Origin of the sequence: Thalassolituus sp. ST750PaO-4 (genome assembly GCF_020320405.1) — a bacterium.
Classification (GTDB): Bacteria; Pseudomonadota; Gammaproteobacteria; order Pseudomonadales; family Oceanobacteraceae; genus Venatoribacter; species Venatoribacter alkanivorans.
Genome location: NZ_JABVCB010000012.1, coordinates 350924 through 466266 on the forward strand (window position 1 = coordinate 350924; position 115343 = coordinate 466266).

Annotated in this window: 106 protein-coding genes and 1 other RNA gene (1 of these 107 cut by a window edge); 26 read left to right on the plus strand and 81 right to left on the minus strand. The window is 53.4% G+C overall.

All coding sequences use genetic code 11. The features are described 5' to 3' along the window. The 11 genes from HUF18_RS14750 to HUF18_RS14800 form a co-directional block, all read left to right on the plus strand. On the plus strand, window positions 1-1447 hold the 3' end of the coding sequence (locus HUF18_RS14750; RefSeq protein WP_225692711.1) for a type VI secretion system protein. It extends 2714 nt beyond the left edge of the window; 1447 of the gene's 4161 nt are visible here — the last part of the coding sequence; the start codon falls outside the window, past its left edge; its stop codon occupies window positions 1445-1447. 211 nt (window positions 1448-1658) lie between these two features. Then, the gene (gene tssA, locus HUF18_RS14755; protein ID WP_225692813.1) at window positions 1659-2786 is read left to right on the plus strand and encodes a type VI secretion system protein TssA; all 1128 of its coding nucleotides are present in this window, start codon (window positions 1659-1661) and stop codon (window positions 2784-2786) included. Between the two features lie 55 nt (window positions 2787-2841). Then, window positions 2842-3150, plus strand: coding sequence for a hypothetical protein (locus tag HUF18_RS14760; RefSeq protein WP_225692712.1), 309 nt, complete (start codon window positions 2842-2844; stop codon window positions 3148-3150). A 98-nt stretch (window positions 3151-3248) separates the two neighbouring features. Next, a complete protein-coding gene (locus HUF18_RS14765; RefSeq protein ID WP_225692713.1) occupies window positions 3249-3911 on the plus strand; it encodes a hypothetical protein in 663 nt (220 codons plus the stop codon). A 243-nt stretch (window positions 3912-4154) separates the two neighbouring features. Beyond that, window positions 4155-5051, plus strand: a complete 897-nt coding sequence (locus HUF18_RS14770; protein ID WP_225692714.1) for a hypothetical protein — start codon at window positions 4155-4157, stop codon at window positions 5049-5051. A gap of 29 nt (window positions 5052-5080) precedes the next feature. Beyond that, entirely contained in the window at window positions 5081-5302 is a 222-nt protein-coding gene (locus tag HUF18_RS14775; protein WP_225692715.1) for a hypothetical protein, read from the plus strand. Window positions 5303-5601: 299 nt separating this feature from the next. Beyond that, the gene (locus tag HUF18_RS14780) at window positions 5602-8493 is read left to right on the plus strand and encodes a contractile injection system protein, VgrG/Pvc8 family (RefSeq protein ID WP_225692716.1); all 2892 of its coding nucleotides are present in this window, start codon (window positions 5602-5604) and stop codon (window positions 8491-8493) included. A gap of 2 nt (window positions 8494-8495) precedes the next feature. Then, on the plus strand, window positions 8496-11078 hold the full coding sequence (locus HUF18_RS14785; protein ID WP_225692717.1) for a DUF2169 family type VI secretion system accessory protein: 2583 nt from the start codon (window positions 8496-8498) through the stop codon (window positions 11076-11078). A gap of 25 nt (window positions 11079-11103) precedes the next feature. Beyond that, window positions 11104-12174: a pentapeptide repeat-containing protein gene (locus HUF18_RS14790; protein ID WP_225692718.1), complete on the plus strand. Its 1071-nt coding sequence runs from the start codon at window positions 11104-11106 to the stop codon at window positions 12172-12174. After that, window positions 12171-12713 carry a DUF3540 domain-containing protein gene (locus HUF18_RS14795; protein ID WP_225692719.1) on the plus strand — a complete coding sequence of 181 codons (543 nt, stop codon included), beginning with the start codon at window positions 12171-12173 and terminating at the stop codon, window positions 12711-12713. The genes HUF18_RS14790 and HUF18_RS14795 overlap by 4 nt, the downstream gene beginning before the upstream one ends. A gap of 30 nt (window positions 12714-12743) precedes the next feature. Then, on the plus strand, window positions 12744-13142 hold the full coding sequence (locus HUF18_RS14800; protein WP_145468750.1) for a DUF4150 domain-containing protein: 399 nt from the start codon (window positions 12744-12746) through the stop codon (window positions 13140-13142). Window positions 13143-13164: 22 nt separating this feature from the next. Here HUF18_RS14800 and HUF18_RS14805 read toward each other — a convergent pair whose 3' ends face one another. The 7 genes from HUF18_RS14805 to HUF18_RS14835 form a co-directional block, all read right to left on the minus strand. After that, window positions 13165-13764 (minus strand): hypothetical protein, encoded by a 600-nt coding sequence (locus tag HUF18_RS14805; RefSeq protein WP_225692720.1) that lies wholly within the window; start codon window positions 13762-13764, stop codon window positions 13165-13167. Between the two features lie 53 nt (window positions 13765-13817). Further along, window positions 13818-14216, minus strand: a complete 399-nt coding sequence (locus HUF18_RS14810) for an SPOR domain-containing protein (protein WP_342453577.1) — start codon at window positions 14214-14216, stop codon at window positions 13818-13820. A gap of 259 nt (window positions 14217-14475) precedes the next feature. After that, window positions 14476-15726: a tetratricopeptide repeat protein gene (locus HUF18_RS14815; RefSeq protein WP_225692721.1), complete on the minus strand. Its 1251-nt coding sequence runs from the start codon at window positions 15724-15726 to the stop codon at window positions 14476-14478. Between the two features lie 352 nt (window positions 15727-16078). Further along, a complete protein-coding gene (locus HUF18_RS14820) occupies window positions 16079-16501 on the minus strand; it encodes a hypothetical protein (protein ID WP_225692722.1) in 423 nt (140 codons plus the stop codon). 30 nt (window positions 16502-16531) lie between these two features. Continuing rightward, window positions 16532-17143, minus strand: coding sequence for an anti-sigma factor family protein (locus HUF18_RS14825; RefSeq protein WP_225692723.1), 612 nt, complete (start codon window positions 17141-17143; stop codon window positions 16532-16534). A gap of 51 nt (window positions 17144-17194) precedes the next feature. Beyond that, window positions 17195-17740: an RNA polymerase sigma factor gene (locus tag HUF18_RS14830; protein WP_145468756.1), complete on the minus strand. Its 546-nt coding sequence runs from the start codon at window positions 17738-17740 to the stop codon at window positions 17195-17197. 85 nt (window positions 17741-17825) lie between these two features. Continuing rightward, window positions 17826-18731: a DUF4382 domain-containing protein gene (locus tag HUF18_RS14835; RefSeq protein WP_225692724.1), complete on the minus strand. Its 906-nt coding sequence runs from the start codon at window positions 18729-18731 to the stop codon at window positions 17826-17828. 265 nt (window positions 18732-18996) lie between these two features. Between HUF18_RS14835 and HUF18_RS14840 the strand changes: the two genes are divergently transcribed. Beyond that, window positions 18997-20232 carry a tyrosine-type recombinase/integrase gene (locus tag HUF18_RS14840; RefSeq protein WP_225692725.1) on the plus strand — a complete coding sequence of 412 codons (1236 nt, stop codon included), beginning with the start codon at window positions 18997-18999 and terminating at the stop codon, window positions 20230-20232. A gap of 63 nt (window positions 20233-20295) precedes the next feature. Here the strand turns inward: HUF18_RS14840 and phbB are convergent, their stop codons facing one another. Continuing rightward, window positions 20296-21042 carry an acetoacetyl-CoA reductase gene (gene phbB / locus HUF18_RS14845; RefSeq protein WP_145468758.1) on the minus strand — a complete coding sequence of 249 codons (747 nt, stop codon included), beginning with the start codon at window positions 21040-21042 and terminating at the stop codon, window positions 20296-20298. A gap of 250 nt (window positions 21043-21292) precedes the next feature. Here phbB and thiI point away from each other — a divergent pair, with 250 nt between their 5' ends. Beyond that, the gene (gene thiI / locus HUF18_RS14850; RefSeq protein WP_225692726.1) at window positions 21293-22810 is read left to right on the plus strand and encodes a tRNA uracil 4-sulfurtransferase ThiI; all 1518 of its coding nucleotides are present in this window, start codon (window positions 21293-21295) and stop codon (window positions 22808-22810) included. A gap of 104 nt (window positions 22811-22914) precedes the next feature. On the opposite strand, the gene HUF18_RS14855 is transcribed toward thiI, so the two are convergent. After that, window positions 22915-24768 (minus strand): TonB-dependent receptor plug domain-containing protein, encoded by a 1854-nt coding sequence (locus tag HUF18_RS14855; protein WP_225692727.1) that lies wholly within the window; start codon window positions 24766-24768, stop codon window positions 22915-22917. 227 nt (window positions 24769-24995) lie between these two features. On the opposite strand from HUF18_RS14855, the gene xthA reads away from it, so the two are divergent. Further along, window positions 24996-25808: an exodeoxyribonuclease III gene (gene xthA / locus HUF18_RS14860; RefSeq protein ID WP_225692728.1), complete on the plus strand. Its 813-nt coding sequence runs from the start codon at window positions 24996-24998 to the stop codon at window positions 25806-25808. A gap of 74 nt (window positions 25809-25882) precedes the next feature. Here the strand turns inward: xthA and HUF18_RS14865 are convergent, their stop codons facing one another. The 7 genes from HUF18_RS14865 to HUF18_RS14895 form a co-directional block, all read right to left on the minus strand. Then, complete coding sequence (locus HUF18_RS14865) at window positions 25883-27175, minus strand: tetratricopeptide repeat protein (protein WP_225692729.1); 1293 nt, start codon at window positions 27173-27175, stop codon at window positions 25883-25885. Beyond that, the gene (locus HUF18_RS14870; RefSeq protein WP_225692730.1) at window positions 27175-27795 is read right to left on the minus strand and encodes an energy transducer TonB; all 621 of its coding nucleotides are present in this window, start codon (window positions 27793-27795) and stop codon (window positions 27175-27177) included. The genes HUF18_RS14865 and HUF18_RS14870 overlap by 1 nt, the downstream gene beginning before the upstream one ends. Continuing rightward, on the minus strand, window positions 27795-28202 hold the full coding sequence (locus HUF18_RS14875) for an ExbD/TolR family protein (RefSeq protein WP_145468764.1): 408 nt from the start codon (window positions 28200-28202) through the stop codon (window positions 27795-27797). The genes HUF18_RS14870 and HUF18_RS14875 overlap by 1 nt, the downstream gene beginning before the upstream one ends. An 18-nt stretch (window positions 28203-28220) precedes the next feature. Next, window positions 28221-28724: a MotA/TolQ/ExbB proton channel family protein gene (locus tag HUF18_RS14880; protein WP_225692731.1), complete on the minus strand. Its 504-nt coding sequence runs from the start codon at window positions 28722-28724 to the stop codon at window positions 28221-28223. 1 nt (window position 28725) lies between these two features. Further along, window positions 28726-30123, minus strand: coding sequence for a MotA/TolQ/ExbB proton channel family protein (locus HUF18_RS14885; protein WP_225692732.1), 1398 nt, complete (start codon window positions 30121-30123; stop codon window positions 28726-28728). After that, window positions 30123-30956: a DUF3450 domain-containing protein gene (locus tag HUF18_RS14890; protein WP_225692733.1), complete on the minus strand. Its 834-nt coding sequence runs from the start codon at window positions 30954-30956 to the stop codon at window positions 30123-30125. Before HUF18_RS14890 ends, HUF18_RS14885 begins: the two co-directional genes overlap by 1 nt. Window positions 30957-31088: 132 nt before the next feature. Then, complete coding sequence (locus tag HUF18_RS14895; protein WP_225692734.1) at window positions 31089-33986, minus strand: insulinase family protein; 2898 nt, start codon at window positions 33984-33986, stop codon at window positions 31089-31091. A gap of 144 nt (window positions 33987-34130) precedes the next feature. Here HUF18_RS14895 and HUF18_RS14900 point away from each other — a divergent pair, with 144 nt between their 5' ends. After that, the gene (locus HUF18_RS14900) at window positions 34131-35270 is read left to right on the plus strand and encodes an aminotransferase class V-fold PLP-dependent enzyme (RefSeq protein ID WP_225692735.1); all 1140 of its coding nucleotides are present in this window, start codon (window positions 34131-34133) and stop codon (window positions 35268-35270) included. Window positions 35271-35347: 77 nt separating this feature from the next. Here HUF18_RS14900 and HUF18_RS14905 read toward each other — a convergent pair whose 3' ends face one another. The 15 genes from HUF18_RS14905 to rluC form a co-directional block, all read right to left on the minus strand. Next, the gene (locus tag HUF18_RS14905; protein WP_225692736.1) at window positions 35348-35698 is read right to left on the minus strand and encodes a PilZ domain-containing protein; all 351 of its coding nucleotides are present in this window, start codon (window positions 35696-35698) and stop codon (window positions 35348-35350) included. Beyond that, window positions 35695-36696, minus strand: coding sequence for a DNA polymerase III subunit delta' (locus tag HUF18_RS14910; protein ID WP_225692737.1), 1002 nt, complete (start codon window positions 36694-36696; stop codon window positions 35695-35697). Before HUF18_RS14910 ends, HUF18_RS14905 begins: the two co-directional genes overlap by 4 nt. Before the next feature lie 10 nt (window positions 36697-36706). Continuing rightward, on the minus strand, window positions 36707-37369 hold the full coding sequence (gene tmk / locus HUF18_RS14915) for a dTMP kinase (RefSeq protein WP_225692738.1): 663 nt from the start codon (window positions 37367-37369) through the stop codon (window positions 36707-36709). Window positions 37370-37384: 15 nt separating this feature from the next. Then, on the minus strand, window positions 37385-38425 hold the full coding sequence (mltG, locus tag HUF18_RS14920; RefSeq protein ID WP_225692739.1) for an endolytic transglycosylase MltG: 1041 nt from the start codon (window positions 38423-38425) through the stop codon (window positions 37385-37387). Then, the gene (gene pabC / locus HUF18_RS14925) at window positions 38422-39285 is read right to left on the minus strand and encodes an aminodeoxychorismate lyase (protein WP_225692740.1); all 864 of its coding nucleotides are present in this window, start codon (window positions 39283-39285) and stop codon (window positions 38422-38424) included. Before pabC ends, mltG begins: the two co-directional genes overlap by 4 nt. Beyond that, entirely contained in the window at window positions 39275-40516 is a 1242-nt protein-coding gene (fabF, locus tag HUF18_RS14930; RefSeq protein ID WP_225692741.1) for a beta-ketoacyl-ACP synthase II, read from the minus strand. The genes pabC and fabF overlap by 11 nt, the downstream gene beginning before the upstream one ends. Before the next feature lie 104 nt (window positions 40517-40620). Then, on the minus strand, window positions 40621-40854 hold the full coding sequence (gene acpP / locus HUF18_RS14935; RefSeq protein WP_145468776.1) for an acyl carrier protein: 234 nt from the start codon (window positions 40852-40854) through the stop codon (window positions 40621-40623). A 44-nt stretch (window positions 40855-40898) separates the two neighbouring features. Further along, window positions 40899-41639, minus strand: a complete 741-nt coding sequence (gene fabG, locus HUF18_RS14940) for a 3-oxoacyl-ACP reductase FabG (RefSeq protein WP_225692742.1) — start codon at window positions 41637-41639, stop codon at window positions 40899-40901. A gap of 2 nt (window positions 41640-41641) precedes the next feature. After that, window positions 41642-42580: an ACP S-malonyltransferase gene (gene fabD, locus HUF18_RS14945; protein ID WP_225692743.1), complete on the minus strand. Its 939-nt coding sequence runs from the start codon at window positions 42578-42580 to the stop codon at window positions 41642-41644. A 177-nt stretch (window positions 42581-42757) separates the two neighbouring features. Further along, entirely contained in the window at window positions 42758-43762 is a 1005-nt protein-coding gene (gene plsX, locus HUF18_RS14950; RefSeq protein WP_225692744.1) for a phosphate acyltransferase PlsX, read from the minus strand. Between the two features lies 1 nt (window position 43763). Next, a complete protein-coding gene (gene rpmF, locus HUF18_RS14955; protein ID WP_145468780.1) occupies window positions 43764-43949 on the minus strand; it encodes a 50S ribosomal protein L32 in 186 nt (61 codons plus the stop codon). 20 nt (window positions 43950-43969) lie between these two features. Beyond that, on the minus strand, window positions 43970-44506 hold the full coding sequence (locus HUF18_RS14960; RefSeq protein ID WP_145468781.1) for a YceD family protein: 537 nt from the start codon (window positions 44504-44506) through the stop codon (window positions 43970-43972). A gap of 30 nt (window positions 44507-44536) precedes the next feature. Then, on the minus strand, window positions 44537-45523 hold the full coding sequence (locus HUF18_RS14965) for a S49 family peptidase (RefSeq protein WP_145468782.1): 987 nt from the start codon (window positions 45521-45523) through the stop codon (window positions 44537-44539). After that, complete coding sequence (locus HUF18_RS14970; protein WP_225692745.1) at window positions 45516-46175, minus strand: HAD family hydrolase; 660 nt, start codon at window positions 46173-46175, stop codon at window positions 45516-45518. The genes HUF18_RS14965 and HUF18_RS14970 overlap by 8 nt, the downstream gene beginning before the upstream one ends. Beyond that, window positions 46159-47127 carry a 23S rRNA pseudouridine(955/2504/2580) synthase RluC gene (gene rluC / locus HUF18_RS14975; protein WP_225692746.1) on the minus strand — a complete coding sequence of 323 codons (969 nt, stop codon included), beginning with the start codon at window positions 47125-47127 and terminating at the stop codon, window positions 46159-46161. Before rluC ends, HUF18_RS14970 begins: the two co-directional genes overlap by 17 nt. Before the next feature lie 464 nt (window positions 47128-47591). On the opposite strand from rluC, the gene rne reads away from it, so the two are divergent. Beyond that, window positions 47592-50750, plus strand: coding sequence for a ribonuclease E (gene rne / locus HUF18_RS14980; RefSeq protein ID WP_446751464.1), 3159 nt, complete (start codon window positions 47592-47594; stop codon window positions 50748-50750). A gap of 158 nt (window positions 50751-50908) precedes the next feature. Then, a complete protein-coding gene (locus tag HUF18_RS14985) occupies window positions 50909-52804 on the plus strand; it encodes a hypothetical protein (protein WP_225692748.1) in 1896 nt (631 codons plus the stop codon). Between the two features lie 82 nt (window positions 52805-52886). On the opposite strand, the gene HUF18_RS14990 is transcribed toward HUF18_RS14985, so the two are convergent. The 6 genes from HUF18_RS14990 to HUF18_RS15015 all read right to left on the minus strand — a co-directional run bounded on the left by HUF18_RS14990 (window position 52887) and on the right by HUF18_RS15015 (window position 60862). Beyond that, window positions 52887-53663 (minus strand): type IV pili methyl-accepting chemotaxis transducer N-terminal domain-containing protein, encoded by a 777-nt coding sequence (locus tag HUF18_RS14990; protein ID WP_225692749.1) that lies wholly within the window; start codon window positions 53661-53663, stop codon window positions 52887-52889. 159 nt (window positions 53664-53822) lie between these two features. Then, window positions 53823-55001, minus strand: a complete 1179-nt coding sequence (prpF, locus tag HUF18_RS14995; RefSeq protein ID WP_225692750.1) for a 2-methylaconitate cis-trans isomerase PrpF — start codon at window positions 54999-55001, stop codon at window positions 53823-53825. A 146-nt stretch (window positions 55002-55147) separates the two neighbouring features. Next, the gene (gene acnD, locus HUF18_RS15000; RefSeq protein WP_225692751.1) at window positions 55148-57745 is read right to left on the minus strand and encodes a Fe/S-dependent 2-methylisocitrate dehydratase AcnD; all 2598 of its coding nucleotides are present in this window, start codon (window positions 57743-57745) and stop codon (window positions 55148-55150) included. A 319-nt stretch (window positions 57746-58064) separates the two neighbouring features. Further along, window positions 58065-59195, minus strand: coding sequence for a bifunctional 2-methylcitrate synthase/citrate synthase (gene prpC, locus HUF18_RS15005; protein WP_225692752.1), 1131 nt, complete (start codon window positions 59193-59195; stop codon window positions 58065-58067). Window positions 59196-59318: 123 nt separating this feature from the next. Then, the gene (prpB, locus tag HUF18_RS15010; RefSeq protein ID WP_145468790.1) at window positions 59319-60197 is read right to left on the minus strand and encodes a methylisocitrate lyase; all 879 of its coding nucleotides are present in this window, start codon (window positions 60195-60197) and stop codon (window positions 59319-59321) included. Further along, a complete protein-coding gene (locus HUF18_RS15015; protein ID WP_145468791.1) occupies window positions 60194-60862 on the minus strand; it encodes a GntR family transcriptional regulator in 669 nt (222 codons plus the stop codon). The genes prpB and HUF18_RS15015 overlap by 4 nt, the downstream gene beginning before the upstream one ends. Window positions 60863-61054: 192 nt before the next feature. Between HUF18_RS15015 and HUF18_RS15020 the strand changes: the two genes are divergently transcribed. After that, window positions 61055-62338 (plus strand): FAD-dependent oxidoreductase, encoded by a 1284-nt coding sequence (locus tag HUF18_RS15020; RefSeq protein WP_225692753.1) that lies wholly within the window; start codon window positions 61055-61057, stop codon window positions 62336-62338. A 103-nt stretch (window positions 62339-62441) separates the two neighbouring features. Here HUF18_RS15020 and rraA read toward each other — a convergent pair whose 3' ends face one another. From rraA to ppsA, 4 genes are read right to left on the minus strand one after another with little or no spacing between them, the layout of a single operon-like run. After that, window positions 62442-62933: a ribonuclease E activity regulator RraA gene (gene rraA, locus HUF18_RS15025; RefSeq protein WP_145468793.1), complete on the minus strand. Its 492-nt coding sequence runs from the start codon at window positions 62931-62933 to the stop codon at window positions 62442-62444. 58 nt (window positions 62934-62991) lie between these two features. Beyond that, entirely contained in the window at window positions 62992-63687 is a 696-nt protein-coding gene (locus tag HUF18_RS15030) for a hypothetical protein (protein ID WP_225692754.1), read from the minus strand. A gap of 1 nt (window position 63688) precedes the next feature. After that, entirely contained in the window at window positions 63689-64660 is a 972-nt protein-coding gene (locus tag HUF18_RS15035; protein ID WP_225692755.1) for an alpha/beta fold hydrolase, read from the minus strand. Next, a complete protein-coding gene (ppsA, locus tag HUF18_RS15040) occupies window positions 64661-67030 on the minus strand; it encodes a phosphoenolpyruvate synthase (protein ID WP_225692756.1) in 2370 nt (789 codons plus the stop codon). A 123-nt stretch (window positions 67031-67153) separates the two neighbouring features. On the opposite strand from ppsA, the gene ppsR reads away from it, so the two are divergent. Next, window positions 67154-67975 (plus strand): posphoenolpyruvate synthetase regulatory kinase/phosphorylase PpsR, encoded by an 822-nt coding sequence (gene ppsR / locus HUF18_RS15045; protein WP_145468797.1) that lies wholly within the window; start codon window positions 67154-67156, stop codon window positions 67973-67975. Between the two features lie 15 nt (window positions 67976-67990). Here ppsR and HUF18_RS15050 read toward each other — a convergent pair whose 3' ends face one another. From HUF18_RS15050 to HUF18_RS15075, 6 genes are all read right to left on the minus strand, one after another. Beyond that, a complete protein-coding gene (locus tag HUF18_RS15050) occupies window positions 67991-68839 on the minus strand; it encodes an alpha/beta fold hydrolase (protein ID WP_225692757.1) in 849 nt (282 codons plus the stop codon). Further along, window positions 68820-69707 carry a DUF4124 domain-containing protein gene (locus tag HUF18_RS15055; RefSeq protein WP_225692758.1) on the minus strand — a complete coding sequence of 296 codons (888 nt, stop codon included), beginning with the start codon at window positions 69705-69707 and terminating at the stop codon, window positions 68820-68822. The genes HUF18_RS15050 and HUF18_RS15055 overlap by 20 nt, the downstream gene beginning before the upstream one ends. Beyond that, entirely contained in the window at window positions 69617-71266 is a 1650-nt protein-coding gene (locus HUF18_RS15060; RefSeq protein ID WP_225692759.1) for an OmpP1/FadL family transporter, read from the minus strand. Before HUF18_RS15060 ends, HUF18_RS15055 begins: the two co-directional genes overlap by 91 nt. 51 nt (window positions 71267-71317) lie before the next feature. After that, complete coding sequence (locus HUF18_RS15065) at window positions 71318-72385, minus strand: transporter (protein ID WP_225692760.1); 1068 nt, start codon at window positions 72383-72385, stop codon at window positions 71318-71320. A 27-nt stretch (window positions 72386-72412) separates the two neighbouring features. After that, on the minus strand, window positions 72413-73363 hold the full coding sequence (locus tag HUF18_RS15070; RefSeq protein ID WP_225692761.1) for a C39 family peptidase: 951 nt from the start codon (window positions 73361-73363) through the stop codon (window positions 72413-72415). 206 nt (window positions 73364-73569) lie between these two features. Continuing rightward, window positions 73570-74580 (minus strand): DUF6160 family protein, encoded by a 1011-nt coding sequence (locus tag HUF18_RS15075; RefSeq protein WP_225692762.1) that lies wholly within the window; start codon window positions 74578-74580, stop codon window positions 73570-73572. A 432-nt stretch (window positions 74581-75012) separates the two neighbouring features. Between HUF18_RS15075 and pabB the strand changes: the two genes are divergently transcribed. Continuing rightward, window positions 75013-76296 carry an aminodeoxychorismate synthase component I gene (gene pabB / locus HUF18_RS15080; protein WP_225692815.1) on the plus strand — a complete coding sequence of 428 codons (1284 nt, stop codon included), beginning with the start codon at window positions 75013-75015 and terminating at the stop codon, window positions 76294-76296. Between the two features lie 111 nt (window positions 76297-76407). Here pabB and thrH read toward each other — a convergent pair whose 3' ends face one another. Further along, window positions 76408-77025, minus strand: a complete 618-nt coding sequence (thrH, locus tag HUF18_RS15085; protein WP_225692763.1) for a bifunctional phosphoserine phosphatase/homoserine phosphotransferase ThrH — start codon at window positions 77023-77025, stop codon at window positions 76408-76410. Window positions 77026-77269: 244 nt separating this feature from the next. Between thrH and HUF18_RS15090 the strand changes: the two genes are divergently transcribed. Further along, window positions 77270-77995 carry a phosphoadenylyl-sulfate reductase gene (locus tag HUF18_RS15090; RefSeq protein WP_225692764.1) on the plus strand — a complete coding sequence of 242 codons (726 nt, stop codon included), beginning with the start codon at window positions 77270-77272 and terminating at the stop codon, window positions 77993-77995. A gap of 57 nt (window positions 77996-78052) precedes the next feature. On the opposite strand, the gene cysB is transcribed toward HUF18_RS15090, so the two are convergent. After that, complete coding sequence (cysB, locus tag HUF18_RS15095; protein ID WP_145468806.1) at window positions 78053-79027, minus strand: HTH-type transcriptional regulator CysB; 975 nt, start codon at window positions 79025-79027, stop codon at window positions 78053-78055. Between the two features lie 134 nt (window positions 79028-79161). On the opposite strand from cysB, the gene HUF18_RS15100 reads away from it, so the two are divergent. Both HUF18_RS15100 and HUF18_RS15105 read left to right on the plus strand, forming a co-directional pair. Next, window positions 79162-79935 (plus strand): sulfite exporter TauE/SafE family protein, encoded by a 774-nt coding sequence (locus tag HUF18_RS15100; protein WP_225692765.1) that lies wholly within the window; start codon window positions 79162-79164, stop codon window positions 79933-79935. Between the two features lie 121 nt (window positions 79936-80056). Then, complete coding sequence (locus tag HUF18_RS15105) at window positions 80057-80236, plus strand: helix-turn-helix domain-containing protein (RefSeq protein WP_186435878.1); 180 nt, start codon at window positions 80057-80059, stop codon at window positions 80234-80236. Window positions 80237-80249: 13 nt separating this feature from the next. Here the strand turns inward: HUF18_RS15105 and HUF18_RS15110 are convergent, their stop codons facing one another. Continuing rightward, window positions 80250-81179, minus strand: a complete 930-nt coding sequence (locus HUF18_RS15110) for a DUF72 domain-containing protein (protein WP_225692766.1) — start codon at window positions 81177-81179, stop codon at window positions 80250-80252. A 61-nt stretch (window positions 81180-81240) separates the two neighbouring features. Between HUF18_RS15110 and HUF18_RS15115 the strand changes: the two genes are divergently transcribed. Then, window positions 81241-82314, plus strand: a complete 1074-nt coding sequence (locus HUF18_RS15115; RefSeq protein WP_145468809.1) for a 3-deoxy-7-phosphoheptulonate synthase — start codon at window positions 81241-81243, stop codon at window positions 82312-82314. Window positions 82315-82381: 67 nt separating this feature from the next. Here HUF18_RS15115 and HUF18_RS15120 read toward each other — a convergent pair whose 3' ends face one another. From HUF18_RS15120 to HUF18_RS15150, 7 genes are all read right to left on the minus strand, one after another. Then, complete coding sequence (locus tag HUF18_RS15120; RefSeq protein ID WP_225692767.1) at window positions 82382-83122, minus strand: MlaA family lipoprotein; 741 nt, start codon at window positions 83120-83122, stop codon at window positions 82382-82384. 94 nt (window positions 83123-83216) lie between these two features. Then, the gene (locus tag HUF18_RS15125; protein WP_145468811.1) at window positions 83217-83825 is read right to left on the minus strand and encodes an HvfX family Cu-binding RiPP maturation protein; all 609 of its coding nucleotides are present in this window, start codon (window positions 83823-83825) and stop codon (window positions 83217-83219) included. Window positions 83826-83840: 15 nt separating this feature from the next. Beyond that, window positions 83841-84620 (minus strand): HvfC family RiPP maturation protein, encoded by a 780-nt coding sequence (locus HUF18_RS15130; protein WP_225692768.1) that lies wholly within the window; start codon window positions 84618-84620, stop codon window positions 83841-83843. Continuing rightward, on the minus strand, window positions 84607-85485 hold the full coding sequence (locus HUF18_RS15135; protein ID WP_225692769.1) for an HvfB family MNIO-type RiPP peptide maturase: 879 nt from the start codon (window positions 85483-85485) through the stop codon (window positions 84607-84609). The genes HUF18_RS15130 and HUF18_RS15135 overlap by 14 nt, the downstream gene beginning before the upstream one ends. A gap of 2 nt (window positions 85486-85487) precedes the next feature. Further along, the gene (locus tag HUF18_RS15140) at window positions 85488-85844 is read right to left on the minus strand and encodes an HvfA family oxazolone/thioamide-modified RiPP metallophore (protein WP_225692770.1); all 357 of its coding nucleotides are present in this window, start codon (window positions 85842-85844) and stop codon (window positions 85488-85490) included. A 162-nt stretch (window positions 85845-86006) separates the two neighbouring features. Beyond that, window positions 86007-89924 carry an ATP-dependent RNA helicase HrpA gene (hrpA, locus tag HUF18_RS15145; RefSeq protein ID WP_225692771.1) on the minus strand — a complete coding sequence of 1306 codons (3918 nt, stop codon included), beginning with the start codon at window positions 89922-89924 and terminating at the stop codon, window positions 86007-86009. A 112-nt stretch (window positions 89925-90036) separates the two neighbouring features. After that, window positions 90037-91716: an AMP-binding protein gene (locus HUF18_RS15150; RefSeq protein WP_145468816.1), complete on the minus strand. Its 1680-nt coding sequence runs from the start codon at window positions 91714-91716 to the stop codon at window positions 90037-90039. 236 nt (window positions 91717-91952) lie between these two features. Here HUF18_RS15150 and HUF18_RS15155 point away from each other — a divergent pair, with 236 nt between their 5' ends. Together HUF18_RS15155 and HUF18_RS15160 are read left to right on the plus strand one after the other, a co-directional pair. Continuing rightward, complete coding sequence (locus HUF18_RS15155; RefSeq protein WP_225692772.1) at window positions 91953-92864, plus strand: alpha/beta fold hydrolase; 912 nt, start codon at window positions 91953-91955, stop codon at window positions 92862-92864. A gap of 48 nt (window positions 92865-92912) precedes the next feature. Next, on the plus strand, window positions 92913-93389 hold the full coding sequence (locus HUF18_RS15160; protein ID WP_225692773.1) for a MaoC/PaaZ C-terminal domain-containing protein: 477 nt from the start codon (window positions 92913-92915) through the stop codon (window positions 93387-93389). Window positions 93390-93479: 90 nt separating this feature from the next. On the opposite strand, the gene HUF18_RS15165 is transcribed toward HUF18_RS15160, so the two are convergent. The 24 genes from HUF18_RS15165 to ffs all read right to left on the minus strand — a co-directional run bounded on the left by HUF18_RS15165 (window position 93480) and on the right by ffs (window position 115312). Further along, complete coding sequence (locus HUF18_RS15165) at window positions 93480-94442, minus strand: AgmX/PglI C-terminal domain-containing protein (RefSeq protein ID WP_225692774.1); 963 nt, start codon at window positions 94440-94442, stop codon at window positions 93480-93482. Beyond that, entirely contained in the window at window positions 94442-94948 is a 507-nt protein-coding gene (locus HUF18_RS15170) for an ExbD/TolR family protein (RefSeq protein ID WP_186435881.1), read from the minus strand. Before HUF18_RS15170 ends, HUF18_RS15165 begins: the two co-directional genes overlap by 1 nt. Then, window positions 94945-95454 carry a biopolymer transporter ExbD gene (locus tag HUF18_RS15175; protein ID WP_145468821.1) on the minus strand — a complete coding sequence of 170 codons (510 nt, stop codon included), beginning with the start codon at window positions 95452-95454 and terminating at the stop codon, window positions 94945-94947. Before HUF18_RS15175 ends, HUF18_RS15170 begins: the two co-directional genes overlap by 4 nt. Before the next feature lie 13 nt (window positions 95455-95467). Further along, a complete protein-coding gene (locus tag HUF18_RS15180; protein WP_145468822.1) occupies window positions 95468-96118 on the minus strand; it encodes a MotA/TolQ/ExbB proton channel family protein in 651 nt (216 codons plus the stop codon). A 149-nt stretch (window positions 96119-96267) separates the two neighbouring features. Next, window positions 96268-96585: a hypothetical protein gene (locus tag HUF18_RS15185; protein ID WP_145468823.1), complete on the minus strand. Its 318-nt coding sequence runs from the start codon at window positions 96583-96585 to the stop codon at window positions 96268-96270. After that, window positions 96585-97199: a tetratricopeptide repeat protein gene (locus HUF18_RS15190; protein WP_225692775.1), complete on the minus strand. Its 615-nt coding sequence runs from the start codon at window positions 97197-97199 to the stop codon at window positions 96585-96587. Before HUF18_RS15190 ends, HUF18_RS15185 begins: the two co-directional genes overlap by 1 nt. Further along, entirely contained in the window at window positions 97180-100014 is a 2835-nt protein-coding gene (locus tag HUF18_RS15195; RefSeq protein WP_225692776.1) for a tetratricopeptide repeat protein, read from the minus strand. Before HUF18_RS15195 ends, HUF18_RS15190 begins: the two co-directional genes overlap by 20 nt. Continuing rightward, window positions 100007-101974, minus strand: coding sequence for a hypothetical protein (locus HUF18_RS15200; protein ID WP_225692777.1), 1968 nt, complete (start codon window positions 101972-101974; stop codon window positions 100007-100009). The genes HUF18_RS15195 and HUF18_RS15200 overlap by 8 nt, the downstream gene beginning before the upstream one ends. Before the next feature lie 25 nt (window positions 101975-101999). Next, a complete protein-coding gene (locus HUF18_RS15205) occupies window positions 102000-102518 on the minus strand; it encodes a hypothetical protein (RefSeq protein WP_145468827.1) in 519 nt (172 codons plus the stop codon). Next, a complete protein-coding gene (locus tag HUF18_RS15210) occupies window positions 102515-102997 on the minus strand; it encodes a peroxiredoxin family protein (RefSeq protein ID WP_225692778.1) in 483 nt (160 codons plus the stop codon). Before HUF18_RS15210 ends, HUF18_RS15205 begins: the two co-directional genes overlap by 4 nt. A gap of 8 nt (window positions 102998-103005) precedes the next feature. After that, on the minus strand, window positions 103006-103611 hold the full coding sequence (locus HUF18_RS15215; RefSeq protein ID WP_225692779.1) for a hypothetical protein: 606 nt from the start codon (window positions 103609-103611) through the stop codon (window positions 103006-103008). Then, window positions 103608-104282 (minus strand): hypothetical protein, encoded by a 675-nt coding sequence (locus HUF18_RS15220; RefSeq protein ID WP_145468830.1) that lies wholly within the window; start codon window positions 104280-104282, stop codon window positions 103608-103610. The genes HUF18_RS15215 and HUF18_RS15220 overlap by 4 nt, the downstream gene beginning before the upstream one ends. Window positions 104283-104458: 176 nt before the next feature. After that, complete coding sequence (locus HUF18_RS15225) at window positions 104459-105640, minus strand: vWA domain-containing protein (RefSeq protein WP_145468831.1); 1182 nt, start codon at window positions 105638-105640, stop codon at window positions 104459-104461. Window positions 105641-105644: 4 nt separating this feature from the next. After that, window positions 105645-106487, minus strand: a complete 843-nt coding sequence (locus HUF18_RS15230; protein ID WP_225692780.1) for an AAA family ATPase — start codon at window positions 106485-106487, stop codon at window positions 105645-105647. Between the two features lie 143 nt (window positions 106488-106630). Next, window positions 106631-108865, minus strand: coding sequence for a VWA domain-containing protein (locus HUF18_RS15235; RefSeq protein ID WP_225692781.1), 2235 nt, complete (start codon window positions 108863-108865; stop codon window positions 106631-106633). A gap of 23 nt (window positions 108866-108888) precedes the next feature. After that, complete coding sequence (locus tag HUF18_RS15240; protein ID WP_225692782.1) at window positions 108889-109557, minus strand: YEATS-associated helix-containing protein; 669 nt, start codon at window positions 109555-109557, stop codon at window positions 108889-108891. A 362-nt stretch (window positions 109558-109919) separates the two neighbouring features. Continuing rightward, window positions 109920-110270 (minus strand): hypothetical protein, encoded by a 351-nt coding sequence (locus tag HUF18_RS15245; RefSeq protein ID WP_225692783.1) that lies wholly within the window; start codon window positions 110268-110270, stop codon window positions 109920-109922. Further along, window positions 110258-110698 carry a YcgN family cysteine cluster protein gene (locus tag HUF18_RS15250; protein WP_145468836.1) on the minus strand — a complete coding sequence of 147 codons (441 nt, stop codon included), beginning with the start codon at window positions 110696-110698 and terminating at the stop codon, window positions 110258-110260. The genes HUF18_RS15245 and HUF18_RS15250 overlap by 13 nt, the downstream gene beginning before the upstream one ends. Next, window positions 110695-110979, minus strand: coding sequence for a YcgL domain-containing protein (locus HUF18_RS15255; protein ID WP_145468837.1), 285 nt, complete (start codon window positions 110977-110979; stop codon window positions 110695-110697). The genes HUF18_RS15250 and HUF18_RS15255 overlap by 4 nt, the downstream gene beginning before the upstream one ends. Then, window positions 110960-112141, minus strand: coding sequence for a ribonuclease D (gene rnd, locus HUF18_RS15260; protein ID WP_225692784.1), 1182 nt, complete (start codon window positions 112139-112141; stop codon window positions 110960-110962). The genes HUF18_RS15255 and rnd overlap by 20 nt, the downstream gene beginning before the upstream one ends. Beyond that, complete coding sequence (locus HUF18_RS15265; RefSeq protein ID WP_225692785.1) at window positions 112138-112749, minus strand: toprim domain-containing protein; 612 nt, start codon at window positions 112747-112749, stop codon at window positions 112138-112140. The genes rnd and HUF18_RS15265 overlap by 4 nt, the downstream gene beginning before the upstream one ends. A gap of 1 nt (window position 112750) precedes the next feature. Next, the gene (locus tag HUF18_RS15270) at window positions 112751-113077 is read right to left on the minus strand and encodes a YbaB/EbfC family nucleoid-associated protein (RefSeq protein WP_145468840.1); all 327 of its coding nucleotides are present in this window, start codon (window positions 113075-113077) and stop codon (window positions 112751-112753) included. Between the two features lie 22 nt (window positions 113078-113099). Next, entirely contained in the window at window positions 113100-115133 is a 2034-nt protein-coding gene (gene dnaX / locus HUF18_RS15275; RefSeq protein WP_225692786.1) for a DNA polymerase III subunit gamma/tau, read from the minus strand. A gap of 82 nt (window positions 115134-115215) precedes the next feature. Next, an RNA gene (gene ffs, locus HUF18_RS15280) (signal recognition particle sRNA small type) lies at window positions 115216-115312 on the minus strand. Window positions 115313-115343 lie beyond the last annotated feature (31 nt).

Genomic DNA, 115343 nt, shown 5'->3' on the forward strand with positions numbered 1-115343 from the left:
ATTGCAGCAGGAACAGGACAGCGGCAATGTGGCTCTGCTACAGAATGCGAGCCGTCGTTTTATCAGCGACCAGCTGCAGATACTGAATAATCTGGTCGCACAGAACCGCCTCTACCTGCCGCTGAAAAACCCTCAGTGGGCCAGCGACAGTTTCGCTGCTGCATTATTCAGCTATACCGATCCGGCGGATCTCGATGGTTATCTGCAAAGTCAGAGACTGCGGGTTGAGTACCTGGCGCAGAATTACGCCAGACCGCTGCTGAGCTTCCTGCTGGACACCGATGGCGTTGCCAATACCGACCGTGCCGCCAGCCTGTGGCTGGGGACATTGAGCGACCTGCAGCGTTACCAGCGTAAAGATCCGGGTAATCAGATTGCCTCCCTGGAGAATTTCATCGCCACGCAGCTGCCCCAGCTTGATGCTGAAGGCTGCAATAACTGGCTGACGACACCGGCCTTCAGCCACACCTCCGCGGGTTTGTTTGCCCGGCGCCAGTATGAAATAGATAACCAGTTGCGCAGCTACTGCGAGCAGTACGGCAAAAATACCGTCATCAAACGCTATCTGGCACTTGCTCAGCGCTTCAATGCGGAACTGGCGGGCCATTTCCCCTTTGCGCCGGCTGATCAGGCAGGGCACAGCGACATCGATCCGGGCGTTGTGCGGGCATTTTTTGCAGACTACCGGAAAATCTGGGGGCAGCCGAAGAAAGACAAACCACTGGCAACCGGGCTGGCCGAGCTGATAGATGCTCAGCCTGAACTGGCGCTGGACCCATGGCTGGAGTTTGTCTCCAGTCTGGATCAGCTGGCTGCACTCTGGGATGTCGCACAGGATGCCGACGGCGTTATGAATCTGGATTTGCAGGTTGAATTTGCAGCATTGCCAGAGCAGTCGCTGGGAACCCGCCAGATCATCCAGTGGACCCTGAGCAGTGGTCATGACGCGGTTATTTATCCGAATGGAAATAACCGTCTGAGCTGGAAGCCGGACAACCGCCTGGCGCTGACTCTGCGCTGGGCGACCGGGTCAGAATATTCTCCGGTCCGCAACACCGATTTGCCACTGAGTATTGACTCTGCCAATCGCAGCGCGACCTTCAGCAGTGAAGGACGCTGGGCCATGTTCGAGTGGCTGCAGCGCTTCTCCGGAGAAAGCGCCCCGGTTGCACAGCGCACCCTGTTGTCATTCCGCGTACCGGTTGCTGCACGGCAGAAGGTTACAGCGGCGTCCGCGGCCACTGCGGACAACAGTAAGCCCGCATCCTATACCAGCAAAGTGCATCTGCTGCTGAACGTCTCAGCACGCTCGGCAGACGGCACCAGTCATGCGCTGTTACTGCCGGCCTTGTTGCCACAGCGGGCACCCGGATTGCCGGGCAGTCAGGGCGGGAACGACACAAAAGTGCTTTCAGCCAGAGCATCTGGCGGACACAAACCGACCTGATCATCCGGGAACACCGGAAGAGCAGCTGCGCAAAGGAGATTGCCAATGAAACATGTAACAGATCAGGGAAAGCACAACCGCAGGAAGCCGCTGCCGTATATCTCCTGCGTAAAGTGTGGCGCAGGGGATAAACCTGAGAGGCGCCCGGGAAAAGCAACCCTGCTGCTGCCATGCAGTATTCAGAAACCTGCCGGAGGATGCCGCCGTGCGTATGCCACAGAGAGATAACGCTGAAATCAATCAGTACATTCAGCAGTTTTACGGTTACTCCCTTGATGACCTGCTGGCGCCGATCGGTGAAGGGCAGGTCGGTGAGTCCGTACGCCACAACGGTGTGTATTTCAAAATCAAGGAAGCCCGGCGCGCCGATGATCCGACCCTGCCACAGGGCATCTGGACCCATGAACTGAAGGTAGCCGACTGGGAAAGTGTGGAGCAAACCGCACTCAGTGCGCTGTGCCATAAAAGCAAGGACCTGCAGCTGGGCGTCTGGCTGATGGAATCCAGTATTCACCGTTATGGCTTTGCCGGGATCGCACCGGCCGCGGTTCTGATCCGTTCGTTGTGTGAGACCTACTGGGAAACCATGTATCCGCAAATGGAAGACGGCGATATTGAGTTCCGTACCAACCCCATTAACTGGATCAATGAAAAGCTGGCTCTGCCTCTGCGCCTGATTCCGCTGACTCAGGCCGGGATTGACGATATCGAAGTCAGCTGGAACGACTGGGATACAGCGCAACGCCACGAACAACTTAAGCGGCAACAGCCCGATAACCTGCGTCTGGATGGCCCCAGCAGTGAATCGTTCAAACAGCATATGGCTGCAACGCCGGTTAATTTCTTTCTGCACCAGCATGAACAACTGCAGGACGGTTTGCAGGCTATCGATGACCTCTCTGCCTGGCTGGACAATGCCTGCGGCGACCACAGTCCGAGCCTGTCTGAAATAAGCCAGCTGCTGAATCAGATTCTGGCCATGATCAGCGGCGAACTTAAACGGCGCGGCGTCAGCCTGTCAGCTGCAGAAGGTGAAACCAATAATGAAGGCAGTTCTTCCGGCGTAAGTGATGGTGGCGAACATGCGTCCGGAGCGGGTAATGGCGGTTCCGGCGGTGACGGCCCCATCAGAAACCGCGCGGATGCTTTTGCCTGTCTGCACCGTGCGGCCGAGTTTCTGATGCAGGATGACCCGCACAGTCCGGTGCCATACCTGATTTATACCGCCTGCCACTGGGGCGAGCAGTCGGCGCCGGATTTGTATCAGGAGCTGTTTCTGAACCGTGGCGGACAGCTGAATATTTTTGAATTAATGGGATTAAGTGTCGAGGCTAATTAACGGTTTTTCCGTTTAAGTCAGGGATTGTAGTAGCAGAAGAGTAAGGAGAAGGGATATGCCAGAGACTCATGTTAATGCGCAACAAATGCAGGCAATGATTGGCCGCGGCGGCCGGAATCTTGGGGATGCACACCGGCAATTCCCCATCATCAGCAGAAACCGCCGTACACAGATGGAGGTCGTGCAGCATCAGCGGGGACCGAGACAACGGCGGGGCAGTGTTACCAACTTCCATATGCATGGTAATGCACTGGGGGCCATTACTCATACCGATCGCAACGGTAATACCTATCGAATGAATGCCCGCGATCATTCCCAAAACACCCGGGGCCTGACGTATCAGGCTCATGGTCGGGGCGGGTAGAGCGGCTGGTAGTGACCACCGACAAAACCATTAAAACCCACAATGCCATTAATAATGAGAACGGGTGATGTATGGGGAAAAAAAATCAAAGTGACATCATGGCCCGCAAGGGTAATGCGTCGCTGCGGGCGGCCAAATCAGCCGGCGCTCCTTCTTATGTCGGCAAGAATGTCCGTGCCCGGGCCGGGAAGGTTATAGCAGGTGCCGGGCGCCTGCCCAATGGTATTGCCGCTTGTCATCGTGTATCGGACAAACGTTTCCGCACGATATCAAAAGCAACGCTGGAAAAACTCGGAGACAGCAGCCTGCCGGTGGCTAAACGCAAGAAGATTCTGTCTTCATTTACTGACCTGACAAGTGCAATTGGCGGCCCCAAACTCAAACGCAAAGTGCAGCTCGAACGGCGGAAAAACTTCGCAGCAATGCTGGCCAAACGTGCCACCGACCCGTCTCCCAAGGCACTGACCGCAAAGGAGCAAAGACTGGCTCTTGATGCGACAACCGACATGGCTAACCACGCGCCCGATAATTTCTTTCTGGGGGATTCCAGTAATAACTCATCGATTGGCGAACGTCAGGATGCACGTTTACTCCCGTCAGCAAAGAAAGGCGGTAAACGCTCGCCCAGTCCGGTGTCTCTGCGTATTGCCAGACACACGATGGACACATTAAACGAACTGGGAGAGCCGGTTTCGCCCCGGCTCAAAGCACTGGCCGGAGGCTCAGTGCCTTCTGGTTTTAAAACCTCGGCAACCGACTGATGTTGCACTCCATAGCCGATATAACACAGCCTGAAAAGGGGGATTGATATGCCTGGCTCACCCAACAATGGCGGAAGTGGTTCTACTGGGACTAACCAGCCACGTCCGCCGCGTTCCACTGCAACGACTGCGCAGCAAGGTGGCTCATCTTCACGCCGAACCAACACTGCACAGAGTGCCATGGCGGCGCCATCAGCCAGACCATCCGGACCCTCACGGGCCACCGTGGCGAGCTCGTCGCGCATGCCACCGCCGCAAGCCAGGGGGCGCAAACCTAAGTCAAAACCGGTAACGGGGGTTCCCGCCCACCTGGTTTCTCAGCTGCCGGCCGGTACACTGGCTTACGGTATCGACAGTGCGCGCGCTGACGTTATGCGCTCGATATCCAATCAGAACAAACGCGGGACCGATGGCAGCAGAATTATAGGAACCGGTGGTGCGAAGCTGCCGATGAAAGTGAATGATATGGTTGATCCGATGTTGTCGCGGGCCCGCGGAGGTCTGAGTGAAGAACACATCCGGAGAACAACCCGGGGATTTTCTGCTCATCAGCGGGAATACGAACTGCACATGGCGGGTTATCAGGAATATCAGGACGTGAAACCACCGCCGCGCTCACTGGGCAGTTCAAGCAGTCAGACCGCCGAAGAACGCCGGAGAATGTTTGGCGTTACCAGTAAAGGCGGTCTGAATTTTAATCTGAAAAAAGGCCTGCCCATTGTGCAGAGCCTTGATGGTATGAATATGAGTCAGATATTCGATCCCAAGCGCCAGGGTGGTGGGTATTTTGGTTCGGTCTCCTCGCAGGAAATCCGTCATCAGACTCATAATGCAGCCTTATTCGCGCCACAGGCCGAACCCGATCAGGGGTCTCAGCCACCGACCTGGAGCGGCAATCCTGTTCGTTATGTACGAGGGGGCGTCGAAGTGCCGCCGCCAATACACGACCCTCAACACCAGCAGGTTATCGGACGATATAAACGGGTTCGTACACCGTCAGTAGCAGATATGGTTCCCCGGGTTCAGCATGCTGCCGCGGCAGCATCGTCGGCCCCGGCGGTTGATCCATCACCGATGGCATCAGCGGCCAACCATCCACCAGCACCACAAGCCCCTCAGTCGCAACATCCGGCTGAATAATTAAAACCCATCGATAAACAGGTACACATATGCCAATGCCAACAAACCGTGACTACGCAAGAAGCAGCACTCAACACGCGCTGGAATATACATTTCGCGCATTCGCAAGCCTTCCTGCAGCCGGAAAAAATCCTGCACTCATAAAACGTCCTGAATTTCTTGCTGTTCAGGCCGGGCTAGGGATTGTTACTACCGGATTATTAGCAGTGAAAAATGCCCGTGAAAAGGCAGGAGCGCATGGTAGACCCTGAGGAATCAACGGAGGAGGACCAGGTAAACCTGTTTCAAACTACTCTGGCTGATCGTGTCGTCCGGCGGACGTAAGTTCAGTACAGGCAAGCAGCACCTCTATTTGATGGTGCTGCCTGCTTTTCTGTTCGTGACAGTGTTGCTGCCTGCCGGGTAGAAACATACCCATCCGAGGCAGAAACAGCGCAGAGTTCAACGCAATTAAGACCACATTTACCGAATGATGCACCAAAACTGCCATGTTTTCGGTGGCACCGATCCTGCTATGTAGCCTTATCGTCTTTACCGGCACGGGCTTCTTATGACATCGCAGCACCCCCCAATGTGGATAGAAAAAACGGACAGCGAACAACCGGCTATTTCCGTTTTGATCGAAGGCGACCGGACACTGGAAAGCATTGATCAGCAGTACCTCCGGGTTGAGTCCATTCAGGGGCAGGAAGGTATTTCGCAGCCTTTCCAGATGACGGTGGAATTACGTGCTGACGACACAAGCAAACAACCTGAACGCGGTCCTGTGCTCGATGGCCGTTATATCGGTCGCTGGGCAAGGCTTTGCATTCAGGGACGTCGTTATTTTCGTGGATTGATTACCGAACTGGCTCTCGCCGCTCCGGGTTGTTACACCCTGACGGTGCAATCACCGCTGCAGATTCTGAGCCTGCGCAATCGTTATCATATCTATACCCAGTGCAATATCAGTGACCTTCTGAAAGAGGTCTTTGCGCAGGAGTTGCTGGATAACCGTTTCCGCTTAAAGCTGGACTTTGATGACAGCCTGACACTGACCCGCATCCAGGATTGGTTGCAGGCTGGCGAAACGGATATGGATTTTATCCAGAGAATTATTGCTAAATTCTGTATCCATTATTTCTTTGTTCATGAAAAAGATCAGCTGACGCTGGTCTTTTCAAACACAACAGCGACCACCGAAAAAGTGTCTATTCCCGGTTATCAGGCCGGGCCGCTACCGCTGCGTTATAGCTACACTTCGATTGATAAACTGGGATTACAACAGGGCGATTTATTCTGCGATCTGCGCTATTCGGTCAAGATGATGCCAGCCATGGTGCGCACCATGCTCAGTCGTATAGAGGCTGCCTGGGATACCAACAAAATGGCCATCAGCGACAATACCCCCTGGATTGATAATCAACCCCACGGCAATACGGAATATCAGTGTTACCGTTATTATGACTACGGTGCAGATACTGATGAGGCGCGTGGCCAGTTCACCAAAATCTGTCAGCAAATCCAGACCGAAGCAGGCACTCTGACCGGTAACGTTACCAGTCCGCTACTCAGCCCAGGGTATTCATTTTCGCTTTGGGAACCCGTGCCGGACGAGGGGAGTATGGGCAGACCTGAATTCAGTGGCGAAGTGTTTATCGTCACCAAAATTCAGCACAAAATGAGTGCCACCGGTCCTTACTCCGGCAGTGTTGAAGCGACGCAACTGTACACCGGTAATGAAACTCTTGAGCAAACCCTGCTGACACCATTTTCAATGCAGAACACTCACCAGGGCAGTGTTATTGCCAAGGTGATTGAGCATACCCCTCCGGCCAGTTCATATTTTGTTAATAAGAGTAATTTCCAGCCGGAAGATGGCCAGGTCAGCTTTGATGGAGATATCAGCAAGGCGCGGGGCTGTCTTGTGCGCCTGGCAACCGGCAAAGAGTACTGGGTCACGCTTTCCAAAACCTCCCAGACGGTTCCTGAAATCAATTCACTGGTCACTATTGGTCGCGGGGATGGTGAAAGCGAACAGCCAGAGTTGCAGCAGGTGTTATCGTCTCATGGTTCAAAAACCGTCACCCCGCCGGGCAGGCGCAATGCTTCATGGCAGGTAAACGGCTCATGGGGAAGCAGTTATTCAACCAGCTATGGTGACAGCATCAGCATCCGCTATGGCCATAATTCCGCGACGGATTTATCTCAGGCTTCGGCGCTGGTTGAAAGTGCTTATGATAAAACCGGTATGGATAGCACGCTGTACGGTAACAGCAGCTATTCCAAAGGCGGAGGCTGGAGCCTGTCGCTGAGTGACAATGCGGATGCCGGAGTGCTCAGTGCATCGGTTTCACAGGGGAGCAGTTATAACGAAAGCCATGCCCTGATCAGTTATGGTGTAAGCCATACCGGCACCAGCCAGAGTTTTTCCCGCACAGGAAAAAGCGTTAACCGCTCGGTCACCGGAGAGTATGACGGCAACCTGGATCTGAACAATCCCAGCTTTATCGGTGGCCATATTCCCGAGCAGTCCATTGTCGATATTGCCAACCAGTTAAACACGGGAGACAGCTATAACGAGAATTACACTAAAGGGCGGTCCGTAAATTTAAGTGGCAATGGGGCGGAACCGCCTGGCTGGGATGATACCTCGGCAATGGTTTTTTCAAACTCGAAGACCGTAGGTAAGGTGGTTAATAAATCGACGCATATTGGCGACAACTACAACACCTCAAGCCAAACCGGCAATACAACGACGTCAAACACAACCAATGGCAACAGTAATAACACCAACACCACGACGGGGAACAGCACAGGAACCACAACAACCGCGGGGGATACCAACAATACTTCGACCGTGGTAGGGAACCGCAATGAAATATCCACCTCGGTTGGATTAAGTAATGCGATCACAACCAACATTGGTGCATCCAACCGGATTGAGAATAACCTCAGCCTCAGTAACAGTATCGCCACCAATCTTTCTGCCAGTAACAATATCTCAACCACCATTGGTGCCAGCAATACCGTTGAAACCTTTATCGGTGCCAAGAATTCCGTATCGACCCAGTTAGCTGCGACCAATTCAACATCAACCACCATTGGTGCCAGTAACACTACGGAAACCTTTATCGGTGTCAAAAGCAACATAACGACGCAGCTGGCCGGCAGCAGCAACATCTCAACAACGATAGGTGCTAACTCATCCATCGATACTTTTATTGGCAGCAAAATGAATATTGCAACTCAACTTGCTTCGGTGATTGAAATAGAAACAACCATGGGAACCAAGCTCAAAACCGAAAACAATCTGAGTACCACCTTTCTGAATGAAATCACTGCAGGTTCGGTTATCAAAATGCAGGAAGCGCCGGCGGAGGTGCAAATGAAACTTTGCACCCATGCAAAAATCAGTGAAACCCAGGCGGAAATACTGAACGGCATTAAGGCCATTCTCTGATTATGCAAATTATCAAACCCCGCACTCTCAGTCTGGTCAGCAATACCTACCACTTTCATCGTCACACGCTGGCGATTGGTGTGGTCGGATTTTTCAGCCTGAAAAATCCACGTACCTTTATATCCGAAGCTCAGGGCTGGTCTCAGCTTAACCCGGCATTATCATCCGGGCTGATTCTGGATATGGGCTACGCCAAACCCTGTGGTGAAATGCTGTTGGCGGGTAACGCTTATGCGCCAGACGCAGATGCGGTAACGCGAATGAATGTCAGCGCATCATTAGGCAAACTGAAAAAAACACTGCAGATAATTGGTGATCGCCGCTGGAACGGACGTTTTTTGCGCAAGGCCAGTGCGCCCAGGCCTTTTCACTCCATGTCACTGGATTTCAGCCGGACTTATGGCGGAAGCGGATTCAGCGAAAACCCGGCAGGCAAGGGCATTATCAGCGAAGAAAACCGCCCCAAAGATGGGTTCTTCGAGTTGCCGAATATCTATCACTGTGATGAAAAAACAGCGGCCGATAGCGCGCCCAGAACTCCGGTCAGTTTTGGACCTCTGGATGTTATGCAGCCTCAGCGCAGCCGCTTTCACGGTACATTTGACCAAAGCTGGCTGGATAATATTCATCCGGGTTTTCCGCTGGATACCAATCCTCTTTTCTTTAATGCAGCAAGTGAGGACCAGCACATTAAAGGTTTCTTTTCTCCCGGTGAAGCATTTGAGATACAGGGCATGCATCCTGAGTCAGCAATTATTCAGGGACATCTGCCGCAATTACGCGCCCGTGCTTTTGTTAATCAGATTGTTGATGGTGAAACTGAATTCCATGAAGTAGCCACGGCCATCGATACCGTCTGGTTTTTCCCTGATCTTGATATAGGCGTGGTGATTTATCGTGGCACGCTGCACGTTCAGAACTCTCTGGGGCTTGATGTTACCCAGCTGTTACTGGCTTATGAGCACAGCGATGACCCGGCCCGCACGGTGGCGTATTACCAGCAGGTTCTGAAACAAAAAACCGATCCTGAAACCGCTGCCGGACACATTCTTAATGAGTCGCAGCTGCTGCCACAAAAAAATGCAGCCGAAGAGGAAGACGTCAGACAGCTCTATGCTGAAGCCAAAGCTCAGGTTCAGGAAAAAAAACAGAACTGGCTTAAACACATATTGGCCGATAAGCCATTATCCGAAACAGAAAAAAATAAAATCCGCGAACAAGTACTGGCTGATGATCCCAAAGAGCCTGCACCGATCCCCAAGGCACTGGTTGATCGTGGCGACATTGACTTATCTGCCTATATCGATGAAGCCAAAGCGCTGGCAGAAAAAGCCCGGCAAGATGCCAAACAGCAGCAGATGCAGGCCAGCCAATATAAGAAGAACCTTGCCCCCGAATCAGAAAACGAAATGAGACAGCGGGTGTTCAGCCCGTTTAAGCCGCAGCCTGCGGATCAGCTGATGGCCGCGACATCTCCTGCCAGTCAGCGCAGCACTTCAGAACAACTGCAGTTAGCGGAAAACCTGCAAAAAAACAGTCAGCGCCAGGCACGGCAACAGGCTCCGGAATGCACTGTGCTCAGCAAACCTCTTCCCGCAAGCGGTGCCCGGATGATCCGGGACTGGGTTGTCGATTTATTGAATGCCGGAGAATCTCTGGCCGGGCGTGACCTTGCAGGTGGCGATCTGGCCGGTCTGGATTTCAGCGGACAGGATATGACGGCCGTGATGCTGGAACGGGCCGATCTGAGCGGCTGCTGCTTCGATCATTGTATTCTGGATGGCAGCGTTTTAACGGAAGCTGATATCTCTTATACCAGCTTTTGTAATGCCCGCATGCAGCGCGCTAATTTATCAGGAACGCGGGGGCATGATGCGGTTTTTACCGACGCAGATCTCAGCCATGCCTTACTGGTTGCAGCAAAACTGCATGGCTGCAATTTCAGTGGTGCAACCCTTAATCGTCTTATTGCAGCCGAAGCCACGCTGAACAGCTGTCTCTTTCAGCAGACCCATTGCAGGGAAGGGCAGTTTATTCAGGCGCAGTTACCGGCCAGCGACTGGCAGGATGCAACCGTAAGCGCAACGAACTTCACTCAGGCTGAGCTGCAACATTCAAACTGGCAACGTGCGCAGCTCAATCGCTGCCTGATGATTGATATTAAGGCCGACCATATCAATTTCAGCGGCTGTCAGGCAGAGAAAATTCAGTTCAGCAACAAAGGTGAACTGAATCATGCCATTTTTACCGCCAGCAGCTGGCACATTTGTGGATTCAGTAAACTCAATATGCAGCAAAGCTGTATCCGCGATGCCGTATTCAGGGATTGTGATCTGTCAGAAACAAAGCTGAATCACAGCGACCTGCGTCATTCACTGCTGCATAACTGCCTGCTGCGCCACGCTGATCTGAGCCATTGTGATTGTCAGAAAAGCTTTTTCAGCAGCTGTACGCTGGTTGGTACAGATTTTACAGCCGCCGATCTGAGTGAGGTGCAGCTGCGGCACTGCAATACTAAGGAAGCAATATTTCATGACAGCAGACGCCAACATATGGATCAGCGCCCTGATCCATCATTAATCTGATTCTCATTGTTACAGGGAAGGTACTATGAATAATAAACTGGCATTGATTCAGACGCTGATCGGCAGCGGCCAGACCATTATGAATCAGGATCTGGCCGGAGAATCCTGGGCAGACATATCCCTGGTTGGAGCGGTCTTTATTGACTGTTCTTTTGCAGCTACTCAACTGACCGGTTGCGATCTTAGCCGAACGGTATTTATTCAGTGTGATTTCAGCCATTCACAATTGACTGATAATACAATCCAGCAATCCAGCTTTGTCCGTTGCATCTTTAATGACAGTCAATGGCGAGGGGAATGCGGCAGCAGTACGTTGTGCGAAAGCGACCTGAGTCTCAGTCACTGGCTGCAGGTAAAGCTGACGGCAACAACATTCAGCCAGTGTAATCTGAGCCAGAGTGTCTGGAGTGGCTGTACCTTTCATGCGGTCAATCTGTCTGAAGTTGACACTTCCGGCATGACACTGGAGCGCTGCGACTTCAATAATATTTCCTGGCTGAACAGCGACTTCTCCACCATAACACTGAAAAATGTCAGCTTTGAAAAGGCCTTGTTATTGCAATGCCGGTTCACCGACAAAGACCTGTCGGGCATACGCTTCCGGGCCTGTACCTGCACTGAAAGTCAGTTTGCCCGCATCCGCTTCAGTGCGGCGGATCTGGCCAATTCGAATTTTTCCAAATGTCAGCTGGCGGAAGTGGATTTTTCTGATTGCAATCTGAATCAGGCACTGTTTATCGAAAGTCAGATCAGCGGATGTCATTTTACGAGTGCACACCTGGCTAATGCTAATTTCCAAAAAGCCGAACTGAGTGAAACCAGCTTTAAAAACAGCTACCTGACGGAGTCCTGGTTTAAGTTGGCAGTGGTCAGCAAAGTTGATTTTTCCGGTAGCGATATGCGCTACGCCAATCTGAGTTACTCGCAACTGCAGCACTGTGATTTTATCAACGTCCAGCTTTTGCGGACCAATCTGCATGCTGGCAAAGAAACCAGCTGTCGCTGGAATGGCAGCAACACCGCTGAATTATTACTGACCGATCCGGATCAGCAGGAACTGGACAAACAACTGGCAGATTACGGAGTAAGCGCATGACACCCTGTATAGAATTTCCACTGAACCATCAGTATCAGCCGACGCCACTGGAAAACGCCTACAGCGGGGTGATTACCGCTATTGATGCTAGCAATGACCAATGGATTATCGATCAGCATTTTACAGCGCAAAAGGCCGTCAGTTTATTAATAAAACCGGAGGCTGGTGATCTGGTTTATTTTGTCCGCATCGGTACGGAATTTTTCATCACTCAGATACTGCAGCGCCAAAAAAGTGATAACGCTTCCCACCCTCTGTCTCTCGAAAGTGATCAGCCGCTGTATATCCATGCTCCCGAACTGAAGCTGAGTGCCTGGCATACGCTGGAACTGACTTCGGTCAACACATTATCGGTTGCTGCAGAGCAGGGGAGTTTCTGTTTTTCCGGTGCGCTGATTCAACAGAGTGAAAATCTGATCCAGCAGGTTGGCCATATGAATCTGACCGCCCGCGGCCTTCTGCGCCTGAATGCAAAGCAGCAGTTAATTACAGCCGAAGAAGATGTACGTATCGATGGCAAACGCATCAATATGGGCTGACAGCGCCTCAATTTAAAACAGGAGAATACTATGTTTGCCACCACACAAAGTCCGGCAATGCATCTGTCAGCACTGGATGTTTGCAAAACACCGATTGGGCCGGTTATTACGCCTATTCCATATCCGAATATCGGAATGTCTTCTACAGCCATTCCCAATATTTTTAATATGTATACGGTAGCTATGCCGGATCACAATTTATTGACCACGGTGCCGCTGTCTAATGGTGATCAGGCAGGGGTTCTGATGGGGGTGGTTTCCAGCATGATGATGGGGCCGGTTAAAAACATGCTGGGCAGTTTCAAGGTGTACAAGATGGTAATGCCTGCGACCAAAATGCTTTCACCCAGCCTTCATAATGGCGAGCTGCCCAATACCGTTGGTACAACACTGACGCCATCACAGGTCAAGGTCATGATTCTCAGCTGACGCCAGCAGTGTCTGGCGTTTATCAGAGTGAGAAATCCAGCCCCACGCCCTGAATGCCATCGAGAGGCGCTTCCTGTACCAGAGGCAGGCGGGTTTGTTTTCCGGCCTTTGGGGCAGGGTGTGCAGACTGTACAGGTGCCATTAGCTGAGGCTGTGAGGTCTCTGTGGGTTCAGCCTGCAGATTTCCCGCTTTATGTGCAGATTCGGAATGCGTTGTTCGCGGCTGTGGTGCTGCCGCAACGACGCTCTCGGACAGCGCATCACTGTTCAGATAGCCCCGGCTTTTAGTACCCGGATAGCTGTCTCTGCGACTGCCAGTCTGTGGTGGGGCCATTCCATTCAGATAGCTCTGATCCTGAGCATGGAGCTGGTGAAACAGCGTGCTGTTTGCACGTACCGACAAGTAATTATCCGTTGCTGCGGGTTCTGGCTGGCGACTGGTACGCAGATTAAGTCCTGATTCATCCAGGCTGCGCAGGCGCACATCAACAGGCGAAGGAGCCTCAGAGCCATAAGCCTGAGCCAGACGATAAGGAACGGCGGTAAAACCGGAGCTGTCCGCTCCGCTGCGGACAATCCGCACCATCTGTTGGTAATTCCGCAGTGGCGGTGGTGTTTTCATCGGCATTTCCTTGTCCTGTACTGATTCTGCTGAACGGGCTGGCGCAGCGTGCTTCAGTCCGCCGGCCAGGCGATAAGTCTGGGAGTCTGGCCCTGAACCATCAGTGAGTACTGCAACTGTTCCGCAGCCGGGCGCTCCGCAAAGGGGCCAACTGCCAGTATAAGCCAGTGACGATCATCTTCACTGACGGCGAATACAACAGGCGTAAAAGGCAGCTTAACCGCTGCAGTTTCGAGTTGCTTTAATTCAGCCTCAATCACTGCAGGGCTGCTGCTCATATACAGCTGCAGTCCATAGTGGATGTCTGCGCCGGTTGCAGAGTCAGGTGATAACTGGCCGGACAAGGACAGCTCAGCATTGGTGACCGGACGCAGCTTGAGTGAAGATGCGGCAGGAGATGCAGGATAATCGGGAAGCCACAGGGTTAGTCCCGCACCGGCTGCGGTCAGCAATATAACGATCAGACCAAATGCTTTCAGAAAGGACTCCTGATTCCATTCCAGAGTTATGTGCAGAGGTTACTTGCAGATGAAGGGCTGTGCAAACGACCTTTATATTTCCGATAATTGATATTATCGGAATAGGTGTGTCGGCGTAAAAATGCGGACTGTCCATCGGCACGAGTTCTAATAAATCTGCACATCTTTGATTTATACGCCGGATGCAATCCTGCACTGCTAATTACAAACCAGCCCAGCGTGACGTTCGTTATCACCACTGATAGCCCGCACCGGCATAAACCTGATGCTGAGTAAAATCGTACAGCTCAAAACGGTCATTCGCTTTACCCGCCATAACTCCGGCATGTAGTCGCCACTGGTTTGTACGCCATTGCAGATCGGCACTGATACGCCAGAGCTCCTGACGGCGGCGAGCAGTTTTTTCTGTACCGTCGAGATCAATGATCGTCAGCGATTCATGGTAAAGAGCATGGCGTTTTTCCAGCTGAGCGCGCAGGCTCAGTCCCCGCGCCCAGCTCATTCTTGCGCCGGTAAACACTGAGCGCAGCATGCGACCGCTATTGGTGAATGATGCCTCCGTGCCTGATTGGCTGGTGTCTTCCAGCTGGTAACCCAGCCAGCCACGCCAATAGTAATTGCCCGATTCCAGACTCAGGCGCAGGCGTTGCTGCAGGCGGTCATCCGTATTGTCGCCAAAGCGATACTCATAACCGGCGGAATATAAGGCTGAGAGCTTAGTTCCATATTTCCGATAATTTGAAGATATATCTACAAAGGGGGTTGCGGCATACGGCGCACCATCCCAGCGTTCGTAGCGCACACCGGCGCGAACATCCGCAGCAACGGGTACGACTGCCGCAGACTGCCAGAGTTCTCTGTCGGCACTCAGCTGCAGCCAGTCAGGTGCATCATGGCGCTGATAATCACGGAGAAATAACGCGGCATTCCAGCGTTGCGCAGGCAGATCAGCAGCCAGATAAAGGTCGGTGTAATAATCAGCGACGGCCAGTGAATGGTGCAGCTGATCCGGGTTGCTGTCATAACCGCCCTGCACCTGCATAAACACCTGTGGCCTTAGGCTGGCGACAGCCTCTGCCTGCGCCAGGCGTTCACTGGCAAGAGCAACCAGGCGCGGGTCAGAATCCAGCTGCATCACTTGCTGCCAGTACTCACGTGCCTTGCCGGGATTGCTCAGTTTTGCTTCGGTCAGTCCGAGGTTGTAGCTGGCCAGCGCCTGCCAATCGGAATATGCCGCAAGTTCAGTAAACGCGGTACGCGCCTGGGGGTACTGCGTCAGCCGGTAATAGCTGACGCCGATGTTGTAGAGCAAGGCCGGGCTTTGATTGCCCGCCTGACGGGTGGCGATAAAGTGCGTCAGAGCCTCGTGGTAATCACCGGCACGGAAAGCCTCGACGCCACTCTGATAACTGGCTGGAGCGGCCAGAATGCGGGGGGCACTGAGCAGCAGGATAAAAACAGGCGCAAAAATAAGATATCGCAATGGGATGTGTCATTTGGAGCAAAGGCGGCAGTATATCGCCCCGGGCGGCTGCGGGGCAGCCGCTTTCTGTATTAGGGCCTGTCGACACTAATTAAACAGACCTGTTATCGGCTAAAAATTTCTCAGGCAAGGCGCTGAGAGTGTGGCCTAACGGGTTAAGCGAGCGAACAGCAACGCAGGATGAGGGATTTTTAGCCATAACCCTTCGGGCTGAGGCCAGTTTTCCTCATTAACATCGTCGTTTGTCATTCATTTAACCCGTTAATATCACTCCTCTCTCCTTGTTCTGAGAAAAACTGGCTCTCAGCAGGCCGGATTTACTTAGTGTCGACAGGCCCTAATGAGCAGTAGTTCAGTCTTTGTTCTGCCCCGGCGGAATATCCGGCCGGTTACCCGGAGGGCCGTCCAGTTCACGCTGCTGGCGGCGCTCTGCTGCCGCTTCCTGTGCACGTTCCCGTGCAGCTTCTCCCGGATTGCGGTTCATCTGTGCGGCACTGTCAGAGCCGGTCCCGGCATTCTGGCGCGTACGTGATGAAGCCGGCTGAGGCAGGCGGATTTCATGGTAAATCACATCCGGTGTCGCCTGCTCATCGATAACGTCGATGGTTACTTCCGCATCACTAATGTCCGCATGCGCAACGGAACTGAAAGCGCTGAAAAACATAGCAGCAACGCTGAGAATCATGGCAGCGACACGCGGCAGCGCTGCCAGACATTGCTCAACAGCCCCTTTAACAAGAGCCTGCACGCGCTGCGGTTTAACGTACTTTTGCATAGCTTTGCAAAGCCCCTCTCAATAAGCCCATCAGATAGCCCTGGCCGGCATTGTCGCGTCAGCGGCGGGATGATCAAGATTTACCTGGATTTCTTTGTGCGACTGACCGTAACTCAGGGTCACCGTTAGTCCGCCATTGCTGACCGAATGAACACTCACGGGCAGTATCAGGCGATTACTGCCCTGCTGCAGAGGTGTCTGCCAGCGAATCACCGGCTCATCATAACCGGTCAGCAAAACCCCTTTACCCGGCCGGATCTCAATGGTCGCCGACTCAATATCCGCAGGGGCGTTAAACACAAGGGCCACATTCTGTTGCCAGGTGATATCCGCAGCCTGCTGCGAATTAAACATCACGGCTACCGCCATAAGCAGCAATGCGGCAAATGCCGACGCGGAGGGTAACAGCCAGCGCTTAGGTTCAGGCTGCGGCTGGCGCTGATACAGCAACGCCTCACTGATTACCTTCTGACGGAAATCAGCAGCAGGCATCGGGACGGATGCCCGTAACTGCTGGCAAGCCTCTTCCAGGCGGAGCTCCTCGGCTACAGAGCGGCAATCGGGGCACGCAACCAGATGGTCGAGCACCGCAGCAGAATATTCAGCGGCGCACAGCTGTGGCCGGCATTGCTGACAGTTCATAAACAATACTCCGCTGATGATTGACTGTTACTGTTAACACGTCCGGGCCGACTAAAACGATCCATGTAATTTTCCCTTCAGCTTCTCCCGCGCCCGGTGCAGACGGGATTTTATCGTACCTTCGCTGATGCCAAAGACCACGGCGATTTCTGCGGTGGTGAATCCTTCCAGATCGTGCATCAGCACAACATCCCGGTGATCATCCGACAGCGAGGTAAGCGCCCTTTCCAGCTGCGCTGCCAGCGCCAGACGGTCTGGTTTGTCCATAACGCTGCTTTCTGCTTCTGCAGCAGAACCTGCTTCCGCACAATCTTCCGCCGGCAGAACCGGAGAGCGCTGGCGGCGGCGATACAGATCAACGTAGCGATAATACAACACCCGGATCAGCCAGGGCTGCGGCTTATCGGCGGCTTCCAGCTCATCAAGCCGGTTAACAATGCGGATCAGCACATCCTGCACAAGATCTTCGGCATCATGGGTGTTACGCGTCCAGTGCCAGGCCATGCGATACATGGTCTCAATATGGGGACCGACCAGTTCACTGAAGCGGCGTTCTGAAGCACGCGCCGGGCGGAATAAACGGGTAAAAAACGCCAACGGCGGTACTCCGAGTACAAAGACAAACCATCAGGGCAATCCATCATAGGCACAAGCAGGCTCAGTGTCTGCCTGTGCCTGTCACTCAGATACCGGAAAAATCCGCCTGAGTTGTCTGATCGACCACCACTTCAGCATTGGCCTGCTCGGCAAAGACGATAACATCATCGCTTTCCGGATCGTCAGTCGCTGCTTCACAGGTGTAAGCCAGGGTGTAGGTGCCTACCGGCATAAAACCTAACTCATAGCTGTACACACCTGCGTTTTCATTAACCAGTGCAGAGGTCAGCGGATCGCCGGCATCGCCGTCCACATCATCCGCTACAGCATCACTACCGACAAAGGCGTACACCGCACCGGCATCCAGGCTGGCGTCGGCGCAGGCGCTGGCGATCAGTTCGCCTGCCACTGTGCCGGTAATGGTGCCGGACTGGGCGTTATCAATCAGACGCAGAGCCGGCTTAAGGTGCATACCCTGGCCGCCTTTAGGGTCAACAACGGACTTGCGGAGGTCGAAGTCGATGGTGAAATCCGCACTGCCACCGGCCAGCAGGGTAAAGCCGCGCACCAGTTTCAGGCCGGTCTGGCTACCGCTAGGTACGCTTAACTCCTGCACAGAGCCATCTTCAAACTCAATATAGGAATCCAGCACACTATCCTGCTCGGCATTCACCAGCAGGCGCATCCACTGATATTCACCGGCCGGCAATTCCTGACCTTCGAGCAGGTTGGCAGAGTTGCTGCCCTGCAGCGCCAGCAGGTCAATGGTGCGCGGCTCATCAAACAGAATTTCGGTACGGCTGCCACCGGACTGCAGTTCAACACCACTGAAGCTGACAACAACCTTGCTGGCGGAATCGACCGGAGCATCGGTCACATTCAGTGACAGACGGCCGGTATCTGAACCGGAGGAGCTGCCGTTACAACCAGCAACCAGTGCGGACGTCACCGCCAGAAACAGTGAATTGCGTAACCAGTTAGTACGAAACATCGGAGTACCTCTTTATATGTTGGCGTGTGTGCAGTAACACGAACCAGGGCGGCAAAGGGTTCCATCTTTTTTTAATATTCTTTCACCCATTCTCGAAATTACGAAATAGCTCTATAAAAATCCTATTGTTTTCAATTGCATACAAGATTTATTTGAAGCGTTTAAGGAAGATAAGGATTGTAATTTCAGGCCCAAACAAAGGCGCACTGGCTCCTTCCGCGATTAGTCGTTATTCTTTGCCTAATTCTTATTTCCGATAATTGCCATGCTGAACACCTCTCCCGCCCCGCTAATAGACCAACTCGACTACCTGGGCAATCCACTGAGCAGCGCCCGCCGCATTCTGACACTGCACCCCGAGCTGCAGCGCATTGATGGTGCTTTTGAAGATCTGGTGCACAGCTTCAGTTTTCTGGTCAGCTATAACGGCAGTACGGCTACGTTCAACAGCTACCGGCGTGAAGTTGAGCGTCTGCTGCAATGGTGCTGGCTGGTACGCGGTTGCGGCCTGGGTGAGCTTAAACGACAGGATCTTGAGACCTATATCCACTTCTGCCAGTCACCTCCAAAATCCTGGATTGGCAGCAAACAGGTGGCGCGCTTTAAAAATCATCAGGGTGAACGGGTCGCCAACCCCGACTGGCGCCCCTTTGTGAATCAGGCGATCAAGGCCGACCCGCAGGCGCGCACTGTTTTTTCACTGTCACAGAAAAGCCTGCAGGCGTTGTTCGCCGTACTCTCAACCTACTTTAATTATCTGCTGCAGGAAGATTACCTGCGCATCAATCCGGTGGCGCTGATTCGCCAGAAGAGCAAATTTCTGCAGCGCCATGCCTATCAGGAGCCGGTGCGGCGCCTGTCGAATCTGCAGTGGGATTTCATTCTGGAAACCGTCGAACAACTGGCGAAAGAAAGCCCGGCCGAGCACGAGCGCTCGCTGTTTGTGATGCGCCTGCTGTTTGGTATGTATCTGCGGATCTCCGAACTGGTGGCCGATGAACGCTCAACACCGGTTATGGGTGATTTTCATACCGATGCCGATGGTAACTGGTGGCTCAGGGTTGTCGGCAAAGGCAACAAGGCACGCCTGGTGACGGTGTCTGACGATATGCTCGCCGCGCTGCGCCGCTACCGCGAGCATCTGAATCTGCCACGCCTGCCCTATGTCGGCGAACAGACACCACTGGTGCAACGACTGAAAGGACGCGGCCCGGTGACCAGCACCCGTCAGATCCGTTATCTGGTGCAGTCCTGCTTCGATCAGGCCTTTGAGCGTATGCGCAGTCAGGGGCTGGAGGATGAAGCACAGGAATTACGCGTGGCCACCGTGCACTGGCTGCGCCACACCGGTATTTCCGAGGACGTAAAATTCCGCCCCAAGGAACACGTTAAGGAAGACGCCGGTCATGCCAGCATGGCCACGACCGACCGTTACATCGACACTGAGCTGCGTGAGCGCCACGCCAGTGCCCGCCATAAAAAGCTGAAGCCGGAGCTGTAACCCCGGCTTCGCCTCTTTAATCCCGGAATGCACCGCATGAAGTGCGGCGCGAAACAGGCCGGTTCAGTGCATATACTGACCGCCGTTAGCGGAGATATTGGCACCGGTCACAAAGCCCGCCTTCTCATCGGCCAGAAAGCTCACCACGCGGGCGATGTCTTCAGGCTCGCCAAAACGTCCGACCGGAATCCCCTTACGGATGTCTTCACGGATCTCTTCCGGCACATCCATGATCATGCTGGTGGCGATATAGCCCGGCGACACCGTATTCACGGTAATACCTTTGCTGGCGACTTCCTGCGCGACGGCCTTGGTAAAGCCGTACATGCCGGCTTTGGCGGCAGAATAGTTAGCCTGACCGAACTGGCCTTTCTCACCGTTAATGGAAGAGATATTGACGATACGCCCCCACTTTTTCTCCAGCATGTCATTGATCACCAGGCGGGTCATATAGAACACCGAGGTCAGGTTGGTCTCGATCACATCGTGCCAGTATTCCGGAGACATTTTACGCAGCGTAGTGTCACGGGTGATGCCGCCGTTATTGATCAGTACATCGATGGTGCCGAAGTCCTTGCGGATACCCTCAATGCAGGCTTCACAGGAAGCGAAGTCGCGGATATTGCCGTACGCCAGGGCGATGTCGTATCCCTCTTCTTTCAGCTTATCCTGCCAGGTCTGCGCTTTGTCGTGGTTGCCGCCGTGATAGTAGCCGGCAACCACCTGATAGCCATCGTCATGCAGCTGCTTGCAGATCGCGGTGCCAATGCCGCCGGTTCCGCCGGTTACCAGTGCAATTCGTTTTGTCATGTCCTACTCCTTCAGTTTCATGATGAGATCCCATTACGGGCGAGATGCAATACCAGAGATTGCTCAGCCAATATGACATTACGATGACCTTGCCCCATATGGCAGCACGCCCCTTAAAAGCCTCATGCTTTGGACATAGCCCGACTATGCGCAAAGCGGTCGAAACCTGCTCTGGCCCGCCCTGCGGATGCCCTGTGGGCGGAAGTAGGATATAATCCGCGCCCCCAATTTATTGTCCCTCCGCCGCCTTATGAAGTTCGTAATCAAGCTGTTCCCGGAAATCACCATCAAATCCACCAGTGTGCGCAAGCAGATGACCAAAATTCTGCGTCAGAACCTGCAGAATATGTTCCGCCGCCACGCCATTTCGGTGGATGTACAGAACCGCTGGGACAGCCTGATCGTTCTGGTCAACCGCGATGACGATGCGGCCCGCCGTCAGACCATTCAGATCCTGTCGCACACACCGGGCATTGCTGCAGCACTGGAAATCACTGAATACACCTTCACCACGCTGGACGAAGCCTATCAGCGCGTACGCGATGCCTACCGTGAGCGCGTCGCCGGTAAATCCTTTTGTGTGCGCATCAAGCGTGCAGGTCTGCACGATTTCACCTCCCACCAGGCGGAAATCTATATGGGCGGCGGCTTCCTGAAAGAAACCGAGGCGCTGCGCGTTGATCTGCACCGCCCGGAAGTGACCGTACTGGCCGAGCTGCGTAACGACAAGGTTCAGGTGGTGCAGCAAACCATCAAAGGACTGGGCGGCTATCCGCTGGGCAGCCAGGGCGAAGTGCTGAGCCTGATTTCCGGTGGCTTTGACTCCACCGTTGCCAGCTACCTGATGACCCGCCGCGGCCTGAAAACCCACTTCTGTTTTTTCAATCTGGGCGGCAGTGCGCATGAGATCGGCGTGAAGCAGGTTTCCCACTATCTGTGGAGCACCTTTGGTGAAAGCCACCGGGTTAAGTTTGTTACCGTGCCGTTCGAGAAGGTTGTGGCCGAAATTCTGACCAATGTCGATACCGGACAGATGGGCGTTGTACTCAAGCGTATGATGCTGCGCGCGGCCTCGCGCGTGGCAGAAAACCTGAATCTGCCGGCACTGGTCACCGGCGAAGCCGTGGCCCAGGTCGCCAGCCAGACCATTACCAATCTGGCGGTGATCGATGACGTTGCCGACCGCATGGTGCTGCGTCCGCTGGCGGCTATGGATAAGCAGGACATCATCGATACCGCCCGCCGTATCGGCACCGAAATGTTCGCGGCCACCATGCCGGAATACTGCGGTGTGATCTCAGTGAACCCGACCACCGTGGGAGATCGCAGCAAAGTCGCCGACGCTGAAGCCAAATTTGATATGGCAGTACTGGAGCAGGCGCTGGCCGACGCCACCTACCAGCGCATCGACGATGTGCTTAATGGCGCCGAGAGCGGTCTGGAGAATGTCGATATTATTACTACTCCGGGGCTGAACGATGTGATCATCGACATCCGCCACCCGTCGGAAGCGGCAGACGCCCCGCTGACGCTGACCAATAACAGCGTGCTGACCATTCCGTTCTTTGACCTCGATAACCGCGTGAATGAACTGACCAGACAACAGCCGGACACCCGCTTCCTGCTCTACTGCCAGAAAGGCACCATGAGTAAGATTCATGCCCATCACCTGATGAGCGAGCAGCGCGGTAACTTTGCGGTGTTTATGGAACCGGGCTTTGTTAAGCCAGCCTATAAGGCGGAAGCCAGCGACAGCAGCGAAGACTAACGCTCTGCTTCTGCTGTGCGCATAAAAAAGCCGGAGTGGCTGTCAATACTGAACAGTCACTCCGGCTTTTTTATGATCGGCATTTCACCTTTCACACCTGCGATTTACAGACCCGCGCTGATCTCAAAGCGATAGCCGGTGCCGGGCGCTTCAATAAAGCCACTGTCGATATAGTCCGCGTCCAGCACATTGGTCGCCGCAACGGCCCAGCTCCAGCCATTATTCTGCTGCTTTAAGCCCAGATCCCAGATTCGGTAACCGTTTTGATTGTAACGGTCTTCAAACTTGTACAGTGATGTCGCACTCAGGCCCGGCAGCAATTCATAAGCCAACGCCAGAACCACCTGATGCTCAAACTGAGATTTGCTGTAGAGGGCTTTCTCATACTGATTGGTAAATTCCTGAACCAGACGGGTATAGCTCAGACTGGCCTTCTGCAGACCACTTGCCGCCAGCAGGCCGGTGGCATCCAGCTCGATATCGTAACCTTTGGTGTCAATTGCATCGATATTACGTGCGGTGTAGTAATTAATGGCCGGATCGGCGACTTCGGCCGCTGTCTGAGTGTAATCAATGGCATCGCTGGTATTGCGTTTAAAGACCGCCAGCCGGGTTTGCAGGCCCGCCAGATTCAGGCGCGCACCCAGTTCAGCGCTACTGGTCTCTTCTGCTTTAAGGTCGGCGTTACCCTGATTTCCAGTGTTGGTCACGGGGTTGATCTGGTAAAGATACAGATCATTCATGGTCGGCACGCGCACGCTTTTACCGGCGTTCAGATACAGTTGCTGACCGGCCGCCAGGGTCAGGGTCAGGCCCAGCACCGGTAAGGTATAGCTGTCGCCGCCATCATAATCGAGATACGACAAACTGCCCGCCAACTGCACGGCGCCAAAGTCGTACTGACCAAACGCAAAGGCACTGCTGTATTCACGTTCATGGCGATCACCCTGCGTCGAGGTGCTGTCGATGTCTTCCTGATTAAACTCATAGCCCAGCGCCAGTGATTCATTCAGGCGAAAACGCAGGCGGCTCTGCAAGGCATTGGTCTGATGCACGGAAGGAGCATAATTCAGATAGTAAAATTCATCGTCGTGCTGGCGCCAGTTAACGGCAACATCAACACTGCGACCGGCGGAATAACGCTGTTCATGGGTAAGGTAAGCGTGGCGCTGAATGGTGCTTTCATTGGTACGCAGGTTCGGTGGTGTGTAAAACCCCTGAGTACCAAAGTCCCGATCCAGATAGCCCAGTCCAAGCACTGTGGTGTGGGCATTATTCTGGTGCACCAGGCGGTAATTGCCCTGCTGACTAATGTAATCCAGATCGGCACCCTTGATGTAGGTATCGGATTCCTGCTGACTGACCGCTGCAAAGTGGCTCCAGTTGCCCTGGGTTTTGGCCAGGCTCAGCAGACCACGGGCGTAATCTTTACTGCCGGCTTCGGCTTTTAACAGCGCGCTGCGGCCATTTTCAGACTCCACCTGCTTGCGTGTAACCAGATTGATCACCCCGGCATTACCGTTCGGGCCATACTGTCCGGCACCCGGGCCGCGGACAATCTCAATGCGTTCAATATCTTCCAGAGTGACCGGCAGATCGAAATTATGATGGCCGGTCTGCGGGTCATTCATGCGCACGCCATCGACCAGAATCAGCGTCTGCTCATAACCTGCTCCACGGATACCAAGATCGACCTGCGCACCACTGCCACGCTGGCGCACATCCAGACCACCAACCCACTCCAGCGCATCAGCCAGATTGGTCACCGGTAATGATTTCAGGTCGGCGCGTTCAATCACCTCAACCGCAAATGCCTGCTCGGCAATGTTCTGGCTGAATAACTGGCCGGTAACGCGCTGCGCATCCAGCTCGACGGTATCAGCTGCCTGAGACTGACTGGCAAGCATCTGAGCAATCAGTGCCGCCAGAATGGCCGGTTTAAAAGGTGTGCGGTTCATGATGACCTCATCGGTTGCAATGGCCGGACTGGCCGGTAAAAACAATGGCGCTCAGTGTAGTGATTTTGACTGATCACCCAACTGGAGTGATCAGTCCGGGTTTTCATCTGCTTGTTTTTCAGCCAATCAACTTGTGCTGCCCTGCTCCGGCCGACCAACACTCGACCTGACCTGATGTTGCCAGACTGTTATTATGGCGGCTGTTTCTATTAGCGTCAGGATCAGCCATGACCACCATCATCAGTTTCAATATTAACGGCGTCCGCGCCCGGCCTCATCAACTGGAAGCTATTCGCGACCAGCTTAATCCGGATGTGCTTGGTTTGCAGGAAACCAAGGTGCAGGACGCCGAATTTCCGCTGGCGGATATTCAGGCACTGGGATTTCATGTTGAGTTTTTTGGCCAGAAAGGTCATTACGGTGTAGCCCTGCTGAGTAAAACCGCCCCCATCTTTGTGCAGAAAGGCTGGCCATGGGATGACGCCGATGCGCAGAAGCGCATTATTCATGCACGCTACGAAATTGACGGCAAAATCTGGAATGTGCTGAACGGTTATTTCCCGCAAGGGGAAAGCCGTGACCACGAAACCAAATTCCCGGCTAAAGAAAAGTTTTACGCCGACCTGCAGCGTTACCTGAGTGAAAACTTCACCCCGGCCGACCGGGTGATTGTGATGGGTGATATGAACATTTCACCGGAAGATACCGACATCGGCATTGGCGAACCGAACCGTAAGCGCTGGCTTAAAACCGGCAAGTGCAGTTTCCTGCCGGAAGAGCGCGAATGGTATCAGCGCCTGCTCGGCTGGGGTTTGCAGGATACCTATCGCAAACATTATCCGGCCAGCAACGACACCTTCAGCTGGTTTGATTACCGCTCCAAAGGCTTTGATGACGAGCCCAAACGCGGCCTGCGTATCGACCATATTCTGGCAACGCCTGCGGTATACGAAGAATGCACCGCAGCGGGTGTCAGCTACGATATCCGCGCACTGGAAAAACCGTCAGATCACGCACCGATCTGGGCAACCTTTTCCTGAGCAGGCTTTATCTCCGGCAATAAAAACGGCGCCTGATAAGCGCCGTTTTTTATTTAAATCCGCATGGTCAGATATCAGCCGGGATATTGTTCCAGCGTATCCAGATAATCCAGCCATACGCGGGCATTGGCTGCAACCGCTGCCAGCGTCAGCGCCTGCTGGAAATAACGCCGTGCCGCGGCAAATTCTTTCAGTTCGTAAGCGCAGCTTCCGGCTAGCATTAATGCCCGGGGTTTATCCCGTTCTGACAGGCCTTTTTTCAGCGCCGCTTCGCTGTCATTCAAAGCTTCCTGATATTGTGCAGCCTGTTGCTGCATCTGTGCCGCACGGTACAGCAGACTGCCATCGTCCATAAAAGCACTGGCTTCACGCATGGCGATTACGGCTTTATCGCGCTCGCGCCCCTGCTGCCAGGCCGCCGCCAGTAAGCGCCAGTTACGTTCATTTAATTCAACGGTCTCGTCTTTGATATGTGCCTGCAGAATACGTCCGGCGCGCTCAGGGATATTTTCGCTGATCAATAATTGCACCAGCAGCAGAATACTGTCGGCTTTTTTCAGATAGTGTCCGGCGTATCCCAACTCCAGTGTGCGCAGGGCCAGCTTCGGCTTTTCCAGCAACTGATAAATAGCCGCCTGCTGCTGCCAGTAATCTTCTTTGCCAGGATTTATACGCAGCAGATCATCCAGCACCGCGGCGGTTTTCAGATAGGATTTTTGCTGATAGTGCGCCGCCATCAGCATCTGCAGCCAGTTTTCTTTCGGTTTGTCGCCACGTGCCTGTGTGCGTTCAATACCCTGCAGCAACCAGGGAATGGAGGCGGCGTAATTTTTTTCCAGCTGATAGGCCGAGGCCAGCGTGATAAAGCTCAGCGGCTGAATCCAGTCGGCGTTTTTTTCTTTGTCACCTTTACCCTTGCTGCTGTTTTTTTCTTTTTCCACCTGCAGGATCTTTGTCAGTCGTGGTTCCAGCTCAGCAATGGCTGCATTGGTGTTTTCTGCCGCCAGATGCAGTTGCGCCAGCGTGGTCGACAGTGCTGATTCCTGCGCCGGAGCCAGCGCATTAAGACTCAGCGCTTTGCTGTACCTGGTCATGGCCTCATTGTTTTTTTCCTGCAGCAGATACAGCTGGCCGTGCAACTGATAGGTTAGCGCCAGACCGAATCCGGGGGTTAAATCCTCTTCCAGCTCCAGCAGAGCTTCTTCGGCTTCACTGTACTGCTGTGCCGCCAGCTGTTCCTGAATGGCATTCAATGCTTCATAAGTGGATGGTGACAGGCTGTTATTGGCGGCCTGCAGCGCCGGAGCCAGCAGGCAGAACAACAGTCCGAAAAACAGCCCGGGAAACGGGGTGGTAAAAAGACGCATCAGGAATCACCCAGCTTAAATTCAATGGTCTGGGTTGCCTGTTGCGCAACCGGCCGGCCATTTTCCATTTTCGGTTTGAATTTGTATTTATACAGCGCCCGGATGGCTTCGCGCTCAAACACGCCACGTGGCTCAGCTTCGATGATTTCCACATCATCGACTGTGCCTTCGGGGTTGATCGCCAGACGCGCCGTTACATAGCCTTCGATTTTCTGTCGCACTGCTTTTTGTGGATATACGGCATTCATCCGTACCAGCGGAATAACATCGGTATCGCCAAAGCCCATACCAACCACGGCGTCGCCCAATAGCGAGTTTTGCGCCAGTGATAAATCCGGATTTACATCAGGCATATTAAACGGCAGTTGCTGCATCGGCGTATTTTGCTCGGCCACCGATTCTTTTGGCAGTTGCGGTTTTTTCGGCTTGAGCGGCTCCTGCTTGCGCCGTTCTTTCAACTGGGTTTTGCTTTCCTGCTTCAGGCGCACAAAGTCGACATAGGTGTTGTCGCGATTATCGCGTTTGAGCTCCCCCGGACCAGACACCATCTGATGCATTGCCCAGAACAAGCCGAGACTGACCCCGCAAGCCAGTAATAAAGCAATCGCCAAACGGGGCATCAGTTAGCCGCCTCGGCGGAAATAGAAATATTGGTAATTCCGGCCAGACGTACCTGATCCATCACCTTGACCAGAAGGCCGGTCGGTGAAAATTCGTCAGCCTGAATAATCACAGCCCCTTCCGGGTTTTCTGCTTTCATGCGCTCAATGTTCGGACGCACCGCGCGCACATCAATTGCGCGGCGATCGATCCAGATTTCACCATTGGCGCGGATCGCTAGCAGAATATTACTGCCCTTTTTCTCTTCGGCGGTCTGCGCACTCGGGCGGCTGACGGTTACGCCGCTTTCTTTAACGAAAGAGGTCGTAACAATAAAAAAGATCAGCATGATAAAGACGATATCCAGCATCGGGGTGATATCGATATCGTTGCCATCGGCTTCACTATCGGTGTGACGACGTGCCATAACAAATAATCCGTAAATTCAGTCGGTCGTTAGCCATTCGGCGAGCTGATGCACGCCGCGCTCACTTAAACGTTTAAAGCGGGTGCGGAAATACAAACCGGTCAGCGCCACCACCAGTCCGGCCATGGTCGGAATGGTCGCCTGAGAGATACCCGACGCCATAGCCCGCGCATTACCGGTACCGGTCACCGCCAGCACATCAAACACACTGACCATGCCGGTCACGGTTCCCAGCAAGCCCATCAGCGGACAGATGGCGATCAGAATGCCAACCAGTGACAAATATTGCTGCGCCGCCTGCTTTTGCTGACTGAGCCAGGCCGCGCGGATTTTGCGCGCATTCCAGCTCTGGTGTTCGCTGCGCTGTGCCCAGCGTTCGGCAATAACGCGATTCAGGCGTGGCATCTCGCGGTAGAAAAACCACAGGCGCTCAATGATCAGACTCCAGAGCAGCACGCACAGCACCAGAATGCCGTACAGTACCGGGCCGCCCTGGGCCATAAAGTCCAGCAGCCACTGCATCTCAGTTGCCTTTCGGGTTCTGGCCGGAGCGGTTTTCCAGCGCCTGGGCGATCAGTCCGGCAGACTGTTCATCCAGCAGCTGAATCAGCGCCTTGCTGCGTGATGCCACCCAGTTGTGAGCCAGCAGCAGCGGGATTGCGGCCAACAGACCCAGTACGGTGGTGATCAGTGCCTGAGAAATACCGGACGCCATCAGCTTCGGATCGCCGGTGCCGAAATTGGTGATCGCCTGAAAGGTCGCGATCATGCCGGTTACCGTACCCAGCAGACCCAGCAGCGGCGCGATGCCGGCAAAGAGTTTGATGATGGTCTGGCCGCGCTCCAGCGCCGGCAGTTCGCGCAGAACCGCCTCGTCCATTTTGGCTTCCAGTACATCCACATCCAGCGGTTGCGGCAGATTGCGGTAGCTGGCCAGTACGCGTCCGAGTGGGTTGTCTTCTGCAGCGCTGTCGATGTTATCCAGCTGCTGACGAACCTTGCGACCAACCGTACCCAGCACTACCAGGCGCCAGCCCGCCAATGCCAGACCAATCAGGCCCAGGCCGATAATGATGTAGCCAACCAGTGCGCCCTGCTGCACCCGCTCCAGCAGGTCCGGGCTTTCCAGTGACAGGTTCAGCAAGGCGCCACGGCTTGGGTCCAGTGCAAAAGGTGCGACGGCCGCATTGGCGTTCAGCCATTCAGGGATCATATCCGCCGCACCCGGCTGACGGCCCAGCATCTGCAGTTGCTTCAGTTCGGCGTCATAAGCCAGATAACCGCTGTCATCCACGGCATTGAACACACCCAAGCGGGTAACGCTGCGCTTCTGTGGCTTGCCATCGGCGCCAATCACCACGCTATCAAAGGATGTCACGGCGCCATTGATGGTCATTTCCTGCTGCAGGCTGAACCACAGCGCTTCCAGCTCGGCGATGGTCGGCAGCTCTTTGGCTTCCGCCAGCTTGTTCAGATCGGCTTTGCGCTGAGGAATCTCAACCGAGGTCAGGCTGTCGCCCAGCACGGTGTTCAGATCGTTAGCAACCTGACGCACCACGCCAAACATCTCGCCCAGATTCCCCACCCGCAAACGCAGTTCTTCTTCACGTTCGGTCAGTGCCTGCTCGTTATTGTCGAAGCGCTCTTTCAGCGAGTCGGCCAGCTGCTGTTCACGTTTCAGAGCGGCGCGCGCCTCACTCAGCAAGCGTTTCTGGGTGTTCAGATCGCTGAGGAACTGTGTCTCGCGGGCTTTGTTCTGTGCCGCTTCTTCACGGCTGTAAGTGCCGATCTGATTCAGCAGGCCGGTCAGCGGATCGCTGTTTTTGGCTGTCTGATCAGCAGCATCCTCAGCCATTGCCGCGGTGCTGAAGGTGATACTCAGAAGTGCCGGCAGTAACACGGAGGACAGGAAGGGTTTCATTATTGCGCCTCCGCCTGGTTGTTGGATGTTGTCGTAACAGATTCAAGAGAGGCCTGAGTCGGCAGCGGCAGAACCATCAGTTCCGGTGCGGCAATCTGTTGTGCCACTTTCAGCGCTTTGCGCAGGTCGCGCATATAGCTGTCATCCAGCGCCAGCCAGTTGCCCTGCCCCTTATGCCAGAGCCAGGCACGCTGACCGTCATTGCTGATGCGGTACAGTGCCAGGCGTCCAACCCGCAGAAAATCGTAAGAAATGTTATCCATCTGGCCACGGTAGGCTTCGATATTACGGCCGTAATCCACTTCCACCTGATAGGCTTCCAGCACCCGGCGGAATTTTTCTGACACGGTAACGTCGGCACGGGTCAGCAGGTCTTTCAGCAGTGCGATACGGGCACCGCGCTCCTGTGGCAGAAAAGGTGTATCCAGTGCCACGAACTGCTCAAGAGAATCCAGCATGCGGCTCATCAGCGGCAGAATGCCCCGTTCGGTACGCTCAATTTCGGTAATCTGACGCGCGAGCGACTCCAGCTCTTTATCCTGGTTATAAACGATGGCGGCCATCTGACGGTTATAGAGCGCCAGCTGTTCTGTTTCGGCACGCAGCTGACGGTACTCGTTCAGCAGCAGCTGGGTCTGATCATCCAGTTTCTCAACCTTCTGCTGGCTGTTGCGGCCACTGTTGTCGGTGGCACTGATCTGCTGCTGAGCGCTGGTCAGAGTATCTGACTGGCTGTCGGCCCTGGTTCCGGTTTGAGTCCCGGTTTGAGGGGCAGCCTGAGCACTGAGCGTGCAGGCCAGCAAGCATGTGGCGAGGATATACGGGGTTTTCATGACCGGTCGTGTCCCTGTCAATGTGAAGTGATATTTCAAGCGAGAAGTCTAACGGCTTTGTATTAACAAAAACTGAATGCGCCCGGGTATGGCTGCAAACCGGCGGCATTATGCCGCCGGTTTAGTAGTCAATCAATAATCATTCGCAATTAATCCGAGATTATTTGCAATATTGTCAGTTCCACGTGGTGCGATAACAGCCTTGCTACCGACCTGATTGTGCAGATATTGCTCAGCAACGCGCTGCACATCTGCCCAGCAGGTGGCCAGAATGCGCTCACGGAATTGCTGACGCAGTGCCCGCGAGCGGCCGCTCTTATCCTGATGGAAACATTGCTTGGCTTCGCCCGCCGGTGAGCCCGGACGATCCATGCCGCCGATCAGACCCAGCACCGATTGCTCAATCAGGTCGTCGCCACTGCTGCGCGCCAGTAACCAGTCGATGGAGGCGGCGAAATCCGCAAAGGTGCCTTCCACCCGCGGATCACGGTAGGAATAAAATTTAAAGCAGCCCAGCGCCGAATCCTGGGTCGCGCCGGCACCGTAAGCACCGCCGCGTTCGCGAATGGCAGTGTGCAGGAAGGCATTGCGTAACAGGCCCGCCATAACCGCCAGCGGTGCCGCATCGGCGTGATCCATAGTCACCGTCGGCAGTGCCCAGGCACAGAAATTCACCTGCGAATCCACCATCCAGTAGGTTGCGGTTTGCGGCATATCCCAGCTCAGTGCCGCTGCAGGTGCGGCAGCCTGTGGCGTCCAGCAGTTCTGCAAGCTGGCAAGATGCGCAGCCGCGCCCTGTTCGTCATGCACCAGCAGCGCCTCCTGTGGCAAGGCGATCTGCTGATAAATATCCTGCAGAGCGGCTGACAGGAAACCTGCGCCTTCTTTCTGCGCACGCTGCAGACGTTCTTTCAGGCGTTTTACCTGCGGCAGGCCGCCGAGGTCATTTGACACATTGGCGGCGCGGTTCAGTGGTGCGGCCGCCAGCGACATAGCCAGCCCGTGACCGTTGCCGGTAATGCCCTGTTCACGGCGTGATTTGGCCTGAGTCAGCAAATCGAGCAGACGATTCTCCTCAGCAAAGGTCGGTGCCTGCCAGGTTTCCTGCATCAGTGCACTGAAATCATCGGCCTTGGCTGCCAGCGCCTTACCGCTCATCACCAGATAGCCTTCCAGCTGGTCGGCATTATCGACCTTGCCTTTCAGGCTGGCATACGCCGACAGGCTGCCAACCAGTGCAGTCTGTTTCTGTTGCTGGTAGAGGTAATCGTTACCACCGGCGCCTACTTCACTCCAGGCCTGGGTAAAGAACGGCAGCCAGCTCAGCTGTTCGGCATTAAACGCGGGCAGATCTACCAGTAGTTGCTGGTAGATCAGACCGTTGGTGCCGGCAACGTATTCGGTGGCAGGCAGACCATCCTGATGGGTGTTACTCGGCGCCACATAACTGACTTGTGGGCGCACATCGGCCAGAGTCACCTGTGGCAGCAGGCCCGGATCATCCTCCTGCTGCTGGCGTTCTTTCAGTGCCTGAGCCTGATCGAGGATTGCTTGTTTCTGCTCAGCAGTCAGACCGGCTTTAATCTCTGCCAGACGCTGCTCTTCCAGGCGTTTCATTTCGTCGTTTACGCCGTTATCCGGGCGCAGGGTAAAGCGCACACGGTGGCGGTTATTGAGCAGCAGACGCTGTACCGCCTCCTGCATAAAGCCTGGCTGACTGGCTTTGGCGCGCAGACGCTCAAGCGCCGGGTCAAGGTTCAGCAGAGCTGCCGGATCGCCGTAATGGGTCGCCGCCGGTAGTGAATTAAAAATAAGCTGCAGACCATAAGGGTAATGGTCGCCACCAATTTCACGCTGATGCAGTTCCAGCTGATGCAGCGCGGCATCAATCATGCTCTGCTCCACGCCGTTGTCGGCGACGTTCTGCAGGGTGTCGAGCACCAACTGCTCCAGCGCCTGGGCGTGTTCCGGCTCACTGCCTTCGATGCCGCACATAAAGCTCATTTCGCGGTTGGAATCTTCCAGCCCGCACAGCGGTGATGGTGAGCCGCCCAGATCGGTTTCTTCCAGCGCGCGGCGCAGTGGTGAGGCGCTGTTGTCGAGCAGCACCTGACTGACCAGATGGGCTTCCAGCTGGGCGTCCAGATCGGTTGACTCACCCAGCAGCCAGCCCAGCACATGATGGGTCTGGGCGCTCAGGTCGTCGCTGTCGATGCCGTAGCATTGCTCAACCGCCAGTGGCGCGGCGTAGCGTTTTTCCGGTTCAACACGCCATTGCTTGTCCTGACGCTCAAAGCGGCTCAGCGCCTGGGTTTCAAGGGTTTCGTGCAGTTCACTCACGTCCAGATTACCGAAGGTCATAAAGATGGCATTCGATGGGTGGTAGTGGGTTTTGTAGAAGCTGACCAGTTGCTCATAGGTCAGATCGGTGATTTCTGCCGGCTCACCACCACTGTTGTAGTGATAGGTGGTGGTCGGGAACAGGTAGCTGCTGATGCCCTGCCATAACTGGCTGACCGTGGACGACATCGCCCCTTTCATCTCGTTAAACACCACGCCTTTGTATTCCAGCGGCGAGTCGGCGTTGCCTTCTTCGCTGAATTCAATGCGGTGGCCTTCCTGAGCAAAATCCAGCTCGTGCAAACGCGAGAAAAACACCGCATCCAGATACACATCGAGCAGGTTTTTAAAGTCTTTGTCGTTTTGTGAGGCAAAAGGATACGCGGTCCAGTCACTGCTGGTCATGGCGTTCATAAAGGTATTTAGCGAGCGGCGCGTCATCATAAAGAACGGATCGCGCACCGGATATTTCTCGCTGCCGCACAATGCGGTGTGCTCCAGAATGTGCGCTACGCCGGTGGAGTCGTGGGGCATGGTGCGCAGGGCGACCATAAAGGCTTTTTCATCGTAGTCGGTCGCCAGATGATAATGCACTGCGCCGGTGGCGATGTGCTCGTAATGAAGAATATCGATATTCAGCGATTCAACGCGGGTGCTGCCGAGATGACGAAAAGCGTTTGATGATGACATACAGCTCTCTGCTTATCCTGATGTGTAAACTCAGGTATGTTAACAGGTGTCTGACAGGCACAGAACCTCAGCCGTACAACCGCGTTGCACCAGCCTGTTCTTTCTGTGCACTAATGCCCTATGTAATGAAACCGCAGGAGCCCTATGAATACCGAAGCGCGCTGGGACGATGAATTCCCGGTCAATCATGAGTGTCTGTATCTGAATCACGCTGCCGTTGCGCCCTGGCCAGAGCGCGCGCGCGTGGCGGTCAGCGAATTTGCTGCCGAGAATACCGCCCTCGGCGCCAGCCGCTATCCACAATGGAGCTCGATGGAAGCTGGCCTCAAACGCAACCTGGAAGCCCTGATCGACGCCCCGAAAGGCTCGGTCGCTCTGGTTAAAAATACCTCAGAAGCGTTGTCTTTTGTGGCTGCCGGGCTCGACTGGCAGCCGGGTGACGTGGTGGTGATCAGCGATCAGGAATTCCCGTCCAACCGCATCGTCTGGGAAGCGCTGGCACATAAAGGGGTGCAGGTTGTGGAGGTCGCACTGCCCTGGGATGACCCGGAATCCCTGCTGCTGGAAGCCTTAGCGCAGAAGCCACGATTGTTGTCGATCAGTGCAGTGCAGTACGCCACCGGCCTGACGCTGGATCTGGTCCGGCTGGGCGAAGCCTGTCGGGCGGCGGGCACTCTGTTCTGCGTCGATGCCATTCAGGCGGTGGGTGCCCTGCCGTTTTCGGTTCAGGCGATTCAGGCCGATTTTGCTATGGCTGACGGCCATAAATGGCTGCTTGGCCCGGAAGGTTTGGGGTTTTTCTATGTACGGCCACAGATTATGGATCAGCTGAGTCTGTCCGAATTCGGCTGGCATATGATCGAGGATATGGGTAACTACGACCGTAAAGACTGGCAACCCGCCGCCGATGCGCGGCGTTTTGAGTGCGGCAGCCCCAATATGCTGGCCGCTACTGCGCTGAAAGCCAGCACCGATTTGCTGCTCGAAGTCGGCATGGATCAGGTCGCTACCCGCGTGGTAACCAACGTGCTGTACCTGAAGGAATTACTGGACGACAAGGGTGCCACCTTTATCAATCCACTGTTGCATCAGCGTCCGTCGGGCATTCTGACCTTCCACTTTATGGGTAAAGACAGCACACAGCTGTACAAGCTGCTGATGCAGGCCGGGGTGATTTGCGCTAATCGCGGCGGCGGTATCCGCTTCTCACCGCACTTCCATACCACTCAGGAAGTGATGGAAGACGCCGTAGATGCCTTGGAGTGTTTGCTTGAAGCGCTCTGAGCGCAGCTTGCGGGCATAAAAAAGAGCGCATCTGCGCTCTTTTTTCTTTCCGGTGTTCGCTACAGCATGGCTGCCGCTTACATCGTATGGGTTATACGATCCGACTTCAGGGCACCGGCCAGATAGGTTTCAATCTTGTCGCGGGCCATGCTTTCGTCGCCGGTAAACTGCACGCCGATGCCGGCCACTTTGTTACCCTGAGCACCCTTTGGCGTAACCCAGATAACCTTACCGGCCACCGGAATTTTTTCCGCCTCGTCCATCAGTTTCAGCAGCATGAAGACTTCATCGCCCAGCTGATACTGCTTGTTGGTCGGAATAAACAAACCGCCTTCTTTGATAAACGGCATATAGGCGGCGTAAAGAACCGATTTATCTTTAATGGTCAGCGACAAAATGCCGCTGCGGGCACCTAAATTGGCGGTCATGCATGCTCCCCGCGATGACTGTCTTGAACGATCTGCTGCCAATCCAGCAACAGGGATTCAAGCAGCAACTGCTTATTATAGTTACCGCCACCGGACAGCAACTGCCCGAGTACGGCCTGAACTTTATGCTGCAAGGTTATCAGCTTTGCCGGATTCAGGGTAGCGCACGGCAGCAACTGAAAAACCTGATCGGTAAACACCAGCTGCTCCGGACCGACACCCAGCTTCGCTTTAAGGCAGTCAGACAAAATCGAATAAAACCAGGAGGTTACATCCTGAAATTCAAGTTTATTCCAACCTTCCGCCGCGGCCTGCAGCGGAATTTGCCCCTGACTCCACTGGCGCAGCAGCTCAAACCACTTCTGCTGCTGACTGCTTTGCTCACGCGTCAGCCAGTCCAGCGCTTTCAGCGGCGCCTGATGGTTCATGCGCAACGCCTGTTCTGCCACCTCGGCGCTGAAGCCTTGCTGCTGCAGCCAGCTCAGGGCTTCGGCCTGCCCCGGCGGACTGAGCTGCAGGCGCTGGCAGCGGCTGCGAATGGTCGGCAACACCGAGCCGAAACGCTCGGTTTCGAGCAGCAGAAAGCTCTCACCCGGCGGTTCTTCCAGGGTTTTCAGTAAGGCATTGGCGGCATTGGTGTTCATCACTTCCACCGGGCGGAGGCTGACCACCTGGCAGCGGCTGATCTGCGGTGTCTGGGCAAGAAAATCATTCACCTTGCGGATCGCATCAATACGGATCTGGCGACTGCCATCTTCCGGCTGACACAGCATAAAATCGGGATGCGTACCGGCCGCCCAGAGCTGACAACTGTGGCACTGACCACAGGGTTCAGACTCGTCACGCAAACACAGCAGCCATTGCGCCACATGCAGTGCCAGCTGATGCTTGCCAATACCCTCAAGGCCGGTCAGCAGCAGCGCGTGCGGCAGCCCTCCGCTTTGCTGACGGCGCACCAGTTCATGCCAGACACTCTGATGCCAGGGCTGCACATTCATGCCTCACCTCTCATTGCATTCCGCCCGGTGGCAGCAAGCTCTGCAGAACCTGTTCGATCTGCTGCTGTACCTGTGCCAGCGGCTGTGCGGCATCAATACGGCGGAAGCGTTCATGCTGAGAGGCCAGCCAGTCAAATCCCTGCTGTACCCGCTCAAAGAAATCCAGCTGCTCCTGCTCAAAACGATCAACCGCTTCGCCGGCCTGATCGGCACGGCCACGGGCACGGCTCATGCCGACCGCTAATGGCGCCTCCAGCAGCAAGGTGCAGTCCGGTTCCAGCCCCTGCTGCACCAGTGCTTTCAGCTGTTCAATCTGTGCCAGTGGCAGCTGGCGGCCAAAGCCCTGATAGGCGATGGTGGAGTCGGTAAAACGGTCACACAACACCCAGGCGCCGCGCGCCAGCGCAGGCTGAATGAATGCCTGCAGGTGCTGGGCACGAGCAGCAAACACCAGCAGCAGTTCGGTCAGAGGCTGCATGGTTTCTGTGTGATGAGCCTTAAGAAGGCGCTCGCGGATGGTTTCGGCGATTTCAGTGCCGCCCGGTTCACGGGTAACGACCACTTCAATGCCACGGGCGCGAAGCCACTCGGCACAGAAGGCGATATTGGTGGATTTACCCACACCTTCTCCGCCTTCAAAGGTAATAAACAAGCCTGCTTGCGGCTTTGTCATACGGGATGTTCCTGCTCAGGATTCTGGCGCGGCGGCTTCTGCCGGCGCCGATCGGTAATCTTTTTTACGGCGGAAAATCTGGTATTTCCGCACCGCTTTATTATGTTCTTCCAGCGTTGCCGAAAACTGATGACTGCCATCGCCACGGGCAACAAAGTACAGCTCATCGCCATCAGCGGGATTCAGCGCCGCATCCAGTGCGGCACGCCCGGCCAGCGCAATCGGCGTTGGCGGCAGGCCTTTCTGGCGGTAGGTATTGTACGGATTTGTCCGGTCCTGCAGATGTTTTTTGCGCAGATTGCCATCAAATTGTGGCCCCAGGCCATAAATAACCGTCGGATCGGTCTCCAGGCGCATATTTTGTTGCAGGCGGCGTACAAAAACGCCGGCAATCACCGGGCGCTCAGCCACTACGCCGGTTTCTTTCTCCACAATCGACGCCATGATCAGCGCCTCATAAGGGCTTTTGTACGGCACGTCCGCCGCACGGGATTCCCACGCAGCAGCCAGTTGCTCACGCATACGCTGGTAGGCCTGACGGATCACCGACGAAACTCCTTCACCGCTGTGATACACGTAGGTATCCGGATACAGCCAGCCTTCCGGGTTGCCCTGCAGGCCAAGCATTTCGCCAACCCGTTCCGGTGTCAGCGGGTTCAGATCCTGAGTCAGACGCGGCGCCTCAGCCAGCGCCGTCAGGGCTTCGCGCAACTGCAACCCTTCAATCAGGCTGACGCGATAAGTCACCGGTGTCGCATTGGCGAGAAAGTTCAGTAATTCAGTGCCACTGAGCGCTGCCGGCACATCGTATTCGCCGACGCGCAACACCCGCTCCTGACCGGTCAGTCTCGCCTGAAGTCGCAGTAACAGCGCCGATGGCAACCAGCCGTTGGCCTGCCATCGACGACTTAGGCTGCTGATGGTGTCACCACTGACTACTTCAATACGGACAGGTTGCTCGTTACTGGTTGGCAGCTGCCAGATGGCCAATACGGTGGCACTCAGTAACAGAAAAACGAGGGAGGACAAAGCCAGCAGGCGTTTGCTCAGTGTCATGCGTAAAGATTCTCCAGATCCTTCTGCAGCGTTGCGATCTGATGCTGCGCTGCCGGATGTTCGAATTGCCGCCCGTCTATGCGGCTGACCATAACAATCCCCTGCAGCGTATTGCAGAAGAAGACGGCATCAGCGGCCAGCAGACGTTCGCGTCCAAAAGGGGTAATGATGACATTGTGATGCGCCAACAGCCAGCGCCGCACAACGCCATTCACTCCGCTGCCACTGAGATCCGGGGTTACCAGCTGACCATTTTCCAGCAGAAACAGATTGCTCATGCAGCCTTCGATCACCTGCTCCTGCGCATCCAGTATCACCGCTTCCTGCCAGTCGGGCTCAAAGCGCTGGCGCGCCAGCACCTGCTCCAGGCGGTTCAGATGTTTAAAGCCCGCCAGTGCCGGCTGAATCGCCAGTCGGATATCGCTGAATCCGGCCACCATGCCCTGCGGCAGACGGAGATAGCCCCAGTCAGGCGGCGTAAACCCCTGCCACTGCAGTAACAGCTCAGGCTCGGCCGGCGGCGCATAGCCACGCGGGCCGGCGCCGCGACTGATCAGCAGCTTACCGGCCAGCAGCGGGCTTTGCGGGCGCTGAGCCAGAGCCTGTTCGATTTGCTGAAAGCTGTCGATCGGGAAATCCAGTGCACATAAGCCCTGCAGCAGACGCTGTTTATGGTATGGCCATAATGGAATGCTGCCATCGGGTGCAAAACGAATGGTTTCAAACAGACCATCGCCGTAGTGCAGCGCGCGGTCATTGGACGGCCAATGGCTCTGAGCTTGGCTCTGAGCTTGCCTATGACCCAGCCCCTGCCACTGACCGTTAACCCAAACGTATGCAGTACTGACTTCAGGCATCATAACGACGGAACAGCAGGCTGCCGTTGGTACCGCCGAAACCAAAGGAGTTGGAAACGGCAGCGCGGATATCCATGTTACGCGCCTTATGCGGAACGTAATCCAGATCGCATCCTTCGGCAGGATGATCAAGATTGATGGTTGGCGGCGCGATGCCATCGCGCACCGCCAGCACTGTAATCAGAGCTTCCAGAGCGCCGGCAGCCCCCAGCAAGTGGCCGGTCATGGACTTGGTTGAAGAGACAGCCAGGCGGCTGACATGATCACCAAACAAATCCTTAATCGCCTGTGTCTCGGCAATATCGCCAATCAGCGTCGAGGTGCCGTGGGCGTTGATGTAATCAATATCCTGCGGCTGCAGACCGGCATCGTTAAGCGCATTGGCCATCGCCATGCGCGCGCCCTCGCCATTTTCCGGCGGACTGGTGATGTGATGGGCATCATCACTCATGCCCAGACCACTGAGTTCAGCATAGATAGTCGCGCCACGGGCCTGAGCATGTTCAAGAGATTCCAGTACCAGTACGGCCGCGCCATCGCCCAGCACAAAACCATCACGGTCTTTATCCCACGGCCGACTGGCTTTTTCCGGCTCGTCGTTGCGGGTACTCATGGCGCGGGCCGCAGCAAAACCGGCGACACCAAGAGGCGACGATGCCATCTCGGACCCGCCGGCAATCATCACATCCGCATCGCCGTAAGCGATGGTACGGGCGGCATAGCCAATATTATGAGTACCTGTTGTGCAGGCAGTGGTGATAGCAAAGTTAGGGCCGCGGAGTTTGTGGCGGATAGCAATATTGCCGGACGCCATATTAATCACGGCAGCAGGCACAAGAAACGGTGATACCCGGCGCGGGCCACTGCTCTGCAATTGCTGGTAATTCTGTTCAATCGTCGTGATGCCGCCGATGCCTGAGCCAACAGCTACACCGACACGGTCACGGTTTAACGATTCGGGAAAGGCTGCATCAACAATGGCCTGCTCTGCCGCCACCATGGCGTACTGCAGAAAGAGATCCATTTTGCGCGCATCTTTTTCGCTCATCACGCTGGTGACGTCGAACTGTTTAACTGCGCCGCCAATCTTCGTGGCGTACCCTTCCGTGTCAAAGTGTTCAATACGGGTGATACCACTTTCTCCGGCGCAGAGCGCGCGCCAGGTATCCGCCACATTCAGACCAAGCGGGTTAACACTGCCCAGTCCCGTAATTACCACACGTCGCTTTGTCATATTCCGTTTTTCATCCCAGTAGTCGCAAACACGGCCGCCAAAAGGTCACATAACAGGCATAAAAAAAGCCGCGTCAGAAGAGGCGGCTTTCGGGCTCGCTGACCTTACAGGTTGGCGATGATGTAGTCGATCGCTTCCTGAACGGTAGTCAGCTTCTCAGCGTCTTCATCAGGAATTTCAGTTTCGAATTCTTCTTCCAGAGCCATAACCAGCTCTACAGTATCCAGAGAATCCGCGCCCAGATCGTCAACAAAAGAGGATGAAGCCTTAACATCTTCTTCTTTAACACCCAGCTGTTCACATACGATTTTCTTTACGCGTTCTTCAATGTTGCTCATGGTTTTTTCCTACCGTTTCAAGTTTCCTGGTGGTCTTAATGACCTCAGCCCATATTCATGCCGCCATTCACATGAATGGTCTGGCCTGTAATGTATTTCGCGTCGTTTCCGGCCAGAAAAGCAACCGCACCAGCGATTTCTTCTACCTGTCCGAAGCGCTTGCCTGGAATGGTGGCTAGGATCGCCTCTTTTTGCGTTTCAGGCAAGATTTCCGTCATATCTGTTTGAATAAATCCCGGCGCGACACAATTCACCGTGATGTTCCGGCTGGCAATTTCCTGCGCCAGAGAGCGGCTGAAACCTTCCAGACCCGCTTTGGCAGCAGCGTAGTTTGCCTGCCCGCCATTACCGGTAGTACCGATAATGGAACTGATATTAATAATGGCGCCAGCCTTCTGCTTCAGCATCGGCTTAACCATGGATTTGCATACGCGGAATACGCCGGTGAGGTTGGTGTTAATCACCTCGCCCCACTCGTCATCCGACATGCGCAGAAACAGGTTGTCGCGCGTGATTCCGGCGTTATTCACCACAACCCGTGGCGTGCCGTAATTCTGCAAAAACTCTTTCAGGGCGCCGTCTGTTTGTGCCGCATCGGCAATATTCAGCACCAGTGCATCGTTATCACCGTCAATCTGCTGCAGCGCTTCGCGTACAGAAGCTGCACCGGATTCGCTGGTTGCGGTACCAACAACACGATAGCCGTCACGCGCCAGACGTTCGGCAATCGCGCGACCAATGCCGCGGGAAGCGCCAGTCACCAGGGCGAGTAATTTTTCACTCATATTCAGGATCCTTGAATAAAGGCAATGGTTGCCTGTAAGGACGCGGCATCACCCGTATTATGGGTTGCCAGCGTTTTATCGATGCGCTTGTTCAGGCCGCTGAGCACTTTGCCCGGGCCGAATTCAATCGCATTATCGGCGCGTCCGCGGCAGGCTTGCACGGCACCAGTCCAGTTAACTGGGCTGTACAGCTGCGCCAGCAGACGCGATGGAATTTCTGCCAGAGTTGCCACCGCATTATCAACGTTGTGATACACCGGAAATGCCGGTGCGCGGAAGGAAACTGCATTCAGTGCTTCGCCAAATTCTTCGGCTGCGGCTTTCATCAGACTGGAGTGGAACGGACCGCTGACCGCCAATGGCAGTGCGCGCTTGGCGCCTGCAGCCTTGGCAAGCTCAATGGCTTTTTCCACACCGCTCATGGCGCCGGCAATAACGATCTGGCCGGGTGCGTTAAAATTCGCTGGCTCAACCACACCGGCAGCAGAAGCCTCAGCACACACGGCGCGGATCTGATCTTCTTCCAGACCCAGCACGGCGGCCATGCCACCCTGACCCGCCGGTACCGCAGCTTCCATCAGCTCACCACGTTTTTTTACCAGACGCACAGCATCGGCAAAATCGATCGCATCGGCAGCAACCAGTGCGGAATATTCCCCCAGAGAATGTCCTGCTCCGGCAATAACACTCAGCGCCGGACAGATTTCCTGCAGCACACGCCATAAGGCAACGCTGGCCGTCAGCAACGCTGGCTGAGTGTTATAGGTCTGATTCAGTGTTTCTGCCGGGCCGTCCTGACACATGGCCCAGAGATCAAGATTGATGGATTCAGACGCTTGTGCAAAGGTGCTCTGAATCTGAGGATATTCGGCCGCCAGATCCGCCAGCATACCAACCTGCTGCGCGCCCTGACCGGGGAAGAATGCAATTACATCGGTCATCACTTGCCCTGTATTCACGGTAAAAATCACTGTTGTACGAATTCTGAATAACGTTTCTGAATACGCGCTATCAATTGCGTTCCAACATCAGTGCCGAAAGCCGGACACATAATATGGAGAGCAATTGTTACAATAAATAGTCAACAATGCACAATATTATTGAATCAGATTCACCGCTCAATGATTTTGCAGGCGATTAAGCTCGGCCAGCAAACGGGGTTTGTCGAAGCGCTCAACCTTCTGTAGCAGGTACTCCAGCGCATAGCGATAAGCGCGCTCGTCGGATTTGCCATGGGTTTTAACCACCACACCATCCAGCCCCAGCAGCAAAGCACCACCATGACGGGCCGGTGATATACGCCGTTCAATGCGACCAATGGCCGGTGCCCAAAGGAATGACAGCCAGCGCAAAAACCAGGTATTGCGGAACTCGCTCTGCAGCTGCTCACTGAGCCATTCTGACAACCCTTCGCTGGCTTTCAGGGCGATATTACCGGCAAAACCATCGGTTACCAGCACATCCAGCTCGCCGCGGTAGAGGTCATCACCTTCGTAAAAGCCGACATAGTAGTCCGGCATAATACGCTGCAGCTGTTCGGCCGCATGACGCACATTATCCGTCCCCTTGGTTGACTCGCGCCCAACATTCAGGAGGCCAAGGCGTGGCGCCATCGCGCACTGGGTGCAACTCCAGGCCGCACCAATACAGGCAAACTGCACCAGCTGATCAGCGCTGACACCTAAATTGGCGCCCAGATCGAGCATCAGCAGTGGTTTTTTGCGCGTGGGCAACTGGGTTGCCAGCGCCGGACGGTCAAGACCGGGCAGCATTCCCAAAAGATGACGGGCAAGCACCATCAGTGCCCCGGTATTGCCAACAGAAAGCACACCCTGTGCGCGCCCCTGCTGATGTTCATGCAGCACGGCAGCCATGGTTGACTTCAGCCCCTGACGCAGCATTTGCGCGGGTTTATCCTGCATGGATATCTGGGTTTCACAAAGGAGAATGCGTACCCGCGATTTACGGGAAGCAAAGAACGACTCCGCTTCATCAGCGAAGTCCGGAGTCACCGCCACAATCAGATGAACATCCGGGCGCGACTTGAGGAATTTCTTACAGGCCTGAAACGCAACGCGGGGACCTAAGTCCCCGCCCATTACATCTACCGCAACGGTAAACATATTAGTTGTTGCCAGTCTCCACGACTTTTTTGCCACGGTAGAAACCGTCAGCGCTTACGTGGTGACGACGGTGAGTTTCACCAGAAGTCGGATCGGTAGACAGTGCCATTGCTGCAGTGTCCAGAGCATCGTGTGAACGACGCATGCCACGCTTGGAACGAGTTACTTTGTTTTGCTGAACCGCCATTTTAGGCTCCTAACTATTCGCTATTTCTGTTTGAGCTTAGCTAAAACGTCAAACGGGTTGGGTCGTTTGTCGTCTGAATCTGTTGTTTCCGGCTTCGACTCAGGTTGCTTAAACTGACAATCGCCTTCCGGGTGTGTTGGAAACATGGGCAGTGCCAGCAGCACTTCGTCTTCCATCACTGACCACAGATCCAGCTGACCATTTTCGTCAACTTCGACCGGCTCAAACCGTTTCGGTAATTGCTTGGCCTGATCATCGTCAAATACAAGTCCCAGCTGAAAGCTGCTTTCCACAGGAATGGTGACATTCCCGAGACAGCGCTGACAGATCATGACAACACTTGTATTACAGCTGCCCTGCAGTAACCGGTGCTTTTCCTGATCACGTTCGAAACGAATTTCGCAGTGAACAGGAGCGACGCAATCTTCGACTGCTTCGTTAAGCCTGGTTAGCTGTTTGCTGTCAATATCGGCACTGAATTGCTGTCCAACAGTAACCAGTTTTACCGCATCAACACGCTTGGGAAGCTGAGCCTCTGCCATAGTGCGCGACATCATAGGTACGCAAAGCCCCTCTGTCAAAATTATTTAACGCAGACTCAGGGTCTGCTCAGTCAGCAGCGTCGCAAAGCCACGCCCCATACTTGCACCGAAGCGCTTCACCAGCTCATCCCAGGGGCTTGGCTGGTAGGTAAAGTTAACCAGCTCTTCGGTATCCAGTTTTTCCCGGGCAATCTGACTGCTGGATGCCAGCCCGTCAATCAGCCCCAGATCCAGCGCCTGCTCACCAGACCACACCAGACCAGAAAACAGATTCGGATCATCTTTCAGACGCTCACCGCGACCCAGCTTCACCTGCTCGATAAACTGCTTATGGGTAACCTTGAGCACGCCCTGCCAGAAGGCTTTTTCATCTTCATTCTCAGGCAGGAAAGGATCAAGGAAGCCCTTGTGCTCACCGGCAGTATACTGGCGACGCTCGACGCCGAATTTCTCCATCGCTTTCACAAAGCCAAAGCCGGAGCCCACCACACCAATAGAGCCCACCAGACTGGCTTTATCGGCATAGATTTCATCCGCCGCCGCAGCAATGTAATAAGCCCCGGAAGCACCCAGATCCATAATCACCGCATACACAGGAAAATCAGGACGGGTTTCTTTCAGACGTTTGATTTCGTCATAGACGTAACCGGCCTGTACCGGACTACCACCCGGGCTGTTAATGCGCAGAATTACACCCAGTGCCTTTTCATCATCGAAGGCGTCACGCAATGCACCAATAAGCGCATCAGCGCTGGCGTCCTGATCGGCGGCAATCACCCCATTCACTTCGATAACGGCGGCATAATTTCCTTCCGGCAGCATTTCTGCTCCATGCTCGCCCGGCATGCGCAGCAGCCAGATAATGGCGAACAGGTAAATAAAGGTGAGCGCTTTAAAGAAAATACCCCAGCGACGGGCGCGTTTCTGCTCGCCCTGCATATCCATCAGTACTTTTTCGATCAGCTTCCATTCTTTGCTGTTATCGTCCGGGCGGTTTGCCGGCTGATTCTGATTGAGGTTTTCGTTATCCATTAATACGTATCCAGTCGTTAAGTTCTTGAATGCTATGGCAGATGGCCAGCGGACCACAAGCCAGAAGCACGCGATCATCGTGCGCGCCATGCCCCATGGCCACAGACGCCATACCAGCAGCATTAGCCATATCCAGGTCGTAGGTGGTATCGCCGACCATCAGCGCCTCGTCCGGCGCAATGTTCAGCTCACTCAGCAACTCCCTGAGCATCTGCGGATGCGGCTTCGAGCGGGTTTCATCGGCACAGCGGGTCGCAGCGAATCTGTGCCCTATTTTCAGGTCGCGCAGCATCCGGTCGAGTCCGCGCCGGCTTTTGCCAGTAGCAACCGCCAGTGAGTAGCTCCGCTCAACCAGACCCGCCAGAAACTCCGGAGTTCCGGGAAAAAAGCCCATGGCAACCTGACTGTCAGCGACAAAATAACGCGCATACACCTGGGTCATGGCCTGCAATTGCGGTTCATCAATCGCCGGCCATACCGTACGCAGCGCCTCCGGCAAACCAAGACCAATAATGTTCTGCACCGCCGCATCCGCGACCTGTGGTAAGCCAACCTCGCCAGCCGCCTGCTGCATGCTGTCAACAATGCGCTGAGTGGAGTCGACCAACGTACCGTCCCAGTCAAAAATAATCAGTTTAAAGCGCAAACTCACACCCCGCCTTCTTTAAAATACTGCTGAATTCATCGTCCGGCAGCGCACTGATCTGCAGGCGCTCACCACTGTCAGGATGGCGAAAAGACAACTGCCAGGCATGCAGAAACAAACGCTTAACCCCCTGACGCTTGTCGATATCCTGCTGCGAGCGGTCGCAGTACTTCACATCACCGGCAATACTGCAGCCCTGAAACTGACAGTGCACCCGAATCTGATGGGTACGCCCGGTCACCGGCTCTGCTTCTATTAATGAGTAATGCGACCCCGAGGCCTTCAGGGTGGTTTTGGTCAGTGACGTTTTGCCTTCCGGACTCACCATCACCATGCGCTCACCGGACTGGCGTTCAAAACGCAACAGCGGTTCACGCACCTCGGTCACAGAAGCAGGCCAATGCCCGTGCACCATGGCCAGATACTTTTTACTGATGCCGGATTTATTCGCCAGCATACGCTGCAGAGCCGTCAGCACTGAGCGCTTTTTGGCAATCATAATAACGCCTGAGGTATCACGATCGAGGCGGTGCACCAGCTCAAGAAAGCGATGATCCGGGCGCATTTTACGCAAGGCTTCAATCAGCCCCAGATTCACCCCGCTACCACCATGCACGGCCAGCCCGTGGGGTTTATTCACCACCAGAAGACCATCATCTTCATGCAGGATGGCATTCTGCAAAATCTCCTGCAGTGCCGGTGATACATCCGGCGTTTCGTCGCGCTCGGCAATTCGCAGCGGCGGCACCCGTACCACATCGCCAGCCGCCAGGCGGGTATCCGCCTTCACTCTCCCTTTATTTACCCGCACCTCGCCTTTGCGGATGATGCGGTACACCAGCGTCTTGGGCACACCTTTTAATACAGAGATAAGAAAATTATCGACACGCTGACCATCGTTATCGGCGGTCACCGTCAGTAGCGATACTTTACCGGTATCGATTTCGTGATTTGACATAGGTTCAAAGCAGCCCAGGCGGCGGATTTATTTGTGGTATGGCATTTGCGGGGCGCAACCAATGTTGCTATATTCGCCCACGGCCTTGGTCGGCACAGAGAAAGCGTACAACCCAGCCGACGATCAAGATCAGCCGAAAGGCGAGGCCAGGCCGATCAAGCGGCAGAGTATAAGGAAGAAGACATACTGTTAAAACTCTTCCTGACGAATAATTACGGCGAGCGCAGGCCCATGGCCGCCCGCCCAGTGAGATAAACCACGCAGCGACCTGCGGGCAATCTCGCATTATCAAATTATGGACAGTGTTGGTGCACAACAAACCAGAGGCACCACTGCGAGACAGGTCAGGCGACCCGAAAACGGCGCTGACAACTGCTGCAAAGCACCCATAAATATTTTGGTAGTGGCCGGAATAGTCCGGCATTGCCAGCCGGTACGTTGCCAGAACGAGCTTAACGTACAGCATGAAAAGAATGCTTATCAATGCAACTCAGCCTGAAGAGTTGCGTGTAGCCCTTGTAGATGGCCAGAAACTCTACGACCTCGATATTGAGTCCGGCTCCCGCGAGCAGAAGAAGTCCAATGTCTATAAAGGTAAAATCACCCGCATCGAACCCAGTCTGGAAGCCGCGTTTGTCGACTTCGGCGCTGAGCGTCACGGCTTTCTGCCACTGAAAGAAATTGCCCGCGAATACTTTGTTAAAGACCCGGGTCCGGGCCGCATAAACATCAAAGATGTGCTGCGCGAAGGCCAGGAAGTTATTATTCAGGTCGACAAAGAAGAACGTGGCAACAAAGGTGCCGCACTGACCACTCAGGTGTCCCTGGCTGGCCGCTATCTGGTACTGATGCCAAACAATCCACGTGCCGGCGGCATCTCCCGCCGCATCGAAGGCGACGAGCGCACCGAACTGCGTGAAGCCATGAAAGGCGTGACCGTGCCGGACAAAATGGGCGTTATCGTCCGTACCGCCGGCATTGGCCGCAGCGCCGAAGAACTGCAGGCTGACCTGAATTATCTGGTTCACCTGTGGGACGCCATCAAGCGCGCCTCTGACGAGCGCCCTGCTCCTTGCCTGCTACTGCAGGAAAGCAACGTTATCATCCGTGCCATCCGTGATTACCTGCGTCAGGACGTCGGTGAAGTACTGATCGACACCGATGCCGCCTACGAAGAAGCTCTGGGCTTTGTGCAGCAGGTCATGCCGCACTACCAGAACAAGTTCAAGCGCTACACCGATGCCGTACCGCTGTTCAACCGCTATCAGATTGAAAGCCAGATCGAATCGGCCTTCCAGCGCGAAGTGAAACTGCCATCCGGTGGCTCTATCGTTATCGATCCAACCGAAGCCCTGGTGTCTATCGACATCAACTCGGCGCGCGCCACCAAAGGTGCCGATATCGAAGAAACCGCACTGAACACCAACCTGGAAGCGGCCGACGAGATTGCCCGCCAGCTGCGCCTGCGCGATATGGGCGGCCTGGTAGTGATCGACTTTATCGACATGCTGTCCAGCAAGAATCAGCGCGAAGTTGAAACCCGCCTGAAGAAAGCGCTGGAAGTGGATCGTGCCCGCGTACAGGTTGGCCGTATTTCCCGCTTCGGCCTGATGGAAATGTCGCGTCAGCGTCTGCGTCCGTCGTTGGAAGAAACCAGCGGCCACGTATGCCCACGCTGTAACGGTACTGGTGTTGTGCGTGATATCCAGTCTACCGGTCTGTCAATTCTGCGCCTGATCGAAGAAGAAGCTGCAAAAGAGAACACCGGACAGATCCGCGCCATTGTGCCGGTATCCGTTGCTACCTTCCTGCTGAACGAAAAACGCACCCTGATCGCCGGTATCGAAGCCCGTCACGGCAGTAAAGTCGTGGTTCTGCCGAATCCGAACATGGAAACACCGCACTACGAAGTATTGCGTCTGCGCCCGGATGACAGCCTGATCGGCGAAGTCAGCTACGAACACAAGATGGAAGAAGAAGAGACCGAATACGGTCTGGATCTGACCATCCGCGAAACCAGCAAAGTACAGCAAGCTGCGGTTAAAGCCGGTGCTCACAGCGTTCCTGCCGCTGCACCGGTTGCAACGGCAAGCGAAGCAACAGCCAGCAAAGGCCTGTGGAGCAAAATCGGCAGCGCCCTGTCTGCGCTGTTTGATGGCGGTGAAAAACAGGAAGAAAAACCTGCGCCGAAAAAAGCCCGCGAAGAAAGCAGCAACGGCCGCAATGAGCGCAACCGTAACGAACGCAACCGCAATGACCGTGGCCGCAACCGCAATCGTAACGAGCGCAACCGCGATGACCGCAGCGATGGTGATAACGAGCGCGGCAATCGCAGCGAAAACCGTAGCGAAAGCCGCAACGAAGGTCGTGGCGAACGCTCCGGTCGCAACCGTAATGACCGCCCTGCCCGCAATCGCAACGATAACCGTAACGACGGTGAACGTAACGACAACCGTGCCGAGCGCAATGAAGCCGAAGCCAGCAACGAACCACGTGCACCACGCCGTGACCGCAGCGGCAACCGCGCACCACGCAACGAAGTCCGCAATGACAAAGTTGAACTGACCGAAACCGAAGCAGCCAGCAACGTAGTGGCCAGCGAAACCGTCGATGCCGGCAACCGCAACAGCGAAGGTCGCCCAGAGGGGCGTCGTCGTCGCAACCGTGGTGAACGTGGCGAGCGCAACAATACCCAGGCTAACGCTGCCAGCGCTGAAGAAAACAGCAACGAACAGGCAGCTGAAGAACAGGCTGTGGTAGCTGCAGATAGTGCTGTAAGCGAAAATGCAGCAACCCCTGCCAATGCCGATAACAGCACGGATGCGGGCAGCGAAAGCAACGCTGATGAGAATGGCGAAAAAACAACCCGCCGCTCACGCAACAGCCGTCGCCGCAACCGCAACCGTGACGATCGCCCGGCCAAAACCGGTGCCACTGAAGCAGACAATGGGGAAAATACTGACGCCAATGCAGCGGAAGTCGCTGTCGAAGCAGCCAATGCTGAGACCAGCGAAGTAAAAGCAGAAACCGCTGAGCAGTCAGCAGCCGTTGAAAGTGCTGATGCTCAGGAAGCTGTAGCGGAAGTTCCGGCGACTGAAGCTCCTGCAGCTGCAGAAACCCAGACTACAGAGGCTCATACCACTGAAACCCTGACCTCTGAGACTCCGGCCACTGAAGCCCCTGCTGCTGAAACACAAACAGCAGAAGTACAGACTACTGAAGCAGCTGAAGTGCAGGAAACTGTCGCTCAGCCAGCAGAAGAAACGGCCTCCCAGCCTGAAGTGACTGTTGCTGAAGAAAAGCCAGCCGCCACAGAAAAGGCCCAGGCAGAAGCAACCGAAGCGGAAGTAACGACTTCTCAGGAAGAAGCAGCTACAGCAACCCAGGGCAATGATCGTGCATCCCGCCGCGGACGTCGTCGCAACCCGGGCGGTCGTGCGCCTAATGATCCGCGTAACCGCCGCAATGCGGATAGTGCGGAACAGGCAGCAGCACAGGCCGAGCAAGCCGTTGCAGAGCCAGCTGCCGAATCTGTGGTTGTAGCTGACGCTGAACCAGCGACAGAAACCACTGCGGCAACTGAAGCTGAAACAGCAACAGAAGCCGACGAGCACAACAAGTAGCACCGACAGGCGACAACGTACGTCGCCGTCTGTTACTGACTGAAAAACCGCCTCCGGGCGGTTTTTTTATAGCCTGCAAAAACGTTTCACTGCTGACTGACGAGACAGTTATCAGTAATATCCTCACCCGAATCAGAAATTTTCAGCAAGGACGATCCATGGCCAAAGCCCTATCCATTATGCCCGTCGCATATTCAGCCAAGCAGCCTTATTTACAGCTGCTGCTGGCACTGATCATCTGCACAATATTCAGCCAGAGCGCCAGTGCCGAGTCGATGACCATGGTGCGTGAGTACACCTACAACGCCAGCGAAAATGATTCAAAGGTTTCCGCCCGCAAAGCCGCCCTGCAACAACTTCAGGTGCTGTTAATTGAAGAAGTCGGTGTGCAGGTGCAATCCAGCTTCAGCAACACCGAAACCCTCGATAAAGAAGAATTCAGCCGTACTGTGCAGGCCAACTACCAGACATTTGCCAGCGCGCTGACAAAAACAAAGATCCTTGAAGAAAAATGGGATGGCGAAAATTTTTACCTGAAAGCGGAAATTGAAGTCGACCCCGATGGTTTAAGCACCCAGATTGCAACCATTATTGGCAGTGGTGGTAAAAACCCCTGTGACGCCGTACGTGAGCAGGTAAAAATCACATTACAGAAAGCCCCAAGCCCGGATAAAAATGCCGAGCTGGTCGCTTTTGCATTAAAAGCGCCTTTCGATAACGACTGCAACGACTGGCAATATAACGTGCTCTACTCCCTCACCCAGAGCCGCTATCCCGCTACTGGCTACCGGGACTATCTGTTTGTCCAGCTGGCACAGATTGCACCGCATAATCTGTCCGAATATCTTCCAGGCATCGCAAAATACGCCATTACCAAAGATAACGGCATCACACCAACCGAATGGGAAACCATGCTCAGCAGCCTGCAGCGCCTGCCAGAAGACCGCCTGCAGCCTCTGCTGTCAGCGTTATCCAATTACAGCGATAAATCCCCCGATGATACGCGCAGCGGTAAGCCCAGCTATCAGCCACAAACCGCGCTGCAACTGAAAAATCAATTGCTGTCATTGATTCAGGCGGCAGAAAAAGGAAAAGTCGGCAACCCTGCCCTGAGCGCTGGAGAACTGACCGCACGCATTATTAAAGCCAGCGCTTATCGCCAGCCGGCTATCGGGGCTGAATTATTCCAGCAGTACAGTGGCGAGCTGCCGGACATTAATGACATGGTTAAACCCATCACCGATTTTTATAAAAACCAGCTGAAGGAAGCCGGCAACCAGGAACTGGCCAGCAACAGCTTTAATCTGCTGCTGGAAAAACTGAACGAGCAAAAAGACACCCTCAACGACAACACTGCTAAAACAATGTATTACCTGCTGACAACACTGGAACGTAACGCCGAAGAAAATCAGCAGCAGGCAGCATTAATCGAGAATATGCTCGGCCGCTATCCAAAGCTGTTTGCTCAGATCATCAAAGGCCAGCGCATTAATGAGGTACAGAAGAACCTGTGGTTTATCCGTTATAACCTGCCCGACTCCGAAGCCTGCACGCCAAGAGAATGTGCTGACCGGTTATTCGGCGATGGCAATGCCATGGAGTTAAATGCTTACGGGGAATATCTGGTTGCTTACGGAACGCGCGCGGCGGCTGCAGAAGACCTCGTTATCCGTAAACTGGAACGTGTGCGCGTGCAGGCCAGCGGCCCTTACCGCACGACCATGAAACGTCATCTGATCACCGTACTGGGAAATATCCGCACCCAGGATTTACGCGCACAGGAGCTATTGATAGAAAGCCTCGGCGATCTTGATCATAAAATTCCGGAAGAGGCACAAAACGCCCTGATTAAATTAGGCAGAGGTGTGCAGGAAAAGATGATGTCGATGATTTCCACCTACGAACCTTTGGTGCAGCGCCGCATGGTTGAGACCTTAGGAAAAATGCAGCCGGATACTGACATTGTGAATTTTCTTAAACGCATTCCTCAGAACGATCAATATATGCGCTTTGCCGTTGAAGATGCACTGCGCGACCAGCAGCGGGCGCTTTAAAAAACATAAGGCACAGCCTTTGGGCTGTGCCTTAGCTTGTATGCCCATCACCATGTACAAATATTTCAGCGACGCTCCATACTCAGAGATTCATCAACTCTTCATATTGATGAGTAATGGCATCCATTTTCCACAAAATGGATTCTGTCGTTACAGCGATAACCGTCGGCACATAACGGCCTTCCTTATTTAAGGCAAAACCGGTCTGGGAAAAAGTCCATTGCGAATCAACCCTGGCCAACGCCTGACGAATCTGTTCGGTACTCTCAGGGCTACCCTGCAATTGCGTCATGGCCAATGAAAATTGCTGCACAGCCTGCTCAAATTCGGCCTTTAACCCCTCATCCTGAACATTCCAATAAAGAGCAAAATAAGCTTTGGCAATTTTCTGCGATAGCATCCGTTGTCGTCCGGCAATATTAATCAGCAGAGCTTCGGGCCTGTTGGTGGCTTGAGTAATGGCCTGACTGATGGCATGAGTAGTTTGCTCACATAAAGCCAGCAAGCGATTATTATCCTGCAACAAGGTTTTTGCCTGATCTTTTTGTGGTGTGGACAGCAGCATCTGGCGCTGCTGTTGCCACAAAGATTCGATCTGGCGTAACGATTTTTGCAAATCAGAATCTGCAGCATAATCAAGCAGCTGCTGCAAGTGTTGTTCAAATTCCGCAACACTTTCATCCAATTGCTGATGGGCCTTATCGGGGCGAATAGCAGCGCCAACCGCCAGATAATTTTTCATAACCCGCTGCGACAAATAACGCAGACTACCGGCATAATTAACGGCTTCCGCATCATTTAACCTCTCAGCAGCCTGACTTACCCCAACGCCTGGCAACAGCAACAAAAGAACCAGCAAGAACCGACGCATACATTAGCCATCCATATAAAAAGATTACTCATGTTAAATACGTCGTAAGGTCAAACCCTGACTTACAGCAAGACCGAACCTTTGCCATACGGGCCATTAATGAGTATGGAGTACTCCGGCCGGAGTACCCCTATAAGGAATGTTGTTTCAGAGACGGATAATGTCGGCAGGAATATGCACATTACCTTCCATAATTATCCGCGCACTGCGGCTCATTACAGCTTTGGTCGCCGTCCATTCGCCATCAACCAACGCCGCCGCTGCACCCACGCGTAATGTACCGGACGGATGACCAAAGGTTACGGAGTCACGTTCGGTACCGCCGGCCGCCAGATTCACCAGCGTACCAGGTACCGCCGCCGCCGTTGCAATGGCCACCGACGCCGTACCCATCATCGCATGGTGTAATTTCCCCATGGATAACGCACGTACGCAGACATCGATATCGGCTGCAGAAATCTGTTTGCCACTGGATGCTTCGTAATCCGTTGCAGGTGCCACGAAAGCAATTTTCGGCGTGTGTTGGCGCGCAACCGCTTCGGAAATGTCGGCAATTAAACCCATTTTTACCGCGCCGTAAGCACGCATGGTTTCAAATTTCGCCAGCGCTTCGGCATCGGAATTAATGTCTTTCTGCAGCTCGGTGCCTTTGTAACCAATATCCGCCGCATTGACAAAAATGGTCGGAATACCGGAATTAATCATGGTGGCTTTGAACGTACCAATGCCCGGAACTTCGAGATCATCGACTACGTTACCGGTCGGGAACATAGAACCTTCGCCATCCGCCGGGTCCATAAATTCAATCACCACTTCCGCTGCCGGAAAGGTTACGCCGTCGAGCTCAAAATCGCCGGTTTCCTGCACCTCACCATCGGTGATCGGTACATGGGCGATAATGGTTTTCTGAATATTTTTTTGCCAGATACGCACAGTACAAATGCCGTTGTGCGGAATACGATCGGCCGCGACCAGACCTTTGGCAATGGCAAATGCCCCAACGGCAGCGGTTAAGTTACCGCAGTTACCTGACCAGTCCACAAAAGGCTTATTAATCGACACCTGGCCGAATAAATAATCCACGTCGTGATCCGGCTGTTCGCTTTTCGCCAGAATAACGGTCTTTGAGGTGCTGGACGTGGCACCGCCCATGCCATCGATCTGCTGACCGTACGGGTCTGGACTGCCAATAACACGCAACAGAATGTTATCGCGCACGTCTCCCGGTACCTGAGCCGCTTCAGGTAAATCGGTCAGGCTGAAAAATACACCCTTAGAGGTGCCGCCACGCATATAGGTGGCCGGAATTTTAATTTGTTTGGACATAATTATTTCTCTTTCAGGACGTTACTGAAAACGTCGATGCCCTTAAAAGAAAGGTGGGCAGTGCCCACCCTACTTTGGATTTTTTAAAACGCCGCAAAACTATATTTTGCGGCGTTTCGGAAGCGTTAACGAGGCAGTCTGCTTCGTTATTCGCCCTGCAGGAAGTCCTGAGCGAACTTCTGCAACACCCCGCCGGCACTGTACACATCCACTTCCGCGGCGGTGTCCAGACGACAGGTCATCGGTACTTCAACCACTTCACCATCTTTACGGGTAATCACCAGTGTCAGATCGCAACGCGGGCTCAGATCGCCTTTCACGTCGTAGGTCTCAGTACCATCCAGGCCCAGAGTCTTGCGCGTGGTGCCGGCTTTGAATTCCAGCGGCAGTACGCCCATGCCGATCAGGTTGGTGCGGTGAATACGCTCGAAGCCTTCGGCAGCAATTGCCTCAACACCCGCCAGACGCACGCCTTTGGCAGCCCAGTCACGGGAAGAACCCTGACCGTAGTCGGCACCGGCGACGATGATCAGCGGCTGCTTGCGGTTCATGTAGGTTTCAATCGCTTCCCACATACGCATCACCTTACCTTCCGGCTCTACGCGCGCCAGAGAACCCTGCTTCACGTTGCCGTTTTCATCCAGCACCATTTCGTTCAGCAGTTTCGGGTTAGCGAAGGTTGCACGCTGTGCCGTCAGGTGGTCACCACGGTGAGTTGCGTAAGAGTTAAAGTCCTCTTCCGGCAAACCCATTTTGTGCAGATATTCACCCGCCGCACTGTCCATCATGATGGCGTTGGATGGCGATAGGTGGTCGGTGGTGATGTTGTCCGGCAGCACGGCCAGAGGGCGCATGCCTTTCAGCGTACGCTCACCGGCCAGAGCGCCTTCCCAGTAAGGTGGACGGCGGATATAGGTGCTCATCGGACGCCAGTCGTACAGCGGGCTGATGGCCTTCTCTTTGGCACCCAGATCAAACATCGGAATGTAGATCTGACGGAACTGCTCCGGCTTCACGCTTTCTTTAACGATGGCGTCGATTTCTTCATCCGATGGCCAGATATCCTTCAGACGGATTTCTTTACCATCAACGACCGCAAGCACATCCTTTTCAATATCAAAACGAATAGTACCGGCGATGGCGTAGGCCACGACCAGTGGTGGCGATGCCAGGAACGCCTGCTTGGCGTACGGGTGAATACGGCCATCGAAGTTGCGGTTACCGGACAGTACCGCCGTGGCATACAGATCACGATCGATGATTTCCTGCTGAATCACAGGGTCCAGCGCACCGGACATACCGTTACAGGTAGTACAGGCGAAAGCCACAATACCAAAGCCCAGCTTTTCCAGTTCCGGCAGCAGACCGGAATCTTTCAGGTACAACTCGGCGACTTTGGAGCCAGGTGCGAAGGAAGATTTCACCCATGGCTTGCGGATCAGACCCAGTTCGTTGGCTTTTTTCGCCAGCAGACCGGCGGCGACCACGTTGCGCGGGTTAGAAGTATTGGTACAGGAAGTAATGGCGGCGATGATGACCGCACCATCCGGCATCAGACCTTCGGCTTCCTGTGCTTTGGCCGCATCCAGATTACCGGCAATACCTTTGGCGGCCAGATCAGCCGTTGATACACGGGCATGCGGATTAGACGGGCCTGCCATATTACGGCCGACAGCCGACAGGTCGAAGCTCAGTACACGTTCGTATTGCGCGGTTTTCAGCGCATCGGCCCACAGACCGGTTTCTTTAGCGTACTGTTCTACTAAGGCCACCTGTTCAGGCTCACGACCGGTCAGTTTCAGGTAGTCGATGGTTTGCTCATCGATGTAGAACATCGCTGCGGTCGCACCGTACTCCGGTGTCATATTGGAAATGGTTGCCCGATCACCGATGGTCAGACTGGACGCACCTTCACCGAAGAATTCCACATAAGCACCCACCACGCGCTCTTTACGCAGGAACTCGGTCAATGCCAGCACGATATCGGTGGCGGTAATGCCAGGCTGGCGTTTGCCCTTCAGCTCAACACCAACAATATCCGGCAGACGCATCATGGATGGCAGGCCAAGCATCACGGTTTCGGCTTCCAGACCACCCACACCAACAGAAATAACACCCAGCGCATCGACGTGCGGGGTGTGGGAGTCGGTGCCGACACAGGTATCCGGATAGGCTACACCATTGCGCGCCTGAACCACCGGCGACATTTTCTCCAGGTTGATCTGGTGCATGATGCCGTTACCGGCCGGAATCACATCCACGTTGTCGAACGCGGTCTTGGTCCAGTTAATAAAGTGGAAACGGTCTTCGTTACGGCGCTCTTCAATCTCGCGGTTTTTGGCGAAGGCATCCGGATCAAAACCGCCGCATTCAACCGCCAGCGAGTGGTCAACAATGAGCTGAGTCTGCACCACCGGATTTACTTTGGACGGATCACCGCCCTTTTCAGCGATGGCATCACGCAGACCGGCCAGATCGACCAGAGCGGTCTGACCGAGAATGTCGTGACATACCACACGCGCCGGATACCACGGAAAATCCAGATCACGCTTACGCTCGATCAGCTGCGTCAGGGCATCGGTCAGCAGTTCAGGCTCACAGCGGCGCACCAGCTGTTCGGCCAGAATACGGGAGGTGTATGGCAGGCCGTCGTAGCTGCCGGGTTTAATGGCATCGACCGCCGCACGGGTATCAAAATACTCCAGTGCAGTGCCGGCCAGTGGTTTACGGAATTCGGTGTTCATGGGGTGTTCTCTCAAAAAAGCCGAACTGCCCGCAGGCAGTTCTTACCAGGGCCTGTCGACACTAATTAAACAGGCCTGTTATTGGTTAAAAATTTCTCAGGCAAGGCGCTGAGAGTGTGGCCTAACGGGTTAAGCGAACGAACAGCAACGCAGGATGAGGGATTTTTAGCCATAACCCTTCGGGCTGAGGCCAGTTTTCCCCATTAACGTCGTCGCTCGTCATTCATTTAGCCCGCTAATATCACTCCTCTCTCCTCGTTCTGAGAAAAACTGGTTCTCAGCAGGCCTGATTCACTTAGTGTCGACAGGCCCTGGATTCTTAACGCTGGGCAATCGCCGGTACCGGGCGGAACTCTTCACCGGTATATTCCGCACTCGGACGAATAATGCGGTTGTCGGCGCGCTGCTCCATCACGTGCGCTGCCCAGCCGGTCAGGCGGGAGCATACGAAAATCGGGGTGAACAGCTTGGTTGGAATGCCCATGTAGTTGTATGCCGAGGCGTGGAAGAAGTCAGCGTTACAGAACAGTTTTTTCTCGCGCCACATAACGGCTTCACAACGTACGGAAATGTCGTATAGCGAGGTATCGCCGTTCGCCTTGGCCAGCTTTTCAGACCATTCTTTAATCACGGCATTACGCGGATCAGATTCAGAGTAAATCGCGTGGCCAAAGCCCATGATTTTTTCTTTGCGTTCCAGCATACCCAGCAGTTTCTGCTCAGCATCTTCCGGATCGTTCATACCTTCAATCAGCTCCATCGCTGCTTCGTTGGCGCCACCATGCAGCGGGCCACGCAGGGAACCAATGGCACCGGTTACACAGGAGTGCATATCACTCAGGGTGGAAGCACACACACGGGCGGTAAAGGTAGAAGCGTTAAATTCGTGCTCGGCATACAGCGTTAATGACGCGTGCATCACCTGAGTGTGCAGTTCAGAAGGCTTTTCGCCATGCAGAGTCCACAGGAACTGCTCAGCGATAGAATCTGCAGCGGTTTCAACCTCGATACGTTTGCCATTGTTATGGCTGAAGTTGTACCAGTAGTTGATCATGCCCGGGAACAGCGCCAGCATACGGTCGGTGGCATCCTGCTGCTGATCAAAGCTTTCTTCGGTTTCGAGATTGCCCAGCATGGAGCAACCGGTACGCATCACGTCCATCGGGTGCGCTGAAGCCGGAATACGTTCCAGTACTTCTTTTAATGCCTGCGGCAGAGCGCGCATGGATTTCAGCTTGGTTTTGTAGGCGTCCAGCTCAGCCTGATTCGGCAGCTTGCCTTTCAGAATCAGGTACGCCACTTCTTCAAATTCACACTGGGCGGCCAGATCTTTTACGTCATAGCCACGGTAAGTCAGACCAGAACCGGATTTACCCACGGTCGACAGTGCGGTTTTACCGGCAACCTGACCACGCAGGCCGGCACCACTGAGTTGTTTTGCTGCTGCCATTACATTCTCCTGTCAGAGCCGGCCATGTTACCGGAGGCCTTGCTGGCCATTCCGGCAACCTCGCCACGCTCTTTTTCTTAGTGAAAATTTTAAAATTATCGGTTTGCGCTAACGGCCAAACACTTATTTGTTTTTGCCTTCCGCAAACAGCGCATCCAGCTTCTGCTCAAAATCGTGGTAGTTCAGGTAATCATACAGCTCCATACGAGTCTGCATGATGTCGACCACCTTGCGCTGGTCACCCTCTGCCAGGATGCTTTTATACACGGTTTCTGCGGCTTTGTTCATCGCACGGAAAGCGCTCAGCGGGTACAGCACCATGGCCGCACCCCACTCACCCAGCTGTTCACGGTTCCACAGTTCGGTCTGGCCAAATTCGGTGATATTTGCCAGCAGTGGTACATCCAATGCTGCAGAGAATTTACGGTAGTCATCTTCGGTTTTGATTGCTTCGGCGAAAATACCGTCGGCACCAGCGGCTACACAGGCCTGAGCGCGCTCGATGGCAGCATCCAGACCTTCCTGCGCGAACGCATCGGTACGGGCCATGATAAAGAAGCTGTCGTCGTTACGGGCATCGACACAGGCTTTGATACGGTCAACCATTTCTGCCTGAGAGACGATTTCTTTGTTCGGACGGTGACCACAGCGCTTCTGCATCACCTGATCTTCAATATGCACGGCTGCGGCGCCGGCTTTTTCCATCTGCTGGATGGTACGGGCAATGTTAAACGCACCGCCCCAGCCGGTGTCGATATCCACCAGTAATGGCAGGCTGCTGGCGGAGGTGATGCGACGCACGTCTTCCACCACGTCATTGAGCGAGGTCATACCCAGATCCGGCAGACCGTAAGAGGCGTTTGCCACACCGCCACCCGACAGATAAATGGCCTGATGACCAATACGCTCCGCCATCATCGCCGCGTAAGCGTTAATGGTGCCGACAATTTGCAGCGGTTTGTTATCCGCCAGTGCTTTACGGAATTTCTGACCTGGAGTCATGAGTGACCCTCCTCTTCAGCTAATCGATTTTCCAGATTGGTCAGCGATGCCTGGATATGACGTCGCATCAGTAATTCAGCCAGCTCGGCATCACGCGCCGAGATAGCTTCAACAATTCGTTGGTGTTCCTGCAGTGCCTGCAGCGGGCGCTTGGCGCTGGTACTGGTCTGGTAGCGGTACATACGCACGATGTGGTACAGCTCGCCGCACAGCATCTGATGTAAACGGTGATTCTGACTGCCTTTGATGATGCGGTAATGAAAATCGAGATCACCGGCCTTCTGGTAATAGGCCTGCCCCTGCTCAGCCGCAATGGAGGCTTCATGCTCCTGCAGCAGGCCGTACAGTTCCTGAATCTCGTCATCGCTCATGCGCAGTGCCGCCAGACGGCAGGCCATGCTTTCCAGCTCAAGACGCACTTCGTAGATATCCCGCAGCTCAGCCAGACTCAGCGATACCACGCGGGCACCGGCATGGGGAATGCGCACCACCAGATGACGGGCTTCAAGCTTCTGAATGGCTTCGCGCATCGGGGCGCGGCTGCCGCCATAACGCTCAACCAGGGTCTGTTCCGACAATTTGGTGCCCGGACGCAACTCACCACGCACAATGGCGGTGGTCAGTTCCGCGAACACTTTGTCGGCCAGCGTTTGGTTATCATTCATCAGCTTTGTCTACAATACCCTTTAAGTTTGGCTAGGTTACGCCGATAAAATCATATTTCAAGCGAATTAAGACTAAGATTGTATACAATCAGCCAAGTCAGCCAATAAAACAGCAAAGTTGACAGCGCAAACTCTGGGATCTGCCCAGGCTTTGCGCTAACCTCGGCGCAGATTTCACAGGAAAGTGCCTTCATGCCTGCTCAACCCGCCGCCCCATCCACTCCCATTAATCGCCAGCGTATCGCCATTATTGGCTCCGGCATTGCCGGCCTGAGCGCCGCCTGGCTGCTGAGTCGCGACCACGACGTCACGCTCTATGAACGCGCCGCGAAGCCGGGTATGGGCATCTACAGCGTAGACATTCCCTGGGCTGACAAAAGCACATCCATTGATATTCCTCTGCGGGTTTTCACTCCGGCTTACTATCCCAGCCTGCTGCGCCTGTACCGCGATGCCGGCGTGCGTACTGAAACCACCGACCATGCCGCCGCTTATGCCGATGCCGATAACCGCCTGTTTTTTCATTACGGCAACCTGCAGCTGGGCAAGCGCAGCCTGAGCTTCCCCAAGTTGCTGAACGGCCCATTGCTCGCCCAGCACCTCAACCTGTTCAACACGCTGCAGCAACATAAACACAGTCCGGATACGGATCAGCAGAGCTTCGGTAGCTTTCTGCAGCAGCACAGCCTCGACAACGATTACTGCCGCCAGATATTGCTGCCGGCACTGGCGACCGTGTGCACCTGTGACTACGACGACGTACTGGCCTACCCGGCGGATATTCTGATCAACTACCTGACCTGCGGGGTAATGAAAGACGGCCTGATGCGCGCCAGTGGCGGAGTTGATGAGGTGGTCGCACAACTGCTGGAAAGCAACGTCAGCCTGCGTACCGCAACGGCCATTGACCATATAGAAGAAGACAACCACGGCGTACGCGTCTGCAGCGGCGCACAAACCGATGTGTTCGACCGCGTGGTTATTGCCACACAGCCGCATCACGCCAGCCAGATTCTGAGCAAACTGCCCAGCGCCCAGCCACGCTGCCAGCAACTGCAGCAGATCCCGGTGGTTGAATCACGCATGCAGCTGCACACCGATACTTCACTACTGCCTGCCAGCCTGATGCCGCTGGCGCCGGTCAGTTATTTCTTACCGGGTGACGAGAATCGCCCGGAAGCCACCGTCGATCTGGCCAAAGCCATTGGTCATCTGCGCAACGGCCCGGCCATTCTGCAGGTGTGGAACCCGCTGCGTGCGGCCAATCCGGAAAGTGTGCTCGCCGATGTTACTTTCAGCCGGCCACTGGTTACCCTGCAGAGCCGTCAGGCGATACGCGAGCTGCGCCGGCAGGACCCCAGCCAGCGTATTCTGCTGACCGGCTCTTATCTGTGCGATGGCATTCCGTTGCTCGACGGCGCCGTTGAAAGCTCCCTGCGCGTAGCGCACCTGATTGGCAGCTCACGCGCCTGGTAGCTGACCACAGCAAATCCCAGACACAAAAAAGCCGGCGCAATGCCGGCTTTTTGTTCGCTCTCAGATGCGTGTGAGGCCGCCTTATTCCGGCATGCTCAGCGTCTTACTCCGGCATGCTCAACGCCTGAGGAGACACGATAATGCCGTTGTTGTCGGCATACACGAAGTGACCCGGTACAAATTCAACACCACCGAATTTAACGGTAACGTTCACATCACCCAGACCACGTTTGTCGGTTTTCAGTGGGTGAGTCGCCAGCGCCTGAACACCCAGATCAGTCTGCATGATAACGTCGACGTCACGGATGCAACCGTAAACGATGATGCCTTCCCAACCGTTTTTCGCCGCTTTTTCAGCCAGCATATCGCCCAGCAGCGCGTGACGCATGGAGGCGCCGCCGTCCACAACCATCACTTTGCCCTTGCCGTCGGTATCAACCAGCTCTTTTACTTTGGAGTTATCTTCAAAGCACTTAACGGTAACGATTTCGCCACCAAAAGACTCGTTGCCACCGTAGTTGTTGAACATTGGCTCAACCACCTGAATCAGTTCAGGGTAGGCATCGCACAGATCCGGAGTTACGTACTGAGTCATTTCTTTGTCCTTACTTGTGATGGAGGATAATAAAATTCTGTTGCCTGCCTAAGCCTGCTCAGGCTCTGGCCAAACGTTTAATGTCACGCACGCGATAGCGCATAACGGATGATTCGGGGCCGGATTCAGGTTCAGTCTCAGAGCCAAGCCCAGACACTGAAGCCACAGCAGCAATCATGGCACGGGCAATACGCTCACCCGCCAGTGCCTGTACATTACCAAACAGCGGCAGGCGTAATATCCAGCCACTCAGGTGCTCGGCCAGACGAAACTCATCGCGCTCGCCCAGCAACAGCGATGGCTGCCAGATCTGCAACCGGGACAGATCCATCTGTTCCAGCGCCTGCTCCATATCGCCTTTGACGCGGTTATAGAAAAATGGCGAACGGCGGTTGGCGCCCAGCGCACTGACCACCGACACCAGTTCAGCGCCCTGCTGCTTAGCCCAGACCGCACAATCGACAACCAGCTGATAATCCACCTGACGCAACCCGGTTTTACCGGCCTTGGCCTGGGTCGTACCCAGCGCGCAGAACATCAGATCAACGGGCTGCTGGCTGGCAAACAGTTCGTCGTAAGTCAGCACCTGAACGCGTTTATCTGCCGCCAGTTGCGGATATGCAGCACACCATTGTTGTGGCTGACGCACAGGCAGCAATATGTGCCCAACCCAATCGGTCAGCAACAGATTGTCCAGCAAGGCACGGCCAATCAGTCCGGTACCGCCGGCCAGCAGCAGGCGCTGCGTACTCACCTCAGGCGCCAGCCTGTTGGCCAAGCTGACTCAGCCAGCGCTGAATACGCGGCCAGACTTCCGTCGCCGCCTCTTTGCTGACCACCATATCGACATGGCCGTAATCGCGGCTGAAGCCTTCGGTTTTGCCCAGCAGCAGATTGTCTTTCTGCGCACCGCCATACAGGGAGGCAAAGCGCAGACAGGCTTTCGCCGGGTCGGATTTATCCGCCGCCGCGGCAACCGCCAGCAACGGCAGATCAGCCCCCTGTTTCCAGGCTGGCAGCAGCCTGAGCTTTTCACTGCGGATCTGCCAGCGGCCAAACAGGCTGTGACGCGCCAGATATTCATTCACCAGACCAGCTGGCTCATTTTCCGGGCCGATGCCCAGCTTACGGCCATCCAGCTCGGCTTTGCTTTTTACCAGCATGCGCAGCACCAGACTGGTCAGTGGCAACCACAGGTACCAGGGCCGACGCACCACCTGAGTGCCCAGCAGCACCATGGCGCGACTGTTCTCGGCATGCAGACGCCCGGCAGCCACGCTGCTGGAAATAATCACACCGCCCAGCGAATGACCGATCCAGACCGGCTTCTGCCCGCTCTGTTCGTGCACAAAATCATTCACCGCCGGAATATCACTGAGCACATAACGCTCCAGCGTATTGCGCACATAATCGTGATTACGCGGTGACAGGCCATGACCTCGCTGCTCCATCAGCCAGACATCAAACCCCTGCTCGAGCAGATAGCGCGCCAGTCCTTCGCCCTTATCGGACAGCCAGAAGCCGCGATTGGTGAAACTGCCGTGCAGCAGAATCAGTGGCTGGCCACTGTGTCCGCCACGGGAGCGCAGGCCAAGATGCGAAACCGCGATCTGGACGCTGCGGTCCGGATCGCGGTTGTGTTTTACCAGATAAACGTCTTCGGTGAGATCGCCCAGAACATCCGCTCTGAGCAGGCTCACCGGAAATAATTCACTGCTGCTTTTCATTCAGGAATTTTTGTCCGCCAGGAAGAACCAGGTATCCAGTACCGAGTCCGGGTTCAGCGACACACTGTCGATACCGTGTTCCATCAGCCACTTGGCGAAGTCCGGATGATCCGATGGCCCCTGACCACAGATACCGATGTATTTACCGGCTTTCTTACAGGCGTTAATGGCATTTTCCAGCAGTGCCAGAATGGCTTCGTTACGCTCATCGAACAGGTGCGCAATGATGCCGGAGTCACGATCCAGACCCAGGGTTAACTGAGTCAGGTCGTTGGAACCGACGGAGAAACCATCGAAGAACTCGAGGAACTGCTCGGCCAGAATGGCGTTGGCTGGCAACTCGCACATCATGATCAGCTTCAGATCATTTTCACCGCGCTTCAGGCCGTTTTCTTCCAGCAGATTAACAACCTGCTCGGCTTCGCCTACGGTGCGCACAAAGGGCACCATGATCTCGACGTTGGTGAAGCCCATTTCGTTACGGACTTTTTTCATCGCCCGGCATTCAAGCTCGAAACAGTCACGGAAGTTTTTCGAGATGTAGCGCGATGCGCCACGGAAGCCCAGCATCGGGTTTTCTTCTTCCGGCTCGTACAGACGACCGCCAATCAGGTTGGCGTATTCGTTGGATTTGAAGTCAGACAGACGCACGATCACGCGCTTAGGCCAGAATGCCGCCGCCAGCGTTGAAATACCTTCCACCAGTTTTTCGACGTAAAAATCCACCGGGCCGGCATAGCCGGAAATGCGGCGCTCAACGGTAGGCTTCACTTCTTCCGGCAGATTGTCGAAATTCAGCAAGGCTTTCGGGTGCACACCGATCATACGGTTGATAATAAATTCGAGACGCGCCAGGCCCACACCGGCATTCGGCAGGCCCTGGAAGTCGAAGGCGCGGTCCGGGTTGCCGACGTTCATCATGATTTTGAATGGCAAATCCGGCATCTGGTCGACGCTGTTGGTGCGGATATCAAAATCCAGAGCACCTTCGTAAACAAACCCGGTGTCACCTTCCGCACAGGAAACGGTAACATCCTGACCATCCTGCAGCTTGGAGGTGGCATCTTCACAGCCAACCACCGCCGGGATACCCAGCTCGCGCGCAATGATCGCGGCGTGACAGGTGCGGCCACCACGGTTAGTAACGATAGCCGCCGAGCGTTTCATTACCGGTTCCCAGTCCGGGTCGGTCATATCGGCAACCAGTACATCACCTTCCTGCACCTGATCCATCTGATCGATGCTTTTAATGACGCGTACTTTACCTTTACCGATGCGGTGGCCAATGGAACGGCCTTCAACCAGGACGCTGCCGGTTTCTTTCAGCAGGTAACGCTCCATCACGTTTTTGCTGGCGCGGCTCTTCACGGTTTCAGGACGGGCCTGAACGATATACAGCTGCTGATCATCGCCATCTTTGGCCCATTCGATATCCATCGGACGGCCATAGTGCTTTTCAATAATCATTGCCTGACGGGCAAGATTTTCGACTTCGGCGTCGGTTACCGAAAAGACCTGACGCAACTCACGGTCAACACGCTGGGTTTCTACCGACTTACCAACGGCGGCTTCTTTGTTGTACACCATTTTAATGGCTTTAGCGCCGAGGTTACGACGCAGAATCGCCGGGCGTCCGGCCGTCAGGTTGTTCTTGTGAACGTAGAATTCATCCGGGTTTACCGCACCCTGCACCACGGTTTCGCCCAGACCATAGGACGAGGTGACAAACACCACCTGATCGAAGCCGGATTCAGTATCCAGGGTAAACATCACACCGCTGGAGGCTGTTTCAGAGCGCACCATGCGCTGAATGCCGGCCGACAGTGCCACCTTGTGGTGGTCGAAGCCCTGATGATCACGGTATGCAATTGCGCGGTCATTAAATAAGGACGCAAATACGTCGCGGATGGCATGCAGGACGTTATCAATACCGACGATATTCAGGTGGGTTTCCTGCTGACCGGCAAAGGATGCATCGGGTAAATCTTCTGCAGTCGCGGAAGAACGCACGGCCACGGCCATCTGTCCATTGCCTTCCTGCAGTTTGGCGAAAGCAGTACGCACATCGGCTTCAAGCTGCGGCGGCAGCGGTGCATCCAGAATCCAGTTGCGGATTTTGGCGCCAGTTTCGGTCAGGGCGCGGATATCATCGACGTTCAGATCATCCAGCGCCTGCTGAATGCGACTGTCGAGACCTTCGTAACTTAAGAATTCGCGGTAGGCGTCGGCGGTGGTGGCGAAGCCGTTGGGCACGGAAACTCCGGCGCTGGTCAGGTTGCTGATCATTTCACCGAGCGAGGCATTTTTACCACCGACCCGCTCGACATCGCCCATGGATACCTGATCAAACCAGAGTACGTAATCTGTCAACGTCTTTCTCCTGTAATGTCCAACGCCTGTGTTCTGTCTCGCCACACAGGACATAATCACCTAAAATCGCCTGCTGCGGCGAACGGCTGCGTAATACTAAGGGCAGAGGGAACAAATTTCCACATGAAGCGAACCGCCTATTTTATCTCCGACGGTACAGGCATTACCGCCGAAACGTTGGGCAACAGTCTGTTGGCTCAGTTTGAAGCCATTGAATTTGAACGCATCACCCTGCCGTATATCGATTCAATCGAGAAGGCTGAGAAAGCCGTAGCCAAAATTAACCTGGCAGCGGAAAACAGCGGCGCTCCTGCCATTGTGTTCGACACCATTGTCGATAAAAAAATACGCACTATTATCGACTCAGCCAACGCCCTGAAGATCGATATTTTTGCCGCCTTCCTCGCGCCACTGGAAGCGGAACTGCAGGTTGAATCGTCCTACAGCGTGGGCAAATCCCATTCCCCCACAACCAGCACCAGCTATCTGGCGCGCATCGATGCGGTGAACTTCGCGCTGGATAACGACGACGGCGCCCGCACCCGCCAATATGCCGAAGCCGACATTATTCTGGTGGGCGTATCACGCTCAGGTAAAACGCCAACCTGCCTGTATCTGGCGATGCAGTTTGGCATTAAAGCGGCAAACTATCCGCTGACCGAAGAAGATATGGCCGACCTGAAATTGCCCAACAGCCTGGAACAACACCGCCACAAACTGTTTGGTCTGACCATCGACCCGGACCGTCTGGCTGCCATCCGCAATGAACGCCGCGCCAACAGCCGTTACGCGTCACTTAAGCAGTGCTATCACGAAATTGATGAAGTTGAGATGCTGTATCAGCGCGAGCAGATTCCGTTCCTGAGCACCACCGACCGTTCAATCGAGGAAATTTCGACCCGCATCATGGCCGAAACAGGTCTGCAGCGTCGCCTGCAGAGCTAAGCAAAATATGCGTCGTCAGCCCCGCTGGCGACGCTCATTCATCACTTTGGCAATGGTGCGCGGCTTGGTAAACACCAGGCTGTGATCAGCGTTATCCACCACATGGCATTGCCAGTCGGCACTTTGCTCTGCCAGCAAACGATGACGGCCAAGCATGGTCGCATGGCTCAATCCACCGACAAAACTGATGCCCGGCCAGGGTGCGATCCAGCCCGCGTAAGTTGCGCAGTCGTCCAGCAACATCTGACTGACCGCACGCAATGCCTGGGCAAAGCCCTGAGCATTTTCCTGTAAGCGCGCAATCGTCAGCCGGTCAACTTTGTCATTTCGCATGCGCTGCGGAGATACCGAATCCAGAAAAGTGAAATAAGCATCCACATCCTGCGGATTCTGTTCAACCCGGTCGGCAACGGTCAGATAATCATCCGCTTTCTGCCGTATTTTGCCGCAGTCAGCCGAAAACAGCATCGCCGGCTCCAGCAAAAAACATAAGCCCCGCGAACCATACTGCTGCAGATAACGCACGGCAACCATGCCGCCAAAGGAATAGCCGGCGATATCAGATTCCGTCCAATCGAGCGCTTCACACAACTCGCGAATCTGAAGCACATAGTCACTCAGGCGCGGCGGGGTATCCACGAGAAACCGGGAACGCCCCATACCGGCAAAGTCCGGTATTAGAATCTCATCCCATTCGTGGAGGTAATTCGCGACATAGGTCCAGGTCACTTCGCCCGGCACGCCGGCGCCGTGAAGCAGCAATAAACGGCGCGGCGCAGAAGCTTCGCGTAAAGACGGATACTGAAGCAGAAGCGCATGTTGCTCGCAGCCTGCAGTACGGCAATTAATCTGATGTTTTTCCATGCATCCATTCTACCTGCAGCGAAGCGGAAGCTGGCACGGATTCAGGAAAATAAATAATGAATGCAGAAACCTCAGTATCAAGAATACTGACCAGACTTTCCCGGTAAGCCTCAGAACGCCAGGTAGACAGATAACTTTGAGTAATCAGCTGCGGAATAAAATACAACGGCTGGAGCTGCTTATTCAATGCGATAAGCGCAACCGTAGCAGCTCCCTTCTCTGGCTCATCGGTTCCACGAAAATACAGATTCAGCGCGCGGCGTGCAGCACCATTACTGCCTGTCAGGCGAAAATACCATGCAGGCTTATCGCCTGAGCGGGTTTTGAAAGGAACCGACATTTGTGGCTGTGAAAAAACAACCGAATCATATTCCGGAATCGTTTCTTTAAACAGATGAGCATATTGTGCACAGCAACCGGCATCCCTTATCTCAGCGGCTACACGCAGTGGCGGCAGTAGTGAATGATCCGCCGCCTGCAACTGAGTAAGCTCCTCAACCTCGATATTAACCTGAGGAATTTCCTGACTTTGCAGGCGCCCCTGCGCATCAATCCAGGTATAAAAAGGAGGATTATCGGCGTTATCTTTTGCCAGTTTTTCCTGAAATTCTTCTTCCGTCAAAAAATCACTTTCCTGCGCATTACTTGCCTGCGGAATATTTTCAGGTTTTTCAGAAGGAGGTTTAATGCTGTTATGGATGCGCCCCTGCTCATCCACCCAGGTGAAATACTCCTGCTCAGCCCCGGCAGGAAATGCCAGAGCCAAGCAGAGCAGAATCAGAATTTGGTACGGAAGCTGATACCTGCTGCACCGATGGTCAGCTTGGTGTCTACATCCAGACCCGGATAAGGGTTGGTTACGGTACATGTCAGACAGTTACGGTTAATGGCATCACTTGAATTAGGGTATTCGCCGGTAGACTCAGCATTCTGAGGATCGGCGAGAATGGTTTCTTTAGACTGCATGAAACTCAGTGACAAATCCACTACCGTATCCAGATCCCACTGATACCCCATACCCACACTGTACAGCTTGGCAAAACCCAGCGGCGCCTGAATGCTGCGCGCGTCATCCGGAATTGAGCTTTTACGCGGCTCATAACCCAAGCGCAGCTTGATACGAGAATTCAGGTCGTACTGCATACCGAAACCAAAACTCCAGACGCTTTTATAGTTCAGCGGCTGGCGTAAAGAAGTATCGCTAACCAATGTCGGCGCCAGGGTTTTAGCGGTACTGAGGAAGCTTACCTGGCGGTCAAACTCAAATTCCAGCGCATCCCACTTATCGTAATCAGTCCAGCCGGCATCCATGTTTAACTGGTATTTATCCAGGAAACGTAATTTAACACCGGTCTGAAAGTGCTGCGGATACGTCAATTCAGTAGAAACGTGACCACTCTCTTTTCTCACACCAGTTGGTAACGAGAAGATAGCGCCGCCAATCGCACCAATAATGGATGAACGGAACTTACGGAAAAAATCGGAAAATTCATCGGTGTACTCGAGATCATAAGTACCCTTCAGACGCGATACAGCTTCACTCTGGTAACCTACGCCGAAAGCAAACCAGTCAGCCGGCTCCCATAAAAAGCCAAGGTTGAATGATGGCGACAGACTTTCTTCAGTGACAATTTTAAGAGTGCCCACATCTTCATAAGGTCCAACCTTACCACCACAAAGCGAAATTAATGGTGCCAGAGGATCATTACCGGTTGGTTTCCCTGTTGTATCATCAAAACAACCAAAAGCTGTCTGCAATTGCTCTAAAACACCAATCAGGACACTTGGCGCGCGAATATCCTGCACAACCGCTACCGCCTGATGAGAAAAAAGGAAACTGGCACCGACCGAAAACTCATCGGTTACCTTATAGCCAAAAGAAGGTGACAAATAAGTAAAACGCTGCAAAGCAACCTGTTTGGCCTGATAACGACCCGGGTCGTTATCGTCTTTGGCAAAACCTGCAGCCATTGGTGCATATACCGCATTGGCAAAGGTAAACTTTGATCCAGGTGGCTGAATGGATACGCCGCCGGTCGGCAGAGTCAGTACTGGCAATGTCATTGGCATAAGGCCAATGCCTGGAATATAGGCTGCCGCAGTCGCATGACTTTCAGCACGACCATCACTACCCAGAATCGGATCCTTGCGGATATCCAGAAGGCCAGCATCATCACTATTGTAATCATCCGGCAGACTAAAGGTCGCCTCAGAAGACAACAAAATATTCATCAGCTGAACCTGGATCTGCCGTCCTTCAAGCTTAGTCAGACCCGCCGGATTAAAATGAATATCCATAATTCCGACCGGGTCTGCTGTAACAGCATTACCCAGCGACATGGCTTTGGTATCCAGAAACAGGTTTTGAGCCAACTGTGCGCTGGCCAACCCTGGCACCAGAAAAATAAATAGGAAAAGAATGCGCATAATGCTTCGCCGAAACCCTGTTATTTTTATCGTTATAAAAGCCATAGCCTATTAGCTACCGGACGAAGGTTTCACACCCTCAATGTCGATCGGTAACGATAATCCAAGGATGATATCGGGAGATAACTCGGTCATACCAAAACCAACGTTGATATTGGCAATGGTTTTAGGTGAAACACGAACACCCAGCGCAAAGTTCATAATGCCGCTCATCTGACTGCCAGAAATAGAGTTCTGAGTTTCTCCGGTACTCGGCGTATATATTTGGAAGCGCGTACGATCGTTAAATGAGCCCTGAAAAGAAGCACTCAGTGACACGTCATAAGAAAGCGAGTACGCAAAACCCATAGAGAATGACAGGCTGTTACCCGGATGAACCTCTTGCAGAATAGAGCTGCCACGCACCTGATTCAGACCTTTTTCCGGCATGTTATAACCGTAGCTACCCGATCCGAACAGCACAACCGGATCGAGCACTTTGGATACGCTCAAACCACCACTCAGACTATAAGTACCTGAGCCGCTGGACAAGTTTCTATCCAGATCAATTTCGTAGGGACTGTCGCCGGTTTTCAGCTTCAGCGAACCAAAAACTGTCTGACTCATCTGCCCAGGGACATATTCGTAAGGCTGCCAGCGTACCGAGCCACTGATATCACCCAGCGCATAAGCGGTCAGTTCATCTTCGGTTTCAAATTTGGCAACCAGAGGCAGACGTGCACTCAGGGTCAGGTTATTAAATAAGCCATAGTCAAAAGTAAAGGCGTTGGTAAAGGTATGACTGGCAACCGGAGATACATCCGCATTGCGGATTGTAGAAGACCCAGTAGGCTTACCTTCAGAATCCACATTAGGCTCAATCACCAGATCAATACGCTGATCACCATAGTAGCTATAGTCGAAGTTATAATTCAGAGCCACGCCGCCCCGTTTCAGCAGAGAATAATTTTTCTCTGCTGCCTCAAACACTTCTTCCAGTGCTTTTTCAGTATCAGCATCATTATCCTGCTTGGTCAGCGCTTCACGGGCTTTTGACAAATCCTGAGCCTGGTCAGCGTGAACATTAGCCCCCCATGCAAGCAGCAGCGGTAGCGAGATCAGCGTGGTTCGAATAAACATGAATTTTCCTTAAATCCCGTATCGTTATTATTTTCTTCTGAAGCGCAGTTCTTTAACTAGGCTCTCATTAGGATCATTGGTGACTCTGACATTGAACTCATCCGAATTCACACCGTCAGCTGCATAGTCCAAATCGATTGTATAGAGCACATTGCCGTCTTCATCACGCATGGCCACATCCGGATCATTTTCATTGTCCTTAGGAAGCAGTCGAGGAACAAACGAGGACTTAGCATTATTACTCAGAGAGGCAATTTGATTACTGATGGCATCTTCATATTTCATAGCCATCAGCGGAAATTCCTTATAGCTGTTTTCCGCGATAATAAAATCAGAAACATAGCGCATATCTTCTTCGCGCAACTCCAGCCCACTGGCCGGTTTGTGACCGTTAGGGAAAACAATAAACAATACGTTATTATCCCAGACTTCAAGAAAACGACTCAGTGTAAAACTGATATTGCCTAACGCGGGATCAGCCAAGTACACACGGTTTTCATAGACGGCACGAATAACCACGAAGTGCTTGAAGCCAGCATATTCGATCGGCGCAATCGCCGGGTGATCCAACTCCAGTAAATCTTTGGCCTCAGCCTTGAACCCACCGGATGGATGCCCAAGCGCGGTAACCAGACGCTTCATATCCAGCAGTGAAAAACCACGACGCTGAACAATGCGTTCAGTCTCGCCAAAACGCAGCAGGCCTTCCATCACCTGACGCTCCTGAAAGTTACGTCCTAAATAAAAGTCGAGTAATGTGGTCAGTGCAGCAGAGCCGCAGGAATAGTCATACGCCTGGCGCACAACGTTATTGAATTTTTTAACGGACAGAGGCTCAACATTTACCAGCTGATCATACTGATAAGGCTCGTTCACGGCCACGCGAACAAAGGCATCACCCTGCTGGCGGTCGTTCACAATAGCCAACTCGTGAACCATGGCAAAGCCAATAATGGAACCTAGGAGAATGATAAACACAGATGATGGCCTGAGGCCCCTCCGACTTATTACTTGTTATTGTTATGGTGAGTCGAAGCTCATGTTACATAAAATCACACAAACGACCAACACAAAAAGTGTCAATTTCGTTTCTTTTTTGCCCTTTTATGCAAAATAAAATCCCAACAAGACAAATAAAAAAACCCGCCGAAGCGGGTTTTTTATTACGGCAACCTAAGCAGAACTTAGTGACCACGAATGGTTTGAGTTAAACCTGCAAGGTTGATATTGGATACAGTCAGAGAACCGACATTGCCACCACCAACACCAATTGCACCGACCGTTAATGTGCCATTAATGGCCCCCATTTGGATATTAACACCATCAGCATCTGCCCAAATTTTCTGGGAAACGTTAACCAAACCTTTCGCTGCCGTGCCATCATTAAAAGACAGATCCGTAATAGTTACAGCAGAAGAGCCTGCAACACGAGCCTGGTAAACATCATAGTCAGCACTTTCGTTGGCCGTTCCGTTACCATCCAAATCACCCACAGCCACAGAGCCTGCTTCTTTTGCTGTTCGCACTGCAAGCGCCTGCTGATCAGTATAACCGAAGATACCAACATCCAAGTCACGAATTGCAACCTGCATATCAGATTCAATTACAATACTTGCCGTATTGGCCATCTTGCTACCAACGATACCAAAACTACCCAGAGTCTCGGTCGCAATATCAACATTATTAATACGAGTAGTAGAGTTACTACCAATAGACAACTGCATCGACAAGCCACTAACCAGCTCACTGTTCAAAGTAGAAGCAGTTGAATCTTGAAGCTGAATGTCTGCCAGCGTAATACCCAGATCGACATTACTATCTGTAGACATACCAATCACCAGGTCACCATCACTATCAACATCGATAGTTTGAGACAGAGCCAACTCTGCATCTTGACCAACAACACCTGCCGCCTGGTTGGCAGCTGTATCGCCATACACGCCCTTAATGCCCAAGGTGTTCATCACCACCGAACCACCCTTAGGGGTTGTATCAAGGGCACCTTCATCTGTATCGGTATAGACGATCTGGCCAATGGTTATGCCCGTGGTAGGAACAGAGATATCGATTGTCACACCAGCCTGACCGGTGGTTGCAGACATAGTAGCGTCATCCAGAGCAACCATTTCTGCCTGAGCAGAGATTGATGCTGCTGCAATAGCCGCGGCGAGAGAAGCTTTCTTAAGGAATTTCATGTGCACACTCCTGATTATTTTTCTTAGGTTTCCGGGCATTTTCCGTGCCCTATCACCGATCCCATACCGTCAGGCCGTTACAGCCCCACCCGGTACAATCTCTGTGAATTTTTTAAAATTGGTTTCTGATTACAGTTTTCTTTATTCTTATTTCTGTTCAGGCAATTCGTAACTGCCCGGAGAATTGTTGAACAATCTATTATGGGGGTTTGGTGTTGTCCACCACTTTTTTACAATTAATTACACGCACTAACCCAACTCCCCATTACGACACTGGTACTTTCTGCTAAGCACCCCTTAATATTCTTTATAATTCAACAACTTAAACTTAAATGCACCTTAAAAAACTGGCCTGAAATGATACACAAAAAACTACCCTTCTCTGCCCTGGAAGCCCTCCTGTCAGGCCACTTATTGGATAATCCAATACTGATGTTTTCCGGCAAATCCCGGGGCGGTCATCAATCAAATGTGTCGCAAAACGCCCAATCCAGCAATTCAGAGGAGAGCACAGCGGTACTTGCCTGCCTTCCTGACAAGTCACTGACAGCCAGCAACAAGCAGGATCTCCAGCAGATACGCAAAGCCGTTCGGGAACACTCAGCAAGCAACCGCAACCGGCCACACTCCTCGCCAGTAACAGCGCCTTTTTGTAGCGGCTGGGCGGGCTACCTAAGCTACGAGGCCGGCAGGGTTCTGCAGGGGCTGCCTGCATCGCAATCAACTACCCCGCTTGCAGAGTTTTTTCACTACCCCTTGAGTATTTATCTGGATTTTGCTGAAAACAGCTGCAACCTGCAGAATCCACACAATCTGCCCGACACAGTCACGATTCCTTTTATCAATCACATTCAGGCAGCCATACAGAAGCACAGAAAAACAGATAACCCATCATCCCCACAGCAGCAATGGCAGAGCGGCTGGAGCAAGGAGCAATATCAGCAGGCCTTTGGCGCTACGCGTAATTATCTGGTAGCCGGTGATTGCTATCAGGTTAACCTGGCAATGCCTTTTCATTGCCAGTCAGACCTTACCAACCACAACCCGGCATCGCTGCTGCAAACCTTCAATGCACCCTTTTCGGCGTATCTGAAAACACCGGCACAGACACTGTTCAGCGTCAGCCCGGAGCGCTTTATCCGCATTGATGGTGACCGTATCGAAACCAAGCCAATCAAGGGCACCATTGCAAGGGGTGAAACGGCCGAAGCCGACGAACACAATCGTCAGTGGCTGGCCAACAGCCCCAAGAACCGTGCCGAGAATCTGATGATTGTGGATTTGCTGCGCAACGATCTGAGCCGCAGCGCCGAACCCTTCTCGGTCAAAGTGACCAAGCTGTTTGATATTGAGAGCCACGCCAATGTGCATCATATGGTCAGTACCATCGTAGCAACCAGACGCCCTGATCAGCACGCAGTGGATGTGATCTTTGACGCCCTGCCCGGCGGCTCAATCACGGGCGCGCCCAAGCGCCGGGCCATGGAGGTTATTGATGAGCTGGAACACGAACCACGCGGAGCCTATTGCGGTGTTCTGGGCTACTTCGATGATGCTGGCTATGCCGACTTCAACATTCTTATCCGCACCATCGCCGCAACTAAAAATGGAGCCGTCTGCTGGGGCGGAGGTGGTATAGTGATGGATTCCACCTGGGAAGATGAATGGCAGGAGATTCACAGCAAAGTAGGCCGCATTCTGAACACGCCGCTCTGAGCCTTTACCTGCCCCCTTTTCCACCCCCTCCAGACATCAGATGCCCTCCAGAAACAACAATGCCGGCAATTGCCGGCATTGTTGTTTTTACTGCTTTTGAGCGTTTTATGCTCAGAGAGTCAGATCGCGATTACTGGCTTTGATGAATTCCTTCTTCAGGTCTTCATAGGTGTGTACGGCCGGGAATTGCGGGAACTCATCAATCACATTCTGTGGCGCATGGAACAGGATGCCTGCATCGGCTTCCGCCAGCATAGTAGTGTCATTGTATGAGTCACCAGCCGCGATGGTACGGTAGTAAATAGTCTGCAGCGCACGGATTGACTGGCGTTTGGGATCAGCCTGACGCAGCTTGTAATCAACCACACGGCCGCTTTCGTCGGTGATCAGACGGTGGCAGAACAGGGTCGGAAAACCCAGCTGGCGCATCAGAGGCTGAGAGAATTCATAGAAAGTATCCGACAGGATAATCACCTGAAAGCGCTCACGCAGCCAGTTAACAAACTCCACCGCACCTTCAAGCGGCTTCAGGGTGGCAATCACCTCCTGAATATCCTGAATCTTCAGGTTATGCTCATCCAGAATGCGCAGGCGCTGTTTCATCAGCACGTCATAGTCGGGGATATCGCGCGTCGTTGCCTTCAGCTCTTCGATACCGGTTTTTTGGGCAAACTCAATCCAGATTTCCGGAACCAGTACACCCTCAAGGTCAAGACACGCGATTTCCATGAATACTCCACAATTAGACAGAAGACTGTTATTCGGCGCGTACTCTAGCCATATGCACCCCGATTGACAACATCCCTGCAGATACACACCATAATAGCGGCATAATAATATTCTTTTTTATTATTATTTGAGCTAAAAATGCCATGCTAATCTCCACCACAAAGAATGCACGGCGTCTGCCCTGGTGCCATCAGCGCAAGCCAACAGAAAACGCCGGCCCACAGCAACCGATTAGGCCAGAACCATGACCCAGGATTTTACCGCTCTCAATGAGCAATTTGCCGACAAGCGCCCGAAAGATCTGATCCGCCACGCCATCGAAAATCACGATGCAATCGCAGTATCCTTCAGCGGTGCCGAAGACGTTGTACTGATCGATATGGCCGTAAAAATTAAGCCTGATGTCGAAATTTTCACTCTGGATACCGGCCGCCTGCACCCTGAAACCTACGAATTTATCGAAGCGGTACGCAAACACTACAACATCAGCATCGACGTGCGTACGCCAGAGCAAGCTGCATTGCAGAACTTCGTGCGCGAAAAGGGTCTGTTCAGTTTCTACGAAGATGGCCATCAGGAATGCTGCGGCGTACGTAAGATCGCTCCCCTGAAAGCCAAGCTGGCGACACTTGACGCCTGGATCACCGGCCAGCGCCGTGATCAGAGCCCCGGCACGCGCAGCGATGTGCAACTGGTCGAAGCCGATGGTGCTTTTCAGGGGCGCAACGGTGAGCTGACCAAGTACAACCCACTGGCTCTGTGGAGCTCAGCCCAGGTGTGGGAATACATCAAAGTATTCGACGTGCCGTACAACAAGCTGCACGAACAGGGTTTTGTCAGCATCGGTTGTCAGCCATGCACCCGCCCAACCCTGCCCAACCAGCACGAACGTGAAGGCCGCTGGTGGTGGGAAGGCGCCGGCCACAAAGAATGTGGCCTGCACGCCGGTAATATCATCAGCAAGGGCTGATGCCAGACAACAAAAAAGCCGCTCACTGAGCGGCTTTTTTGTCACATGAATAAATCATCAATGCTCCGGCAAAGTCACTCCGGCAAACAGTTCATCAATTTCCTGCTTGTTATGACACTGCGCAGCCCGCTCAACCAGATCGCGGGTAAGATGCGGCGCAAAGGCGGCAATAAAATCGAACATATAACCACGCAGGAAGGTGCCTTTACGGAAGCCAATTTTGGTCACGCTGGACGCAAATAAGTGGCTGGCATCCAGTGCCACCAGATCATCATCCAGTTCTTTATCGAGCGCCATACTGGCAACAATACCCACACCGACACCAAGACGCACATAGGTCTTGATGACGTCGGAATCGGCCGCAGTAAAGGCAATGCGTGGCGTCAGGCCGCGGCTCTTAAAGGCATCATCCAGCTTGGAACGCCCGGTGAATCCGAAGACGTAGGTAACCAGTGGATAAGCGGCCACCTGCTCCAGCGTCGGCCTTGGGTGCTGCGCCAGCGGATGCGTGCGCGGCACCAGAATACTGCGGTTCCAGCGATAGCACGGCATCATAATAAGATCGCCGAACAGCTCCATCGCTTCGGTGGCAATAGCAAAATCGGTCGTGCCGTTGGCGGCCATTTCTGCAATCTGCATCGGTGTCCCCTGATGCATGTGCAGGGAAACATCCGGATACTGCTGCATAAACTTCTCGATTACGCCAGGCAGCGCATAGCGTGCCTGAGTATGCGTCGTCGCAATGGACAAACTGCCCTTGGCTTCATCGCTGAACTCCTGCGCAACCTGTTTAATGCTTTCAACTTTGCGCAAAATTTCGCCAGCCACCTGCAAAATGGCCTCGCCAGCAGGAGTGATTCGGGTAAGGTGCTTGCCGCTGCGGGCAAAAATCTCAACCCCCAGTTCATCCTCCAGCAGACGGATCTGCTTACTGATGCCCGGCTGCGAGGTATACAGCACCTGGGCTGTTGCCGACACGTTGAGGTCGTGATGCGCTACCTCCCAGATGTATCGCAATTGCTGCAATTTCATAATTCCTCCCTGCCAAACCTCAGTATTTGTTATAAAAATATAAACAAATATTCTTTTCCAGAATAGATGCCACCCTCTACATTAGCATCAATCGCCTCTCTTAGAGCCTCCTGTACTACTTTAGACCATATTTCATGGATATTTTGTTATATATAGCAGCTGGCGCTGGCGTTGGCTTGATTGTTGGCATGACAGGCATTGGCGGCGGCGCTCTGATGACCCCGCTTTTGTTGCTGTTTGGCTTCCCGCCGCAGGTCGCTGTAGGTACCGATCTGATGTATGCCGGCATTACCAAAGCAGGAGGCGCATGGAGCCACCACAGGCAGAGTCATGTCCGCTGGGCCTTAGTAAAACTGTTGGCACTGGGCAGCATTCCCAGTGCACTTCTGACCGGCCTGCTGCTTGAATATCTGTTCCAACACCCGGAAAACTACGCCCACCTGCTGCGCAATGCCCTTGGCATCATGCTGCTGCTCACGGCCGTGGTCATACTGCTGCGCAAACAGATCCAGCAATGGGCCAGCAGAGCCAGCTCACGCAACTGGGCCAGATGGCGACCTCAGGCTACTTTTGCTATGGGTGTTTTTCTCGGTGTATTCGTTACATTATCGTCGGTTGGCGCAGGCGCAATTGGCACCGCCATTCTGATGCTGCTTTATCCTGCATTGCGTTCAACCCACATTGTCGGCACCGATATTGCTCACGCGGTGCCGTTAACACTGTGCGCCGGCTTTATCCATATGTATCTGGGTAATGTTGATTTCGCTCTGCTCGGCGCTCTGTTAATCGGCTCTCTTCCGGCCATCCATGTTGGCAGCCACCTGAGCCGAAAAATGCCGGATGAACTGTTAAAGCCCATACTTGCCAGCCTGTTGCTGATGCTGGGAGCAAAATACGCATTCTTCTGATTCCTGCCCAGGTGCGCACCGGAAATGTTCACCCTCTTGTTTTTCACCTGACATTTCCTTAATTCCGCCAACACCCGGAGAAATCCGGTCTAGGCTTACAGAAAAATACGGAGGTATATCTGTGAGCACATCGGAAAAACTGTCATTGGAACAAGTTGCGGAAATTCTTGAACTCAAACCCGTCACTGTAAAACGCTATGCCCGCGAGGGTCTGCTTGACGGCGAAGAGACTCAGGGCACCTGGGTATTCGAAGCCGAAAAAGTAATGAAATTTAAAGAACTGCAAAGCAAGCTGCGCTGATTCCAGCAGCAACTTAAGCAAACAAATCCGCTGTATTTCCTGCAGCGGAATTGCCTCCGGCCCCCTCTCCCGGCCAATCAGCCATAGTACCCTGCCAAAACTTAACCAGATAACGTGCGAACTCCGGACAATCATGATTCCCGGCGGTATGCACAAAGAAATATGGCGACCGGCCCTCGCGCAGCCATTGCTGAATTTTAGTTTGCCACTGTTGCAGATACAGCAGATTCTGCTGCCAGTCTGAATGGCCGATAAAACGGACAACGGGATTCTGTGCCGTTGCCAGAGGATGCACCGGCAGGCGCGGCTTTTTACTTTGCGCATGAATAACCGCGTCTGTTATCGAGCCATCCCGGAACAAGCCACGGCTGTCAAAGACAACCCGATTAACTGCCAGCCGCTTTAACTCCTGCAACAACGTCACTTCGTGCTGATCTTTGAGGAAAAACCCCGGATGACGGCACTCAACCGCCAGCGGCAGCTTCACCAGCTGTTGTAATATTTCCAGCGCGGAAAATAGCTCTGCACTGCGCCGAGGTGTAAAGCTGACCGGCAATTGCAGTAACAGCACACCAACACGCTCACGCAGCGGAGTAATAAAATCCGCCAGCAACGGACCTTCTTTTAGCAGCTGACGGGGAATATCGCCTGCGTGACTGATACTTTTCGGCACTTTAAAACAAAAGCGGAAATGTTCAGGAACCTGCCGCGCCCAGCGCTCTGCCCGAGCAGCAGACGGCAGCCCATAAAAGGTGGTATTGCCTTCCACCGAGCTGAATACCTGCGAATAACTGCTCAGTGCGTCTGCGGCACCACAATGGGTATTCAGCAGCCTTCCTTTCCAGTCCGGCATAAACCACATAGGCAGGCCCAGATACAATTGCGCAGAATTGCGTGCATCTGTCAGCGGGAATGGATGTGCAAGCGGGTTATCATTTGTCATAATCGGGCATCATTGTAACAGAATTACATTCGCCCACATTCGCCCACAATCAGGAAGCAGAATGACTGACAATCGCGTAGAAGATCTCAATATTGAGTCGATTGTTCCGCTGATCACCCCGGAACAACTGAAAACCGACATGCCCAGCAGCGAAGCCGCTGTTGCCAGCGTACAGCAAGGCCGCCAGGTCGTGCGCGATATTCTGGACCGTAAAGACCACCGCATTTTTATCGTCGTTGGCCCCTGCTCTATCCATGACGTAGAAGCCGCCAAAGAATATGCAGCACGCCTGCGCGATCTGGCCGAAGAAGTCAGCGACACCCTGTATCTGGTAATGCGCGTTTACTTTGAAAAACCGCGCACCACCGTCGGCTGGAAAGGCCTGATCAACGATCCCTATATGAACGATACGTTCAAGATCCAGGACGGTCTGCACATTGCCCGCCGCCTGCTGATTGATCTCGCCGAGTTCGGCCTGCCTTTATCGACTGAGGCGCTGGATCCTATTTCTCCGCAATACCTGCAGGATCTGATCACTTGGTCAGCCATCGGTGCGCGCACCACCGAATCCCAGACTCACCGTGAAATGGCCTCTGGCCTGTCTTCTGCTGTTGGCTTTAAAAACGGCACTGACGGCAGCCTGACCGTTGCCACCAATGCCCTGATGTCGGTTGCCAACCCGCACCGTTTCCTCGGTATTGATCAGGGCGGTAAAGTATCCATCGTATCGACTAAGGGTAACCCGTATGGTCACGTGGTTTTACGTGGCGGCGGCGGCAAGCCGAACTACGACTCAGTGAATATTTCCCTCGCCGAACAGGCGCTGGCGAAATCCGATCTGGCGCAGAACATCATGGTTGACTGCAGCCATGAAAACTCCAATAAAAACCCGGCGTTACAGCCTCTGGTTATGGATAATGTCACCAACCAGATTCTGGAAGGCAACAAATCCATTATCGGCCTGATGGTGGAATCCAATCTGAAACATGGCCGCCAGAACATCCCGGCCAATCTCGACGATCTGGAATACGGTTTGTCAGTTACCGATGGCTGCATCAGCTGGGACGAAACAGCAGAAGCCATCCGCAGCATGCGCAATAAACTGAAAGACGTACTGCCAAAGCGTAACGCCTGATTAACATCCGGCGCGCATAAAAAAACCCGCTGATGCGGGTTTTTTTATGCTGACCAGGCGGAGAACATTACTTATCCCAATCGTCTCCCCAGTCTTCTTCATCATCGAAATCGTCAAAGTCATCTTCGAACTCATCCTGCACAACGCCATCGTTAATCAGATATTCGCGGCGCTGCAGATAAAAGCTGCGGATAAAGGTATAACGATCGCCGGAGATCAGCCCCTCAGAGGCAATTAAGTCGGCACGCAGGTCAACCCCACGCACGGTATAAAGCCCAATCTCCTGTGCGTAGTTGTTGCCAATTCCGGTGTAGCCCAGATCACTCTGGTAGTCGATCAACAGGCCAGTACCATCACGCAAAGTGCTGGGCCCAAGGAACGGCAACATCAGATAAGGTCCGCTGCCCACGCCCCAGTAGCCAAGCGTCTGACCAAAATCTTCGTCATGCTTTGGCAGGCCAATATGCGTAGCCACATCAAACACGCCAAAGAACCCAACAGTGCTGTTAATAAGAAAACGGGCTGTATCTGATAACGCCTGCCCCATTTTCAGCTGGCCAATATCATTAACGATAACCAGCACATCACCAAGGTTGGAGAAAAAATGCGTCACCGACTGATCGACAGGCTCGGGGGTTATGTACTGATACCCCTGCGCCAGAGGCTTGGCGATGTATTTATCCAGATTTTCATTAAACGCAAATACAGAGCGATTAAACCCTTCCCAGGGGTCTGGATCTGTCGTCTCTGCCGCCCAGCTTAATGAAGAAGCAAGGCATAAGGGGAGCAACCATGGTGCGCGCATCATGAATTCTCTACTGTAAATTTCGCATCATTAAAACAGCTCAGAACCGATAAAAACAGACCCACGCGCACCACGAACGCAACACGTACGGAACACTCTATTGCGCCCGATAACGTTGCTCAATCCAGTAGTCCAGACTGAACCAGCGGCCAGCCCCCTGAAAAAACAAAACCAGCAGCATCAGCAGATAGGTGACGCCCCATTCAATACCGTTATTGGACACCACAAAACTGTAACGTCCATCCGCCGTCAGCCAGGCATAGTTGCCATATTCCTGCAATATTTCACGTGCCCGTTCCAGACGGGTTAATGCCTCTGCTGTCGCCGCCGTGGCTCCCGGAGAATTCAGATCCGCAACCGCCTGCCAACCATGATCCCAGTGCACGGTAAAAATGGCGACCAGCATGGTAATCATAAGGGGCACAGCAATGTAACGGGTGCCAAGCCCCAGCAGCAGCAAAACCGCACCGCCCACTTCAGCAGCCGTCGCCAGAAATGCCATCAGCCAGGGGAAAGGTAACCCCAATCCCCAATCGCTGTTACCAAACCATTCAACCACATTATCAAAGCCGGCCACTTTATTCATACCGGCTACCCAAAAAACAGCAGCCAGGTACAGGCGCAAAGCAAGAGGAGCCAAAAAATCGAAAGCACGGGTTGAATTTAACCGGTCGTGCTGCGCATCAAGAAAACTGACTAACGACATAACATATTCCTCAGATTAATCCGCTTCGGTTACGGCCTGAACACCGGTAATTAATCCCTGCCCGGCCCATTGCTGCAGAATAGCCATACCACCGGCAACTGCAGCTTCGCTGACACTCATTCCGGCCTGTTGCAGTAACGTGCAGACAGCGTCATAGCCACTGAGCGTTTGTTCTTTCAGCAGAGCCAGTAATTGCAGGGTAAAAGGATTGGTTTCGATAAAGCGGACCTGATCATCCGGTGCACGATAAACGATCAGCGCCGTTGCTTTCGCTTCAGGGAATTTATTCTGTAACGATATTTCGTGTACCGGATACTGATAAAGAAAACCTTCAGCCACCGCCACCAAGGGAATGCCGGCTGCCAGATTCTGTTCAGTCAACTCACTCTTCAGTCCGGTAGTATCAGCAGCAACAGCGATATCAAGCGCAAGCTCCAGCCACTCATAATGGGCCAGCTCATAAAAATACTCAGGATCATCAGCGTCAGGCTGATAATGCGTTTCGAGATAAGTCAGGAATTCACGCGGAATTTCCAGAAAATAAGGACTCTGGGCGCGGTAACTGGCAAAAAAATCACGCGCTAAGGCCTGCCAGCGAGATTCGCCCAGCACTTCGGCACAGACCGGAAAGGTTGTGTCCAGAAAGCCTTTAACGTTATTAAAAAACAGTTCGCGATAAACTGACAGGCGGCGCTCATCGATACTCCCGGGCGCAGCTACCACCTCCGGATTGCGCAGATGAGCGGCAAATTCCCGCTGCAGTTTAAGGTGTTCATTATGCTCAGCGACTGACACGAATACCTCCGCTGATCAGAGAACCATTTTTTACAGTGCGCTCAGCCTCGTCCTGATACTGGCGGATAATATCAAGCTCAGCCACTAATTCAGCCACCTCCGGGAAGTTAAAATCCCGTTCCAGCAGCGTAGGCAGCACCCCATGACACTGATAAGCATGCTGCAACAATTGCCAGACATCGGCTTTAACCGCATTACCATGGGTATCGACCAACAGGTCATCGGCTTCATCGTAATGACCGGCAATATGCAGATAGCGGATACGTTCTGATGGCATGGCGCGGATATAAGCCAACGCATCCTGACCATGGTTAATACTGTTCACATAAACATTATTAACATCCAGCAGCAGGTCGCAGTCGGCCTTTTCCAGCACGGCACAGACAAAATCCTGCTCCGACATTTCTTTACCGGGCTCGGCATAGGTCGACACATTTTCGATAATCAGACGCTGCCCGAGAATATCCTGCACCCGCATAATGCGCTCAGCGACATAATTAACGGCAGTTTCGGTCATCGGAATAGGCATCAGATCATATAAATGACCATCATCACTGCAATAGCTCAGGTGCTCGCTGTAGGCCTTAATGCCATGCTCCTGCATAAAGCTTCTGACCGAGCGGACCAGTGCTTCATCGAGTGGTGTCGGGCCACCCAGAGATAAAGACAGACCATGACAAAGAAAATCATACCGTTCAGTAAACTGGCGTAACTGTTTGCCAAAACGGCCACCAATTCCGATCCAGTTTTCCGGCGCAATTTCCATAAAATCAATCGCCGAATCCGGCACGTCTGCCAGCGGGCCCATCAAAGCCCGCCGCAAACCCAACCCGGCTCCGGAAACGAAGTGGGAGGATGTTTTCATCGTTATTTATCTGCGCCGCATTTGCCTTCAGCTTTCGTTTTGCTGGCACCGCACTTGCCTTCGCCGCACTTACCTTCAGCATTTGCCTTGGGCTTTTCAGCACCACATTTGCCTTCGCCGCATTTGCCTTCGGATTTGGTTTTTTCTGCGCCGCACTTGCCTTCAGATTTTGTTTTTTCGGCGCCGCATTTACCTTCACCGCACTTGCCTTCATGGTTTGCAGCCAGCTTATAACCAGACTGTAACTCGGCGGATGCAAATGGGTTTTCAGCAGCAGAGGCTACCGGCGCCTGAGCCAGCGCGGCAATAAAGGCGGTACCCAGTACAGCAGCAACGGGTTTCATTGTTTTCTTAGCCATGATGTAGTCCTGTTCATTGGTTTTTAAGAGTCTGGCCCCGCGTCCGTAGAGCGGAGGCTGACACATTAGTGCCCGGAAAAGGTAATTAATTCAACCCTTTTGCAGTGCACCTAACCTTAGTCGCAGGGTATTCCCGCTTCTTACAGAACAGACGAAAAAAAATCAGATATCACGGATTTCCAGCCAACGCTTCTGCAGCCGTTTCATCGATACCGGCTCACGGGTACCCAGCGGCTGAGCAAACAACGACACCCGCCACTCCTCCAGCAGCCAGCCAAATTCCTGCAATTGCGGATGGTCATCGATGTCAACACGCGCCAGTAATTCCAGATAAGGGGTTGCCAGCGCCTCATACTCAATCATCGACTGCCGGTCACGCGGCAGATTGCCCTGCAGCTTATCGATGCGGTATTCCATTGCACGTAAATAACGGCTGTAGCATTGCAGCTGAACCCAGGGGGTGCGGCTCATAAAACCGGAAGCCAGAAGCCGCTGCAGATGAGCTTTTACATCGCTGTAGGCCATCGCACGATCAAGACTGACCGCACCACCAATACGTTTCAGGATGGTATGGCGCAGCTGCAGCCACTCAATATATTGCGCCAGTAACCGTTCGCCATGGGCGATCAGCTCAGAGCGACGCTCCAGACGGGCTTTATATTCAGCCTCAGTGTAAGGCAGCGCCTCATCCAGAGGCACAAACACCTGAATAAACGCAGCCTCAAGCAGGTCATTGGCAATATCAGCCTGACTGCCCAGACCTTTTGCCAGCAACCAGCGGCTGGCCATGGTTTTCTGAATATGGGCTTTCAGCATCCGCTCCTGTTCAGGCAGAGCGTTGCGGATCAGGCGACTGACGCCGGTGCGGTGTGCGCGGCGGGCGTCGTTAATATTGGCCTCAACCGTCAGTTCCAGCTGCTGGCCCTGCAAACGTAAACACGGAAAAGCGCGTACCGGTAAACCATTCACCTGCGTTTGGATAGTCTCCGGTAAATCGGCAAAATCCCATTGACTGATATCGCTGCGCTGATAATCCTGATGCGCCAGCGTCAGTACCTGCTGCTGACTGGCATCACTCAGCTGCGCTTTTAACGCCGCCAGATCGCGCCCCTGCGCCAGCAGCTTACCATCGGACATCACCCGGATATTCATGCGCAGATGCGGCGCTAACTCAACCTCCAGCAGCTGTGATAATTCCAGCGGCGGACGCTGGGTTTTATTAAGAAAATTCAGTAACTGAATATACAGACCACCCTGAGAGGCATCCGCCTGACGCAGAAATACTTCTACCGTATTCGGTACAGGTACAAAATTTTTGCGCACGGCCTTGGGTAAACCTTTAATCAGCTGAGCGGCTTTTTCACCGATAAAGCCGGGCACCAGCCACTCCACCTGAGCATCCGGAACCTGTTGCAGCATAGCCACCGGCACACTCAGACTGACGCCATCATTATCGGTTCCTGGTGCAAAGGTATAACTGAGCGGAAAAGCCATGCCCTGCCATTCCAGTTCGCCGGGAAAATCCCTGGCGCCAATGCCTGCGGCATCCGCGCTGAGTAACTGATCGCGGGTAAATTCGAGTGCTTTTTTCTCCGCCGCGGAGGCTTTTTCATACCAGCGCTCAAGGTGTCTGACCGACGGAATTTCCAGTGGTAAATGCCGGCGATAAAACTCGGCCTGCCAGGCATCGTCAATGACCAGATCACGGCGGCGGGATTTCTCTTCGTACTCAGTGACTTCTTTCAGCAGCGCAATATTTTTCCGGTAAAACGGCAGTTTGCTGCGCAACTGCTGCTCTACCAGGCCTTCCTGAATAAAGACTTCCCGTGCTTCCTGCGGATGCGTTAACGCATAATTAACCCGTTTGCGCGGATTAACGATCAATCCGTATAACGTACTTTGTTCAAAAGCGGTTACCTGCCCACGCTGGGCATTCCAGTGCGGTTCAAAATACTGATATTTCAGCAGCGGCTTGCCGACCTGCTCTATCCACTGCGGTTCTATGCGCGCCACCGTACGCGCATACAGCTTGCTGGTTTCAACCAGTTCAGCGGTCATCATCCATTTCGGTTTTTTCTTGTATTGCCCCGATGCCGGAAAAATAAACAATTTACGGTTACGGGCGCCCAGATATTCCTGCCCTTCCGACTTAAAACCAATCTGGCTGAGCATGCCGGCCAGCAAGGCTTTATGTACGGCTTCGTAGCTGGCCGGTTCGGTGTTTTCTTTTAATTCCAGCTCTTTGCACAATACATGCAGCTGGCGATGGGTATCACGCCATTCACGCATGCGCATAAAAGACAGAAAATGTTTGCTGCACCATTTACGCAACTGCGCCTGAGAGGTTTCCTGACGCTGTTCTTCGTAGGCAAACCATAAATTCACCAGACTGAGAAAATCGGATTCTTCGTGCTGCCAGAGGCGGTGTTTTTCATCCGCAGCCTGTTGTTTTTCCGGCGGGCGCTCACGCGGGTCCTGCACGGTTAAAGCCGCTGCAATGATCAATACTTCGCGCAATGATTGCTGCTGCTTTGCTTCGAGCAACATCCGGCCAATGCGCGGATCGACCGGCAGACGCGCCATCTGCCGGCCCAGCGTTGTCATATTCCCGTCTGCATCAACCGCTTCAAGTTCCTGCAGCAGATTAAAACCGTCTTTAATAAAGCGTTCGTCGGGGGCATCGATAAAGGGGAAATCCTGCAGCCGGCCGAGTTTCAGATGCAGCATCTGCAAAATAACCGCGGCCAGATTCGTGCGCTGAATTTCCGGATCGGTAAATTCTGAGCGGGCAAGAAAATCGGCTTCTTCGTACAGACGGATACAGATACCTGGCGAAGTACGGCCACAACGACCAGCACGCTGATTGGCACTGGCCTGAGAAATAGCCTCAACCGGCAGCCGCTGTACTTTACTGCGGTAACTGTAGCGGCTGATGCGCGCGACACCGGAATCAATCACGTAACGGATGCCCGGCACCGTCAGCGAGGTTTCGGCCACGTTGGTGGCCAGCACCACCCGCCGGCCACCGTGAGGCTTAAAGATTTTCTGCTGATCGGCACCACTTAAACGCGCATAGAGCGGCAGAATTTCAGTAGCCGGTAATTGTGCGCGGCGTAAAAATTCGGCGCACTCGCGAATTTCACGCTCACCCGGCATAAAAATCAGTACATCACCATGCTGACCGGATTTTTTATCTTCTTCGCGCAGTTCTGCCAGCGCTTCAGCCACACCCTCAAACAAGGTGCGGTCATCCGCGTCCTCTTCATCACGTAATAAAGAACGGTATCGGACTTCAACCGGAAAAGTACGACCGGATACTTCAATCACCGGAGCTGCTTTACCACTGGCATCGGCAAAATGCTGAGCGAAACGGTCAACATCGATGGTGGCCGAGGTAATAATAATTTTCAGATCCGGACGTTGCGGCAGTAGCTGCTTTAAATAGCCAAGCAAAAAATCAATATTCAGACTGCGCTCATGCGCTTCGTCGATAATGATGGCGTCGTATTCATTAAGAAAACGGTCATGCTGGGTTTGCGCCAGCAAAATACCATCGGTCATCAGCTTTACCCGGCTGGCATCGACACTCTGGTCGGTAAAGCGCACCTGATAACCGACCTGCTGACCAAGCTCACAACCCAGTTCTTCAGCAATTCGCTGCGCAACCGCACGCGCAGCCAGACGCCGTGGCTGGGTATGAGCAATCCGCCCCTGACGGCCAAAACCGGCTTCCAGGCAAATTTTAGGTAATTGCGTGGTTTTACCGGAACCGGTTTCACCTGCGACCACCACTACCTGATGGTCGCGCAGTGCCGCGAGAATCTCATCACGCTTGCCGCTGACCGGTAGCTCTTCCGGATAGGCAATGCGCAAAGGCTGAGAGCGCAACGCTACCGTCTGCTGGCTGCGCTGAATACGCTGCAGCAGTTTTTCCAGCTGCGCCTGTGCGCTGGCATCATCCGGCGAGCGCTTCTTTAACTGCTGCACACTGCGGCGCATGCCGTGCTGATCTTTCAGCAAACATTGGTCAATGGCTTTATGCAGGGCTGCCCAGTCGGCAGTAAAAGCGTCAGCGCTCACGGGAATCTCCATTATTGTTCACATGTGGATTCGGCGGTAAATTCGCCGGCTCCACCAATAAAAACGCCCCGTATCCGAAAATACAGGGCGTTTTTATCACGACCTACACAACTCAGTTGTGCTTGGCCAGCTCCGCATCACGCAGTTCGCGACGCAGGATTTTGCCGACGTTGGTCTTCGGCAGTTCGTCACGGAACTCAATATGACGCGGTACTTTATAAGCGGTCAGACGCTCGCGGCACCAGTCTTTTACTTCTGCTGCGGTCAGGTTTTCGTTTTTGGAAACGATAAACACTTTAACCGCTTCAGAGCTCTTAGGGTCCGGGATGCCGATTGCAGCGGCTTCAACGATGTCCGGGTGAGATACCAGTACATCTTCCACTTCGTTCGGGTAAACGTTGAAACCAGAGACAATGATCATGTCTTTTTTACGGTCAACGATTTTCATGTAACCGTCATCCGTGATCACCGCCATATCGCCGGTTTTCAGCCAGCCATCTTCGGTGATGGTTTCGGCGGTCGCTTCCGGACGCTGCCAGTAACCTTTCATTACCTGCGGGCCTTTAACGCAGAGTTCACCCGGCTCACCCAGAGGTAATTCATTACCTTCTTCGTCGATCACTTTACAGTTAGTACCAGCAACCGGCATACCGATGGTACCCAGCTTGATATGGCCTGGCGGGTTGAAAGAAACAACCGGAGAAGTTTCAGTCATACCAAAACCTTCAGCAATTTCACAACCGGTAACTTTCTGCCACTGGTCTGCCGCGTCTTTGGTCAGCGCCATACCACCGGAGATGGTCAGTTTCAGTTTGCTGAAGTTCAGGGCACGGAAGGCTTCCTGACCGCAGAGCGCAACGAACAGTGTATTCAGACCCACAAAACCGCTGAACTCAGCACCCTGCAGGGTTTTGATAAAGCCCGGAATATCACGCGGGTTAGGAATCAGAATCGAGTGGTTACCGGTTTCCAGCAGCACCATGCAATGCACAGTAAAGGCGTAGATATGGTACAGCGGCAGCGGCGCGATAACGGTTTCTTTGCCTTCTTCCAGCACCATGGTGAACAGACCATGACACTGCATCATGTTCGACATCAGGTTGCGGTGAGTCAGCATTGCACCTTTGGCGACGCCGGTGGTACCGCCAGTGTACTGCAGCACAGCCACATCATTGCGGTCCATTTTAACTTCGGTGAAGGTTTTTCCTGCTCCGGTTTTCAGCGCACTGCGCAGGGCAACAGCACCCGGAATGTTAAAAGCCGGAACTTCTTTTTTAACGTGCTTGAGAACGGTATTAATCAGTACACGTTTGATTGTGCCGTGCATATCACCAACGTTGGTGACGATAACGTGCTTGATACCGGTATTTGGCAGAACCTTTTCGGCTTTGTCGGCCATGTTAGCCAGCACAACCAGCGCTTTGGCACCGGAGTCGTTAAACTGGTGTTCCATCTCGCGTTCGGTATACAGCGGGTTGGTATTAACCACCACCATACCAGCACGCATAGCACCGAACACAACAATCGGATATTGCAGAATATTCGGCAGCTGCACCGCGATGCGGTCACCGGCCTGCAGGCTGGTCTCGTTCTGCAGGTAAGCTGCGAAGGCGGCGCTCTGCTTATTCAGTTCGGCATAGGTCAGGGTTTGTCCCAGACAGGTAAAAGCCGGGCGATCAGCAAAACGTTCTACGAAACCATTAAAGATTTCGACTAATGATTCGTGCTTATCCGGGTCTATCGAACTCGGATAGCCCTCCGGATAACGCTCCTGGAAAAATTGCTCGTTCATACCGCCTCCTGATAACCCTGAATTATCGTTATATGCAGGGTTTTGTGAAATTTTGAATTGACCGGATTCCGGCTCCCCAGTAGAAATACCGGCCAAAAAAGCAGCCGGAGTTTACCTGTTTTCTCACATCGCGGCAAAAGTCGCCTCCCAGCTATTTACAATTTGACACATAACGGAGATGGTAACAGCGCCGCCTGACACGGCCGGCTAACTCTCGTCAGCACAGCGATCAAATAATGAACAAAATAACTATCTCTGCCGCCGATCATTCCACCTTCGAAGCGCGCTTATGGTCTCTGACCTCCCCCATTGCCACCATCCACCTGATGCATGGCATGGCTGAACATTGTGACCGCTATATCCCTCTGGCCGAATACCTGCACCAGGCGGGTTATCAGGTTGTTACCCATAACCACCGTGGCCATGGCGAACGTCGTCCGCGCGGCCACTATGCCGACGCAGATGCTGCGGGCATGGGCGGTTGGGAACTGTTGATGGACGATATCCTGCGGGTGCAGCAAGCCGTCTGCGGCTCAGAGCCACGCATCCTGTTTGGCCACTCAATGGGATCGTTTATTGCGCAGGGATTCGCCATCCGTCATGGCGACCTGTTGTCCGGCCTGATTCTCTCCGGCTCCAATCATCAGTCGTCCGCTCTGTTTCATCTGGGGCGCAGCGTCGCCAGTCTGCTGAAACTGCGTCAGGGACAGCAACACCTGTCTGGCGTAATGGATGCCCTCTCCTTTGGCGCATTCAATAAAGCTTTCCGTCCTAACCGTACCGATTTTGACTGGCTGAGCCGCGACAACGAACAGGTTGACCGTTATCTGGCCGATGCCGCCTGCGGGCATCTGTGCAGTCTGCAATTATGGACTGACTTATTTGGCGGCCTGATTGAAATCGGCAAAGCCGATAATCTGCGCAAAATCCCGGCTCATTTACCTATCTATCTTTTTGGCGGTGATCGCGACCCTGTTGGTCAGATGGGTAAAGGTGTTCCGGCATTAAAAGCCTTTCTGGAAAAGACAGGCCATGACAATGTCAGCCTGCAAATGTACCCTGAAGGCCGGCATGAAATGCTGAACGAAACCAATGCTGATGAGGTTTTTCAGAACATTCTGAAGTGGCTCAAGGCGTTGCCGCTGTAACTGGCGGCAAGAATAACTGACCTTTATCCTAATTAACCCGGGAACTGTATGGAAACAATTACCAATCGTCCGTTTGATGAAATTGCTGTCGGAGACAGCTGTCAGCGCAAGCACACCGTTACTGCGCAGGATCTTATTCTGTTTGCCGCGGCCTCAGGTGATCACAACCCTGTGCACCTGGATGCCGAATATGCTGCCACCACAATGTTTAAAGGGCAGATTGCCCACGGTATGTTTACCGGAGCATTAATTTCAGCAGCACTGGCGATGGATTTGCCTGGCCCGGGAACCATTTATCTCGGTCAGAATTTATCCTTCCGCAAACCGGTGATGATTGGCGATGAATTAACGGTGGAATTAACCGTCAGCAGCAAACACGACAGCAAGCCGGTTGTAACCCTTGACTGTAAAGTCAGCAATCAGAACAGCAAAGTAGTGGCCAGCGGTGAAGCCAGCGTGATGGCACCGACTGAAAAAATGACCATCAAAGCTCCCAAACTGCCGGAAATCCATATCGGCGCTTGAGAGTGTACTGTCGTCAATCCGGAACGATACGAACCGGAAAGAATAAAAAAGGCCGCAAACGCGGCCTTTTTTATTGGTTGCCCTCTGCCATTAAGGCATAAAGCGGATCGGAAATTCGACCACCGTCACATCAATACCCGGACGGTTTTCGAACTGCATCTGACGACACTTCATTTCCAGACGTTTATGCAGACCGGCATCGTTCAGCTCGCTTTTAAATACCGAGCAGGACGATACAGAGCCATTGGGCTGCACATCCATCTTCAGTGTTACAGAACCTGCCAGTGCCGGATTTTTACGCAGGGCGCCACGATACAGGCGGTCAAACTGTACTTTGTACTGTTCAAACACCAGACGCAGCTCTTCCTGCGAACGGGTCGTAGCAGCCGCAGCCGCTTCTTCCTGTTCAGCCGTCATTTCCACCGCCGTCACCTGACGATCACTCAGATTTTCACCGACCGTCGCATTGGTTAAGGATGCAACATCAACACCACCGGATGTCCGTGTTGCGGCGTTACGATCAACCACGGTCCCGACACTGGTCGCTTTATTGCCGGCATTACTCAGCCCCTTACTGGAGGTGTTTAATGCAGCAATCGGCACCTGATTGCGGATACTGTTAAGCGCTGACAAGGCATCATTGCCAAAATTCTTTTTGGCCGTTTCTTTGGCTTGCTCACGCTTTTCCTTCGTCGCTTCTACCTTCGGCTTGGGCTTAGGTTTCGGCTCCGGCTTCGGTTTTGGTGGTTCTGGTTTCGGCTCAGGCTTAGGCTCCGGTTTTGGCTCAGGCTTAGGCTCCGGCTTCTTTTCTTCCACTTTGGGTGGCAGCGGTTTTGGCTTGGGTTTTTCAAGCTTTTTACGCTCGATCACTTTAGCCAGCTGCGGCGGTAATTTCTCCAGATCCTTACGGTCTTTTTCCGGCAAATCAACAGACGGAATAACCACACCCAGCACCATGACCACTGCCAGCAAAACAATCAGAATAGGCAGAAAGCGCTGACGGTCACCGTTGTCGGTCCAGGGCAGTTGTGGTGCGCGATAATAAACGGTCATCAGGCACCTCCCGCAGCGGGTGGTTTCTGATTAACAGCCAGCGAAATATTATTGAATTCCGCCTTCGCACAGGTATTCATCACCTTTTTCAGCAGCGCATAGGGAATGTCCTTGTCACCCATAATGGTGACCGGCCGACCCTGTGCTTTCAGCTCATCCGGCAGCGGTGAACGCGATGCCAGATAATCCAGTTCTTTTTTCAGCTCGGCAATTTCTTCACCGCTGATTTTACTGGCCGCCGCAGTACTGATGACCGCACGTCCCTGAACCAGAATATCGTCTTTGCTCACCAGAACCGTGATGTTCTCATTCGGCTTGTTATCCGCCAGCGAGGCCGGTAACTGAATGGCATCACTGCTCTGCACTTCCACTTCCGACTGGTTCACCATCAGGAAGAAAACCAGAATGGTGAAAATATCCATCAGTGCGGTCAGATTCAGGCCGCTCTTATTGGCATTACGCTTATGATTACGCTGCATACGCTTCGCACGACGTGACATTTTCATGGTGTCACCTCCGCGCCCGGCGCATCGCCCAGAGAAATCTCCGGGAATAACGTTGCATCAACCAGTGAAGCAGCAATAACCGCCGGGTAAATGCGTACGCTGTCCATCACGGTAATCAGCGTCTGGTAATCGACATCGGCTTCCGACAGCAGGCTGATGTCTTTTTTATCTTCAAAGCCGGGATTCTTTTTAATATCCACGAGCGCAGAAGACAGACCACTGTAATCGTAATCTCCGTCTTTTTTCGGCAGTGTCGCAAGCGATTCAGATTTTTCCTGATAGGTTCGGGTAATTTCAAACCCCTGCTTACGGACAATCACTTCGAGCGAAACATCCTCAGGATTCACAGCCCCCGGCTGATCTCCCAATGGCAACTTAAGATCGAGTACCGCCAGCTGTGAGAACACCATGTTCATCAACAGTACTGGTACCAGTACGATCATCAGATTCATAAAGGATGTAACGTTGAGCTCCGCCTCTTCTTGTATTCGTCTTTGGCGTCTCATCAGAAATTACATCTCAGTTGCTGTTTGCTGGAGTTTGACCTGGCTTACGCTCGGTGATGATGTTGAGGAACTTAACCCCGGCCATCTCAATGCTGTCGACAATTTCGTTGGTTTTGGATTGCAGGTAGCTGTGCAGCAGAATTAACGGAATCGCTGCCATCAGACCGAATGCCGTGGTGTTCATCGCGACAGAAATACTCTGCGACAACAGCGCGGCTTTTTCTGCAGGCGCTGCATTGGCAACCGCGGTAAAGGCTGCGATCAGACCCATAATGGTACCCAGCAGTCCCATCAACGTTGCAATGTTGGCCAGGGTGGCTACGTATTGGGTGCGTTTTTCCAGCTGAGGAATGGCTTCCATCAGACCTTCTTCCAGCGCATATTCAATTTCTTCACGACGCTGACTGCCTGGAATGCGGGCAATAGCAGCAGAGAAAATATCACCGATTTTGGTTTCTGAACTGGTGGCATAACTCAGCGCAGCGCGCAGGTCACGTTTTTGCAGCATAGGCAGCAGTTCTTCAAAGGCGCGGCGGTTGCTGGATTTTTCTTTCATCAGCACCAGCAGACGCTCAAAAGCAATGGCCAGACCAATCGCCATAATGATGGCAATCGGGTACATAAAAGTACCGCCTTCCTGAAAAAAACGTACGATGGTATCCATAGTTACTTCCCCTGGTTTGTAGTTTTGTAGCTTCTTAGTTGTTATTGGCCGGTCTTATGCCGCAGCCTTCCGGGTCTTTCCCATTACTGACGATTTAACCATTAAACCGCTCAGCAAAAAACGTTGTTTATTGCATAAACCAAAAAGTACTACTGCACTGCTGAGCCCCCGCTCAGCTGGCGCAGACGTTCCTGATCCGGCTCCTTTGGTGCATAGCGTTCTGCGTAACGCATTTCGCGGCGGAAACTGTCGCGGTCAATGCTCTGCAGCCACTGTTCACGATAGCTGTTAATCGGCTGATATAAACGCCCGGTTCCCGGTGGAGGACGCCACGGTGTTACGTACATTACGTTCGGCTCTTCGCTGTTACCCTGAATGGAGATACCTTCAAGGCGAACCACATTGTCAGCAAGCGCAGTGTTATTTAAAAACAGTAACAACAGTGCGCAGGAAAATAATTTAATCACTACGAACCCTCCCCTGCGACCTGCTCGGTACTGCGTCGTTCGAGGTCAGCAATCCAGATCGCCAGCGTTTCATCCGGCTCGGTCATCATTCCCTGTGCCAGCTGATATTGTTGCAGCGCTTTGACCAGATCATGCAGATACAGGTCATAGAGAATGCCCAGATTATAATGCACCTGCACATCCGCCGGATCACACTGCAGAGCCGTCTGATAGCTGTTTTCTGCGGCACTGAACTGACCTAATTCACGTTGCACCAGCCCAAGTACTTTGTAGGCCGGACAAAATTCCTGTTTAAGGGCAACGGCTTCATTCAGACTTTCCAGACTGGCATCAAACTGTTCCAGACGGTATTGCGCCAACGCCAGATTGGTCCAGCAGCCGGGAAATTCTGCGTATTTTTCCGCCAGCGCCTGCCAGTGAACCAGTGCCGCATCAAACTCTTCGTCCTGCAGCAATTCCAGACCGGCGTTATAGGCCTCGATCAGTTCCGGCGGCAACGGTTTTTCCTGCGGCACAGAATCGACCACTTCAGGCTTAGCACCTAAGAGGCTGCAGCCCTGCAATCCAATCTGTAATAAAACCAGCAGTAACAGGCTAACGAATCTGATCAACATAACTCAGCGCCTTTTCATTTTTATTGTACTGGCCAGGCATCAGCGTACCCAAAGACCGGTAACTCTTTTTAATCCATTCATCATACAGACCATCGTAAGTACGGTTGGCATTGGTCTGATGAATTTCAATAGCCGCCTCATCCAGAGGAAATGCCTGCTCTTCCAGCAGGAACTGATACTCCTCCAGTTCCAGTTCATCCATACCGCCTGGCCGCTCCGATTCCATCAGCGCCTTGCTCAGCTGAGCGTACAACTGACCAATGCGATAAGTCGCCGATGTTGTGTATTCCAGTACGCCAATCTGCACCGCCTGGGTATAACGCTTCAGTGCGGCCTGCATCACCGCATTCTTACGCGTCACACTTTTATCAAGGGGCAGCGTAATGGCGATTTTTTCATATTTAACCCGTTCGAATTCACCCAGTTCATAGGCCGCACTGGCGGCCAGATAACGTGAACGATCTGTCTGATCTTTACCGGCTTTATTGTGCAGGGTTATCACCTTATCCAGCCAGAAACGGCGTTTTTCTTCGTCGTTCTGTGCAGCATAAATTTCGTTCAGTTTAAAGTGCGCTTCGACAGCTGCATCAAAAGGTTTTTTATAGCTGTGGGCGTAACGCTTATACATCACCAGCGCATTATCCAGATCACCACCTTTTTCAAAATATTCAGCAGACTGGTAGCAGGCAATGCGCTGCTGCTCAGGGTCGGTACCTTCATTCCAGATACGCTGTAATTCAAATGCAGCCTTGCGCCACTCGCCTTTATCTTCATAAGCGACGATCAGTTTACTTGGAATATCAGCGGTTAATTTATGCTCAGGATACTGTTCACGGAAATGCAGCAGTACTTCAATGGCCTGATCATAATCTTTCATCTGCATTAATAAGGTTGCCGCATCATATTCGGCAATAATGCGGGTATTACTTTCCGGAATAACAGTTGCCAGACGGCGCCAGTGGCCAACCGCTGCGGTCAGGTCACCCTGCTCTTTTGCCTGCTCGCCTTGTTTATAAACCGTGGCAGCGACTTTATCCCGTAACTCACGCCGGGTTTTCTTATCCAGTTTGCTGTAAGTCAGGGCTTTGCCCAGCGCTTCCTCGGATTCAGCAAACAGGCCCTGTTCAAAACTGGCATGTCCGCGTACCAGCGCCGCCCCATAACGGTAACGTTCAGGCAGATCAGCTTCGACCTGTGACGCCAGGCGTGCAGTTGTCAGTGCCTGCGGATAGTATTTATCTTTCAGCAGCATTTCTGCGGTATTAACCAGCACGGTGCCACTGCGCTCATCCTGTGGAAACTCCTGCACAAAGCGCATTGCGCTGGCAACCGTTGCCTGGCGCCAGGCCAGTGCTTGCGTTTTCGCCGGGCGGTATTTATTAAATGCAAGAATGGCGGCATAACCCGCCTCGGCCGCTTTTTCATAACCCGGATACTGGTAAGCCACGATCTCATAATGATCTTTGGCCAGAGGGTAATCCTGCAGTTCGAACGCCACCTCAGCTAACAGAAAATGGGCTTTAACCGTGTCATCCGCTTCGGGAAAACTGCGGATATATTCTTTATACCAGCGTTCAGCTTCGCCCAGACGCTCACGTTTATCTTTCAGCTTTTTGCTGTTCTGTCCCCATGCGTGATGGAAGCCCGCCAGATCCCAGATATAGATCGCCAGCGTTTTTTCCAGCGCCTGCTGCACAGCTTCTGTATGGTTCAGCCAGTAATTGCCGCCGACGCCAAACATACCGATATAGATTTCTTTATGCTTGCGCATCAGGTTTGGATAGCGTGCGGTTTTATAGCCTTCGATCAGACGTTCGTAATATACCGGCGCCAGCACATCATCCGGGTAACGCAGAACAAAGGCGCGCAAGGTAGATGCCCCGCTTTTATAATATTGTTTGTCGTAGTACAGCGTCGCCAGCCGGTCATAAATCAGATATTCGTAATGGCGCTTGCCATGCTGATCATAAAATAAAGCAATCTGTTCCCAGTCTCCAAGGTCATCAAACATGATGGCCATAATCCGCAGGATGTCGTTGAGCATATCCAGCTCACCACCTTTGGCATCGGACAAGGTCGCGACGGTTGGATATTGCTCATCCAATAAACGGGTAAAGGCCAGCAGACTGTCCTGCAGACGATCCTGCTTAAAAATAGACCAGCCCTGCAGATAACCGGCACTGACGTAGTACTGATTGTCTTCCGGGCCGCGATCAATCAGGCGCTGATAAGCCTGTTCTGCCCCTTCATAATCACCGGACGCGTACAGCAATTGTGCCAGACGGAATTCACTTTCAAGGTAATAAACCGAGCGCGGAAAATCGGCAACCAATTGTTCCAGTGTTGCAATGGCAGACTGCATACGCCCGGCCATGCTGTAGGCTTTAGCCAGCTGGTACAGCATGGCATCGTTATCGGAACGGTCCGGGTATGCCTCCAGCAGCGATTCATAATCCCTGATTGAAGCAATGGCCTGAGCGCGTTCTTCACGCGTTGCGCTGATATCCAGACCGGAATCAGTCTCTTCCGGTATATTATCCAGCGCAATTTCTTCTGCCTGCAGTTTAAGACTGGCAATACGGTGGGCGACACGAATCCGCATTTCCGGTTCGGTAGCAACATCAAGATAACGCTGATAACGCTCAATCACATCGTCATGGCTGGTTTCCAGCGGATCATTGGATAATAAACGGACTTTAAGGCCGTTAATATTTCCCAGCGTTTTTTCCGCATCGTCCGGCTGTGAAAACAGGCTGCAGCCCGTCAGCGAGGTAATAATTAATAAAAAAAGTGCGCGCAAGGCAAAATTATTCATTTTTGCCCTCCGCTTCACCACCGGCAACCTGCTGCTGTAAGGAATCATCGTACAGACGTGCGATGGAGAGTCGTGCCTGCGCCAGATAGTCGGTGATTCTCACATCCAGTTCTGTCATATGGCGGGAAACATGAGCAATGATCTGCTCCCGTTGCTGTTCATGCAGTTGCTGCAGACGCTTTTCCTGTTGTTCAAGCAGGCGCTGTTGCTGAGCGACACGCTGCGGAAAGCCCTGCCAGCTGCTGTCTGCCCAGGTCAGTGCTGTACGGGTATTTTCCAGCTGTTCCAGCAAGGCAGAAGTAACGCCCTGCAATTGCCAATAATTTTTTTGTGCCTGCCACTGACGATCCGGCTTTTCTTCATAAATGCGCCACAGCTGCAGGCCGCGGCTGCGGCGCCAGCGTTCTTTATAAATACCCAGATCACGGGTTGGTGTATTCAGGCGCTGCAGAAATTCAATGCGTGGCACAACAGCTGCCAGGTGATCGACATTCTGCTGGTCAGCAACTGAAGCAAAGGCAAATACTTTTTTATCTTCCGCCTGTAAGCGCTGCTGCAAGGCGAGAACATCGCGTGTCAGTTCAGCCTGACGCTGTTCGAGACGCTGCAGTTTTTTATCTGCATTCAGCCCAGTCAGTTTTTGTTGGCGGTGTTGCAGCACCTCCTGCCACAACTTCAGATCCTGCTGCTGGCGGCGGACATCATTCATCATGCTGTTCAGATCATGCAGAGCCGAGGTCATCTGATTAAAATCGCGATCATCCAGCAGATCCTGCAATGTTCTGGACAGCGCACCATCGGGCATATCGCCAAGATTAACCCGTTGCCAGCCCCAGGATTGCCCTTGCTGCTGATTTTCCCACTCATTCAGCCAGGCTGAAATCTGTGGCCGGGCGTTTTGTTCCCGCAGAGTATCCAGCATGCCAAGTAAACGCTGCTCGACAAATTCGTAAGTTTTCAGCGATTGCGTAGTAGCATTCAGTAATTCAAGGGCGTGGGGTACCGCCAATACGGATTCGATAACCGCCGGGTGAAATTCGCTGAAGCGCTGTTGCAGAATCCGCCATGGTTGCATGGCCTCTTCGTATTTCCACTGATCAACCAGCGACCAGCCATACTGCAATAATCCGGGTGCCGTAAATGCGCTGTCTAAACTGATCTGACGCAAATAAGCTTCAGCCTGACGGTATTTACCGGCATCCAGAGCATAAATACCGGCAACCAGTAAAATTCTGTCTTTTAAGGAATGGCCTTCGTAGGTATCCGGCAGATAATACGTGGCTTCTTCGATTAATTTTTCCAGATCACGACTGACCGCATGCAGACGCATTAATGACAACATCTGGTTATAGCGGGCATAACCGCTCCAGATACCATCCTGGCTCATGGTTACCAGCACATCGTTGGCATCATGCATTCTGTCCTGTTCTGCCAGACTGGCAACCAGAATGAATTTTGCCTCTTCCCGATAGGCAGCATTTAATGCGTTGGCAGAACCTGCGGCTCCGCTATCCAGCTGTAAAGCCCGGCGGATACAGCGCTCGGATTTTTCCCATTCAGATTTTGCCTGCCAGCGCCGGGCCAGATGAAACCAGGCGTCTGCCGATGCTTCAGTACCATAGGCTTCGGTATCAGCAAACAAAGCATCGGCATCGTCTTCAAGTCCGAGGGCCAGCAGAATAGCGGCCTTCATAACGGTCACTTCGGCGACCGTTCCGGCCTGACCATAAGCTTTCTGCATGCGATCAAGACTGACCAGTGCCTGCTGATAATTGTTGGTCAGGTAGTGATAATAAAATGCACCGCGCAGCAGACGCTGCTCTGCGCTTTCGGGCTGATTTCCACTGGAAATGCCTGCTGAGGGTTGCACGGTAATGGCTTCTGCCGTGATATCCGCGTCAGCTGCATGGGCAACCGACAACAGGCACAGCATAGGAAGAAGCAGTAAATAATGTCGCATCAGAAAGTTGTCATCCGTACACCGGTTACCAGAATTTCAACTGCGCCGCGGCACTTTGCTGCTCGGCAACATCACTGACAACAAATTCAAGCAATAACGGTTTATCGGTTTTTTCTACCTGCTGCTCGACAACCAGTTCACGGTTTTGTCCAAGCTGATCCACACCACGGATAATTGCACGCAAATTGTGTTTACCCGGCCCCAGATTAATATTAGCCAGTGGCTGAACAGCCCCCATACGCAAGGCCGCAACCTGTCGTTCGGTATAAATATGACGTACCGCCTCAAAACCCGCCCCACTGACTTCAATCGAAAGCGGTTCAAAAAATTCACCGTACGTCAGCGAAAAATAAAAGGCCGCACGGGTGGTTGCCGGACTGAGCAGATCTTCTTCCAGCTCGTACAGGTCTTTATTCAGCTCCAGCACCGAGCGTTTAACCTGAACAATATCGGCCGCAATATTGGCATTCTGTTGCTCTGCCTGCACTGGCATTGCCAGAATACCCAGCAGCGCACAGGCTGCCAGCAGTGATAATTTTTTCATTGTCCGTTCTCCGCACTGGCCTGCAACTGTTGCTCAGTCATCCATTGTGCCAGTGTCTTTTCAGTTTCGTCATAGTGCCCGGACAGCTCCCCCAGAATCAGGTGATCCAGCACGCCATCTTTATTAATCAGCATGATTGCCGGGCGGGGGTTAAATCCCCAGCTCTGAGACCAGTACTGGTCATTCAGCAATACCGGCAAGCGCATTTTCGGCGGCACATCATTTTTGTGCGGCGCCCAGATAAACCAGGCAACCAGTTGATCCAGAGCGTAACTTTCTGCCAGCAGCTGATAGCGCACCAGCTCTTCCTGACACTGGTTACAGCGATCCAGCCAGATCAGCATCACCGGCTTGCCACGTTGTTCTGCCAGACGCTGCCCCCAGCCACCAATGGCGGACGGCATAGAAAAATCGTCTACCAGCTGCCCCGGAGCCAGCGTATCTGCCGCGCTGAGTTCTTCAGCCTGCGCACTGATCACGCACAGACTCAGAAATAAGAGCCGAATGAAATGCCCCATTGCATACCCTTATTTACGTTCAGTTTATCCAGACGGCTGTCATCACTCTGATAGACACGCCATTCTGTTGCCAGCCAGTAGTCATCGCCCAGCAACTGCCAGGAAAAGGCCAGGCCAGTGTAGCGGCCGCTGCTGTCACCGGTATATTGCTCGCCCATCAGCCCTTCCACAGCAACCTGCCACGGGTAGCTTGTCCGGCCACTGAGACTGGCAGCACCCTGCAGAAAAGCGTACCCGGCGCCGCCGGCCAGTACATTGGCCTGTTCGCCGGACTCCAGTAAAACCTGGCCACTGCTGTTACGGATTTCGCTCTGATTAAAAGGAGCAAATTGTGCACTGCCGAGCAGATACCAGCGCTCTCCTGCAAACCAGCGGCCAGTAAAATTCAGCGCAGTGCGGCTGCTGAGATTATCCTGCGCCTGCTGGGCAACGCCAACACCCCAGCTGCCGTAGCGGCGGCTGATATTTTCAGATTTTTCCAGACCAGCCACTTTGATGCGTGGCTGGTATATATCGGTGGTTTCTGCGTTGACCAATAAAGGTACAGCCAACAAACAAAGGATCAGATACTTCATAAACTCAGATTCCAGATCAGCGCAACGGCCGTATGTGCAGATTGATCAGCGCCCAGCGCCTGTGAAGCCTGCAGACGCAGACGCAAATCCAGGCGTTTTTCCAGTGGCCAGACAACATCACCGGAAACCGTAAAAAGCGCCGTAGAGGTTTCCCGTCCGTTTTCATCCCAGTGGCGGCTACCCTGTTCATTGATCCCCAACCCAAGGCCGGCAAAACCTTGCAGAGACCAGGCCGCATAACGGGAAAACACCTGTTCCAGCCCCAGTTCAGCACTTTGCCAGGCCTGCTCACCCGCATTGGCACGGGTAAAGCGTGCCGCCAGTCGATACTCATCCAGTGGATAGCTGACGCCCAGCTGCAGAGCCGTTTCACTGTTCCAGCCGCCCTGTACCTGCCAGTTACCAGGACGCAGGGCATCCTTGAGATACCAGCGCTGGGCGCGGCTCAAACCGGATGACTCAGGCACCTGAGCGACCGGCAGCCAGCCCTGACGACGGCCATTGCTGAGCAGCAGCCATTCCCCCTGCAAACGCAGTGGTTGTAATTGTTCGGTGGAAGAAACTTCGAAGATAACAGGAAAGGCACTGCCCGGCCCTTTGCGCAGATACAGTTGTTCCTGTTGCGCCCACGACGGAGCACAGATCAGACAGAACGTGGTGATGTAGAGCATCTGCCTTACCCGGCGGGTAAGCAGACACCAAAGATTCCCCTGGACCAGCATTGGTCTAAAGCCCTTTTCATTTTTCTAGTTATGTGGGCATCCATGCCATCAGCGCGCCATTGTCCTATAAAGCGTGCCCTGCAATCAATCGGTACTTCCGTACAAACTAATGATTGCCACGCCCCCTATTTACTGAGGTAGCGCATCGCTGTTTCCAGCCCTTTAAGCGTCAGCGGGTACATATGCTGATTTACAATTTCACGAATCGCCCCCAGCGACCCGCCCTGACCCCAGTAAGACTCAGGGGCAGGATTCAGCCATACCAGCTTGCCGTAGTGGTCCGCCATACGCTGCATCCAGACAGCCCCCGGCTCTTCATTCCAGTGTTCAACACTGCCACCGACGTGGGTTACTTCGTAAGGTGCCATCATGGCATCACCAACAAAGATCACTTTGTAGTCAGGCCCGAACTTACGCAGGATATCCCAGGTGTCGGTGCGCTGATTATTACGGCGGATATTATTCTTCCACACCGATTCGTAAAGGCAGTTATGGAAATAAAAGATCTCCATATGCTTGAACTCGGTGCGGGCGGCAGAGAACAACTCCTCGCAGACGCGCACGTGCGGATCCATTGAGCCGCCGATATCAAAAAACAGCAGCACTTTGACCGAGTTGTGCCGCTCCGGCACCATCTTGATATCCAGAAAACCGGCATTGCGGGCAGTGGAAGCAATGGTATCCCCAAGATCCAGCTCTTCTACCGAGCCCTGACGGGCGAATTTACGCAAACGGCGCAGCGCAACTTTGATATTGCGGATACCCAGCTCAATGCTGTCATCGAGGTCTTTGTAGTTGCGCTGTTCCCAGACCTTAATAGCCTTTTTATGACGCGACTTACCCTGCTCAATGCGGATACCTTCCGGGTTATAGCCGTTACCACCAAAGGCCGAAGTACCGCCGGTACCGATCATTTTATTGCCGCCCTGATGGCGCTTATGTTGCTCCTCAAGGCGCTTTTTAAACTCTTCGAGGACCTTATCCAGCCCGCCAAGCGCTTCGATTTTGGCCATTTCTTCTTCCGACAACATGCGCTCAAACTCTTTACGCATCCAGTCAGCCGGAATATTGGCCTCTTCCATAAAGGAAGGCAGTGTATCCAGCCCCTGAAAATAAGCGGCGAAAGCTTTATCGAATTTATCGTAGTGCTTTTCGTCTTTTACCAGGCAGAGCCGGGCGAGCGCATAAAACTCGTCCAGATCGGCGAAAACCACATGGGCTTTAACCGCCTGCACAAGATCCAGATACTCGCGTACCGAACAGGGTACGCGGGCGTTACGGACAGTCTGGAAGAAATCAATCAGCATCGGATCAGCCTTTGCGACGACTCATAAAAGCCAGTTTTTCCAGCAACTGTACATCCTGCTCGTTTTTCAGCAGAGCGCCGTACAATGGCGGAATAGCTTTGCTGGTATCCGCATTGCGCAGTACGTCGGGGCCGATTTCGTCGGCCATCAGCAGTTTCAGCCAGTCAATAAGTTCTGAGGTGGAAGGCTTTTTCTTCAGGCCCGGTACTTTGCGCACATCGAAGAAAACATCCAGTGCATCACGCACCAGCTCAGCCTGAATGCGCGGAAAATGCACATCAACAATGGCTTTCATGGTGTCACGATCCGGGAAGTCGATGTAATGGAAGAAACAGCGGCGCAGGAACGCATCCGGCAGTTCTTTCTCATTGTTACTGGTAATCAGGATGATCGGACGGTGCTTGGCGACAATGCGCTCCTGTGTTTCATACACAAAGAACTCCATCTTATCGAGTTCCAGCAGCAGATCGTTCGGGAATTCGATGTCTGCTTTATCGATCTCATCGATCAGCAGCACCACTGGCTTATCGGCGGTAAAGGCCTGCCAAAGCTTACCTTTAACGATGTAGTTGGCAATGTCGTGAACCTTGTCGACGCCCAGCTGGGAGTCCCGCAGGCGTGATACCGCATCGTACTCGTACAGGCCCTGATGAGCTTTGGTTGTACTTTTGATGTGCCATTGAATGAGTTCAGTACCCAATGATTCGGCCAATTGCTCAGCCAACATGGTTTTTCCGGTACCAGGCTCCCCTTTCAGCAACAGCGGGCGCTGTAATGCGATGGCCGCATTAACCGCTAACTGCAGTTCCGGCGTTGCGACGTATTCCTGGGTGCCCTGAAACTTCATACAAACCTCTAAGTCATTCATTCGACAAAATAGGTCAGCAGTATAAGTAGGGGGGTGCTTATCAGCAAGGCATTAGCGGCCAGCAAAATGATACTGCCGGCCGGAGATCACCCTCGGTTATTCACTGAGGGTGTATTGCGCAATCAGGCAGGTTTGTTCTCATCATCATCCGGAGATCCCGAAGAGGATTCATTATCAGCGTCAAACTCTCCCCAGTCGTCATCGGCGACCGGGTTTTCATCCGGGTCGATATCAAAATCATCGTCCAGCGAAACATTAATATCCGTATCCCCTCCCATCGATGACGGAGCCGAGGACGGCAGCGGGATTTCTTCTTCTGATTCCCCATCAAAGGCATCGAAATCGCCGGCAAAGTCGTCATCCGTCAGATCATCATGGGGCAGATCGTCAGGTAATCTATCATGGGAGGCAGGCGCCGCTGCCGAAGCAGCACTGCTCTGACGGCGTTTCATAAACCACCAGTAGCCTGCACCACCAAAGACCGCGAGGTTACCCAATGCCAACAGCAGGTAAACCCACCAGGCAATGCCCTCTTCTTCCTTCACCGGAGGCTCAATAACATCCTCCTGTTCAGCAAAGCGTTTTGCCAGATCTGGTTTAATGACTTCCGCAGCAGGCTCCTCAGCAGGTGCAGGTTTTTCTTCATCGGCAACCTGTTTCTGAATACTGGTATCAGGCCCGGTTTCCGGCATTTGCTCTGACTCGGGCATATTCTGCGGCGACACATCCACAGCAGCAGATTCTGCATCAGACTCAGCTGCCGGAGCAGCAACCGCCGGCGCATCAGGATCGATCAGTGGAAACTCAACGTGGATATCATCCGGCTTGCTCTTGAACGTGGCTCCGCCCTTCGATACGCCACGAATATTCAGCACAATATCATACGCCCCCGGTCCTTTATCGGCGCGCAGTTCCAGAATCCAGGCCTGCTGGGCTGCATCAAATTCCATTGACTGAATGATGGAGCTTTCATCCGGACTGCTGATTTTGGCGATAACCCGACTCAGCCCCGAATCAACATTAGCGCCTTCAGGAATAACACGGATTTCTACTTTCTGCTCCGCAGGCTGTGGCAGGATCTCAACCCGCAAAGGTTCCATCAACGTTGAACTTAATACCTGACGGCGCTGAAACGTACGACCAATCGCATTGATCTCAAAGCGGTATTCCCCTACCTGCGACAGGCGGGTTAATGCCTCACGGAAAATACCATCAGTTGGCAGGTTTTCGGGATCTGACAATAACTTACTGCCTGAGCGACCATCCGGTGCCGTTACTTTCAGACTGATATCGGTCAGCCGCAGTAAAGCATCTTCGGCAACAATGCTTCCGGCATTTTTCAGAGCAATCTCCAATTCCAGTGGATTACCGGAAAACAGACTGACCGGCAGCCCTTCAACATTCAGCGTCAGGTCAGACAGAATCTGCACCCGGTTGTCCGGATCAAGATCCGCATCCGCTACCCAGCTACCGGTCTGGGGCGACTGCACAGTAATCAGGTCAAAATTAACATCCTGATGCCAGCGTACAGCGCCCTCCGGTTGCGCATCAGCGTAGGAAATTACACTGCCATCCGGCTGGATAAGACGGGTTTCTTTGCCACCGCCTTTGCGGAATATCAATGCCGTAAATTCTTTAACACTGGCATCAATATCAAAGCGGTTGTCATCCATTGGAACCTGTTCAACCGGCACCGCGCGATCAAAAGCTTTAAGGAAAGCCTTAAGTAACTCATCGGCACTGGATGCCTGCAGGAACAAGCCACCCGTTTCGAGCGAAATTTGCTGCAACAGACTCTTATCCGCACCATCCGACAAAGCCAGCGTATGAATACGGGCACCGGCAGCAGCATAAACAGGAAGAACTTCATTAAACAGGCGGGTTCTTTCTGCTGAATTAACCTGCTCAGCATTCTGGCCAGCCTCGGCCATATCGATTTTGCCATCGGTCAGCAGGATAACGCTGTGATTAAAACCGCTGTCTGCAGCTACTTTCCAGCTGGCTTTAGCAAGAGCCTCAGTGAGATTGGTGTGCAACCCAACAGAATTAACAGACTTCCCCTGTTCTTTTGCCGCATCACGCCAGGATTGATCCACAGCCGCCAGCGGCACCAACATATTGACGTAACGGCCAAAGGTCCAGACACCGGCCTGCGACTGATCGGGTAATAACTCGACCAGCAGATTCAGCGCCGGAATACGCAGATTTTCAGGGTCTGTTTCCTTCATGCTGCCGGAAATATCGATAATGATCCGGACATCGGAAGGCTTGGCAGGAGATTCGGCCGCAGAAGATACGGCACAAAACGACAGGAGTGATACAAACATCACCCCCGACAGCCAACGATTAATCATCATAAATGCTCCCGGGGGTCAGGCTATTACAGGTTAGATTCGAGTACGCGGCGGCCTTTCTCAGTAATGTGCCAGCGAACACCGTTTTTACCGCTGACTTTACCGGCCAGACTACGGGTTACCAGCACATGCAATGTTTTAAGAATGGTCGACTCTTCTTCATTCGCTTCACGGCAAACCCCGGCCAGGGAACGGAAGATAAAACGTCCGCTGGAAAGAATTTTCAGCACATGGGTCGAGGTAACATCCAGCTCATCATTTACCTGAACCACCTGCGAATCTTCCTGTCCGGAGTCCTGTTCTGTTTCAGTATCGATTAATGGCAACAGCTCACTCTGAATAATGCGCAGGTTTTGCTGCACTTCTTCTGAACGCTGCTTCGCTACCTGAGCTTCATTGAGAATACGGTCGGAAAGATTGTCGATAAAGAAGCGGCTTAACAACGCTGAAATCAGACAAAAACCGGTAAAAATCAGCAAGCGTGACGGATCACCCTGACTTTCCAGAACAAGCTCACTGTTCACCATGTCCAGTACTACCGGCACCAGAAAAGAAGCACCCACACCAACCACAAGAAAACGTGGCAGACTTGCTGCATCAGGGTCTTTATCCCCATACAGATAATAATTTACCAGCCCCCCAAAAATGCCAGCCAACAGCATTACAGTTGCCAGAATGAAGATATGATTAGCCATGTTTCCAACCTCTCATCCGTTAGAGCGCAGACTCTGCTGCCCCTAATCCGATTACTCCACTGACGGAAAAACCCCAAGTTTAAGTACCGCTCCGGATTACGCCGGCCACCTGAGGACGACCGTCAGAAATACAGAACACTCCTGCATTAAAACTAGCAAAGTTTTATGGGTTAGCCAGAAAAGGAATAAAAAAAATCCCTGACTGGGCAAAATGCCGGGTAGTAAAATTCCTGAACAGCCAGGGGAGAGAAAAAGAGCGAGGGGAAATACACTGAACAGCTGATTATTTATTAATCAATTCGTAGTCCTGCACATAGGGCGTACCGGATATAAAAAAGGCGCACACTGTGCGCCTTTTTATTTCATTCTGCCTGTAATCGGGCTCTGATCCAGAGCAACAACTGGCGCATACCCAACACCAGTACACCGAGACACAAAGCCGCCAGCAACCAGTTAAGTGCATACAAGGCAGCATTAACGCCTTCACTGATCGCCGTAAAGGGCAATACCACCAGTACGGGAGCGAAGTAATTGGAGTCCTGGGCAATAGGCGCTGGCGTAAACAACAACACGGCACCAATCATGCGCAAAAAACGCCGCACATCACTGTCAGCGGCCAGCCAGAAAAATATCCGGTTCCAGCACCAATAACCCACCAGAGCACATACCAGATAGACCGCCCAAAAGGGTAAGAACTGAATTATGCCTTCCATATAATACGATCCTGCCATTCATCTTCGGGAATCTGATCATCAGAAATCCCTTTATTCTGAATTGAAATACCCGCTTTATGCACCGATGCAGGGTCACCAGATACCAATGGATGCCAATCAAACAAAGGCTTTTTTTCCGCCAACAGACGATAGGCACAGGTTTCAGGCAACCAGAAAAAGCTTTCGGCCTGCTCCGGACTTAACCAAACACAGTTCGGCACTTTGATATTACGTTCCTGGTAAACCGTGCAACTGCAATTACTGGTATCCATATAACGACAGTGCACATCGGTGTAATACACCTCACCACTGTCTTCGTCTTCAAGTTTATGCAGACAACACAAGCCACAACCGTCACAGAGCGATTCCCACTCTGTACGACTCATCTCGCGCAGAGTTTTTTCTTTCCAGAAAGGTTGTGCGCTCATTCTTTGTCCAGTTTGCAGAACAGATCGAGCATGTAAGTTTCTTTGGCTGGCGGCATCTGCAAATAGAAACCCTGCTCATCCAGCGCCTTCAGAACCTTGTCGATATCGGCACGGGCGAGTTTTTTCTCCGGCGTAAGAATCATGGTCATCGCCAGTTCTGGCTTACCAAATTGTTCAATCAGAGCATCCGGAACTCGCGTCAACGCATCCTTACGGGATACGTAGAGGTAGGTTTCATCTTTCTTTTTCGTCTTGTAGACGTCACACAGTACTTTCGTCATGAGTCGGTTTTCTCAGCGAGATCACTCTCGTCTGATCCTGCAAAATCATCATTAAATAATCCCCTATTTCCGCTTTGCGCCAACCACTGAGGCTTTCCGGCAATTTAAAGGGACCATTCGGGTATCCGGAGCGGATTAACGCCTCCAGTGCTTTTTTGCGCGCCAGTAAATCTGGTGGAACATCGAGTAATTCCGCCTTACTGACCACGGCTTCTTTAAGTAATTTCAGCCACTGTCCGGCCTGGGGCGACAGTGGTTTATCCAACTGTTTTGGCCACAGGCTTTTATCCATAGCCTGTACCTGACTGACAATATCCAGCAGCGTCTTGCCATCTTCCCTTACCGCCTGAGGGCGCATTCCGGCTTTAACCAGCTGATCCCGGTTACGGGGTTTAAAGCGCGCAATATTCCACAAGCTGTTGTCATCAACGACTTTGCTGCGCGGAACATTACGCTCACGCGCCTGCTGTTCGCGCCACAACACCAGATGCTGCAGCAGCAATAATTCCTGCGGGCGTAACTTCCAGGCCAACTTAACCCGGCGAAAATACAGGTTCGCTTTTTCGGATTTTTCCGATGTATTCAGCAAACGTTCGCAATCTTCTGCAAGCCAGGATTGCCGGCCCAGTTTTTTCAGCAGTGAAATCAGCTTCGGATACAGACGGTATAAATAATGAACATCGGCAACGGCATAGCTGATTTGCTCCTCACGCAGAGGACGCATTAACCAGTTTGAGCGGGTCTCTTCTTTCGGAAGATTAATATTCAGCACCTCTTTAACCAGGCGCTGAAACCCCATCGAAGCCCCAAGCCCGGCCATAGCCCCACCAATCTGAGTATCCGCCAGCGGCGATGGCACAACCCCGGTCAGACGACGGCATACTTCCAGGTCTTCAGCACAGGCATGGAAGACTTTAACCACCAGAGGATGCTGCAACACTTCGATCAGTGGCTGCCAATCCGTAATGGTTAATGGATCGATCAGGTAACTTCCCTGGCTGTCAGCCACCTGCAAAAGCCCGGCTTCCGGATAAAACGTGGTGGTGCGGACAAATTCAGTATCAACAGCAATGTAGGCTTCCTGACACCAGAGCCTGCAGGCCTCCTGCAACTGTTCCGCGGTCGTAATCCACTGCGGTTCAGGTATTTTAAGACGCGTCATTTATCGGCTCCCGCCGGGACATGGTCTGCAGCAGAGAAGCTCCGCGCATGTTGTAAATCCACTGCCAGCTGCCCCGGAGTCAGCAGCTGAACCCGACAGGCAAAACCGGCCAGCATATCCTCGATAAACTGCCCGGTAGCATCCGCTTCAACCGATGATTCCAGCACCACCTGTACCAGAAGATTCTCTGCAGAAGACGATTCGGCGGCAGAAACTAATGTTTCAACACGCTGCTTAAGATCCGGTAAATGCAACTGCCGCGGACCAATACCGGCCACCGGTGACAACAGTCCATGAAGGACAAAATAACCGCCGCGGTAGCCGGCCTCTTCCCAGCGAAACTGATCCTCAACACCGGACACCACCAGTAAATGCAATACGCTGCGTTCATCATCCGTACACAGCGGGCAAATGCTGAGATCACTGTATGTCCGGCAGCAACAGCAATGTTGCAATGTCTTCCGGGCGGTCAGAATCGCCTGTTGCAGACGCTCACCTGAGTCATGCTCCAAAACATGCTGTGCCATACGGGCAGCCGCACGCGGGCCAATACCCGGCAAAGCATCAAAGCATTCAATCAGCTGACGGTACTGCGCTGGCAATTGCATATCAGAATGGCAATTTCATACCTGCAGGCAGACCCATTCCTGCTGTCAGCTTGCCCATCTGTTCCTGATTCTGCTGTTCAATTTTGCGCACGGCATCATTCACCGCCGCCGCCAGCAGGTCTTCCAGCATTTCTTTGTCTTCTTCCATGATGGAGTCATCCAGCTCAACACGCTTAACATCATGACGGCCATTCATGGTCACTTTAACCAGACCGGCACCAGACTCACCGGTTACTTCTGCATCAGCCAGCTTAGCCTGAGCCTGTTGCAGTTGTTCCTGCATTTTCTGGGCCTGCTTCATCAGATTGCCCATTCCGCCTTTGATCATAATGATTCTCCAATATCTGTATTTAACTTACCGGGCGGATACTGTCGTCTACGACAAACCCACCAAATTCTGCCAGGACCCGCTGCACCAGCGGATCGGCTTCAATTGCCTGCTTGGCCCCGTAATGGGCTTCAGCCGCTTCACGCTGACGGCGCTGCTCCGGGGTTTCTCCGCGCGGCAGCTGCAGCGTCATTTCGACCACAGCCTGAGGCAGCCATTCGCGCATCGCGTCCTGAATCCGTAAACGCTGCCCATCGTTGAATAATGCGCCCTGAACAGGGTCAACATCAAAAATATAACGATCACCATCCACCTGCACCAAAGCACTGTTACGGGCAATTGCCATCGGCAGACCGGCCAGTTTCAGTTTATTCACCCATTGCCACCAGGTGTAAGGCGTTGGTGCAGTATCATCCTGAGAAACCGGGGCAACCGGCTCGTCTGCAGGTAAGGATTCAGGTTCCGGCGTGGGCTCAACAACCGCCACAGCCGGTGGGAGATGCTCTTCTGCTAAAGCTGCTGTCTGAGTGTACTGCTGACGGTCAGCAGGCAGATCAGCAATAGCAGCATTGTTGTCGCTCCCGGAAACCATTTGTTCGGAAACCAGCAATTGGTCGTTCGTTGCAAATCCGGCAGCCTGCTCCGTTATTCCGGCTTCAGGCACATCAGCAGACGCATCAACAAGCGCTTCGCCTGCGATGCTGTCCGCTAATGCATTTATTGCATGATCTGGCGCTTCGATATCCGCCGAAACTCCGTCATCAGATGACAGCTCATCAGCCAAAGCGGAAACGGTTGAGATATCAGGAACGTCTGCAGGAGTAGGCTCGACAGGTTCGGCCGGTGTCGCTGAGACAACTGTGGGAGCTTCAGCCACATCTGAAGAGAGATTGCTCAGGGAGTCAGAGCTGAGACGCTTTTTTTTTTGCAGTGCCGATTCCAGATCCAGATCCAGCTCCAGCGGAGCCGCAGGCGCCGGGCGGAAAGCCAGCATGCGCAGCAGAATCATTTCAAAGCCCTGACGCGGATCCGGTGCCAGTGCAAGATCAGCACGGCCATTCAGGGCAATCTGATAATACAGCTGTAAATCTTCCGGCTGCATGGCCATTGCCAGTTGCAGAATCGCCTCACGATCCCCCTGAGAATTCTCGATAGCATCAGGAACGACCTGCCCCAGAGCTGCGCGATGCCATATGGTCAGTAGCCCCTGCAGAACTTCATCGTAATCCGGACCATGCTCAGCCATGGCCGCGACTTCGTTCATGACCTCCGCAGCATCGGCTCTGGCCATAACCTCAGCCATTTTAAACAGACGGCCCCGGTCCATGGTGCCGAGCATGGCATTAACCTGAGCCTCTCCCACCAGACCTTCACCATAGGCAATTGCCTGATCAGTCAGACTGAGCGCATCACGCATACTGCCCTGCGCCGCACGGCCAAGCTGCCACAGAGCAGGTTCTTCATAGCCGATCTTTTCGGCCTCAAGCACCTTACCCAGATAAGAGACAATGCGCTCAGGCGTCATATTTTTCAGACTGAACTGCAGACAGCGTGACAACACGGTCACCGGCAGTTTTTGCGGATCAGTGGTTGCCAGCAGAAACTTCACATGCGCCGGAGGCTCTTCCAGCGTTTTAAGCAGGGCATTAAAGCTGTGCGTGGACAGCATGTGCACTTCGTCGATCAGGTAAACCTTAAAGCGGCCACGGCTTGGCGCATACTGAACGTTATCAAGAAGTTCACGGGTGTCTTCGACTTTGGTACGCGATGCGGCATCGACTTCAATCAGGTCAACAAAGCGACCTTCGGCAATTTCACGGCAGGCACTGCACTCACCACAGGGACGCGCACTGATGCCCTGCTCGCAATTAAGGCATTTGGCAAGAATCCGGGCAATGGTCGTTTTACCGACCCCGCGAGTACCGGTAAACAGATAGGCATGATGCAGGCGTTGTTCATTAAGGGCGTTAATGAGTGCTTTCAGCACATGCTCCTGCCCCACCATTTCATCAAAGAAACGTGGTCGCCACTTTCGAGCAAGTACTTGATAACTCATGAATTTTCCAGCACCAGAGATTACGCAATGAGGCGCATAATACCTTGTAAGGAGGGGAAAGTCAGGAGAATTTGGAGATGACCTCTACCAGCCACACCCCGGCACACGAGTCAGCCACTACCGTTGCTCCCTTCCGGGCCTGGCGGGGTTCGCGGCGTATCGTTGCGAGGGGACCAGCAGAGGCCACCATAACGACCCGATGAACATCAG

Bases quoted from the DNA above. Each gene is read 5' to 3' on its own strand.
- tssA (WP_225692813.1), top strand. From the start codon at position 1,659: ATGCCACAGAGAGATAACGCTGAAATCAATCAGTACATTCAGCAGTTT.
- HUF18_RS14760 (WP_225692712.1), top strand. From the start codon at position 2,842: ATGCCAGAGACTCATGTTAATGCGCAACAAATGCAGGCAATGATTGGC.
- HUF18_RS14765 (WP_225692713.1), top strand. From the start codon at position 3,249: ATGGCCCGCAAGGGTAATGCGTCGCTGCGGGCGGCCAAATCAGCCGGC.
- HUF18_RS14770 (WP_225692714.1), top strand. From the start codon at position 4,155: ATGCCACCGCCGCAAGCCAGGGGGCGCAAACCTAAGTCAAAACCGGTA.
- HUF18_RS14775 (WP_225692715.1), top strand. From the start codon at position 5,081: ATGCCAATGCCAACAAACCGTGACTACGCAAGAAGCAGCACTCAACAC.
- HUF18_RS14780 (WP_225692716.1), top strand. From the start codon at position 5,602: ATGACATCGCAGCACCCCCCAATGTGGATAGAAAAAACGGACAGCGAA.
- HUF18_RS14785 (WP_225692717.1), top strand. From the start codon at position 8,496: ATGCAAATTATCAAACCCCGCACTCTCAGTCTGGTCAGCAATACCTAC.
- HUF18_RS14790 (WP_225692718.1), top strand. From the start codon at position 11,104: ATGAATAATAAACTGGCATTGATTCAGACGCTGATCGGCAGCGGCCAG.
- HUF18_RS14795 (WP_225692719.1), top strand. From the start codon at position 12,171: ATGACACCCTGTATAGAATTTCCACTGAACCATCAGTATCAGCCGACG.
- HUF18_RS14800 (WP_145468750.1), top strand. From the start codon at position 12,744: ATGTTTGCCACCACACAAAGTCCGGCAATGCATCTGTCAGCACTGGAT.
- HUF18_RS14805 (WP_225692720.1), bottom strand. From the start codon at position 13,764: ATGAAAACACCACCGCCACTGCGGAATTACCAACAGATGGTGCGGATT.
- HUF18_RS14820 (WP_225692722.1), bottom strand. From the start codon at position 16,501: ATGCAAAAGTACGTTAAACCGCAGCGCGTGCAGGCTCTTGTTAAAGGG.
- HUF18_RS14825 (WP_225692723.1), bottom strand. From the start codon at position 17,143: ATGAACTGTCAGCAATGCCGGCCACAGCTGTGCGCCGCTGAATATTCT.
- HUF18_RS14835 (WP_225692724.1), bottom strand. From the start codon at position 18,731: ATGTTTCGTACTAACTGGTTACGCAATTCACTGTTTCTGGCGGTGACG.
- HUF18_RS14840 (WP_225692725.1), top strand. From the start codon at position 18,997: ATGCTGAACACCTCTCCCGCCCCGCTAATAGACCAACTCGACTACCTG.
- phbB (WP_145468758.1), bottom strand. From the start codon at position 21,042: ATGACAAAACGAATTGCACTGGTAACCGGCGGAACCGGCGGCATTGGC.
- thiI (WP_225692726.1), top strand. From the start codon at position 21,293: ATGAAGTTCGTAATCAAGCTGTTCCCGGAAATCACCATCAAATCCACC.
- HUF18_RS14855 (WP_225692727.1), bottom strand. From the start codon at position 24,768: ATGAACCGCACACCTTTTAAACCGGCCATTCTGGCGGCACTGATTGCT.
- xthA (WP_225692728.1), top strand. From the start codon at position 24,996: ATGACCACCATCATCAGTTTCAATATTAACGGCGTCCGCGCCCGGCCT.
- HUF18_RS14865 (WP_225692729.1), bottom strand. From the start codon at position 27,175: ATGCGTCTTTTTACCACCCCGTTTCCCGGGCTGTTTTTCGGACTGTTG.
- HUF18_RS14870 (WP_225692730.1), bottom strand. From the start codon at position 27,795: ATGCCCCGTTTGGCGATTGCTTTATTACTGGCTTGCGGGGTCAGTCTC.
- HUF18_RS14875 (WP_145468764.1), bottom strand. From the start codon at position 28,202: ATGGCACGTCGTCACACCGATAGTGAAGCCGATGGCAACGATATCGAT.
- HUF18_RS14880 (WP_225692731.1), bottom strand. From the start codon at position 28,724: ATGCAGTGGCTGCTGGACTTTATGGCCCAGGGCGGCCCGGTACTGTAC.
- HUF18_RS14885 (WP_225692732.1), bottom strand. From the start codon at position 30,123: ATGAAACCCTTCCTGTCCTCCGTGTTACTGCCGGCACTTCTGAGTATC.
- HUF18_RS14890 (WP_225692733.1), bottom strand. From the start codon at position 30,956: ATGAAAACCCCGTATATCCTCGCCACATGCTTGCTGGCCTGCACGCTC.
- HUF18_RS14895 (WP_225692734.1), bottom strand. From the start codon at position 33,986: ATGTCATCATCAAACGCTTTTCGTCATCTCGGCAGCACCCGCGTTGAA.
- HUF18_RS14900 (WP_225692735.1), top strand. From the start codon at position 34,131: ATGAATACCGAAGCGCGCTGGGACGATGAATTCCCGGTCAATCATGAG.
- HUF18_RS14905 (WP_225692736.1), bottom strand. From the start codon at position 35,698: ATGACCGCCAATTTAGGTGCCCGCAGCGGCATTTTGTCGCTGACCATT.
- HUF18_RS14910 (WP_225692737.1), bottom strand. From the start codon at position 36,696: ATGAATGTGCAGCCCTGGCATCAGAGTGTCTGGCATGAACTGGTGCGC.
- tmk (WP_225692738.1), bottom strand. From the start codon at position 37,369: ATGACAAAGCCGCAAGCAGGCTTGTTTATTACCTTTGAAGGCGGAGAA.
- mltG (WP_225692739.1), bottom strand. From the start codon at position 38,425: ATGACACTGAGCAAACGCCTGCTGGCTTTGTCCTCCCTCGTTTTTCTG.
- pabC (WP_225692740.1), bottom strand. From the start codon at position 39,285: ATGATGCCTGAAGTCAGTACTGCATACGTTTGGGTTAACGGTCAGTGG.
- fabF (WP_225692741.1), bottom strand. From the start codon at position 40,516: ATGACAAAGCGACGTGTGGTAATTACGGGACTGGGCAGTGTTAACCCG.
- acpP (WP_145468776.1), bottom strand. From the start codon at position 40,854: ATGAGCAACATTGAAGAACGCGTAAAGAAAATCGTATGTGAACAGCTG.
- fabG (WP_225692742.1), bottom strand. From the start codon at position 41,639: ATGAGTGAAAAATTACTCGCCCTGGTGACTGGCGCTTCCCGCGGCATT.
- fabD (WP_225692743.1), bottom strand. From the start codon at position 42,580: ATGACCGATGTAATTGCATTCTTCCCCGGTCAGGGCGCGCAGCAGGTT.
- plsX (WP_225692744.1), bottom strand. From the start codon at position 43,762: ATGTTTACCGTTGCGGTAGATGTAATGGGCGGGGACTTAGGTCCCCGC.
- rpmF (WP_145468780.1), bottom strand. From the start codon at position 43,949: ATGGCGGTTCAGCAAAACAAAGTAACTCGTTCCAAGCGTGGCATGCGT.
- HUF18_RS14960 (WP_145468781.1), bottom strand. From the start codon at position 44,506: ATGATGTCGCGCACTATGGCAGAGGCTCAGCTTCCCAAGCGTGTTGAT.
- HUF18_RS14965 (WP_145468782.1), bottom strand. From the start codon at position 45,523: ATGGATAACGAAAACCTCAATCAGAATCAGCCGGCAAACCGCCCGGAC.
- rluC (WP_225692746.1), bottom strand. From the start codon at position 47,127: ATGTCAAATCACGAAATCGATACCGGTAAAGTATCGCTACTGACGGTG.
- rne (WP_446751464.1), top strand. From the start codon at position 47,592: ATGAAAAGAATGCTTATCAATGCAACTCAGCCTGAAGAGTTGCGTGTA.
- HUF18_RS14985 (WP_225692748.1), top strand. From the start codon at position 50,909: ATGGCCAAAGCCCTATCCATTATGCCCGTCGCATATTCAGCCAAGCAG.
- prpF (WP_225692750.1), bottom strand. From the start codon at position 55,001: ATGTCCAAACAAATTAAAATTCCGGCCACCTATATGCGTGGCGGCACC.
- acnD (WP_225692751.1), bottom strand. From the start codon at position 57,745: ATGAACACCGAATTCCGTAAACCACTGGCCGGCACTGCACTGGAGTAT.
- prpC (WP_225692752.1), bottom strand. From the start codon at position 59,195: ATGGCAGCAGCAAAACAACTCAGTGGTGCCGGCCTGCGTGGTCAGGTT.
- prpB (WP_145468790.1), bottom strand. From the start codon at position 60,197: ATGACTCCAGGTCAGAAATTCCGTAAAGCACTGGCGGATAACAAACCG.
- HUF18_RS15015 (WP_145468791.1), bottom strand. From the start codon at position 60,862: ATGAATGATAACCAAACGCTGGCCGACAAAGTGTTCGCGGAACTGACC.
- HUF18_RS15020 (WP_225692753.1), top strand. From the start codon at position 61,055: ATGCCTGCTCAACCCGCCGCCCCATCCACTCCCATTAATCGCCAGCGT.
- rraA (WP_145468793.1), bottom strand. From the start codon at position 62,933: ATGACTCAGTACGTAACTCCGGATCTGTGCGATGCCTACCCTGAACTG.
- HUF18_RS15035 (WP_225692755.1), bottom strand. From the start codon at position 64,660: ATGAAAAGCAGCAGTGAATTATTTCCGGTGAGCCTGCTCAGAGCGGAT.
- ppsR (WP_145468797.1), top strand. From the start codon at position 67,154: ATGAAGCGAACCGCCTATTTTATCTCCGACGGTACAGGCATTACCGCC.
- HUF18_RS15050 (WP_225692757.1), bottom strand. From the start codon at position 68,839: ATGGAAAAACATCAGATTAATTGCCGTACTGCAGGCTGCGAGCAACAT.
- HUF18_RS15055 (WP_225692758.1), bottom strand. From the start codon at position 69,707: ATGTACCGTAACCAACCCTTATCCGGGTCTGGATGTAGACACCAAGCT.
- HUF18_RS15060 (WP_225692759.1), bottom strand. From the start codon at position 71,266: ATGCGCATTCTTTTCCTATTTATTTTTCTGGTGCCAGGGTTGGCCAGC.
- HUF18_RS15065 (WP_225692760.1), bottom strand. From the start codon at position 72,385: ATGTTTATTCGAACCACGCTGATCTCGCTACCGCTGCTGCTTGCATGG.
- HUF18_RS15075 (WP_225692762.1), bottom strand. From the start codon at position 74,580: ATGAAATTCCTTAAGAAAGCTTCTCTCGCCGCGGCTATTGCAGCAGCA.
- pabB (WP_225692815.1), top strand. From the start codon at position 75,013: ATGTTTTCCGGCAAATCCCGGGGCGGTCATCAATCAAATGTGTCGCAA.
- thrH (WP_225692763.1), bottom strand. From the start codon at position 77,025: ATGGAAATCGCGTGTCTTGACCTTGAGGGTGTACTGGTTCCGGAAATC.
- HUF18_RS15090 (WP_225692764.1), top strand. From the start codon at position 77,270: ATGACCCAGGATTTTACCGCTCTCAATGAGCAATTTGCCGACAAGCGC.
- cysB (WP_145468806.1), bottom strand. From the start codon at position 79,027: ATGAAATTGCAGCAATTGCGATACATCTGGGAGGTAGCGCATCACGAC.
- HUF18_RS15100 (WP_225692765.1), top strand. From the start codon at position 79,162: ATGGATATTTTGTTATATATAGCAGCTGGCGCTGGCGTTGGCTTGATT.
- HUF18_RS15110 (WP_225692766.1), bottom strand. From the start codon at position 81,179: ATGACAAATGATAACCCGCTTGCACATCCATTCCCGCTGACAGATGCA.
- HUF18_RS15115 (WP_145468809.1), top strand. From the start codon at position 81,241: ATGACTGACAATCGCGTAGAAGATCTCAATATTGAGTCGATTGTTCCG.
- HUF18_RS15120 (WP_225692767.1), bottom strand. From the start codon at position 83,122: ATGATGCGCGCACCATGGTTGCTCCCCTTATGCCTTGCTTCTTCATTA.
- HUF18_RS15125 (WP_145468811.1), bottom strand. From the start codon at position 83,825: ATGTCGTTAGTCAGTTTTCTTGATGCGCAGCACGACCGGTTAAATTCA.
- HUF18_RS15135 (WP_225692769.1), bottom strand. From the start codon at position 85,485: ATGAAAACATCCTCCCACTTCGTTTCCGGAGCCGGGTTGGGTTTGCGG.
- HUF18_RS15140 (WP_225692770.1), bottom strand. From the start codon at position 85,844: ATGGCTAAGAAAACAATGAAACCCGTTGCTGCTGTACTGGGTACCGCC.
- HUF18_RS15150 (WP_145468816.1), bottom strand. From the start codon at position 91,716: ATGAACGAGCAATTTTTCCAGGAGCGTTATCCGGAGGGCTATCCGAGT.
- HUF18_RS15155 (WP_225692772.1), top strand. From the start codon at position 91,953: ATGAACAAAATAACTATCTCTGCCGCCGATCATTCCACCTTCGAAGCG.
- HUF18_RS15160 (WP_225692773.1), top strand. From the start codon at position 92,913: ATGGAAACAATTACCAATCGTCCGTTTGATGAAATTGCTGTCGGAGAC.
- HUF18_RS15165 (WP_225692774.1), bottom strand. From the start codon at position 94,442: ATGACCGTTTATTATCGCGCACCACAACTGCCCTGGACCGACAACGGT.
- HUF18_RS15170 (WP_186435881.1), bottom strand. From the start codon at position 94,948: ATGAAAATGTCACGTCGTGCGAAGCGTATGCAGCGTAATCATAAGCGT.
- HUF18_RS15175 (WP_145468821.1), bottom strand. From the start codon at position 95,454: ATGAGACGCCAAAGACGAATACAAGAAGAGGCGGAGCTCAACGTTACA.
- HUF18_RS15180 (WP_145468822.1), bottom strand. From the start codon at position 96,118: ATGGATACCATCGTACGTTTTTTTCAGGAAGGCGGTACTTTTATGTAC.
- HUF18_RS15190 (WP_225692775.1), bottom strand. From the start codon at position 97,199: ATGTTGATCAGATTCGTTAGCCTGTTACTGCTGGTTTTATTACAGATT.
- HUF18_RS15195 (WP_225692776.1), bottom strand. From the start codon at position 100,014: ATGAATAATTTTGCCTTGCGCGCACTTTTTTTATTAATTATTACCTCG.
- HUF18_RS15200 (WP_225692777.1), bottom strand. From the start codon at position 101,974: ATGCGACATTATTTACTGCTTCTTCCTATGCTGTGCCTGTTGTCGGTT.
- HUF18_RS15205 (WP_145468827.1), bottom strand. From the start codon at position 102,518: ATGAAAAAATTATCACTGCTGGCAGCCTGTGCGCTGCTGGGTATTCTG.
- HUF18_RS15215 (WP_225692779.1), bottom strand. From the start codon at position 103,611: ATGAAGTATCTGATCCTTTGTTTGTTGGCTGTACCTTTATTGGTCAAC.
- HUF18_RS15220 (WP_145468830.1), bottom strand. From the start codon at position 104,282: ATGCTCTACATCACCACGTTCTGTCTGATCTGTGCTCCGTCGTGGGCG.
- HUF18_RS15225 (WP_145468831.1), bottom strand. From the start codon at position 105,640: ATGCTGATTGATTTCTTCCAGACTGTCCGTAACGCCCGCGTACCCTGT.
- HUF18_RS15230 (WP_225692780.1), bottom strand. From the start codon at position 106,487: ATGAAGTTTCAGGGCACCCAGGAATACGTCGCAACGCCGGAACTGCAG.
- HUF18_RS15235 (WP_225692781.1), bottom strand. From the start codon at position 108,865: ATGATGATTAATCGTTGGCTGTCGGGGGTGATGTTTGTATCACTCCTG.
- HUF18_RS15240 (WP_225692782.1), bottom strand. From the start codon at position 109,557: ATGGCTAATCATATCTTCATTCTGGCAACTGTAATGCTGTTGGCTGGC.
- HUF18_RS15245 (WP_225692783.1), bottom strand. From the start codon at position 110,270: ATGGAAGGCATAATTCAGTTCTTACCCTTTTGGGCGGTCTATCTGGTA.
- HUF18_RS15250 (WP_145468836.1), bottom strand. From the start codon at position 110,698: ATGAGCGCACAACCTTTCTGGAAAGAAAAAACTCTGCGCGAGATGAGT.
- HUF18_RS15255 (WP_145468837.1), bottom strand. From the start codon at position 110,979: ATGACGAAAGTACTGTGTGACGTCTACAAGACGAAAAAGAAAGATGAA.
- rnd (WP_225692784.1), bottom strand. From the start codon at position 112,141: ATGACGCGTCTTAAAATACCTGAACCGCAGTGGATTACGACCGCGGAA.
- HUF18_RS15265 (WP_225692785.1), bottom strand. From the start codon at position 112,749: ATGCAATTGCCAGCGCAGTACCGTCAGCTGATTGAATGCTTTGATGCT.
- HUF18_RS15270 (WP_145468840.1), bottom strand. From the start codon at position 113,077: ATGATCAAAGGCGGAATGGGCAATCTGATGAAGCAGGCCCAGAAAATG.
- dnaX (WP_225692786.1), bottom strand. From the start codon at position 115,133: ATGAGTTATCAAGTACTTGCTCGAAAGTGGCGACCACGTTTCTTTGAT.